The organism is Prevotella pallens (assembly GCF_900454935.1).
Taxonomy (GTDB): domain Bacteria; phylum Bacteroidota; class Bacteroidia; order Bacteroidales; family Bacteroidaceae; genus Prevotella; species Prevotella pallens.
The window spans coordinates 57672-173014 of record NZ_UGTP01000003.1; the positions used below are offsets into that span (position 1 = coordinate 57672).

Consider the following 115343-nt stretch of genomic DNA (forward strand, 5'->3'; position numbering starts at 1 on the left):
CGTGTTTAATTTACCATTTTCCACATACTCTTGAATGCTATAGTTTGCATTAGCATCCTTGGGCTGAATACTAGTACCTGTATTAACAGATGATTCTTGTATAGGATTAACTGTTCTATAAACAACAATTAAACCATAAAAATCTACAATTGCATTAGGATCTTTTACATATCCATACAACGTTGGATTGCCACCCATTAGCCCAATTGGGTCTTGGCTGATGTATGCTCCAGTCCTTGGGTCGTAGTAGCGGAACCTATTATAATAAAGTCCCGTCTCAACGTCCTCATACTGCCCCTGGTACTTGAACGGAATGAAGGAGGATTTATTGTTGCCCGTCCTCTTCCTTCCGAAGATGTCAAGTTCCTGCTCCCATACCTTGTTGCCCTCCTTATCAATCGGGGCGACAATGCCGCCACGCGAAGCCGTTTATCTCTAACTATAATCGAAAATTAGCTATATACACCTTTGCGAATTGTTCTATTGTCTTATCCGAATAGCTACCACCTTTTGCATACGCTAAGTCCATGATTTCAATTGTCAATTTATCTAGTTCTTTTGAATCCACAACAATAGAATGTTTTCTTAATTGACGTTCTATGACACGTTTGCATCTTGCAATGTCATTACTTGTAGCGTAGGGTATCATAATTAATGTAAATCTAAATGTTCAATTTTATCTACTTTTATTTCTTTATGAGTAATTGCTTGTGTTGCACCTCCTTTACCAAATTCAGGGAAATCCTTCGTTATTGGTTCTAAATAATCTGCCTTTCCCCATTTTCCCTTAGGAATTTCAACATCATCTACTATTTGTAACGTATCGAAACTAGCTTTCACTGATGCATATTTTGATGCCTGCTTTAGTACACATTTGTTTTACTCGTTTAAGAATATAGTCTTTTTCCTTTCTTGAAATATGTGAATCAAACCTCTTCTTATACCTAATATATCCTTTTCCTATTCCTGTCTTATCATCAAATTTTTCAAAATATTCGATGTTGTCTAAAGACTTCTCTTTTTTATAATCTTGATACAATTTGATATAAGATGAATATATGACAAAGTCGCACTCATCTGAAGATACCATTTCTGAATCAATATAGTAAGAAATTCCCGTAGAGGTTACATACTCAATACCTCCACGTCTTAATAGTGCCAAGAACTCTCCATTTTCTCCCCTTACCGTGTACTTTTCTTTATCCATAGCCTATTAATGATGAATTTGTTTAACTTTTATATTGCCATCTGCATCAATCCTATGTTCAAAGACGGGAATTCCTTTTTTCTTTAAAATAGGTAACTCATCTTGTTCCCAAACGCTATTTGCTCCTCTATATTTAGGCTCATAAATAAAGACATGAGCTTCACCTACAGTACTTCCTGCAAAGTCTTTAGAGGTTTCCTGCCAATATAAGTCATTCAAGCTATCGACAATATTATCAAGAACTTTTCCTATACGCAAATCTGTAGAATGTGCACCAGAGGAATCTAACTCATAAGTTGAAAATAAAAATACGCTCATACTTTTTGCTTAGTAATAATGTTTATTGCCAGCAGGCAGGTGGCCATGCTCTTCGTTATACTTTTTTAATAAGCTGTTTTCCAGTTGACGATCAGCTTTTTTGTTCCTCCCTGTGATATTGGTTTCATCTTAACACCTGCAGGAATAATGTTTCCATCGGCATCAAAGGCGACAGCTGTGGCCTTTGATCTATTAATCCTTGCTTCGTCAAGACGCACTTGAGAATATCTGGTCTTAGGGTGTTGAGTTTCTCCTATTTTGTAAACATCACCTTTATTCAGTTTTGTATATGCAATAGGATCTTTTGTTCCATATTCGTAGACAGGATACCATCCATCATGAGTCGCAACCAACGCATACACATCTAGCCCTAAGAGATCTAATTGGGAATTAGGTGATTTAACATGTGAATACAAAGTAGGATTCTCGCCTACCAACCCTATCGGGTCTTGGCTGATATAACTCCCTGCATTCGGATCGTAGTAACGGAAACGATTATAATACAGTCCAGTCTCGGCATCTTCGTACTTTTATTACCTTTTATGGAAATTTTCTTTTATATATTTTATTCGTTCTTCCAGCATGGGAATGAATGCTGCAGCATCAAAATCATGAAAACGTCCAATGTATTTTCTTAAACACGATTCTACATATAACCATACCTCATCACAAAGATTATCGATCATTTCATCCTCAGATAATTTCAAAAAATTATCTAAAATCAACATTTGATCTATTACAAGTCTTTCTTTCTGTTTTATATACCGAGCATACGATTTTAAATTCCCCTCTACAATCTCACTTTCATAAAACAATCTCAAAACAATTAGCAACGCATTATGGTTACTTCCTTCTTTGCATAATTTGTTTGATATAGAATTTTGCCAAATTGTATCCTGTAGATTATCCATAAAATAGTCTACAACTCTGTTCAGTAACTCTAACTTTAATTGAGTCCCTGGATAATGCTGTTCGCACAATATCTTAAAAAAAACTGCCATAGTTTCATTCTTTAATGGAAGGTCTTATTTCCAGCAGGTAATTTACCATGCTCTTTATGATACTCTTTTAATTTCATTGTTTCTAAAAGCCTGTCTGCACTTTTAGCCTCTCCTGTATCAATATACTTCATATTTAATCCGGCCGTTTGTCCCTGTATAGCTTTTCCATCAGGTCCAATCATAACAGAAGTAGCCTTAGACTTATTTATTCTTACCTCATCCATCCTTGTAGAAGAATATCTATTTGAGGATTTTTGAGATTCACCTATCTTATATACATCACCTTTATCAAGTCGAGTATAAGCAATGGGGTCTTTTTTCCCTTTTTCATAGACAGGATACCAACCGTCAGAAGAGGCTACAAGTTTGTAAACATCTAATCCTAGGATGTCCAACATATCATTAGCATCTTTCACATACCCGTACAACGTAGGATTGTTACCAGCCAACCCTATCGGGTCTTGGCTGATGTATGCTCCAGTCCTTGGGTCGTAGTAGCGGAACCTATTATAATAAAGTCCCGTCTCCTTATCCGCATATTGTCCCTGGTACTTGAATGGTATGAACGCGGATGGCCGTTTCCTTTGCCGCACCGTTGATGTACACGCCCTCCATCGTACCGTAACTCTTCATGATACGTTCACCGGCGGCGTTGTAAGTATAACGACTCGTCTTACCGTTGTCAGAGAGTACCATCAGGCGGTTCTCCTCATCCCAGTATAGCATATGATCATAAGATAAATATCTTTCTAATAGATTACATGCTATATTTATTTTTTAATTTATCGATTAAATTCCGATGAAAATTCTTAAGTAAAAAGTTTTTATATCTTATATTTTTTACCTTCTTTTTATCATTACATAAAGTAATTAATGTAATGTGCGTTATTTTAATTTTTGAATTAAAAAATCCAATATAGATGTGATACTCAAAAGTACAACTCTGCCCTTTTTCAAACCACAATTCAAATCCATTCCCATTTTCTTTAAGACTTTCGTTCCCATCAATATAACCATAAACGTCATTAGATATAACATTATCAAATCTATAAAAGTGAGAATCACGCTTAATCAAAAGAATCCTATTTTCCCCTTTATCAACGTATTTTTCACAACCGTCAGCTGTCATACTATAAGGGCTAAATATAGCTATTTGGGTATTCTGTCCATTTAAGGTAAGGCTATCAACAATAACATACTCTTGTGGAATTAAATATCCTTGCCATTTTCTTTGAGCTTTCCCATTTATACTAGGAGCTGAAAAAATAAGAATGAATAAAATAAGAATAAACTTTTTCATATAAAATTATTTTTTACGCCAGAATATAGTTCTACCAAATGTACCTGTCGCTATTAGAGAGAATTTTGCTGTACTTTTGCCATCATGAATAAAAATTCCATTCCTCTCAAAAACGGGTGACACCCGCATCTTTGATTTTATCCTCTATAAATAGCTTTCATTTCGATAAACATAATCTTTTCTGATATTATCTGGTATTGTTATTTTATTATACTGCCTAAATGGTCACTGTGATAGAAGAAAGTTTCTTCTTTCGTGGTATCGTTAGGAATATAGCCATATCCAGCCTGAGGGTCATCAGGGTTGCTTGGGTCGTTCCAGCTTACAGGTGGACCAGGGTAGACGACGGAGCCGCTGTTGCTCTCGTTAAATCTTATCTGTGGGCAGTCGTTGCATCTTATCCACGAAACGAATGGTTCGCCCTGTTCAAGCAGGGCTTCCTTTCTGATATATCCTTCCTCGCCAGCGAACCAGTTGCCTACTATGAGGGCTGTGCATGGCTTTTGTTGCCCTGTTTTGATATAGGGACGTGCTTGTATAGATGTTCCATCGCTTTTTATAGAATGCAAACTATCTATGCCTGTAACAAGAAGTAGTTTTTTCTTTTTCTTTGTTGAAATAGAATATATATCTAACAAATAATCTTGCCAATTCTTGTCTATAGTGTCTATCCTTAGTTGCAAAAAGGTTCCTTTGACATAAAGACATTTGAATAGATATGCTTTGTTTGATGCGGTATTATAATAGGGTAAGGATTTTATCTCTTGAAGCAAGAGATGTTTTTTATCAGAGATATTGCTATCGATCAGCCCAATTTGTTTGAATAGCTTTATATCCGTAGAGTCCGGAAAAATAAAGATTGTATCGCTTTCTGTTTTATTGTCCGTTACCTCTTTCCATATATTTTCTTGATTAATATTATTTTTTCCAATTTTTATCGGAATAAAATAAGTTCTGTATCTGCTATCAATAGCTGTGTTATAAGAATGTTTATGATGTCTTCTTATCTTTTTATGTGATAAATCGCTCTTATTGTAAACAGCTATGTAATATCCTGCAAAGATATTTGAGGTATCTCTGCTTTGAGCATTTATCTTCCGGCATGGAAATGTATAGAAAACTATTACCAATAATATAATTGTCTTTATCATCTAATAGAGGAAATCAAAACTTTAACTTATCAATGGAGCAATAATCCGTCCGAACGACATCACCATATCATACGATGCACGCTTTGCTTTACCGCTTGCATGAATAAGACGGTTCAGCTCATCATATTCATACGTATGCATACTCCTTCCTCCCAACTTCGCCTTGTTGAGTCTCGTCAGCGACGTTGGGTTGGCGGCATTCGTGATACCGAGGATATTGTCCACGGCATCGTAACGATACCTGTTCTCCATCACAGTCTGACCGTCCGCTGTAAGGTTCATCGCCTGCAGACGTTCACGCTGCTTGTCGTATGTATTGGTAGTCTCCGTGCCATTACCGAGTTTCGTATAGACCGTATGACCCTCCTTGTCGTAACCTATCCTGTCAACAATAACGCTCTGATGTCCCTGTTTATTGCCCGAAAGGCGAACTATTTGCCCTGCCGCATGTAGGTACTACTTAATCGTTACTTTACGACACATGCTTATTTACCTCTTTGTACAAATCACTACTTTGGATTTCGAGTTCTTCTTAATTTTCCCTTTGAATCTGCCCAGAAATATTCCTTGATATACACCTGAGCTCCCATTCCTGAATGGATTACAACATATCTTGTATTGGGACGGAATTTAATTCTCCGAAGATTTTTAGTAATACCATAACTGTTCATTTCCTCCACAGATAATGCAGACGATACGTTTCTAAAGTTTATTGTGTCACAACTCCTAGTGTCAAATTCATTTTTCTTTGTAATGAAGAACAGATGACTTTCGCTAGGATCTAGACAGTCAGACTCTATTTCCATATGTAAAAAGTTATGTACTATCAAAAGTTGCCGGCTCTCATCAAGTGAGAAACTATGATTCTCGTTACAAGCTATTAAGAAAGGCAACACCATAAAAATACAAACAGAATATATTTTCTTCATTTCTTTTGTTCTTTATATGCGTTCCACCATTTGTCGATTTGTCTAATCTTCTCTTCTTCTGAACCTTTGCCGATAAATAATCTGTTCAGATTTGCATGAAATTTAGATTTTACAAAATCCCTAAAAGACTCAAATACTTCAGAGCCTTTTTCTGCCTCTTGTTCACGAGGGGCTTTATCGTGGCTTTGGGTCGAGACATATCCCCAAAGGGTCTTCAACAGGTATAGGCCTTCACTCCCATCCCTTTTTATCTGTTTTATGTGACCAACTTCATGTGAAAACTCTTTAAACCACCAGTCGTAATATTGCTCTTTACTAATATTTTCTTCATTGAAATATTCAGGTGACACAAGCATGCGAGTGTTTTCAGGGCTATCACCCAGTGTTATACTATTACTTTCTCTTTGAAGGTTAAATTCTTCTAACCTAACATTCTTTATATAATTTTCAGGGACTCCAGAAACCAAAGAAAGTAGATGAGTTGCCGATTTTGTAAATTTATAGTACACATATTGTGTAGGGACGTTCATTGTTGCACCTGTGATGCTTGGAGCTGTTGTTACAATGCTCCTTTCATAGTGAATTGTGACAATGCCTTTTGGGTAAAGTCCTTTTTCATCTATATAATTCATTGGAGAAGATTTACAATAAGAATAAGGGCTGATTGAAACGTATTTCTCCGCCAAAGGATCCACCCCATACCACAAACTCGTCTTCGGGTTCATACACCTCGCCCCGTAATAATACAGTCCAGTTTCCTCATCGAACTGTTTGCCGTTGAACTTATAAGGTAAGTCTTCACTCGATGAGTGCTCGTCAACTAACAGTTCGCCGTATGGCAAGTAGGCATCATATTGCGTGATGTTGGCTTTGTCATCTGTGATGTAAGACGTGCTGCCGAGGTGGTCACTGTGATAGAAGAAGGTTTCCTCACGTGTTGTGTCATTTGGAATATAACCATATCCAGCCTGCGGGTCATCAGGGTTGCTTGGGTCGTTCCAGCTTACAGGTGGACCGGGGTTGGTATTCGGTGTGGTGTTAGGGCGTGGAGTCTGAATCCAACCCTGTGGCACATCATGGTTGCCGAGTTCGGTGAGGACGGCATTATACCCTACACCTGTGTTCTTTGGATCACCATACGCACCCTTCTCTGTCGGTACACCAGGAGCTACACCCACCTTCTTATAATAAGCCTCCTTCTGAGTCTGAATCTGATTCATACGTTCAGCATAGTCCTGCTGACCAGCCGTTACGTATGAGCCGTTGCGTCCATAGACGTTGTTAAACAGACCCGTTCCTATCCTTGAAACTTTTCTTTTTTACTATTGTCAGGAACTAAAATGATTAGGAAATGCTCTCCTGTCTTCATATTTTATTTATTTGCTTGTATTTTCTTTTCCAAACTGATATATTCAATTATATATATTCCTCTTATAGGTTCTTTGAGTTCCAATAAAACGTCATATAATTTAGTCATATCTTTATCTGCAATTAGAGAATATTGAGGTAAAGAATGAAATCTACCAAAATTATGCCCTTTGAATGTGAATAAAATTTTGTCTACTCTATTGTAGGTGTAACCATTCAAAGGAAGCCTATAAGTTTCCGTCTTTCCATCAAACTTTGCTATAATAAAAAGTATAGAAAACAAGAAGAAATATAGATGTACAATTGTCTTGGCAATAGAAGTCAGATTAAATTTCAAATTCAAGGTGAAATATAAGACTAAATCTATTAACAATGCTACACATAGGATAACCAAATAATACCAAAGATGAATTACAAGTGTGCAGTAGTAATAATAAGCACAAATAAAGATAATGAGAGAAAATATAATTTTCCGTCTAGTTAATTCTTTCATTTTATTTATTATTTTCATTAGACGTTTTCTTATCTGGTCTTTCAAATGCTTTTTCAGATGCCAAATCAGCTCCTGCTACAACAAGATTCTTTTTAGTAACCGCTTTTACATATTTACGAACATCTCCTCTATATCTATCTTTCGCAATTTTTACCCTAGACGCATCACTCTTCAGTCGAGTTTCAGATTTTCCTGCTTTTTGATTTCTTTTCAACTTATTAAGCGCAGTATATAATTTTTTATTGCTGCGTTCTAATCCACTGAGCAACTCATTTGCTCTTTTCTCCATTCCTTTGTCTAATAATGTTGAGAAAGTAGCAGAAATAAACTCTTCAGTTAAATCTATTTTATTAAAGTCTATCCCTTTTTCAATGTCACCAATGATATTGGTAATCATAGTCCGAGCAACATCTATTGCAAATCGTCCCGCTTTACTATTTGCAATTTTTCCTATTGTTTTTGTTGTCCCTGCACCATCAACAAGCAAGGAGATAGCTGCCGTAGAAATACCATCAAAAGCTGCAGCTCCCCAACGGACATGGCTAAAAGCTGTTTTATAATCCATACCCTCAAAAATCCAGTTGGAAATAAAATCTACTCCAGCGGACACAACAAAGGCACTAATGCCTTCCACCGCAGCTCCTATTGGTGAATTACCATCAGGATCAAGAAGTTTTATCGGATTATTAAAAGTATAACAATATCCAGTAACGTTAGGATATTTTTCTGTCAAAGCATCCACCCCATACCAAAGGCTTGCCATAGGATTCATGTACCTTGCACCGTAATAGTACAGACCAGTTTCCTCATCAAACTGCTTGCCATTGAATTTGTACGGTAGGTCTTCACTGCTACTGTGCTCGTCAACTAATAGTTCACCGTATGGCAAGTAGGCATCATATTGCGTGATGTTGGCTTTGTCATCTGTGATGTAAGACGTGCTGCCGAGGTGGTCACTGTGATAGAAGAAGGTTTCCTCTTTCGTTGTGTCATTAGGGATGTAGCCATAACCAGCCTGCGGGTCATCAGGGTTGCTTGGGTCGTTCCAGCTTACAGGTGGACCAGGGTTGGTATTTGGTGTGGTGTTGGGGCGTGGAGTCTGAATCCAGCCCTGTGGCACATCATGGTTACCAAGTTCTGTGAGAACGGCATTATAACCAACACCCGTGTTCTCCGGATCACCATACGCACCCTTCTCTGTAGGTACACCAAGGGCTACACCCACCTTCTTATAATACGCCTCTTTCTGTGTCTGAATCTGATTCATACGTTCTGCATAGTCCTGCTGACCAGCCGTTACGTATGAACCGTTCCGTCCATAGACGTTGTTAAACAGACCTGTTCCTATCCTTGAAGCAATTCGTTTGTCACCAATGAAGTAATGCTTTGTGAAGCGATTCTTGTTGATGCAGATTATCGAAGCAGGGTAGAGCGTGAAGTTATCCGTCTTGTGGAACGTGATGCCTTGTGGTGCACCATTGATGTACACACCTTCCATCGTGCCGTAGCTCTTCATGTCTATCCTCTGTGTATATACATGAGAATCTATCATTCTTCATTTACACTCAAATACAACATTTTGATATTCCACAAAAGATTTGATTTGAAAATCTGATGTATAGTATATTGCCTCAATAAGCTCATATCTTTCGAGAGATTCTTTTACTTTTTTCATTCTCATTGATGAAAAAAGGGTCTCAGTCTCCTTCTTGATAAAAACCGTTTCTTCATCAAAAGGAGAACTTCTATAAATATAGGTAGTATCCTTGAGAGACAAAATGATATGATGTTCTTCATCATAGTATGCACTGGCTTTTCTTGTCAATTTGGTTCTGTTGACAGCTTTCTCTTCTTTCCCATTTTCATCTAAAGATCTTATTATAATTGAATTCCCGGAATATTCTACTTTAATTTGATTTTTAACTTTTCCCATAAATATCTTTTCATTTTGCTGGCTACATGAAGCAAAGCAAAATACAAGACATATTCCTATGGTCTTCCCAACTATAGTAGACTGTAAAATGTGCGAACTGAGATTTATCATTTTATTCTTTTACTTGTTTTTGGAGTTTAAGTCCCATCTCCTTCATAGTGTTTAGATAATTGACAACTCCAATGTTTGATTGGTTGTTGTCTTTCAAATCAGCATGGTCTTTGTTTCCATGAGGATCTTGGGACATCATCCTGCTTATTATTTCACTGGCTTTTATAGGATTGTCTTTATTTTCTCTATAGGCTTCTACACATTTAGAAATATAAGAACCATGTAAAGCAAGTTCGTGTGCGATTGTTTCTGACAGTGCATCTTCAGAGCGGTTGGTCACATCTAATCGAAGTTCTACATATAGCTGATTATCACTGACGAAGATGTTAAACGAACCATAATTATCACCCATATAGTCTCTTTGGACAGTATTGTCAACATTCCCCAAATCAAATTCCTGAATCCATAGAATGCAATCTGCGAATCTACCAGTACCATTAGCACCATAGTGACTCCTTCCTCCCAACTTCGCCTTGTTGAGTCTCGTCAGCGACGTTGGGTCGGCGGCATTCGTAATACCGAGGATATTGTCCACGGCATCGTAACGATACCTGTTCTCCATCACAGTCTGACCGTCCGCTGTAAGGTTCATCGCCTGCAGACGTTCACGCTGCTTGTCATATATATAGGTTGCCTCCGTGCCATTACCGAGCTTCGTATAGACCGCATGACCCTCCTTGTCGTAACCTATCCTATCAACAATAACGCTCTGACGTCCCTGTTTATTGCTCGTCAGACTCTCCACCTGTCCTGATTGTAGTGATAAGTTACCACTTCACCATCAGGATAAGTCATCGTCTGCACACGGTTTCAGCTGTCGTAGGCATACCAACTGCAAATATACAACATTTATTTTGTAAATGTGTCTTTAGATCATGGGAAAACGGGGAAGGATAGGGTGCGTTGTGCGTGCAAATGTAACCAAGCGAAAAGCATCAAAATCTCTAATTAAGTTTAATTTTTAGTTGCTGTCACTTTTAACACTTTGCTTAATTAGCTTATACACAGATGGTTAAAAGCAGAATGAGAGTGACAGAAATGACAGCAAAATAGGAAATGGTATACGGTAGGCTTGTGTACTTGGGTGGGAAAGGGCGACTGATAGTTATGGGATACGCCTGTTTATGGTAAAACGCTCCAGCATATCCACATTATCAAATACGTGTTTTCACATTATTAAATACACATTTCCACATCATCACACACACATTACCGTTTGTCATTTTGTGGGTGTATACGTATATGCGGGCGCGATAAATCGGACCCCTACGGCTGCGAACGGTTTGCGAAAATGCTGCTGACGGTCTGCGATAATGCAACGAACACCAACGAAATACACACAAAACACTCCGCAAAATACCAACAAACATTCCGTGAAATACCAACGCTCACCCACGAAATGGGGTGCGAACACTCCGTCAGGCGTAGGGGCAGATTCATCGCGCCCGTATCCTAACATCATCAAATACGCATATTTCCATAACCAAATATGTGTATTCACATTATTAAATACACACATTCATTTCACCAAATACGTATTTCCACATTATTAAATATATGCATTCATTTCATGGAATACGTGTTTTCATATTATTAAATATGTGTATTCAAATCACCGAACATGCATTTCCGTCCCCCATTTCGTGGGTGTTTTCGTATATGCGGGCACGATAAATCGGACCCCTACGGCTGCTAACGGATTGCCAATTACGTGGCGAACATTCCGCAAAATACCAACGAACAATCCGTGAAATGCGCAACGAACATTCCGCCAGGCGTAGGGGCAGATTCACCGCACACGCATATCCACATTATCAAATACGTATATTCACATTATTAAATACGTGTTTCCGTTTCAACGCACACACATATCCACATTATCAATTACGTGTTTTCACATTATTGAATACGTATATTCATTTCACCGAATACGTGCATTTGCATTACCGCACACGCATATCCACATTACCGAATACGTGCATTTGCATTATTAAATACACATTTCCACATCACCGCACACGCATTTCCGCCACCCTTTTTGTGGGTGAATACGGATATGCGGGCACGATAAATAGGACTTTTGCGGCTGCCAATGGGTGGCAACACGCCACTTCTCCCCTACTCTACTACAACAAACTGTCGCCGTAGATGGCTTCTTTTATGTTCTTTTCGTGGTCGAACACGAAACGAGCTACTATGGAACTGAGCAGCGCTGTTGATGGCATTTTTATGCTGTTGGCTGACTTCAGACGGTCGAGAACACTTTTTAAATCGGAGTCTATATACACTGTTGCCAACTTAGAATCGCGCAACTTGTATTCTTTAGCCAGATCTAAAAACATCTGCCAACTGTCTGTGGTATCGCCTTGTTGTAGTGTGTATTCGCGCGCAAGCTCTTTTCCTTCGGCTTTTGGCAACTTTTTAGCTGCCGGAGCCGACCTGTCTTTCTCGTCGGCAGGTGCCGCTGGCTTGGTGTGCAGGGTGGGTTCGTGATGCACAGGCTCGCGAATGGGTTCGGGTTCGGGTGCTATTTCTTCTTCTGGTTCGGGCTCTGCAGGGGGTGTAACTGTGGGTTTCTCTATGCCTTGCACCTTGTTTACTAATCCAGAAATACCGCCTGGCATTATAACTCTTGTTTTTTTCTTTACCATAATAGTATGTTGCTTTATTTTTTTGCTGTATGTTTTAGTTTTTAAAAACCTACTTTTTGCGTTGCAAAAGTATGGTTTTTGGCGTGCAAAAACCCACTTTTTACATTGCAAAAAGGGGGTTTTTGCATGTCTACTTCATTCGTTTTATCATATATTCGAATGCTCCCTTCACTGCTTCGCGCTGTGTAGCAAGCAGTTCGAAGGTGTTTATGCGTTTCAGTGTAGCCCTACTGTTCACCATAGGAGTAACCTTTCCAATCTGCGAAAATATGTCGTTGGTGTCGCTCCACATACGCTGCTCGTCCGATGTTCCTATACGGGGGTCTATTCGGTTTGGCACAAAAAATATTTGAGCGTGCATTTCTGGGTTCACATCTTTTAGGGCATTAATAACCTGAACGAACACTCCGGTAGAGTCTAACGTCTTGTCTTCGTATTCGTAAGGGCACACAATGTAGTCGGCATTGGTGAAAAGGGGCACCAATCCGTCCTCGCTTACGTTACCAGGAGAGTCGAATAGCACGTAACCTTCTACCTCTGAAGCCGACTCCATTAGCTGTTGCATCAGCTCGGGAGCACTTACGTCGAAGCTTTGCACACTGTATGGCTCTTCTTCGTCGTATATTTGGACGTCTTTCTGACGCTGCATTAAAATGGTTTTCTGTAAGTCGGTGTCGATAATACACACGGGTTTGCCTTTCCAACTTAAATAATTGGCAAACAGCATACATAGTGTGCTCTTACCTACTCCACCTTTCTGATTTGCAAATACTACTTTAATATTCTTCATACCTTATTATATTTTTATATTATTATGTTTGTTCGTAAATGAATTTTCCACCTTATATACATCGTATTAATGGTTGAACGATGTGTCAGAATGGGTGTTGTCGGCGTCCGTTTTGTTGCCTCTATACTTCAGCATTCGGGTTAAAAGCAAGAAACAACCGGTTTGAAACGCAATCGAAATTGTGAGCGTGATGGCTGTAAACAGACTTGGAAAGTTAAGCAAAACCAGCCATGTAGATGCAACAATAAAAATAAACGCTAACAATGCCGCAAGTAGCGCATAGCGAAGATAGGCGCACAACTTGCTGGAAGCGTGGAAATAAACCCACGCAAACACACCGAACGCAAACACAAGGTAGAACAAATGGGAAAGAAACGCCGTCCAATCGAGTAAGTCGGGAAGATCTTCGGTGCCATAATAAAGCAGCGAAAATTTGCCCAAAATGGCATAAACAACACCTAACCCCATAACTGTAGTGAGCACGTTGGCACACCTAACAAGGGACTTTTGGTGCCCTACCCCATTTAAACCACGCTGCAAAATGGCTAAAAATGCCACTTCGCAAAACAAAATTAACCCTTCGGCGGTGATGGAAACTACATCAGAAACCGACACGCTACCCTCTGTAAGCGTCTCGCCACACTGGTTTACCATAACCAGAAAAAGAGCAACGGTGCAAAAAACATACACTATTTCTAACACCTTAAGCACTTTTAGCTCGTTAGAACGCAGACTGAAATGGTCTATTATAAGCTTTTTCATATTTGTATATTTCTATTTTCGGGCTGCCATTTCGCTATAAAAGCAAGGCAAAATCCAACTATTTACATTTTTATATATTTACTTTCTGGCTGCCGTTCTGCCGTAAAAGCAAGGCAAATACCAACGTTTTACATTTTTATATATCTATTTTCGGGCTGCCGTTTCGCCATAAAAGCAGGGCAAAATCCAACGGTTTACATTTTTATATATTTACTTTCGGGCTGCCATTTCGCTATAAAAGCAAGGCAATACCAACATTTTATGTTTTTATATATTTACTTTCGGGCTGCCATTTCGCTATAAAAGCAAGGCAAAATCCAACTATTTACATTTTTATATATCTATTTTCGGGCTGCCATTTCGCCATAAAAGCAAGGCAAAAACCAACGGTTTACATTTTTATATATTTACTTTTACACATCTGTTTGTATTTAAACAGTCTATAAAATTGTATTATTCAATATTTTATATATTTACATTTATACACTTATAACTATCTTTTTATTTACCTTAAAAGGTATTATTGTATGTTTGTATATATACCTTCCGTACTCAAAAGCATACCTTTTACCCAACAGATAGTAGGGCGCGCAGCAACAAAAGCCACACTCCCCCACTCCAACTAATCGTCGGTTGAAGTGAAAGCCCTATACAATAACACCCACAAAACCAACTGAAGCACAAACTGAACAACCAACATTGTAATGCGATAGGTATCTAACGCTTGCAACGTAAGTCCACCCACGCTCGTATATAAATAGGTGTAAAACTCGCCAACCAACATAGACAGCACTGGCAAAACTGCCAAACCAATTCCGTAAAGGCGCACCCTGCCGCCAAACAACCGGGCAATGCCAATACCTAAACACAAATTAACAATGCCAATAGCCATATTATTGTAGAATGGAAACGCCAACTGAAATTTGGCAAAACCACCCAACAGCGACGTGCCATGCACCATTTGAGCCGTATCCGAAGGGATAACAGCCACCACTACCCCCAAAAAGGTAAGCACCATCACCACTATCTGCATAAGCTGCAACCAGTAATGGTTGGCTTTTAGCAAGGCATGGCGAAGCTGTTCCCACGCCAACAGCGAACAAAAAGGCACCAACAGCCCACAAAGCCATAACAATGGCGTAACCTTAGATGCCGTATCGGCAACGCTAAACCCATCTGCCGTAAGCTCATCAATATGCTGCCCATACTTTTCAGATAGTTGCAACAACATGAAAACCACACATAAGCTCACCGACCAACCCAATATTGCAACGCGACGAGACGTTACTTCAAACACATTTACCTTCATATTTTTATATATTTATAGTTTTATCTCTTTACATTAGTACCTTTAAATATTACCAAATCTTTACCTTTATAAGTACATAAACATTTGTTTAATTATGTTTTACACTATATTTGTATTTACATTAGTACCTTTAAATATTATCAAATCTTTACCTTTATAGGTACATAAACATTTGTTTAATTATGTTTTACACTATATTTGTATTTACATTATGCCATATAAATATATTAAAAGGTATACCTATAATTCAATTACAAGCAACTAAATAAAGAATTAAAGGTATATTTATATATTTACAGAAACACGCAATAATATATTAAAACAACTATTCAAAGAACGCAATTAACACCGTACTGTCAAGCGAAGAGATAGTTACTGAAACGCATTTATATTTTTATATATTTGAATTATATAGTATATATCAACGTTTTACACAACTTTCAGCCTACCGTTATCGCTATAAATGCAGCACAAATGTATATGCTTAGAAAATCAAAGATATATTTATATAAAAACATAACCTTAAAAATCTTCACATAAATACAAATGTACTACAAAACATTTAAATGGCAAAACGTTTTTAATTTTTTATAAATTGCTCTACAAAAATAGAAATCTTATTTTATATTACAATATCTTTGTTTCTTTGTTTTTATATATTTATATTTTCAATATAATAGATATCGTATTGTAATATATTTTTATTCGCTTGCCTAAATTCATCTTTTTGTTTCTTTGTTTTTATATATTTATATTGGTTTAGATTTATTTTTATACAAAGAAAGATATCTTATTATTCATATTTTTATGGTTTTATGTGGTTGTTTTTAGTGGTTGCGCACAGAACGGAATGGGAAAAGTAGATGCATTAGAAGGTATTTTCATGAGTGGGGTAGGGTAGTTGCTATGGTTAGAAAATGGATATTTGAACGGAAAAATATATTCAACAGAGAATGAAAAGCGAGAGAATGGGCAATAAAATTATATTCGGTGGCAACGCAATTGCACGAAAATAGTGGCAACAATATACAATTGAATGATACAAATTATACGAGTGCATAACACAATTTCTACGAATAGAGGGTGAAAATTCTAAGAGAATGCAACGTGATTTCTATGAGAGGGTGGTGCAAATTCCAGGAGAAGGCAACGTGATTTCTACAAATGGGTGGTGCAACTCTAAGAGAATGCAATGTGATTTCTATGAGAGGGTGGTGAAAATTCTAAGAGAATGCAACGTGATTTCTATGAGAGGGTGGCGCAAATTCTAAGAGAATGCAATGTGATTTCTATGAGAGGGTGGTGAAAATTCTAAGAGAATGCAATGTAATTTCTATGAGAGGGTGGGGCAAATTCTAAGAGAGTGCAACGTGATTTCTACAAATGGGGTGCGAATGGAGTGGGAGGCGTGAGAGCAAATTATTCTGTCCATGCATAGTTTGGTACAGTTTCGGGGAGTGAAAATTCGGTATGCACGTGTTTTTTTCCTCCATTCTGTGTATGAAAACGGTAAAAGGGTGAAATAAATCGGGGTTCTACGCTGGGAATAGGGAGGATAATTGGAACGCAATTTCTACCAGACGTGAGAACGAAATTAGGGTGCATACATATATATAAGGTGGAGTGTAAGGCACGATTCTGTATTTTTATGAGAAAATAGCCTAAGAAACAGTTTATGCAGTTTACGTGTATATATATGCTGTATTGGGTTGTTTTATATTCAATATTATAAATAACAAAAAACGAATATATTGGTATGGTAATGCAAAGATGTGTGCGTGGTGAGATGAAAACACGTAATTGATAATGTGGATATGCATATTTGATAACGAATATACACGTATCTGGTAATGTGAATATGTGCAATTGGTTATGTTAGGATACGGGCACGATGAATCTGCCCCTACGCCTGGCGGAGTGTTCGCACCCCATTTCGTAGGTGTACGTTGAGTGTTTTGCAGAGTGTTCGCCACGTAATTGGCAATCCGTCAGCAGCTGTAGGGGCCGATTTATCGTGCCCGCATATAGGAAAATACACACGAAATGGGGGGCGAATATGCGCATTTGATAATGGGAAAATGCGTATTTGGTAATGCGAATATGATTTTGGGTTATGTTAGGATACGGGCACGATGAATCGGCCCCTACGCCTGACGGAGTGTTTTGTGGTGTTTCGTGGGTGGATATTACATTATTAGTAAACCGTTTGCAACGTGTTGGTTATCTGTATGTTAAATTAGCACAGAACAAAAGGGTGGTTTTTGCATTGCAAAAGTATGGTTTTTGGCGTGCAAAAAGGGGGTTTTTGATGGACAAAAAGGGGGTTTTACATTTTTAAATTGGCAAGAACCGAAACACTGTAAATGGTATAGCGTTTAGAAAACCCAAAAGTTTTGGCGACAAAAACGGAAGATTTTTTGAAGCAAAAAACGCAAGTCTTTTTTGGAAAAAAATAGAAACGAACGCAAAAAACAATGGAACGAAAAGGGTGGGGGAGGCGTAGAAAAAAAGCAGGAAAATGGGAATGGAGCAGCAACAGAATTGTTGTTGCAAAACAAAAGGGGTAGTTTTGGGCGACAAAAAGGGAGGAAATGTGCTGTAAAAACTATGTACGACAAAATGGGAATATAGTTTTTTAAGGTGTAAAAAGGTGTATAAAGCACTGATACACATAGCAGATAAGAGATGAATTAAAGGCGAATGGCGACAAAAAAGTGAAAAGTTTGGTTAATTGTTTAAGTGTTTCTGTAGTTGTATATATTTATTTTGCTGTACATTAGCTGTTTACATATAGTTTATGGGGGGTATTTTGAACAATATTTGTTCCTAATTTGTCGTTCGAAAAATGGGCTATTTTGCAGCAGTTTTGTGGTATGGGTAGCAGAATTTAGGCAATATCGAGGAGGAAAGGTATAGAAAAGTGCGACAAAATAGTAGGGTATCAAAAAACAGAGGTATAGCCATTGTGCGACAAAAAAGGAAGTATGCTTTTGCGAAAGTGGTGCGACAAATTGGGAGAGAAAACCGAACGCAAATCGAAAGTAGGTGTATGGTGTGTTAGGGGGGTAAAAAATGGGTGGCGTTGCCCGGTTAGGAAGACTTCCGAATGCACGCAAACAGAGAATGTAGCAATATGTTTGCAGGGGCTACGGATAGAGTTTTGTATGGTGCGCATCAGGTTGTTAGCAGCAGTAGGGTTGTTTGTTGGTAGCTGAATAGCAGCCTGTTAGCAGCTGTATGAGCAGATTTGCCGTGCCTGCGTATATATATACGCCCACGAAAGTGAAATTAATGGAGGCAGAGGAGATGAATATTCAGCCACGAAACATTAACGGAGGAGAGGCGAGCACGATGAATCTGCCCATACGTCTGGCGGTTTGTGCGTTGCAGAATTGTAGAATGTGTGGTGTAGAATAGTGAAGTGTGCGTTGCAGAATTGTGGAGCTTTAATGGCAATAGTGTAGATTGTTGGCAGCTGACAGACAGTTTGTTGGCAGGCGTGGGGGACGATTTATTGTGCCTGAATATCGCAAATATTCAACAACGATGTGAGAAATACGTGCATATAGTTTCCCAAAGTGTCGCTGAAAGGTATTTTTTAGGCATATAAATATTGCTCCCATTGTGTCGTAAGCAATATTTAAGAATGTGTATTCAGCACGTTATCAAGCATTTACAAGTATGTAAATGTAAAAACAGTAATGGTATTCAACACCATAAAAAACAAATTTTGGTGGGGTGGGGGAGTAGTATTTAGAAACAGAAAGTGGTGTTTTTGGCGCATTTGGGATATGTTTTCGGCGTCAAAAAAGTGAAAAATTCCCATTCTGTCGCCCCTATTCTCCCATTCTGTCGTGCCGAAATGGTGTCGAGTTACCTATTTGTCGTAGACAAATTACGTATTTGTCGCATTCAAATTACTAATCTGTCGCAGATAAGTTCCATATTTGTCGTATGTAGAAATCGTTATAAATTGAATGTCAGATAGTTATCCGTACCCTATATAATCTATTATAATGATTAAGAAAATGATATTCTAAGAGAGACGATAGAGTTTTGTTTTGAGTATGGGAGATATTCGTTTCAGCTACAATGATGATTTTAACAAAACGTTTTTGCGACCCTCCCAATTTGTCGCCGATAGGTTTTTGCGGTGTAAAAGTATGGTTTTTGTGGTGCGAAAGTATGGTTTTTGCGGTGCGAAAGTATGGTTTTTGTAGTGCGAAAGTATGGTATTTCGTGGGTGGACGTGGTTATTTGCGGGGTGTTCGCCATGTAATTGGCAGGCCGTTCGCAGCTGTAGGGGCCGATTTATCGTGCCCGCATATACGTAAACACACACGAAATGGAGGGGGAAATGCGGATTTGGTTATGTGGAAATGCGTATTTAGTAATGGGAATATGCATTTTTGTTTATGTTAGGATACGGGCGCGATGAATCGGCCCCTACGCCTGGCGGGGTGTTTCGTGAGGCATTTCGTGGGTGGACGTTGAGTGTTTGCGGAGTGTTCGCCACGTAATTGGCAGGCCGTCAGCAGCTGTAGGGTCCGATTTATCGTGCCCGCATATACGTAAACACCCACGAAATGTGGAGGGGAAATGCGTGTGCGGTGAAATGAATGTGTGTATTTGATGATGGTTAAATATGTATTCGATGAAATGAATGCACGTGTTTGATGATGTGGATATGTGTGTGTGATAATGTGGATACATATATTCGGTAGTGCGGATATGTGTATTTGATGATGCAAGGATACGGGCGCGATGAATCGGCCCCCTACGCCTAGCGGGGTGTTCGTGAGGTGTTTCGTGGGTGGGTGTGGGTGTTTTGTGGAATGTTAGGAACGATTTTTGGGTTTTAGAAAGAGTCGGACAGCTATATAAAGTGCATTTAGAATTAGCATAAATATCCAGAAAGTTAAGAAAGAATGGTCGTATTTAAAACTTATAAATATTCCTAATGCGGATATAAATGGCATAATATACAATGTGGTGTTTAATGTTTTGATATGTTTTTGTGGGAATAATTTTCTTCTAAATCCGTTTATTATGGTTGAAATTTGGGCGATGAACCCCACGCCAAACAGTATGTATATGGCGCACCAATATAGGTTGCTCGATTGTAAAAGGGGTTTTAGCGCAAATAAGAGTAGGAAAATGGTGATGCAAATGTTTACTATTAGTGTTGTTTTTTTCATATTCTGTTGTAAATTTTATACGTTTTTTTATGTTTGTATGTTGGGGCATTGTTGTGCGGAGTGCCGAATGATGCAGCGTGTTTTGCAGCGTTTTGGCAGACCGTCAGCAATGTTTGGCAATTCGTTCGCAGCGCATCCGCAATCGGTTCGCAACCAATTTCGTGGGTGTACGTGGGTATATTGCGGAATGTTTTGCAATCCATTTCGGGGTGTTCGCCACGCATTTGTGGAACGTTCGCAACGTGTTCGTTTTCTGTATGTTACATATTCGCATTACAAAAGTATGGTTTTTGCGGTGCAAAAGTATGGTTTTTGACGTGCAAAAAGGGGGTTTTTGAGTTACAAAAGTATGGTTTTTGTTTTTTGAATGTTGCATTGTTGCAATTTGTTCGCCACGCATTTGTGGAATGTTCGCAACATTGTTGCAAATTGTTCGCCACGTTGTTGCAATTCGTTTGCCACGCATTCGCAATTTGTTCGCCACATTGTTGCAATCCGTTTGCCACGCATTCGCAATTTGTTCGCCACGTTGTTGCAATTTGTTTGCCACGTTTTCGCACCTCATAAGCAGCGTTGTTGCAATTTGTCTGCAAGCAAAAAGCCTAAACCTTCTATGTGTATAGAAGAGTTTAGGCCACCAAAAATATTATGAAATGAATTAGTTTTGTATCTTATTTTGCTGCAATACACTCCACTTCAACCAGTGCGTTCTTTGGCAAAGTCTTTACTGCTATTGCCGAGCGAGCGGGGAATGGTTCGCTAAAAAACTCTGCATACACTTCGTTCATAGCAGCAAAGTTGTTCATATCCGATAGGAATACGGTGGTTTTCATAACGTTTGCCATACTTATTCCTGCTTCTTCCAGAATAGCTTTTGCGTTTGTTAGCGATTGTCTGGTTTGTTCTTTGATGCCTCCGGGTACAAATTCGCCTGTTGCAGGGTCTATTGGTAGTTGTCCAGAAGTAATAACCAGTCCGTTAGCTTCTATAGCTTGGCTGTATGGTCCAATGGCTTTTGGTGCTTTGTTTGTGTTTATAACTTTCATAATAATGGTTTTTATAAATTGTTATTATACCCTAATTAGGTGTGTGTGGGGTGCGTTTTTTCTGTCCGCTTCCCTTATTTTACACAAAGGTACTATTTTTTTTATAATCTGCAAATTAGTTTCTTACTTTTTTATATCGTATTTTTGGAAATATAGAAGAGTTTATTTCGCGAACCGAAATGGTTATGAAAGTTTAACAAAAAATATTTTTTACGTTGAACATATACTGCACAATGGTGGTTGTATATTTGCACCTGAAACGGGTCGAAATATGGCTAACGATCTGTAGAAGCGTGATTATTAATTAGTTGTGTCTGCCCTTTGGCTACTCCATAGTGGTTTGTGCACGACGGGTTTATTAACCTTAATTTTATTATTTGGCAATTTTAGGTTTTGTGTTTATTAACATTTCCTATGCCGTTAAACTTTTTTTTAATTATTATGAAAGTAGTTTCGAAGACCCATTTGGGCAACAATCGCTGGTCTGGCGATGATGAATTGAAGATGAAAGCAATGGTAGCTGCCGATTTTTCGGAGTTATTGAACCACGATTATGTGGAGGGTTTACGGTGGACGAGTACTAAAACCGATTTAGTGGAGCTGTCTCATCTTGTGTGGGAGACGGGTTTGCTGCTCGATTCGCATGGCATTCCAATGAGTTTTTGCACTATTGTGCGTTGCATTTGTGCTGTGTTGAATGTTGTTCCGCCCGATAATCCTTCGAGTGTTTTAGACAAGTTGCGTCGTAGAAAGAACATTCGTGTGCGTCCTATAGTGGAGCGTTACATGTTGTTGTATAGCGAGCAGGGCATATTGCACCCTATGCGTTTAGACATTAAGCGTAGGCGTGTGCGCTATGTGTAGTGTTGTTGTGGGGTGGGGTGTGCGTGTTTGGCATAGTTGCTACGGGTAGTGGCTTTTCTGGTTGTTCATTTTTGTTGTGCAGCCCCGCCTTTTTTAGAGAGCAAAAACCCCCTTTTTGGCGTGCAAAAAGGGGGTTTTTGGTGTGCAAAAGTATGGTTTTTGAAATGCAAAAAGGGGGTTTTTGTTTTCAGAATGCGTAACCATCACGAAATAAACAAGTTGTGCACGGTTTAGTATGATGCATTGAATATTCACGAAACAAGTTGCAGACGAGTTATGATAATGTTGTGTACGGTTTGCGATGACGTGTTACATATATTATAATAATGTGGCGAACAATCTGCAAAACACCAACGAGCATTCCGTTAGGCGTAGGGGACCGATTCATCGTGCCCGTATTTTTGCATAACCAAAAATGTGTATTTCCATAACCCAAAACGCATTTCCACATTATTAAATACGTGTATTCGTTTCATCGTGCCCGTATCCTTGCATTATCAAATATGTATATTCACGTCATTAAATACGTGTATTCGATTCATCGCACACGCATATCCACATTATCAATTACGTGTTTTCACATCATTAAATACACATTTCCACATCACCACACGCACATATCCGTTTGCCATTTCGTGGGTGTTTTCGTATATGCGGGCGCGATAAATCGGACCCCTACGGCTGCTAACGGATTGCCAAAATGTTGCTAACGGATTGCCAAAATGTTGCTAACGGATAACCATAATGTTGCAAACGGATTGCCAAACTATTCGTGGTGATACGGTTCGCCCCGTATAATGCTGCATGCGCGGTAGAGTTGTTCAACGAAAATAAGGCGTACCATCTGGTGCGAGAATGTCATTTTAGAAAGCGAAATCTTTTCGTTTGCTCTGCTATACACAGCTTCCGAAAAGCCGTATGCGCCACCAATAACAAACACAAGATGCTTTGCTGTGTTCTGTTTCTTTTGTAACCATGCGGCATAGTCTATCGACCGAAACTCTTTTCCGTGCTCATCTAGCAGCACAACCGTGTCGGCAGTTTGTATTTCGCGTAGAATTGTTTCGCCCTCGCGTATTTTTTGTTGTGCTTCAGACAGTTTTTTAGTGTTTTTTAGTTCGGGAATGGTAACTATTTTAAATGGAATGTAGTGTCCAATTCGTCCCACATAGTCGGCTATTGCGTGTGCAAACAGTTCGTTGTTAGTACGTCCCACCAATATTAAAGTGGCTTTCATTTGCTATTTTTTGTAGGCGTTTTTGCGTTTAGGGTTCATTGGGAACCACCCTTTTTCTACCCTTTTCACTTGTTCAAACAGTTCTCCGATGCCCCAAAGAAGCGATGCTCCCGTTACGCCAAGTAGTGCCGACCAGAATATATCTGCCACAAACAGAGCCGAAACGCAGCAAACTATGCCTCCCACAAGCCATAGCCACCAGCCTTTTGTGCCAAAATAAAATTCCCATTTCACTACTACGGGGTGTAGCAATCCTATTATAAAAAAGGTGCAAACCGCCAAAATTACACCTTGAAAATATATTTCCATTCTGTTGTATGTTAGTTTTAATTTTGAAAATCGGACACAAAAATACAAAAATAATCCTATATTTAAGGTATATATTCTATTTATTTCTGTATATTTGCACTGTTTAATGCCCTTCAGCACACCCCTCTGTGCAAATGTAAAATGGGGTGGGGGCAACCAAACTATATAGTAATAACGTCCGAGGGACGTAAAAACACCCCTCAATAAAACTATCAGGTAACTATGCAGAACAAAGAACTTATTGCCCAATGCGAGCAAAAGGCACAACAATGGCTTGCTCCTGCTTTCGACGAAGATACACGAAAGGCAGTTGAAAACATGCTAAACAGCGACAACAAAGATGCTCTTATAGAGTCGTTTTATAAAGATCTTGAGTTTGGAACAGGCGGTTTGCGTGGCATTATGGGCGCAGGCACAAACCGAATGAACATCTACACCGTTGGAATGGCTACACAAGGCTTTGCCAACTACCTAAAAATGTGCTTCAAAAACATGCAACAAATATCGGTAGTAGTGTGCCACGACTGTCGCAACAACTCTCGTTTGTTTGCCGAAACAGTAGCCAACATCTTCTCGGCAAACGGCATAAAGGTTTATCTTTTCGACGATTTGCGACCCACACCAGAGTGTTCTTTCGCCATAAGACACTTTAAAGCGCAGGGCGGAGTGAACATTACGGCAAGCCACAACCCACGCGAATACAACGGATACAAAGCATATTGGGACGATGGCGCACAGGTTTTGGCTCCTCACGATAAGGGAATTATCAACCAGGTGAACCAAGTTAAGATAGAAGATGTGCAGTTTAAGGGCAACAAAAACCTTATTGAAATAATTGGAGAAGACGTAGATAAGGCATACCTAAACATGGTAAAAACAGTTTGTATAGACCCCGATGTAATTAAACGTCAGCACAATCTCTGCATAGTTTACACACCTTTGCACGGCGCCGGACGAGTTATTATACCACGTTCGCTACAAGAATGGGGATTCACAAACGTGCATTGCGTAAAGGAACAAATGGTAAAAGATGGAAACTTCCCCACAGTAGACCGTCCAAACCCCGAAATTGCCGAAGCATTAACATTGGGCTTGAGAGACGCAAAGGCATTAGATGCCGATATTTTGATGGCTTCCGACCCCGACGCCGACCGTGTTGGTATGGCTTGTAAAGATAGTAACGGCGAATGGATTCTAATAAATGGAAACCAAACCTGCCTTATTTTCCTATGGTATATCATAACAAACAGACAGGCTTTAGGCAAAATGACACCTAAAGACTATATTGTTAAAACCATTGTAACCACCGAAGTAATTGCACAAATTGCCAAAAAACAACACATAGAAATGCGCGATTGCTACACCGGATTTAAGTGGATAGCACACGAAATAGCACTTACCGAAGGACAAAAAAACTATATTGGCGGCGGAGAAGAGAGCTATGGATTCCTTGCAGAAGACTTTGTGCGCGACAAAGATGCCGTTAGTGCATGTTCGTTGTTGGCAGAAATATGCGCGTATGCTAAGGATAAAGGCAAAACTCTCTACGATTTGCTAATGGATATATACCTTGAATATGGCTTCAGCGAGGAACATACGGTGAACGTAGAACGCCCGGGCAAGAGCGGAGCAGACGAAATTCAGCAGATGATGCGTAACTTCCGCACCACACCACCTACCAATTTGGGAGGCAGTACCGTGTGTTTGTGGAAAGACTACGAGGCGCTTGAAGCAACCGATGCCACAGGAACGAAAACAAAAATAACAATGCCCGAAAGCAGCAACGTGCTACAATGGTTCTGCACAGACGGCACAAAGGTGAGCGTTCGCCCATCGGGAACAGAACCTAAAATTAAGTTCTACATAGAAGTTAAGGACAAGATGCAAACCGCAGCCGACTTTAAAGCTTGTCGTGCACGTGCCTACGAAAAGATAGAAGCTATAAAAAAGAGCCTTAATCTGTAGGCTGTTTTAGTTTCAAAATATCTCCTAAAACCTTTTTTACCCAAAGGTTTTAGGAGTTTTTTTTGTGTATACGTGGGCAAAATAAGGCGTTTCGCAGTGTGTTCGTTGCAAAATTCTTGGGTGTTTGCAATGTTTTGGCAATCCGTTCGCAATATTTTGGCAGACCGTCAGCAGCTGTAGGGGCCGATTTATCGTGCCCGCATATACGAAAACACCCACGAAATGGGGAACGAGAATGCGTGTGCGGTGAAATGGAAACGCATATTTAATAATGTGAAAACACGTATATTTTGAAATGGACACACATTTTTGGTAATATCAGGATACGGGTGCGATGAATCGGTCCCCTACGCCTGACGGAATGTTCGCAACCAATTTCGTGGGTGAACGCCACCCATTTTGTGAATATGCAATGCGTCATAGAAAACTGGGTGTAACTTGTTTGTTCTGTGGGTGTTACGTATTCAGAAAATAAAAAGGGGGTTTTTGCAACATAAAAACCCCCTTTTTGCACGCTAAAAACCCCCTTTTTGCACTACAAAAACCATACTTTTAAAACGCAACAATATTCTTATGGTGGCGCACCTACCATACTTGCCAAATGCAATGCACACATTTTGGCACAACAAACACGCTATTTCTGCGTTGCTAAAACTATTTTTTGTGCCTGCAATGCCCTGTTTATGGGCTATCTGGAAACTGCCTAAATACTACCCACAATACTACCCATAAGAAACTTGATATGCCTTTCGCTATGTTGTACCTTTGCAAATGTAAAACAACAAACGGTTTTCTAACAACCAAATGCTACAAAAACGCTACAACATATTTATATATATAGTTAGCCAAAAACGTAAAAGCATAAAAACAAAACTATAAAAACATATAACAAGACAAAAATATGAAATTAACATTAGACGACTATTTATCGCCCCACTTCACAGTTGGCGAGTTCTTTAGATCGGGAACTGCCATTAGGTTGGGCATAAACAACACCCCCGATGCCTATCCCGACGAAGGCATTAGCACCGAAGAGGTGATTGAAAACCTAAGAGCACTGTGCACAGAAGTGCTCGAACCACTACGGCAAAGGGTGGGGCGGGTGATTATAACAAGTGGATACAGGTGCAAAAAACTAAACAAAGCAGTGGGCGGAGTGTGGAACTCGCAACACCTAAAGGGCGAAGCTGCCGACATTTTTGTGCCTAACACAGAAACAGCAATGCGCTATGGACACATTCTGGAACAGCATTCGGCGGTGCAACAACTATTGTTAGAACCGCTCGGAGCTAAGCAAAAACGATGGATTCACGTGGGATATAAACGACAAAAATAGGACTTTCGGCGACAAATTAGGAACAAATTTGCTTGCTAAATATGTTATGCCGATACACCTTATTATATATAACGCAAAACGTAGGTGGGTAGTCTGCCTATGAATATCAGTTTTATTTTTAAATTTTTATTAACCTTTTAATTCTTAAAAAATTATGGCATTAAAGTACAAAATGTACCAATTACACACTGCAAAGCACCAGTACAACAATTATTGGTATGCCCGTGTAGCCTATATGGGCACCTTAGACACTCGCCAATTGGCAGCTCGCATTAGCGAACGATGCACAGTTACAGAGTCGGACATACTTGCTGTGCTCAGCGCTTTGGTAGTAGAGATGACGCATAACCTGCAAAACGGAATGCGAATAAAGCTCGACAACTTCGGAACTTTTAAGCTTTCCATCAGTTCAAAGGGCGAAAAGGAACGCAAAGACTTTATTCCTGCAAAGAATATAAAGAAAACTCGCGTGCTGTTTCAACCGTATACACGCGTGGGAGTGGATAATTCGCGCTTTAAAAGCTTCGTTACTGGTGTGCAAGTAGAGGAACTTACCGCCTACAAAGGTAGCCGAACGAAAAAGAAAGAAGGCGAAACCACCGGAGGAGGAACTAATCCCAGTGGCGGACAATCGCACCCATAAGTAGCCAATGTTGCCAAACTTTGCTAACCGTAAGGGGTTTAGGGTCTGCCAATAATGGCACTAAAAACCAGAGAAACCAATGTGCACTGCTTGCTAAAAACAGTTGCAAACAATGCAAAAACAGTGCTGCGTGGTTTCTTTGGTAGTTCCAAAAACACAAAAAAATCTTTTTATTAACCGTTTAAAACCGTAAAATTATGAACAAAGACAAATGGAAATTCATTGTACAGTTAGTTCTTTCAGTGCTCACAGCCATAGCAACCACGCTGGGAATGGGGTCGTGCAGATAAGCAAAAAATACGCATAGAGCGGACGAATGCTATCTGTGTTGCGCAAAAATCAATAGAAAACACATTGCAAAAACACTCATCAAACAACTTAGAATATCGTTTTCTAATCAGTTATAATGATTATATAGCAATGTGTAAACAACTGAAATACAAGGTCTTTTGGCACATAACAACCGACAAAATAGTAGGTTAGAGCCGACAAGAAAGGAAGAACGCTTCGACAAGTTTGTAGGTTTTGTGCGACAGAAAGGGAATGTACACACGAAAAAAACGACACATTGGGAGGCAGGCAATTACCAAAACGGAAGTTGCTTGCCTCTTTTTTGTGTTTCGGGCGTATATTTATGGCATTTGTATGGTGTAGCAACGGTTTTCGTGTAGTATGTGTTCTGTTTGTTGGTTGCTATATTTCGGTAAAACCAAACTGTGCCCATCGCATTGCACTTTTAGCCTTTTTGCATAACAATTTGGCAACCAACGTGTTGCAAAGTAGTGGCAACAAATAGGGAATATGTATAGAAACGCATTGCACAGTGTGGCAACAAATAGGGAATATGTATGGAAACGCATTGCAACGGTGTGGCAACAAATAGGGAATATGTACAGAAACGCATTGCAACAGTGTGGCAACAAATGGGGAATATGTATGGAAACGCATTGCAACAGTGTGGCAACAAATGGGGAATATGTACAGAAATGCATTGCAACAGTGTGGCAACAAATAGGGAATATGTATGGAAACACATTGCAACGGTGTGGCAACAAATAGGGAATATGTACAGAAACGCATTGCAACAGTGTGGCAACAAGCCGGAGAAAAGTATGGAAAGGCATAACAAGCAAACTGCGACAAGAAAGTAAAAAACTCTATGTTGTGAGCAGAAACACTTAGTTTCGACGCTCGTTTAACATAACTTTTCACTTTTTTGTCGCAGTTTATATATTTATATAAAGGCAAGCAATGGGGCGAAATGTTTGTAGAAGTTAGTCGTTTGAAGGTTGGTTTAATTATAGAAGCGTCTTTCTGAGATCTCCAATGCCTGCCTTTTATTAGTGTGTTCTCTCGCTTTAATGTTATGGAACACGTTTCGTCCCATTCTCATTTAGGCACTCCTATCCTTCATCTTTGTTATTCTCATTTTCATCTAACTGGCGTATGCACCTCTCGCAAGGTATTTTAGCCATTTGCTAAACCAATGAAACCTTACGCTTAAGGTAGTATAAATCTAAAACGTCAAGGCGTTTTTATTCTTTCGCAAGCTATTTTCGCCTTTTTCACTAAACCATTATACCTTTCTATCAAGGTATCCCAAATTTTCTTTTTGTGGCAGCTTTACCATCTCACGAGGGCTTAGTTGCCTTACTATTTAAACATTACTATTCTTTAATTTAAACATCATTATTTCTTATTTTAGGCACTTCCGCCTTGTTTTACGACATTTTTTTCGCCTTTTTTCGTAGGCAGTCGGCACATATTCCCTTATAGTACAGCTGGGCATCGTCTATTGTAAAGCCTTCAATTGCACTACTTTGGGGCATTGGCGGTTGTGTATCGGGCATATCAAACACACGTCCGCACTCTTTACAAGAGAAGTGAGCGTGCGGCGTTGTGGTACCATCGTAGCACACATGGTGTTCGTCTATGGTTATCATAAGTGCTCCGCCTTTCTCCGAAAACATTCTTAATGTATTGTAGATGGTGGTGCGACTCACTGTTGGGATGCGTTTTTTGAGTTCTACAAATATATCGTCGATTGTTGGGTGGGTATGATGTTCCATCAAATAACGCATAATCTCTATGCGCTGAAGCGATGGGCGTATACCACAATCGAGCAGCTTTTTATAGGCTGGATCTATGTACATAATTTACTATTGCATTTAAATTCTCATTGCAAAGGTATATAATTGTTGTGGAAATACCAAACAAAAAACAGTTAAAATTTTCTGTTTTACTTACTAATAAGGATATAAAAGCGAACAAATTACTACTTTTTTGGAAATATTGTGTAGTTTTTCCATATTCAATACTATATATTTTGTATTTTATAAACGTTTGTTTTGTGTTTTTGGGGGTATATTGTTCTGTTTTCTCCACAGTGTTTTGCCACTGCTGTGTTGCTATTTTTGTGTTAGGAAAGCGGCAAGATTGGGTGGTGCAGGAAACGTTTTGCAGTTTATGTGTTCCATTTGTTGTAGTCCGCTTTCGGTAATTCGGCATCGTTGGCACCGGCTATCGTGTTTGCAAGTGTGGCGTTCCAGGTATCCTTTTCGTTCGAGAGCGGCTATCACTTTCGATGCGTTGGAACGTGTAAGACCCATCTCACTGGCTATTTCGCCAGCGAGAAGGCTCTCTTTATTAGCGAGCATGCACAGCAACATAAGTTCGTTTATGTTTATGTTGAATGTGTTTTCTAATGCTCGTTCAAATTCTATTACTGCCCGAAAGATGCTGTGCACCTTATGAATGCAGTTGTTATCCATACGCTTTTGCTATGTTTGGCTTATTTTAAAAGCGTTTCTTTAATCATCTGTTCCAGTTCGTTTTTGGGGTGAGCACCTACCGACATGGTTGGTTTTCCGGTTTTTGGAATAAACAAAAGCGATGGTATTGAGCGTATGTTGAATAGTGCTGAGAGTTCTTCGCTCTTGTCTACGTCTATCTTATATACGTCTATTTTGCCGTCATACTCCTGTGCTATCTCTTCAAGAATGGGTGCTGTGGCTTTGCACGGACCGCACCAAGTGGCATAAAAGTCTACTATTGCAGGTTTGTCGCCTTTAAATTTCCATGTGTCGCCTGCGGTTTTATAGTCCATTATCTTCTCTCTGAACATTGCTTCGTTCATTTCTATTACCTTCATATTTGTTCCTTTCTTTGTTTTAACCGTGTTTGTTTGGTTGTTGTCTACTTTGTTTTTTGCTGTTGTATTGCAGCTTCCGAGCGTGAAGACTGCGGCTACTGCGAGCACGAAAATATTTTTTTTCATTGTTTTTTACTGATTTCGTTCCACATTTGTCGTTTTGCTCTGTTTTTATTATCCTTTCACTATACACTAACGTCTGCTATTTTGTTGTGGCTTTTTGCGCCGTTTCTGTTGTAGTGGACGCTGTTTTATTATACATTCTATATGTTTCCATTGGAAACTAATGCAAAGATAGGCATTTTATTTGTACCTTACAAATTTCCAATGGAAATTATTTCGCTTTATAACTTCTTTTAATTTACGTTACCATCTATTGGCTATTGCGTTGCAAAAATATGGTTTTTAGCGTGCAAAAAGGGGGTTTTTGCGTTGCAAGAAGTGGGTTTTTACAAGGTAAAAAGGGGGTTTTTACACGCCAAAAACCCCCTTTTTGTTTTTCGTTAGTATAACAAACACGTTGTTAATGTGTTACGAATATTCCGTGAATTGGTTGCGAACATTCCGCCAGGCGTAGGGGACCGATTTATCGTGCCCGTATCCTTGCGTAACCAAAACCGTGTATTTGCGTAATCAAATACGTATTTCCGTTTCACCGCACACGCATATCCACATTATCAATTACGTGTATTCACATTATTAAATATGTGCATTCATTTTATTAAATATGTGCATTCATTTTGTTACACGCACATATCCGTTTGCCATTTCGTGGGTGTTTACGTATATGCGGGCGCGATAAATCGGCCCCTACAGCTGCGAACGGTTTGCCAAAATGCTGCAAACGGATTGCGATAACGTTGCGAACACCCACGAAATTGGTTGCGAACATTCCGTCAGGCGTAGGGGCCGATTCATCGTGCCCGTATCCTTGCGTAACCAAAACCGTGTATTTGCGTAACCCCAAAATGCATATTTCCATACCCAAAACCGTATTTTCACATTATTAAATATGTGTATTCATTTTCTTACACGTACATATCCGTTTGCCATTTCGTGGGTGTTTTCATATATGCGGGTGCGATGAATCGGTCCCCTACGGCTGCGAACGGTTTGCGATAATGCTACTAACGGTTTGCGATAATGCTGCTGACGGTTTGCCAAAATGTGCTAACGGACTGCCAATTGTACAATATTTGTGCGTTATAATGCGGTGTTTGTGGGACATAAAAATAGGAGAAGCGCAGAACACTTTCGTATTTCTACACTTCTCCACAACGCATTTTATAAGAAGATACTTGGGAAACTGTGCCACAATTTGGCGTGTGGCGTGCCCCAAGAAAGTTAGGTGCTTATGTTAAATTCCACCAAACTGCAAACTAATTGCCCACGTAAACAGGGCGAATGCTGTACATAGCACGTTTTGCATTTATGGTGCTCTTGGTGTAACCGGGCATTACTTCGTTGATGGTAGTTACCTGAAATGTAAACGCTGCAGCCTGATTTTGATTACTTGTACTGGCATCTGATAGCCAATATGCACCCCAACTGCCTGGTTTATCTAAGTGCATAGCATTCTGACACATACCTGCCATAGGGAAGAAAATGCCCTTTTCGAAATCGGCTTTCGTTAGTTTTCGCAACAAACCGTTCATATTCATAGGTGCAGCAGACTGGTTTATTTTTCGTTTCTTTGCACCACTTGCATCTAATATCCAACCTTTTTTATCGGCAGAAACGGTAGGGTCGAAGAACGAACCATATATTACGTTGCCACTATCGTCTATGTAATAGGCTATGAATTGTGCTGTTGCTGTTGTCAATTTGTTGAAATCGTCCATTGAAGGCATAGCCCATTTGCCATCAGAAGCATACGCTGCCAAGTCGCCAAACTGTTTATCGGCAGACATTTTGCCCTTTTGGTTGCCCATTGCAGTCCAATATTTGTCCGACAGAGCACTATTATAATCGTGTGCATGTGCTATATCGCCCCAACGATAGTGGTCGAATTTTACATCGTTAGTGTTGTTTGGCAGTTTCTCTCCCACCAAAACTACTTCTGAAAGAGGGTAGCTAGATGGTTGCATATAGAAGTAAGTCCATGGCGTTTTTGCCAAATGGTAGCCGTCTTTCCACCCTGCCGATGTTGCACCGGGCGTATATTGCAAGTTGTATTTTCCCCATTTCACGTTGTTAATTTCTATGTATGGTTTTGTAACATTCACCGTAAACGGGTAGTATCCAGCGGCTTCTATCTTTAAAGGCTTAGACACTATGTAGGTGTAAGTGTTGTTGTCGGTGGTTACGATGGTGAAAATAGGACTGAAGTTGTTATCTGCTAACACAGCAACATCAAACTCGTTGCGAGCTGTTTTTGGTGTAATGGTGAAGCCAGAGTTATCGCGTTCGCTTATAGAACCTGTTTTTAAATTGAAAGTTGCCGTGCGAGTTATGCCGTCAATGGTAAGCGATTTTATGTTTGTTATGGGTGTATCGCCATTCTTAAAGTCGAGATGTAGCACAGCATATAGCTTTTTCATTTGCACGTTTCCCGTAGCTTTGCTGTTTAAAATCTTCACATTTTCTATGGTTCCCCAGCTATAATCGAAGTTGCTAAGGGTAGCAAACGTACCATCTTGATGTGCTTTTACAGTGTTTCCATTCTTCGATAGTTCGTTGTAATCCATACTAAGCTCAACCGTTTCGGGATTTCTACCGGCATAATTGTATCGCAATGGGTAGAACACGGCAATGTTGTCGCCCTGTTTACAGCCTACATTTCCTTCCAATTTTTGTTGGTTTGCCTTAGTTTCAGCCGTAATATAGTCGTACCCTTGTGGGGTAGTTAGGTTGTAGGCAATAAATTTGTCGCCGTCTTCCCATTTGTTTCCGTCCATCAAACTCACCGTAGAGCGAGTAGAAGGAATATCTACCGATAGCGTACGCTTTGCTGTTACATCAGGGTTAGTAGCGTCTTGCGTGTTGGTATCAGTCTCAGTGGAGCACGACGCAAATGCTCCCGCTGCAGCACATAATAATGCGCTGAATACAATTTTTATGTTCATAAAGTTTGTAAGAATAAGTTTTGTTTTACAATTCCATTATTTCCGCATCTTTAAAGTCGCGTGGTGCAAACTCTTTTGCCTCGCTACCGAGTGTTTGATGCGGTTGTGGTTCGAGATTTTGGTTACTTATTGAAAGAGAACCTGCTAACAATTGGCACTCTGTGCTAACTGTTGTAACCTCGATACGTGGTTTTAAATACTTCTTCATCGCTGTTTTAATTTACAATCTTTTTGGTTTCACATCTTTTTTTTGTCCTATTCGCTAAATAGGGGGTGCTAAATAGTCCTACTATCTATAGCTGAATTGAGTTGTAGAAGAAAGTTTGTGTTGTGGCAAAACACACTTTCTGTTGGGCTATTTCTCTCCAATTGCTTGGACAGAATTTGTTAAAAGCGCATTAGGCGCTAATTTGTTGCAAAGTTATTATATTTATTTTAGATATGCAAATATATGTAGATAAATTATGTAATTTATATAAATATGGTGTTGTAGTGGGCGTGCACGAGCGTTATGTTTAGGTTGTTTTTTGTGTTTTTTGTGTTTGTTGCAAGTTGTTGGTTGTGTGTTTGCAATTTGTTTAGAATGTTATGGCAATCCGTTCGCAGCATTATTGCAATTTGTTCGCCACGCATTCGCAATCCGTTCAGAATACATTCACGGAATGTTCGCAACGTGTTCGTTATCTGTGTGTTACATATTCGCCATGCAAAAGTATGGTTTTTGCGTTGCAAAAGTATGGTTTTTGGCGTGCAAAAAGGGGGTTTTTACATTGCAAAAGTATGGTTTTTGTTTTTTGAATGTTGTGTTGTTGCAATTTGTTTGGAATGTTATCACAATCCGTTCGCAGCGAAATGGCAATCCGTCAGCAGCATTTTGGCAATCTGTCAGCAGCCGTAGGGGTCCGATTTATCGCGCCCGCATATATATATTCGCCACCCATTTCGTGTGTGTTTCGTTGATATTAAAAGCGTGCTATGGCAGCTTTGCCCTTTAGCAAAAATGGTTCGTTTAAGATGGCTGTGCAGTGTTTGTCTACTGGTTTGCCGTTTATTTGGATATTGCTGAGTGCAAATACCACCGTATTTTTGCTATTGTAGAAATGCGCATCGTGCATTATGGCAACATCAACGTCTATGCCGTGCCGCACAATAATGTTGAAATCTATGGCGTGGGGAGTGTTTTCTGATGCCACAACCTCGTCGCCTTCGAAGCAATAAAGACTGTTTGGCGAAAGCAAAATGCGTTTGTTGTTTTTCAGCAACGTTATTTCGCCCTCCAAAGGAAGTATGTATCGTGTGAAACCAGAGAAGTTTGAGAAGCTGCTTTCCGTTTGTTCTATAATGGCAGACGATATGCGCAGGTTGAAACAACGGGTAGACAGGTTGCCATTGGAAGGACTAATGAAAACCTGTCGGGTGGTTCCACCCTTCCATTGGGTAGTTTCGTATTGTTCGGGAGTGATTATCTGCATAGTTTAAAAATACAATTTTGTTTAATCGTAGTAAATGTTTTGTAGCCACAAAGGTATATACAAAATTTGGAAAACACCATTTGTAGGGGTAGGAAAGTGTAGCAGATGCTTGCCATTTATGGGGAAATGTGCTATATTTGCAGTGGAAAAAACAAACAAACAAAAACAGTTTGCACAGCTTAAAACACAAGCAAGGCGCACCTAAAAGGGGAGAGTAGCCACACGGTGTGGGCTGTGCTGCAACAAAAAAACTGTATTTTTACACAACAATATAATGGGAAGAAACAAGTTTTCGGATACCGAAATAAAGGCGATAGCGAAGCTTTTACGACTAAAGAATGCAGGAAACCGACACCAGCAAAAGCTTGTGCGCCACGATTTAAGGGTAGATTATGAGTTTAATATCTCCGATTTTAATCAGCCCGGAAAGGCTTTTGGCGAAGAAGAACTGTACGAAGCCATACGGCGAGGTGCCATTAGCATTTTAGACGAACGTACCATTGCCGACATGAAAGCGAAGCGAGCACGCAACAAGGCACACGATGCTGCACAAAAAGAAGCGGCTGCTATTGCCACAGGCGAGGCTACCGACTGGCGTAAAGCTATGGAAGAGTGGGAGGAACAAACCGGCGAAACACTATAGAAAACGTGTCGCCCATTTTACAATAAAGGCAAAAACAGCAAGACGGAGACATATTATAAATATCTAAAATTTATCTTCTTAACATCTAAAAAATGTGCTATAGCACCTAAAAACTATCGAAATTAGGAAGAAAAATAGTATCTTTGTAGGCATAAAACAAAGACAAAGCGAAAACAATGGAGAAACTAATAGTAAACAGTTACGATGAATTTGCAAGCTTTTTAGGCAAGAAACTCGGTGAAAGTGAGTGGTTAGAAGTAAATCAGGAACGCATAAATTTGTTTGCCGATGCCACTTTAGACCATCAATGGATACACGTTGATACAGAAAGAGCAGCCAAAGAAAGTGCTTATAAAACCACTATTGCACACGGATATCTAACACTTTCGTTGTTGCCATATATGTGGAACCAGATTATTGAGGTGAATAATTTGAAGATGATGGTGAACTATGGTATGGACAAAATGCGCTTTGGACAACCTGTTCTCGTGGGTTCGCGCATTCGTTTGGTATCTTCTTTGGAAAGCATAGAGAACTTAAGAGGCATCTGCAAGGCTGGCATTAAGTTTCAAATAGAGATAGAAGGTCAGCGCAAACCTGCTTTAGAAGGCATTGCAACCTTCTTGTATTACTTTGTATAAGCCACAACCAAAAGCTAAAAAAGGTAGGGGGGCTAGTATTCCTAGTACCCCTAGTATTCCTAGTACCCCTAGTATTCCTAGAACCCCTATCAAAACCACCACCCCAAAGCACCCTTTACGCCTTACCTTCTAATATTTGCTGTGCGTGTTGCACCTGTTCTGGAGTAGGTTCGGGTATATCTTTTAGCGTGTACGGTATGTGTAAGTTTTCCCATTTGTATATTCCAAGAGTGTGATAGGGTAGCACTTCAATCTTCTCAACATTGTTAAGCGATGCAATAAACGTACGTAGTCGGTGCAAATATTCGTCGCTATCGGTAATGGTAGGCACAAGAACGTGTCTTATCCAAATGGGTTTACCAATTTCAGATAAGTATCGCGCACAGTCTAAAATATTGTCGTTGGTCCAGCCCGTAAGCTTTTTGTGTTCGTCAGAATCTATGTGCTTAATATCGAAAAGTAGTAAATCGGTGTACTTCATTAGTTCTTCGAACTTCTCAAAGAACGCTCCCGTACGACGGAAAGGCTGTGCCGATGTATCGAGACAAGTGTTTATGCCCTGCGCTTTAGCCTTTTTAAAAAACTCAATAAGGAAGTCTATTTGTAGCAAAGCCTCTCCTCCGCTCACCGTAATGCCCCCTTTTGTACCCCAATAGCTTTTAAATCGCACAGCCTTAGCTAACAATTCGTCAGCCGTCATTAGCTTTTTCGACTTACTGTCCCATGTATCTGGGTTATGACAATAACGGCAACGCATAGTGCAACCCTTAAGAAACACAATGAAACGAATACCCGGTCCGTCTACCGAACCAAACGATTCAATGGAGTGAACCCTTGCTAACGGTTCGCCATTAGCCAATTCCATATTCTTTGTATTATACTCTATAGTAGGTGTTTGTTCTGCCATAATGTCCTTGTAGTTATTTGTTTGGTTTACAATATTCGTAGTTCAGCACCCTAACAGTGCGCCTTTTTGTGTATAAAAAATAATTGGACTAAACGTGTCAGCCCAATTATTTCTCATAAAATACAAACTATATAATGTCTTAATATATTCAATATATAGAGCTGCAGCTTACATTTTGCCGTGTGCCTGGCGTGCTATTACGTCTTCTTGCTGCTCTCTTGTGAGGTCAATAAACTTAACAGCGTAGCCACTAACACGTATTGTAAAGTTAGCATACTCCTCTTTTTCGGGGTGTTCCATAGCATCAATGAGCTTCTCAACACCAAAAACGTTCACATTTAAGTGGTGTGCACCACGACTGAAATAGCCGTCCATAACACCCACAAGTGTGTTTGTGCGTTCCTCTTCGGTCTTTCCTAACGTGCTTGGAGCTATGGTTTGTGTGTTAGAAATACCATCGAGTGCATACTCGTAAGGTAGTTTTGCCACAGAGTTAAGCGATGCTAACAAGCCATTTTGCTCTGCTCCGTACGATGGATTAGCACCTGGCGACAATGGAGCACCGGCAGGACGACCGTCTGGCATAGCAGGTGTGTACTTGCCATATACCACATTCGATGTAATGGTAAGTATACTTGTGGTTGGTTCAGAGTGGCGATATGTGTGGTGTTTCTTAATCATTGTCATGAAAGTTTTTAGCAACCAAACAGCTATTTCGTCGGCTCTTTCGTCGTCGTTACCGTAGCGTGGGAATTCACCTTCAGTCTCGAAATCAAGTGGGAAGCCTGTTTCGTCGCGAACAATCTTAACCTTTGCATACTTAATAGCACTAATAGAGTCTACCACATGGCTGAATCCTGCAATACCAGTAGCAAATGTTCGGCGCACATCAGTGTCTATAAGAGCAAGCTCTGCTGCCTCATAGAAGTACTTATCGTGCATATAATGGATAAGATTAAGCGTATTAACGTATATGTCAGCAAGCCATTCCATCATGTCAATAAACTTAGGCATAAACTCTTCGTACGTAACAATGTCGCCTTCAATAGGGCGAAGTGCTGGTCCACATTGCTCACGAGTCTTATAGTCTATACCACCGCTTATAGCGTAAGTAAGGCATTTTGCGAGGTTGGCACGTGCTCCGAAGAATTGCATTTCCTTACCTGTTTGTGTGGCAGAAACACAGCAGCAGATTGAATAATCGTCTCCCCAAACTGGACGCATCACCTCGTCGTTCTCGTATTGTATAGAGCTTGTCTTTACAGAAATCTTTGCTGCGTACTTCTTAAAGCCTTCTGGAAGAGCTGGAGAGTATAGTACGGTTAGGTTAGGTTCGGGCGATGGTCCCATGTTTTCGAGTGTATGGAGGAAACGGAAGTCGGTTTTTGTAACCATAGACCGTCCGTCCATACCCAAACCAGCTACTTCTAGTGTTGCCCAAACGGGGTCTCCAGAGAACAATTGGTTATATGATGGAATGCGAGCGAACTTAACCATACGGAATTTCATTACGATATGGTCTATTAATTCTTGTGCTTCGTCTTCGGTTAATGTACCTTCTTGCAAGTCGCGATTGATGTAAATATCGAGGAAAGTAGATATTCTTCCCACCGACATAGCGGCTCCGTTTTGTGTTTTAATGGCAGAAAGATAGCCGAAGTATAGCCATTGTACAGCTTCGCGAGCGTTCTTTGCAGGGTTAGAAATATCGTATCCGTATATTTGTGCCATTGCTTTGAGTTCGTTCAAAGCCTTTATTTGCATTGAAATTTCCTCGCGCAGACGAATAATTTCCTCTGTCATTACGCCATCACCACAGTTCTTTAGGTCTTTTTTCTTCTCGTTTATAAGGAAATCTACACCGTAAAGAGCAACGCGGCGATAGTCGCCCACAATACGACCACGCCCGTATGTGTCTGGCAAACCAGTAAGAATGTGGTTGTGGCGCACTATTTTCATTTCGTCGGTATATGCATCGAACACACCGTCGTTGTGGGTTTTACAATATTTTGTGAATATTTCGTGTAGTTTTTCTGATGGTTGATAGCCGTAGGTTGTGCATGCTTGTTCTGCCATTTTTATACCACCGTATGGCATAAAGGCACGTTTCAGTGGTTTATCGGTTTGCAAACCCACTACCTTTTCGAGGCTTTTAAGGCTCTCGTCTATATATCCTGGTCCGTAAGCAGTAGCACTTGACACTACTTCGGTCTCCATATCGAGTACGCCTCCCTTAGCACGCTCTTCTTTTTGAAGTTCTTTTAGTTTGCCCCAAAGCTTATTTGTTGCTTCTGTAGGCCCAACAAGGAAGTCCTCGTTGCCGTCGTAGCCAGTGTAATTTGCCTGGATAAACTCGCGCATATTTACCTCGTCAAGCCACTTTGTGCCTGAAAAGCCTCTCCATTCTTCTCTCATAATAGTATTGTAATTTAGTAAATTATAAGGCTAAACGCATAGTATGACGTGAAGCCCATTATCAATTCTCTATTTATTTCGGGTGCAAAGGTACTTTCTTTCCATATTTATTACAATACTTACTTATTGGTATTTTGCATTGCACATGTTTTGTTAGATGTGCAGAAATTAGCCTTTTTGGGGGTATTGATACTCATTTGTAGGTATATGGGGTATTCTGTTGTTGTGTAAAATGCCATCTTTGGTTTACAAAACAAGGGGTTTGTAGATGTTTACATGCTCATTTATAGGTATCATTACACATTGTTTTATAATTCTTTTTTATTGTTCTAAACTTTAATTTTACATATTTACGAATTGTTATTGGGCTTTAAATAGTAAGAAAAGATACCGTTCGCATTTTGCGCAACAATAGTTTGTGTTTTGTAAGAGTGGTGTTTAAGAAAACCAAAAGTATGTTTTTTGCAATCCGTCAGCAGCGTTATCGCAGTTCGTCAGCAGCTGTAGGGGCCCGATTTATCGTGCCCGCATATATGAATGTACCCACGAAATGGAGGACGGTAATGTGCGTGCGATGATGTGGAAATGTGTGTGCGATTATGTGTATACATATATTTGATTATGTTAGGATACGGGCGCGATGAATCGGCCCCTACGCCTGGCGGAATGTTCGCAACCAATTTCGTGGGTGTTTTGTGTGTATTTCGTTGGTGGACGTTGCATTATTGCAACCCGTCAGCAATGTTGTTGCAATCCGTTCAGAATGCATTCACGTAATGTTCGCAACGTGTTCGTTATCTGTGTGTTACATATTCGCCGTGTAAAAGTATGGTTTTTGCTAACGATATGTAAACTTATTCACTATCAGAGAGTTACTCGTTACTACCCATTCGGGTAAATGGGCAACATAAAAAGAACAACTTTCTCGCCCTCTCTTACCCTTTTCTACAATACCGTTCACGCTCTAACCGCTTTCGGTTTATATATTTCTTGTATTCGTTGCCATTTGTTTCCAACGTTTCTACTATGAATTTTGCCAACTTATACATACCTGTTGCAAAAATAACAGGTATGCCTTTCTCATCTTCCTCATAGTATTTTACACTATTTTCTATACCTTCGTGCAAATGTTCAAAGGCATAATTAAAATTGAAACCACCTTTTATTATCTCGTTTCCAAGACTCTTCAGTCGTTTGCTACGCTCACTTTCGGGCAACGCTTCTATGCAAGCTAAATCTGTTTTCGGTTCGTTCTTATAACAAAAGTATAGCCATATCTCTATACAAGGGTTGCTAATCACCCAACATCCACCATCTTCTGCAACCTTAACAGATAGAATTTTCGACAGCTGTTCGTAGAATTCATCAACATCAGACAATAAGAATACTTTGTCAATATCGTACAAATTATATATCTGACCGTCTATTTCTAACTGCTTTTTCTGACGAATATACTGCCATTTTTCTTGCATCTGATAAGGCTGAAGACCCTGTTTTTGCTCTGAAAGAAATAAAACTCGCAAAGAATGTAGTTCTTTTTGTTGAATAAGAACCTTTAGAATGTTGCGTTCTCGTATCTCTCCTCCCGACAAAACAAACACAAGTATAGGCGATAGGGTGCCTTCTGGTTTCTGATAATTGGGCGAAACGCTTACAGCTGTAGTTGATTTTGCTTCTTCTCCACCCTCTTCGCTCTCGTGTAATGGCAGGTTTTCGCCCGGAACAGCATCTTCTGCATCTTGCTTGGGCTCGCCTTTTGCGTATGTAAACTTTGAGAAATCCATAAGCAATACTACATGTTCAGCTCGCCAATAAAGGGAATTGCACCGTAGCGACCCTCCATATACCCATTCTCTAAGTTAATGGTTTTGTGTATTTTATAATCGTTTAGCGAGTACATACGGCTGCTGCCGTCTCTCTTTTCAACCAACCATACCTCGTCGGTTCGTATAAAATCTTTGTTCAACAAACAAGTTTGATGGGTTGTGAATATCAGTTGTCCATTGGTTTTCTGCCGAGAGAAGAAACGAACTAACCCTCTTACAAGGTGCGGATGAATGCTGTGATCGAGTTCATCTATAAGCACTGTCCTCCCTTCTTTCATAGCATAGTAGAACGCCGGGACGAGAGACAACAGACGAACCGTACCATCTGACTGGGCTACAATGTCCATATCGCATGAGAAATTGTCCTTGCCGAACTGTTCAAACAGCATCTGACTAATTTTGCGGACACCATTCTCCTCATTTATTTCCTTAGTATTACGGAAGTTTATCAGCTCACATACACCGCCAGAACTTAAATTTTCCAGCTTCTCCATAGGCAATTCAGTAGAGCTATGAGAGCGAATCCAATCGTCAAAGTTCTCTGTTTGTACCTTAACTTCGCTGATTCCTAAATCAATAGCTGCAAAAAGAGACGATACAAACATCTTTATTGGCTCGTTATTTCGGAAGATATTTATTAGCGTAGGACTGAAAGAATGAAGCCCTATCACTATTAACTCTTCATCAAACCACCGCTGCGCAGCATTGACATTGCTATCTTGCAAAACAGGAAACTCATTATTTATAGTTAAAAGGCTATCAAACGGATTACGTTCTAACCAGTTTTTTATCATCTGTTCTATTTCGTCAGATGGCTTTTGAGCTAAAACCAAACCATCATTCTGCCGAACAAACACATCAACATTGGGCTCGAAGCCTAACCCCGACAGCTTTAATGTTTCGCTTTCGATACCATTTTGCGAAATAGAAACCGAATAAATGAAAGGCTGCCCGTCCTTTGTTACAAACTCTAAAGCCAATTCTATAGGGCAAGAACCAGCATCTTTGCGCAAAGCATAAAAGAATCTGGAAACGTTAGACTGTGTTATTACACCTCGTTTAGTTGTTAACAACTTTACAAACTCTATCCCTTTCATTAGGTTCGACTTGCCTGCTCCATTGGCTCCATATAGCGCTGCCATCTTTAAAACAGGCAATTTGCCGGCTGACAGTGAGATATGGTCGGTTAAAGACGTCTTTTTCGTGTTGGGAAACATATCAAACTGTACCTCATCATCGAACGAAAGAAAGTTCTTCAATATAACTCTAAGTAACATTGCACACAAGTTTTAGAATGTTGAAAGATGTATAATAATAGATAATTCGCCTATCTATATAAGCTAATTACGTCTGCAAATATACATAAAATATATTTAATGCGTGAGAAATTCACGCCAAATTGTTTAATGATACCTTATTTTAACATCTCCACTCGCCCACACAACGCCATACACATAATGTTTTTGGGGAAATACATTAGGTAGGAATAAGAAAATGTTACAAAACATTTGACAATATGAAATAAAAGATTTAAATTTGCAAAATATCACATAGTAGTATATAATAACGAGAGAATAACAGAATAAAAACTAAACACCCGCGCCTCTGAAACGGTGTTGCTCCGAAAGAGTTTTAGCAGAGAGGCTATGAAAACTATGAGAATTAACCTAACCAAAAACATGTGCTTTGCCACTGTTGCCCTGATTGTTGCACTCTTTGTAGGCCCTAAAACCATACAAGCACAAACTGCTTATGGATTCCAAATAGGAGATACAAAGGTTACTTCCGACAATTTTAACAACCTAACAAGCATTACCGGAGTAAGCGGAAACGTGAAGTACGACCCCGAAAGCAAAACTCTTACGCTGGAAAATGCTACTATCGAAACCAACGAAGAGATACCACTCGTAACCAATTTGCCGGGTATGACTATTCAGCTCATTGGAAACAACACCCTAAAATCAAAGCAACGCATGGGTATGATGAACCAATTAGATGGCGATATTACATTTATTGGCGATGGAAAACTTACTATTAAAGGTGGAACAGATACGGACGACTTAGAAAGTTTGATGGGTATTGGCAACTGGGGACATATCACCATAAGCCAATGCACCATGGAAGTGGAAGCCGAAGTGGCAGGTTTGTATGGCGGTTTTTGGAAGTTCGACCGATGCAATCTTAAGGCAAAGGGTAATGGATTAGAGGGAGACGACTACTACGGAAGTATTTGTTGGCTATGGGACGAGTATCCTGAGTTTCAAGGATGCAAGATTACAGAACCCCAAAACAACACTTGGAAGAAACATAAAGAGAAAGGATACTCGTACTTCTCGCTATATGGAGACAACCAAAAGCCTGTAACCGACTGGGTTACAATTACTCCAGAGAATACTCAAGGCATAGAAACTACGCTCGAAACTAACACAAAAACTGCACAACAAGGGGTATTCTCGTTAGACGGACGACGACTATCTAACAACATAAACCTTCTGCCAAAGGGCATATATATTGTTAATGGCAAGAAAATAGTGAAGAAATAAACAGACGTTAAAGGCATTTTAAAGCTTTTTTCTTTCATTTTTTTATCCTCTAAGGTGCTGTGAGAAGTGGGCATTTCTCATAGTACCCTTAGAGGTTTTGGCTTTGCATACCACCCCAATATACCATATTCGTACCGTGAATGCGTGGCGAACAATCCGTGAAATACCCACGAACACCCATAAAATGGCGTTGCGATTTTCCACCATTGGCATTGCAATACCTCATACCGTACCCACGAACACCCACCAAATGGCATTGCGATTTTCCACCGTTGGCGTTGCAATTCGTAATATTTCGTACATCAAGACAGATAGAAAAAAGGGGGTGTGTCAAAATTGATACATCCTCTTTTTATTCTCCCTTTACCTTGTCTACCACATAATTCGTTAATTACTGCAGCTATGCTGCTAATTTCATATAAAATGATTTATTGGGCTTTAAATAGCCTATATAAACTTGTATAGAGCATCTGAAGGTGCCTAAAAGTACCTCCATAATGTCTTTTAGTTCCTTGAGATTGGTTTTTCTACACATTTTCCCTATGTTAAAGGCTATAGCAAAGAAGGCAAAGTCCATATTGACCTTGTCTTTTCCAAAATGCCTAAACCTCTTGTAGGTCTTATTATATTTTGTTTGTCCAAAAACAGCTTCAGGTTCTATGCACCTTTGTCCTCGATGCTTGATGCCTTCTTTAGAGGTCAGTAGTTCCCGTGCCTTTTGTTTATAGTGCTGTAGTTGGTGGTTTACTTCTATAATTCTGTTCCCTCTTGCCTTAAAACATGAGCCTCTCAACGGACAACCATCACAGCGTTCTGCCTGATAACGTACGCTGTAAGTAACGAATCCGTTAGAGGTTAGGGAACGCTTCATACCTATACGTTTCATATGCTGTCCCATAGGGCAGACGTAGAAATCCTGTTCCTTATTATAGTAAAGGCTTGCGGGACTGAATGGGTTAGGTGTGTAACGTGGACGCTGCTCTTTATGGAAGTAGTTATACTTCACATAGGCTTCCATATTATGTACGTCCATGAACAGATAGTTCTCCTCGGAGCCATACCCTGAATCGGCTACGACTGTCTTGGCATAACGATGATAGCGTGATTTGAAAGACTCCAAGAAAGAAGGTAGTGTGAGTGTATCTGTACGATTAGCATAGAGTGCAAAGTCGGTGATAAACTGGTTCTCAGTTGCTATCTGCAGATTATATCCAGGCTTAGTCTGTCCGTTCCGCATAGCATCCTCCTTCATGTGCATAAACGTGGCATCAGGATCGGTCTTGCTGTAGGAGTTTCTCTCGCCCATAACCTCAAGGTGTTGGTCATACTCCTGGAGTTTATTACGTTTCTTCTCTAGCTCTTTAAGCTGTTTTTTCTTGGTTCTAACAGCCTGCTTCTCTTCTTTTGTCTTAGGCTCAGGGACTGATTCCAAAGACTTGTTCAATTCCTCGGATATCTCATCGAGCAGAGCTGCAGTAAACTCGACACCTTCTCTCTTAGCGGCATTGTCCTGCGCTATGACATCATCAACTTGAAGCAAGAGTGTGCGTATTTGTTCCTGCAACTTGGCGCGGTTCTTTTCCACGGTTCTCTTCCAAACGAAGGTATACTTGTTGGCTTTCGATTCTATCTTTGTGCCGTCAATATATTCAACGTCAAGACTTATCAAACCTTTGGCTGCAAGTACTAATACGACTTGTGTAAAGATATTGTTGATTTCCTTTTTCGCACGATTACGAAAACGATTGATGGTAATAAAATCAGGCTGCTCATATCCTGCCAGATAGATGAAATGAATGTCACGCTTGAGAAGCGACTCTATACGACGGCAGGAATAGATATTATTCATATAGGCGTAAAGAATCACCTTGAGCATCATTTGTGGATGATAAGGCTTGCGACCACTGGGCTTATAAAGCTTGTAGACATTATCCAACATAAGATTATCCACCAAGGCGTCTAAAAGACGAACAGGGTCGTCTTCTGCGATATCCTTATCAATTCTTTGAGGAAAAAGAATCATTTTCTTGTGTATGTAAGAACGAAAGTGTATCTTTGTCATAATGAGATTTTTTTAATGCCTAAAGGTACAAAAACTTTAGGAAATAGCAAAGCCCTGGCTTGAGAAAGTCGGGGCTTTGTGCATAAAAAGAGGATGTGTACATTTTGACACACCCTCTTGTGTTTTATGTGCTAAACTGAATACTTTTGTTAGAACAGTTTGTAGGTTTTATCGCCCGAAATGTGCAGAATGTACACCTGATTGCGCTTAACAGGTATAAACAAACTACCTTCGTTGGCTACGCCAGTAGCTATTTGCACACCCGAAACAGTGCAAAGCGTGTAGCGTTGCCCGGCATTCAGCCCCTCGATGGTATAGCCATTGCTTTGTGCTATAACCCGAACGGCACTGTTTGTAGCAACCTTTGTTGAGCTAATTGCAGTAACAATATCGGTGGCAAAGTGCTTAAAGTGTCGCCAGCCATCGGCTTTTTTGTAGGCTTCTACCGCATTTTGGTCTACGTGTAGCACAGCATCGTCAAGATAATATATAGATTTGAAAGCATCGTCGGCTACAGTTGGCGGTGTCATACTATACGAATAGACGTTCTGAAGTGCCAAACATTCAAAGAAAGCTCTATCTCCTATGGTGCAGTTTGCAGGTATATGAACCTCCACAAGGTTAGCATTTTTAATGAAAGCACCTGCTCCCAGTGTTTTTAAAGATGGGATATGCTGTAGCATTGCCAACTGTCCGTTGTGGTAAAAAGCCGAATCTCCAATGGTTTCAAGTTCAGGTTCAACACCCTCTTCCCACTTTATTCCATTCAAGTTAGGATTGTTTGAGAGAGCATTAGCCTCGATAGTTTTAAGCGAACCAGGTAGTGTTATCTCTGTAACAGTATGGTTGTATGCCAAAGCATAGCGGGCAATGGTTTCCAATCCCTCGTTTAATGCGAGCTTATCTGTGCCCGGTGCAGTTTGTGGAATGGTAGGTTGATAGAGCAAAGTGAGCATATTGCGTGTGTAGAGTGCGCCTTTGCTGGCACGTAGAGCCGTGTTTCCCTTAGCCACAGTTACGCCAAGAAGCGATGGAACCAATGTAAACGCACCTGGTTTTATGCTTGTTGCGCTCTGAATAATCTCGTATGACGCACCCGAACGGCCCGGAGGATAAGCCATTAAGCGTGTTTTGTCTTTGCTATACAATACTCCGTCTACCGATGTAAAGTAGTTGTTGGCAGGGTCTACCGTGATTTCGGTGAGCTGAGTACAGAACAAAAACACCAGTTCGCCTATGCTTTTAACGTCTTTTGTTATATGAAACGATTCGAGTTCTGTGGCAGCTTGCAATGCGTTGTTATCTATATACTCTACTCCTTCTGGGGTTATAGCCTTGCCTTTTGGCTTCCACGAGATGAGATGGCCGTCTTTTATTTCGGCTTTATGTTCGGTTTCTTCTGTTTGTTTGCTACAAACCAGCCACACAGTAACGTCTTCTTTCAGGTCGGGAATGGTGTAAGTAAGTCCCTTTTCGCCCTTTATTTCGCTTTCGTTAAGTAGCCAACTGTCTACAACATAGCCCTCTTTTGGGTGCGCTGTGAACACTACTGTTGCGCCATGTGCCACTACTGTGCCTGTAGAAATGGCAGTTCCGTCTACCGAAGCTGTGAGTTCGCCAGTTTCATTGTTAAGCGATTTGAAGCTAACAATATGCTTTCCTTGTTCGCGATCGAAGTCTACGAGTATGTCTAAGGCATCTTCTGCGTTGCATTCGTATACTGTAGCGTTGTCGAAACCTGCGATAGGCAGATACTGATCGATGGTTTTTGTATGTCCTTCAGCATCTGTTACGGTTTCTTTGCCAAGCTTATACCACTGTGTAACGTGGTATCCTTCGTTTGGAAATGCCTCGAAGCGGAGCTTGGTACCCTTCTTTACCTTTTCGGCACTATTTATTTTCTGTTCTGTTTCTACCACTGTGCAGGTAACACTTCCAAAGTTTGGCTCTTTACTTTTAAAGAAAATAATGTCTCCTTCTGCCTCTTTTGTAAGTGTAACTACTATGTTTAATGCTTCTGAAATGTGATTAACCGACCATATTTCGCCATTTATTGACGATGAGGGATGTAGATTTTCGGGTGCAGCCAACTTGCCATTCACTTCCCATTTGTCTATTTTGTAGCCGCCGTATGGTGTTACCATTACCGAAACGCTATTGCCTTTGGGTATGTCTGTACCTGTTTCGAAGTTGCGTGCACCATTTGTCCACGCTTCAATTTCGCCTATTTTCTTACCATCAATCTCTATATTTGTGATGCTATAGTTTACTTTAAACTTCTCGGTAGACTGTGGTTCGCCTATTACTATTTGGCATTTCTTAAACTTTTGCTGTAGTTTTTCCTTTACGTTTTCGTTAGCTACGTAAATGGTTGTGGAGCTTTTATCGGCAAATTCGGTAGCTCCGAACGACACAAAGTTGTTGCTTAGGTGAATATCTACCACATTTAGCGATGCCACACCACTCCATGTAATGTAGCTATTGGTGTCTACGCTTACCAAATTGGGTACTAACAGTTCTGCCAAAGCACTGCAACCCGTAAAGCAAGCCTTACCTATGGTTTTAACGCCGGGTAGGTTTATTTTTGCAATATTTGTGTTGTTGTACATTGCATAGTCGCCAATGGCAGTACATTCGTCGGCAGTTAGCTTTATTTCTTTGGCTTGTCCGGCAATATAAACCAATGTTTTGGTTGGACTGATAATGGCATTTTGCAAAGCTTTATAGCCTCCGCCATCTTCTATAGATATGGTTGTTAGCGACTTACAGTTCTTAAACGAGTTACCCGAAATGGTAGTAAGGCTTTTTCCTAACGCTATTTCTTTTAGTTGTTCGCAGCCTTGAAAGGCATCTACTCCCACATTTTTAATGTTTGGAAGAGCCAATGTTGCAAGTTTTTCGCACCGTGCAAAGGCTTCGTCGCCCACTATTTCTACATTGGGTGCATCTATACTTTCAATGTTAGAACACCCTTTAAAGGCATTCTTGCCTATTTTTTTTACATTGTTTAGCTTAATGTTTGTAATGTTGGTGTTACTCTTTTCTTCGCCAATAACCTCCCAAGTGTCTGGATCTTCCTCGGCTGGCGAGTAGAAACAGTTATCTGCTATCTCGGTAACATTGGCAGGAATCTCGATAGAACCACTGGCTCCGTCCCACGATTTTAGTACCGTGCCCTCGATAACTTGCGCATTTGCCATGCTAAAACACAGCATTAGGGCAAACATCAGTAAGTAGATTTTTCTCATTTTTGCTTATTGTTTGAAATTAATGTATATACTTTATGACCGTTCTGGTAGCCTTTATAAACCGTTTTTCCTACGGATATGTTTTGCTGTGGTGCCTTTTGCACCGTTTGCGTTCTCTCTTTTTGTTGTTCCGTAATAGAATTTACACCTTATTATATATAGGGCTACATTGTTTAAATTCGACTTATATGAATCGGTATTTAGGTTCGGCAAAGATACTATAAATAATTTTAATGTCAAAGGAAATGGGGTAGAAATATAATAAATGCTACAAAAAGTGTGCATAATAGTGGCACAATTCATTATGCGTTTTGTGGTTGTGTGCAATGGGAGGGTACAATAAAGTTGTGCCAAACGGTTGTTGTGTATATGCCGTAATGCGTGGTGTGTGTAGCCATATTGTGAGCAGTGTTTTATGGTTTTGGTAAGAATGTTTTATAGCCGAATATTTAGTGTTTTATAAGAGCAATATAGGCATCAACCAAAAAGGGGGTTTTTGCGTTGCAAAAGTATGGTTTTTGCATTGCAAAAGTAGGCATTTTGTGTATGTTGTTGTGCCATAGCGAGTTGCAAGTGTACGTTGGTGCACAATTTTATGGTGTTTGCATATACATAAACAACCACAAAATGGTGGACGGAAACACATATTTAATAATGTGGAAACACGTGTATGATGAAACGAAAATGTATATTTAGTAATGTCAGGATACGGGCGCGATGAATCGGTCCCTACGCTTGGCGGAGTGTTTTGTTGTGTTTCGTGGGTGGGTGTTACATTATTAGTAAACCGTTCGCAGCGTTGTTGCAGACCGTTCGCAGCCGTAGGGGTCCGATTTATCGTGCCCGCATATACGTGTACACCCACAAAATGGGGGAGGGGAACGCATATTTGATAATACGAGGATACGGGCGCGATGAATCGGCCCCTACGCCTGGCGGAGTGTTCGCTACGTGTTTCGTGGGTGTTTGTGGTATATTCAGGTTGTAAATGTGTGGTTATTAGAATGTTATATACACAAAAAGACGTGCTCCATTTACGGAACACGTCTTAGCGGTAGTTAAGTTTAATCAAAAATAAGGCATCTTTTTACAAGGTGCCATTATTGGCTTTATTAATCATTTCTTTAGATGCATACAAGTAAACCTCTACTCTTCGGTTAGCCTGACTAACGCGTTTGTTCTCTATAGGGTTAGAACTTCCAAGACCTTCTACTGTGCGAATCTGTCCAGAAGACACACCTTGCGAACGCAAATAGCTTGAAACGGCTTTGGCACGACGCTCTGAAAGCGGAATGTTAATATTGTCGTTGCCCGATGCATCGGTATATCCTTGAATAGCAACATCGCAGTCGCTGTTCTGTCTAAGTACACCAGCAAACTTCGTAAGGTCGTGTTTTGCCGATACATTAAGGTCTGAACTGTTGGTAGCAAACAAGATACCAGAGTCGAAAGTAACCTTTACGCAACTTAAACCATTGGCATCTTTCACAGTTTCAACCTTAGCATTGTCTACCTGTGCTTGGGTTTGTTGCTTTACTTTGTCCATGTGTCTACCAATTAAAGCACCAGTTCCAGCACCTACAGCGGCACCAATGGCAGCACCAATAGCAGTTCCTTTGGTGTTTTTACCTATAATGTTGCCCACGATACCCCCGAGAACGGCACCTGCTCCGGCACCTCCGGCACTGTAAGTTCCTTGATTTGTTGCACAACTAGATACGAGTGTAGCTACACAAAGTGCGGCTGTTATTGTTTTTAAACTCTTCATAATGCGTATAATTTTATATGTTTTAAAATTCTAATATATATGTTCTGGCATATTGCACAATATGTATGCGCACATCATACATACGGTTTAATAGCACATTACATTCTTTTTAAGCGAAACAACACATAATTGTTATCCTGCAAAACCAGTGCCTTCTTAATGCACTGGCACCGCAACAAAGATACAACTATTTTTATTTTGAAGTGCCGTTTGCCAACATTTTTTTGTAATTTTGCACAAAATTACGCTGATAAAGTTATTCAAACAATGGGGAATTGCCTATTTAGTTAGGGAATTTGCCTATAAAGACGACATAGAAAAAGATAGTATATATTATGGCAAAAGAATTAAAACACCTTACCAAACGGGCAGAAAACTATTCGCAATGGTACAACGACCTTGTTGTAAAGGCCGATTTAGCAGAGCAATCGCCCGTTAGAGGCTGTATGGTAATAAAGCCTTACGGCTACGCTATATGGGAAAAGATGCAGGCACAGTTAGACAAAATGTTTAAAGAAACAGGCGCACAAAATGCCTATTTCCCACTTCTTATTCCAAAAAGTTTCCTTTCTCGCGAAGCCGAACACGTAGAAGGATTTGCCAAAGAATGTGCTGTGGTTACCCACTATCGGCTCCGTGCTAACGAAAAAGAGGGTGGAGTAGAGGTAGACCCTGCAGCAAAACTAGACGAAGAACTTATTATTCGACCAACAAGCGAGACCATTATATGGAACACCTACCGCAATTGGATACACTCATATAGGGATCTTCCATTAATGTGCAACCAGTGGTGCAACGTAATGAGGTGGGAAATGCGCACCCGACCATTCCTTCGTACCTCCGAATTTCTATGGCAAGAAGGACACACAGCCCACGCAACACGAGAGGAAGCAGAGGAAGAAGCAAGACGAATGCTTAAAGTTTATGCCGACTTTGCCGAACATTGGCTCGCCGTTCCTGTGGTGCAGGGAGTGAAAAGTGCTACCGAAAGGTTTGCAGGAGCATTAGATACATACACCATAGAGGCTATGATGCAAGACGGAAAGGCACTACAGAGCGGCACATCGCACTTCCTTGGACAGAACTTTGCTAAGTCGTTCGATGTTACTTTCCTAAATAAAGATAACAAACCAGAATATGTTTGGGCTACATCGTGGGGGGTAAGCACACGCCTTATAGGGGCTCTTATTATGGCACACTCCGACGATAACGGGTTGGTTCTACCTCCAAAGATTGCTCCAATACAGGTTGTTATTGTGCCAATATTTAAGGGCGACGAACAATTAGCTGCCATTTCGGCAAAGCTAAAGCCTGTTGTTGAACAGCTTAGACAGCTTGGCATTAGCGTAAAGTATGACGATGCCGACAACAAACGACCAGGATTTAAGTTTGCCGACTACGAACTCAAAGGCGTTCCTGTGCGTTTGGCAATGGGAGGACGCGATTTAGAGAACAACACGGTAGAGATAATGCGCCGCGATACCTTAGAAAAAGAAAACGTTTCGTTCGATGGAATTGTTGAAAGAATAGAGAAATTGCTTGACGATATTCAGACTAACATCTATCAAAAGGCACTCAACTTCCGCAACGAACATATATACGAGTGTGATAACTACGATGAATTTAAAGAGCGAATTAAAGATGGTGGCTTCTTCTTATGCCATTGGGACGGCACAGAAGAGACGGAAGCAAAGATAAAAGAAGACACTCAGGCTACCATTCGGTGTGTTCCTTTTATGTTCGAACAGACCGAAGGCGTGGACATGGTGAGCGGAAAGCCAGCTAAACACCGTGTTATTATAGCACGTTCTTACTAAAACCACAGTGCGCCTGAGGCTCTTGTGCTTTGTAAAAAAACAATAGAACGAGGACGTTTGTGGCATTGTTGCAATCTGTTTGCAATGGTTGTGGCAGACGGTTTGCAGGTAAAGGGATTCCATTTATGGGGTCCCTTTTTTATATTTACCCCAAAATAGCAGTGTGTGCGTTGCGTTGTTGTGGAATGTTCGCAGCCATTTCACGGAATATTCGTAACACATTAACAACGTGTTTGTTATACTAACGAAAAACAAAAAGGGGTTTTTTGGCGTGTAAAAACCCCCTTTTTGGCGTGCAAAAGTATGGTTTTTGGCGTGCAAAAGTATGGTTTTTGTTTTTTGAATGTTATGTTGTTGCAAATTGGTAGCAATATATTTCGTGTTTGAATGTGAATATTTGGCGCAACAAATATGGGTATTTTGCGATATGCTTGTTGCGTATTCGTGGGTGTATTTTCTAATATTTTTTGTGCTTAAAATGGTTTTTGTTCTATAAAAGAAAATGCTAAGACCAAACGGTTTTAGCATTTCTTTTTGGAATAATGTACTCTTTTTATGAACACTCGTACATTCCTCTTTAATCAAAAACGTATATTTTTCTAAGCGTATGTGTACTTTCTTTTCATCAATAGCGCAATTTTTGCGAACTAAAAATTGTATTTTTACAATAACGCGGGCACGATAAATCGGCCCCTACAGCTGCTAACGGTCTGCAAATAATGCTGCGAACATTCCAAAAATGCGCTTTTTATATTGGTGTTTGGTTTGTTCTCTAAAGTCTTAATGCCTAAGGCGATAGCGAAAAGAGAGCTTGCTACCTCGCCTTCCTTATGGTTGTGTGAGATAGCAGAAGCTCGAAGTTAGGTTTAATTCTTAATCATCAATATACTGTTGCCAGCATTTTGCACATCGTTAATGTTGGTGCGCAGTGTTGTTTTGGTATTGTTGGCTTTACCAATGTTTGTTTTCTGGTTGGCGTTAGCACTTGTTTGCTGTTGCGATTGGTCTATAATGTTGCTAACATTTGCCGTGTAGTCCATCTTCACATTCTTGCCTTCGGGTGTAGTCCAGTTGCCTTTGAAAGTGATATCGCCATTGTTTTGTGTAACGGTTATAGTGCCTCCGTTGAACAATCCGAATGCTTCGCCGCCCTGTCCGTCAAACTCTTTGTAGTACGAACCCACTGGATAGGTGGTGTTTCCACGCTTAAACATAGTGCCTCCAATGAATTTTCCTTGTTCGTAAACAGCTCCTGTAACTGGCATAACTACGCTGTAGGTGCCCACAATGGTGTTTATGTCCATTGGAACTTTATATTCTGTGAGAAGCACAAGGTTCAAATACTCGCCTGCTCCTACTATAAATCCCTCTGCATCGGTCTCACAATTCAAGAAAGTAATGGAGTAATCGCAATACGAATCGGTAGCTCTTACATATCGTCCCGACATACTTTTTGGTTTAAAGTCTACATTTTCTGTAATGCCTTGGTAGCCTGTGTCAGGGTCTTTGTTTACAAAATCGAGCTTGCCATCGTATGTAAAGCGTATTTTTCCGTGTTCTTTTAGTTCGCCTTCCAGTAGCAAGTTGTATGTTCCGTTAGGTCGTTGTTCCACCTTAAGGTTGCAAACGGTAAGCGAATCTAGGAAACCGTCCACCTGTCCGTTGGCATTCATCTTATTAGTTTCTATGTAAACGCTTTGTTTGTGGTACACTCCAGCTTCGTCAGTATTATCTACAAGCGTATAGTTTCCGCTTGTTAAGGCTGCGCTATTTGGGTTTAACGAAGGCTTAGCAAGTATAGTTACCCTTATATCGTGCTTATTAATCTCGGTTGGTAAGCCACCTTTCGACAGCTTTCCATCGCAAAGGTGTAGGGTGTAAGCTGCCAATTCGTCGGACACAGAGCCGTAATATATGTTGTAAGTGTTAGTTACAGCCACATCGGCATGGTAGCTATTGCTATTCGTATTGCTGAAGGTTACGTCTTTAACATCGTCGCAAGGGAAGTCTTTAACCTCTCCCGACTTCATTGTTACCCTCATTTTCCAATTGTCTTGTGCATACATTGTTGTTGTTAAACAGCATGTTGCAATCATCAAAAGTAGAAATTTTCTCATAAAGTTATAGCTCTTTTAAAATTCTTCAGTTGTTATATTCCTTTGTTTTATTACTGCTTTTGCAGTTTTTGCTCGGCTTATTGGCTTTGCTTGGAATGTCTTTTCAATATACCTTCGTTTGGTGTTTGTTTTCAACCAACGTGCACTTAGTGTGTCGAGTGCTGTTTCTGTATTGTTAAAAAAATACTTTATTGAATGGCAAAGAAACTATTTTTTTCTTGTAATTGCAAATCCGATTAGTTAAAAAACAATAACTTAGCTATACTCGTTTCCTCTTTTTGATAGCTTTGTTTCGTAGATGTTTTTGCCTATTTATGGTGGCTGTGTGCCCGAATAATCACGAAACGGCGTTGCGTTTCGCATCATTTCGCTACATTAAAACCATTTGGTTTGGATTGAAAAACGGGCGCGATGAATCTGCCCCTACGCCTTACGGTATGTTCGCTGATATACATTTGCATACGATAAATGGTTTGTGCGGTGTATGCTGGATATATTGCTATATGTAAAAACCCCCTTTTTGCATTACAAAAAGGTGGTTTTTGAACGCCAAAAACCATACTTTTGCATTGCAAAAAGGGGGTTTTTAAAAAACAACAATATTGTTGTGTGTGTTGCCAGTGTGGTTATTCGTCTGGAATATATATAATTTCGCCATTCTCAAGCTGGTAGGCTGTGCCCACACGCTTACCTTTATTGCTCGATTTAGCGTCCTGATTTTTCGATGGAGTGTAGCGTTCTATCTGCTTTCCTTTCTTCGAAATAATCTCCATATTCTGCTTTCCCGGATTCTTTACCACGGTAAAGTTCTCCGTACTAAACATTTCTGTCATCTTATAGTGGGTAACAAGCGCCACCATAAGTGCCACCGCAAACACCATTGCAGCATCGAAGAGGTTGCTAACAACACTCATTGGGTCGTCGTCCTCGTCGTGTTCAAATTTAATTTGTCGTCTTCTCATAGTTGTTTGTCGCGGTTTTCGTCTAACATATCAGCAATATAGTTAAGCATTCCCATATCTCTGCGATACCAACGCTGCTTAACTGCCTTTACTACAAAGCCTATTCCGCCAGCAAACAAGCCTATTACGGTGGTTGCAAATGCCACTTGCATGTTGTAAGCCATAGATGCAATGTCGCCAGAAGATAAGCCAACGAGAGCCGGACCCATAGGAATGAGCGTGCCCATAAGTCCTAACATTGGTCCCATTTTAGTAAACATCTTTGGCGTTTCAAGCTCTCGCTCCACCATACACTCGTATTCGTCGAGCAAAAAGGTAACTTTTGCAGGACTGTTACGGTTTTCTAACATTTTAGAAATGCAGGTTACAACGGGCAATTTGCCTTTTGGTAGTCGTTCTGCAAGTGTAGAAAGGTTGTTGGCAGTGAGCTGTTTCACCTCTTTTTGTAGCATTATGCCACTCTTGCGCATAGTGAGATACTGACTGAAGAAGCCGCCCAAGAGCAACAACGACCGCAAAAAGAAGAAAATGAGAAGTAGGACTACGGGTACAAGAAGTCCTGAAGAAATCCAGTAGAGTATGTCTGTAATGTAGTTCATAATGTATTATTGTTTTATATTCTTATTTATTATGTGTTGCGCCTAAATGTTTTTTGTGCAACGTGTGTGTGTTATTCTAACTGTTTCATTTGTCGTTTGGTGTGCCAACGTTGCCACAACATTCCCACAATGCCAACCACAACAACCAAAGCAAGTGTACCTGCGAGGGCACCAAAGTTTGTGCTGTCGGTTCCCACAACGGCAGTTTTGCCATTCACTGTAGCCACTATGCCCACCAAAGCAATGAGCAAATTGCAGAGAAAAAGCAGTTCTAAGCGTAAGAAAGTTTCGGGAAGCAACCACTTTATGGTATATGTGAGCAGCAAAATAGCCCCACAGAACACACCGCCAAGCGTCCAAGCAATGAGCGAGAAGTCTTCGCCCGGAAACATAAATATGGTTTCAACAAGCAAAGCAAATAGAGTTGGCACAATCATAATGCCAGGAAAGAACCGTAAAAAGGCATATAGCCAGCGAGCTTTGCGCCCTACGTGTTCTCCAATTTTGATGTTTGCAGCCAGCAAGCAGAATGCCATAGACAAGAGAACGTCTATGTTTAGCACCACAGAAATATCGCGAACCAAGTTTGTATTTGCCAACCATGCAGCTATTTCTGTGGACGATTGCAAGATGGCAACGTGCCAAGCGAAGCCTGTAAACACCATTGCTGCCACCGCAGTAATACTAAGTTGCAAAGTATTTACGAAAGTTTGTTTCAGCAAAAAGCTGAAACAAACAAGCATAAATAGTATATATACTATGGTTTCCATTATTCATTTATTCTGCATTCGTATTACGACGGCGGCGCACAATGAATACTACTAAAGCTACAAAGAGCAACACTGCACCACCAATAACGAGGCCTTTGCTAAGCAGCGGAGAATGTTTTTCAACCTTTTGCGACATATCTTCGCGTTTCATAACAGTACCCTTGTTGGCATTTGCAGCCGAATTGCGCACCTGTTCTATCTGTTGTTGATAGTCTTTGCCCTGTTCTGGCGAAACTTTAGATGCTATAAACTTGCGTAGTTTGGCATTATCGGTAACGAAAGAAGAGCCCGATGGCTTGTATTTCTTAACCAATTCTACATGCAATTTGGCAATATCAGCCACCTGCTGAGGTGTTGCTTTCCACATTCCTTTACGTACAGTTTCAAGCATAACGGCTGTAATCTGTTGCAAAGCTGCTGGATTTTTCTGTTCAAAGAATGTTTTTGTGCCCAGTTTGTACTTGTCTTGCACGTACACACGGTATATATCGTCCCACAATTCTTTGTCTATCGCCTTCGGTTTCATAACATTCCAGCCGTAAGTATTCTCTACAATCTCTGCAAAACCACCAGCTGCGCTTGCTCCACCCTTCATTTTTTCCTTTATATATACAGGGTTTAGAATGGTGGTACGGCTCTCTACGCCTATGGCTTCCTTCACTTCTTGCATGCGAACGTTATGTGTATTGCGATAATCGCTTAGGTAAGCATCGGGGTCTTTGCCCGTTACTTGCCGTACAGCAAGGTTCAATCCACCCATAAACTCATATACATGGTCTAAGCTTAATGCCCCCCACGTGTTGCTTTGGCGTGGTTGCACCACCACATCGGTACGCGTTAGAGCAGCCTCGAAGGCATATTTGTTATACTGTTCCCAGTCTTTCTCGCTGCCATAGAAGGTTCCCATGTTGTTAATATAGGTGTTTGCGATGTCCTCTCGCTTCTCCCAGCGGTCGCCACTCATAACCATTGCTTGTATGCCAGTGCCATAATTGCCGTTCATTCCACCGAAAATGCGTTGCGAAGCTAGCTTTCGTGCCTCCTTAGGCGATACTCCTTTCTCTGTAAGATGGCGTTCTGCGGTTTTCACACCAATAGAAACTTCGTTCTCAAACACATCGTCTTTGGCGTTAGCAGCCATCTCCACCGCCTTATTAATTAGGAAAAGACGCGATGCAGCAAGGTCTCTGAGCTGTCCGGAGGTCTGTACTACAACGTCAATACGCTTTCGTCCCAACTCTTTAGATGGGATTAAGCGTAGGTCGCTTACCCTTCCGAACGAGTCGCGCACGGGTTCTACGCCCAGCATATATAGCACTTGAGCGATGGTAGCCCCTTCTGTTTCTATAAATTCGCCACTCCATAGCGTGTAACTAACCTTGTGTGGCATTGCACCATTGTGGCGTTGCTTATACAAATCGATGGTGTTTTGTGCCAATTGTTTACCTTTTTCCCATGCAGCTTCGCTTGGTGTAGACTCTGCATTTATGCCAAACAGGTTGCGTCCGGTAGGCAATGTGTTCGGATTAACTATAGGGTCGCCGCCAGGAGAGGGGGCAGTGTAGCCTCCATTCATAGCATTGATGATGCTTTCGAGCTCGTTTTGCGGACTAATAAGAAGGTATTGCTTATACTTTGCTATGTTTTTGAGCGTTCGTTCCAGTTCTCTTACCGCAAAAGCAAAGTCTTTTTCTTCTTTAGAATACGATTTTTTCTTGTCTTTCATCATAGCTGCCATGCCAGCCATACCCTTCTTAGGCATTCCTTGCATAGCCTTTCCGTCCATTGGTTTGCCCATTTGTGGCATTTGTTTGCCCTTTGTTGTGGGGTGTCCGCCCATATTTTCAGGTTTCTTTCCCATACCTTTTGGCATCTTTCCGGGGTGTCCCATTGGTGGCATACCTCCTTGTTTGGCGTGCATTGGTTTGCCTTTCGACATAGCTTTTGCCATTTCTGGTGGCATTTTGCCCATACCTTTAGCCATTCCCATACCCATTGGCATACCCTTTCCGCCTTTGTTTTTCTTGCTCATAGAGCCCATTCGCATCATCATACTCATCATATCCGATGGTGCATTAAGGTCATCGTATATCTTATGGGCACGCTTAATGTCGTCTGGAGATAGATGTCCTACTTTGCAAACAAAGGCATCTGACACTTCAGCCGAACTATTTATGAGCGACTGAACCAATGCTTTGGCAGGGTAAAGGTAGCGACTGTTGAACTCTGAACGGTGTTTTAGCAAGGCTTCGGTGGCTTTTTTGCGTACCTTATCGAGTGTAAACAGCGAGTAAGCTACGGGATCTGTGCACATTTCAAGTACACTACTGTTGATGCGTGCGGTCTCGTAAGGTACGCCTAAAGTATAAAGTTGTCCTGTAATCTTCTCGTTTGAGAGCTCTTCTGCAAAGTTATCGATGCGCGTTATCTCCTCTTCTGTGTACGGACGAGTAAGTATACTGTCTAAACCAAGGTCGCGATGGAAGCCCAAACGCACCACAATGGCTTTTATTGCAAGCGATGTTTGTTGCAATAAAGCCTTGTTTTTGCCAATGTTTTGGTTGTAAAGCTTTATTTTAGACGATAGTTCTGCGTATGCTCCGTGCATTCCGCTCTCCATAAAAGGTGGTGTAAGATACGACTGTAGTCCGGCATACGAACGGCGTTTGGCTATTAGTCCTTCGCCAACATTGCCGATAGTGTAAAGGTAGAAGTGTGGTAGTGTGCCCACTAAACGGTCTGGCCAGTCGAGATTACTTAGGGCAGACTGCTTCTTTGGAGTAAATTCGAGGCTGCCGTGTGTACCGAAATGAATGAGCACATCGGCTTTAAAGGCATATTGTGTCCACAAATACGAAGCAATATATGTATGTGGTGGAGCTGCGTTAGTGCCGTGAACAATTTGGAAAGCATTGGTTCCTGAGCCTGCAGCGTTCTGTGGAAGCAACACAATATTACCGAACTGAACACGTGCAACAGCTAGTTTTCCATCGGGAGTAGACATATATTCGCCTGGGAACTCGCCGTTTGCCTTCACCACTTCTTGGTATTTCTCTGGTCGGAGTGTCTTTTTCACCCAACTTTCGTATTGGTTTTTGGTTACAAGAGCTGGTTTTCCATTCTTCATAAAGTCGTCGAACGCTCCTTTAGCATATAGGTTGAACACTGCACCTTGCCTTTGTATGGCTTGCATTAAGCCCTCTGGCGAATCTGGTAAGCCCGCTACGTTGTAGCCTTCGTGCTTTAAACGCACCAGCAAATTGTAGAGCGAAGGTCCCACTTCCATACCTCCTGCGGTTAAAGCGTTCTGTCCTGGACCTTTATAATAGTATATGGCAACTCGCTTTTGGCTATTTGGCTTGTGCTTTAAAGCTATGTAGTTGTTTACAGTTTGCACGAAAGAGCCGAGCCGTTCGGGCATTGCTGCAACGTATTCAAGGTCGTCTTTGCCTACATAATGTGCGAAAAGGGCATACGGACGTATGGCTCCGTCAATCTCTGGAGTAACTATGCTCTGCGAAAGGAAGCCTCCGCTCATGCCCATCTTGTCGTTTTCCCACTTCTTTTCCTGCTGATTTACGTTTAGCGGAGCGAATAATGGAACATCAACATGCTTCAAATAGTCTACGAAAGCATCGCCTAAGCGTCCGTGCGCCATATTAATGATAGCTGAAACCTTAATGCTGTCGGCGTGATGTGCCTCTACAAACTGCTGAATAGAGTTCACTGGATACACCATATTGCCAGTTTTCTCTAACTCTGCTATTAGTTCTTTAGGCTCGCCCATACTTCCTGTTATGATGATAGCGGGTGCATTGGCTTTCCAAAGTCCTTTTTCTTTTAGGAATTTGTTATATTCTGCCAACGAATTAAACTGTTTGTCCTCGTCGTCGGGACGGTTTGGGTCGGCATGATATAGTAGTCCGAGCACACGTTCTACCACCTTTCCGGGTTCAGAAGCATAGATAATTTTTTTGTCTATGTACTTTCTTACATAGCTAAGAAGGTTGTGATAGTTTTCGCGACCGCCGTTGTCGATATACGCTTTCATACGATTGGCATTGGCAGTGTCTACCGAACAGAAATCGTTATCGGGATTTGTGATGAGCGTACTCACCACTGGCGTTCCGTTTTTCATAGCTTTTTCAAGCTCAGCACGTTGTTCTTCGGTTAGCCGTAAGCCCATTGCCTGCACAAAAACCATATCGTAGCCATCGGCTTTGGCTATGTCGTCAGCGTCAAGACTCTCTATTTTGATGAGCGGATTATCGTTTGCACGACCAATTTGCCCCAGTGTTATGGTTTGATAGTTTATGAATGCTATCCGAGTAGTGGACATCCACTTGTTCCAAACGCCGAAACCAATAAGCAGTAGCAGTGCTATAACGGCGCCGATTATTATTTTTTGTTTCTTCATTCTGTTCGTTTTTTATTTCTTTATGAATGGTTTAGCTGTTTAATATTGTTTGTTTACTGTGTGCAAAACTATCTTTGTTGCTATGGCTTTACAGTTCTAACACTATGGTGTAAGTATGTTATATCTATGGATATAACGCATTACATCTATGGATATAACGCATTATCACTATGGCGATAAAAGGTTGTCGCCATAGTGAAAGGGTGTTGTTGCTGTGTAAGCAATACATTATAGTTGTGTAGCACAGTATATATAATAATGTGAAAGATATTATTTCCCGAACAAGTCGGACAGGTTTATACCTACTGTAAGCACGTAGCTAATGCCGTTGAGTGGTAGTTGCACATCAGAGTCGGACGCTTTATCGTGATAATTAAATAGGTTGTCTATCATGAAACCAAGGTTTATGCCACGTGGAAGTTCAGACCGCAGGTTGAGCGAACATATTGTTCGTGGGTCGTAAACGTAGCGAACGTATGCCTTTGCGTCCGAATCGTAAGCGTAACGTGTTATTCGCGACATCCATTGGCTATTGAGTGCAATAGATTCGGTGGTTTTTCCGAACTTCCGTTTATAGGTTACGTTGAACTTAGCAGAGTGTGGACGTATCCACGAACGGTTGTATCCGTCTTTTACATTGTAGTCGTTTATATACGTATAAGCCCCCATAAAGCTCAAGCCACATAGCATTCTGTAATTAACAGTAGCCTCTATGCCTGTTGTTTTTACGTTATCGGAGTTGATATAATGCATATCGTAGTTTACACCGGGTGCCAAATACTCGTATGTTATTTTGTTTTTGAAACGGTTGTGGTATGCCGATAGCGACAGGTTAAGCCCGTTACGGTCGTATTCTACCGATGCAGAGAGTTGGCTTCCATACTCTGGCTTCAGGTCTTTATTACCATATATAGTAATCATACCTGCCATATTGAACTCCTGATACAGCTCTTTAAGGGTGGGAATGCGGTATCCTTGCGAATAGCCAGCACGAAATGTTAAGAACGAAAGTGGTCTGTAGAGAGCCGAAACCTTAGGTGTGATGTGGAAAGAATAGTTTGGACTTTTGTCGCCACGTAGTCCTACCACTATGTTTAGTGCATTATTGATTTTCCAATCCTCCTGAACGCAGAGCGAGAACTGTGTTCTGCTCACCATACCAGTATCTTTCATCATGTAATGGCGTAGACTTTCGTGTACGGCTTCCACTCCGGCGTTGAATGTATGCTGTCCGAATGTGCCCGTATAGTATAGGCGTGCGCTGTGGTTAATGTTGTTGTACACTTTTTCTACCAGCTTAACAAGGTTGTAATCGTCTTTTTTGGCGTAGTTATCGAAGGTGTACGAGAATGCGAAACCGTTGTTTTTATTCATTTGCCAGTTGCCTTTTGCACCTAAAACAAGGTCTTCGTAGCGTTGATGATAGCGGCGTCCTTGATAGGTTGGACGTATGTTTGCATAGAAAGAACCAAAGAGTTCGCCTGTAAACTGGTCGGTAAATCTATAGCTAAAGCGTTGTCCTACGTCCCAAATCTTATATCCGTACACGGGCAAATCGCGTGGTTCGCTTCTTTCTTCAATGGCTTTACCATCTGGTGCAATACGTTCTACGGTTTTTCCTTCCTTGTCTTTCACCCAATAAGTGCTACGATTGCGGAACCCGAACGATGTTTGCGAATTTAGTCGGCTACGGTTTATGCCCACTTGAACACCATAGTTCTGTCCGTTAACGCCTGCATAGCGCGAGCTTAGCTGTACATTTAGTGGGCGAGAACTCTTTTTTGTGATGATATTTATTACTCCGCCGATGGCACGACTATCGTAAAGGGTAGATGCTGCCCCCCTTACCACTTCTATTCGCTCTATGTTATCGACGTTGATACGGCTGAAATCGATGTTATGATCGGAGCCTTCGCCACTTATTCGTTCCCCATCTACCAAGAAAAGCACCGATTTGCTGTCCATTCCTTGATAGTTAATGCTTGTGGTTTGGCTCATACTGTTGTAGTAAAACTGTATACCCGGCAATGTATATTCCAAGAGAGTGTTTAGGTCTACTGGGTTTACTGTTTTTATTTCGTCCTGCGAAATGACACGTGTAATTACGGGAACGTCTTTCAAAGGTCGCTCGCTTCGCGAACCAGTAACCACTACTTCCTCTAAATTAGAGTTGGTTGGAATCATCTTTATTTTGAGTGTGGGGTGTCCAACTGCCGGAACTTGTATTGTGCGGGGGGCGTAACCCATACACGAAATGCGTACTGTGTAAACCTTATTGGCACCAAAAACAAGTGTAAATTCGCCTTTACTGTTGGTGCCTGCCACTATATTGGTGCCCTCAACCTTTAGCACTGCGCCTGCCAAAGGCTCGTCAGAGTCTACATCAACCACCGTTCCCGATAACTGATAACCTTTTTCTGGTGTAACGTTGTCGGCACAAATAGTAGCGAAGGTTGTTGTTAAGAGTGTGAGAATAAGTAATAGTTTCTTCATTTTACTGAAGCTTTGATGAATTTGTTTCTATGTAAATTTGGTATAAAGTGCACCTTATCGCTCTCCCGAAGGGGAACGACAGGCATGTGAACCTATATATAATAAGGTGTAGATTACAGCTAACCACGTTCCAAGCGATAAACATTGGCAATGCTTCTGCCACTATGTTTATCGCTCGTGCTATGGTTTAGCATAAAAGAGTTTGCCTCTGTTATGCTTTCTTTATAAACTTATAGTCGAAGCTTACAGCCTTTTTCTTGCCAGTAGCGTCTAAGTAATCTTTGAACAAAATAAGGGCTTCGTTACCATTTTTAAACTTAACGGCAAACACTTTGTCGCTAATTATCTTTGGTTTACCCATACCAGTGCTCTTCGCCCACTTAGCCATTTCTTTGTTTAACATAGTTTTTGACACTACCATAAGGCCGCCTGCTTTCATAGCACCCAACTCTACGAATATCTCGCTTGGTACATCTGCAACATAATCGCCTTGTGGAAGTGTTTTAATACTACTAATATTGGTTTGGTCGGTCATCAATACTGCACCGTCATTGGTACGAACATCGGTAATATGGAAGGCTAAATCCCACTTCTTTGGTAGGTCTTTCTCGCTACCTTTTGCAGGTTCTGTCTTCACCACTTCGTAGTCTGTCATTGTGTTGTATTTGCGATATTCGCGTGCACCAAGCTCTTCTTGTTGTTCGTATTTACCAGTTTCGAGGTCTACATAAACCCACGAATCGTAGCCAGGCATAAGTGTTTCGAAATGCTTAATCTGTGCTGTCTCTGGTGTAGGCTGCTCAGTTCCAGGTGTAGGCTGCTCAGTTCCGGGTGTAGGCTTAACTTTAGGCTCATCGTTATTATCTTTACTGCACGATGTAAACAGGGCGGCAGCAAAGCAAAGAGCCGCAAAAAACTTTGTCTTCATTGTTTTATTGTTGTTATTTTATGTTTATATTAAATTTGAATTTTATTGTTTTGCTTATCTAAGCAGTGCAAAGTTAGGAAGAAAGAATGCTTTACACAATACTTATTTTTCGTGATTTTATTTTTAAAGAAAATGCTCTTTTTACCTACTTTATAGTATTTTTTTTGTACGAAACGGTAAAAACCACAGAATCAATACTTAATAGTGATGATATAGTGTACCCATTTTTTATATTTCGTTTATTTGTTTTTGTTTTACCAAAGTGTGTTTTTTTTGTGTTCTGTATTGTTCTTTGCACAGAGCATAACAGTTGTAATATCAATTATTTTCGGTGTTGTGGTTTGCCAACAATACCACGTTTGTCCACGAAATATCCCACGAACATTCCGCAAAATGTCCACATTCAACCACGAAATACCCCACATTTCATTCCGCAAGGTGTAGGGACCGATTCATTGTGCCCGTATTTTCACATTATTAAATATGCATATTCGTTTCCTCGTACACGTATGTCCACATTATCAAATACGTATATTCATTCCACCACACACGTATGTTCGTTCCTCATTTTGCGGTTGTTTTCATATATGCGGGCGCGATAAATCGGACCCCTACGGCTGCTGACGGTCTGCCAAAATATTGCTAATGGGTTGTTATTTTGTGGTTGTTTATGTATCTGCAAACACCATAAAATTGTGCACCAACGTACACTTGTAACTCACTATGGCACAATAACATACACAGAATGCCTACTTTCGCATTGCAAAAACCATACTTTTGCAATGTAAAAACCCCCTTTTTGCACGCCAAAAACCATACTTTTGCACGGCAAAAAGGGGGTTTTTGTATAATGGTATAATATGCAAGAGTATGTGAAAGGCTTTTGTTTGGTGGTAGCTACATATATTTTGGAATAACAGCGGAGGTAGATTTCTGCTGTAACAGGTGTTTCTATATACATTGTTATATAGCTTCTAATAAACTTGTTTAGGCAATAAAAAAAAGCGTAACCCACCAAGTGGGGTTGCGCTTTTCTAAGTTTGGTACGGGCAATGCCTCTACACCGAAGCGTAGAAACAGCCTTTACAATACCGTTAGCACTATATGTGTATTGCTGTTAGGTGTACCATATTTCGCCACCTAATGGTTTCTTGTCAGTTGTTTCCACCTTTTTACCTTGGAGATTGTTCACGTTCTCCTTTTTGTTGTACACTTTTTTTTCGGTTGTACTATCGTTATACAACTCCGAATGATTTAAGCTCTTCATATAAACTCCTTTCTTTTGTGATACAGATGTTAAGTCGTTACAAATATAAACCATTTATTTGACAATGTCAAATGATAGAGAAAGAAATGTAATATATTTCATATTTTTTAAACAAAGCACTATACAAAATGTCGTTTTCCTTATAATTATTTTGTCATAATAGGAAAATAGAACAATAAAATAGCGTAGTCCGATTCTTCTTAATATATATACGAACTAGCGATAGGGTAGAGAACCTAAAGCGAAAAACCAAAAAAAATGATGTTTTCAGAAAACTTTTATTGTGTTTTTTCTTTTCTTTTCAAAAATAATATCTACCTTTGCAGCAAGTTACAAATAGACGTAATTAACCATAAAGCTTCGTATATAGTAGTCAATACCTGCTATGAAGCAACCGACAGGCAAATCTACAACGGACTGATAAAAGCCAATAGGGATTATGAAAATATACCTATGAGGTTTAGTTGTGCGTTCCACAATGTTGTGGAAATATAAGCACTATTATGTTGAAACAAATAAAACGCAGTGTTGTACAATCGGGAACGTTGTGGAATAAAGCGAAAAAAGCTGTACATTGGAACCGAGAACATTGCGCAACATAGAAAAAGAATGCTGTGCGGTAAACTAAAAAAACTTCGTGGTTCCAATACTTATGAAGTGCAGCACAGCTTCTTTTTTATGTATATATACCTTTTTTCTATGTATATATACCTTGAAAAAACATCGTCATTCAGATAATAATGCTAGTATCATGTGCCCTTATGATAATGTTTTGTAAGGCAAAACCCAAGAAAGCAATTAGCGGACCAGTATGGCAAAACGGTATGGTTGCAGTGGTAGCAATATACGGTATAGCATAGATGAGCAACACTTACTTTGACAATTACCAGGCAGAAATGCAGCAATTGTTAGGAGGAATAGTGCACGAATACCCCTGGTCTATAGCCATTGCCTTCTTTGCTGTGTCTGTTCTTATTAACTCTCAGGGCGCAGTAGTGGTTAGTATGTTGCCACTTGCCTATGCCTTAGGCATTCCGGGGTGGATTCTTCTTGGCGTAATGCCATCTACTTACGGCTACTTCTTTATACCTAATTATCCATCAGACATAGCTACTGTGAACTTCGATAGGTCGGGAACAACCGTCATTGGTAAGTATTTGCTGAACCATTCGTTTATGGCTCCAGGTATGATACACGTTATTATGGCAACCATTGCCGGACTTGGCATTAGCTACATTTACCATTTCTGGTTCGGATTGTACTAAAAAATACATCACTTTTACCACACCTTTCTAAGGTTTCTATACGCTAAACAAGCCATAGAAACCTTAGAAACAATACACCTTTGTGTACAGAACCCCACCCAACATCATTTTTTTTCGTTTATATAAAGAAACTTTACGCAAAAAATTTGTACTATAAAAATTTATTAGTAACTTTGTATCGAAAGCTCTATACCGTATATTCACAATGCTTGCATTACGAAAATGTGTGGTAAAGGAGCCAAAGATATTAATCACTAAGTATTAGGACATTAACCAAAAAATCCCTATGGATATCGCAAATAAACTAATAGCGTTTTACAATCATCTGAATGCGGCTGATGTAAACAGAACCATTTTTTCGGTAAAATTAGGCGAAAGAAATTCCGAATTTATAGAAAGGTTTAAAGAAAAGTATAGCAACCAATACGCATTTTATACGCTTACGCCTATTAATTACGAGGTTGCAATGAACGAACAGATACTAGAGTATGTTAAACGCGACCTACTTTTCCAACTCATTTTAGATGGTACGTTAAACACAAACATTAAAATTCCCGACCACATTCTATTGCAATGGTATTTCAACGAGAATACTATAGATGTTGTAAAAGACATTATGCGATTCGCACCATCTACATTAAGCAATGGCAATCAGCTGGGTATGCTCTTAAAAGGAACCATTACGCTGGCAGAAGGATATGCTCAACAGTGTAAGAAATTTAGGGGATTAAAAGAAAATATAGCAAGAGCAAAGTTTGAAAGAGCTGCAAAATCAATAGCAAAAATGTCTGCTGCAACCAATGAAATAGGCGAAATAGACCCCATGAGCTGGCTAATAACACATGCCATAATGGGTCTAAAAAAGACACCAGTGCTATTAATAGAAGACTTTGACCGTATAGACCCAGTGCAATTGTTTGGTATTTTCAATATATTTTCCACACGAACAGAAAAGAAAACCACAGCTAATGCAACAGAAAAACAGGGAGACGACAACGAAATAAATCCAATAAAAACACAAAATAAGTTTGGTTTTGCTAAGATAATATTTATGATGGATACAGTTGCAATAGGCACTATTTTCCGTAACTATTATGGCGAAGCCAACTACGAAAGCTATATAAAAGAGTTTGTTGCACGCACTACATTCTATCATTCAGTATCCGAACATGCAAAAAGCTCCCTACAATCGTATGTAAAAGAAGAGTGTAAAATAAACTTCGAAACCGTCTCTAAAGGATTAACGGCTATTGGAATAAGGCTGGATAGAAGCGATATTAAAGACATGATGAACGTGTTAGACAACTTCGAAGATGCATATATACGAGAAGAAGTGAGTGTTACGGACAACTTTCGCTTCCAGTCTGACACCCCATTAGTGAAGCTTTTGACATTGCTAAAAAGGATTGGCGTGAAAGAACACCAATTGTCTGACTTCTTTTCGGCTATTGAAGCAGAAGAGAACTTTATGGATCTTTTGGGCTGTTTTGCCGTAACAAAGGAATCTATACTACGGCATGGGAAAGTCTGCCACAGGGGTGTGCTATACCAAATGGTGGTAGACGAGGAAGAAGGAACGTATAAAACGTTCGACCGTGTTATGACTATTCCTAGTATGGTATCGGTAGATGACTATCGTTTTTTGGAGGTTGATATAGATAAAGTCATAAGGAAAGCATTAGAATACGTAAGGCGCATTTAACGCATAATGTATTTATCAGCGACCATTCCGCCAGGCGTAGGGGCTGATTCATCGTGCCCGTACCCACGAATCTTCCCGAAATAATGTTGCGTATTCGTAATATCTCAAACATCAGAACTGGTAAGGAGCATTCCTACTTATATACCATCGGTTTGTAAAAACCATACTTTTGCCTTACAAAAACCCCCTTTTTGCACTCCAAAAAAGGGGTTTTTGCATTGCAAAAAATGGGTTTTCGCAATAGCGTGGCTTATAGATAGTTACACGCCAGCCATATTTCTATAATTTGATATCGTTTCTTTCGAATTTGCAGAATAACCGCAAATTTTGAAGAAAATGTTTTGTTAGTTCTATAATTATGCCTATTTTTGCATAAATACTACAATGTTATGATTATAGAATTTAGCGTAAAGAACTATCGTTCCATAAGAGATTTGCAGACAATCAGCTTTAAAGCAACAGGCTTGAAAAGTCCTGCCGGCAGCGACATTGATGCAGATAATATTGTTAAAAGCAATGGCGTGTCGCTCTTAAAGACGGTTGGTCTGTACGGAGCGAACGCCAGTGGCAAGTCGAACATGCTGATGGCGTTAAGCTATTTTACGCAAGTAGTAGGCTCATTGGCGATAGATTCACGTGGAGTACGCCCACTTTACGACCCATTTCTCTTCGAAACGTCTAACGAAGGTTGCTTATTTCAGATTGTATTGTTATTGAATGGCAAGAAGTATCGCTATGGTTTTGTGGTGAATAAGTCTGATGATGCATCAGAAAATGTTGATTCTAACGGTGTTAAAATAGAGAGCGAGTGGCTCTATGGCAACGTAGACAAAAACATGAAACGCTTGTTTTTGCGTGTAGGCAACGAGGTGAAGGAGAACAATTTGCCCACTTCGGAAGGAATGATAATACCCACCAAGCTGCCCTATCCGCACACATTGTTCCTCGTTCACGCTGCTGCTTTCGATGCAAAGGGTATTCCAGAGCAAATAGTAAGCTATTTAAAACATCGTATAATCAACAATATTGTATATAAAGAAATGTTCAGAGGGGTTTCAATAAGTGCAATAAAAGAATCAACACCATTGTTTCTTTCCTTTTTGAAACGATTCGATATGAAATACGATGGCATTGAATTGATAGACGATGAGAGCTATCCTGATAATGATTATAGTAACTTTCCTTTGAATAAAGTGTTGTTGAAAAGAACTATTCACGATGGTAACAACAAGCCATTGTCAATGAATCTTGAGTACAGAGAGTCGTCCGGGAATAAGAAAATCTTCGATTTGGCAGGATTGCTTCTTGTGGCGTTCAATATGGGAAACACCCCATTTCTAATTGTTATCGACGAGATAGACAGTAATTTCCACCCTTCCTTGCTCATCAAATTGATAGAAATGTTCAACAATCCTAAGATAAATAAAAACAATTCGCAGCTGTTGTTCACCAGCCACGACACCAATTTGATGTCTCCTTCCATTATGCGTCGCGACCAATTCTACTTTGCCGAGAAGCAGGAAGATGAATCTACGCGACTCTATTCGTTAGCCGATTTGCGCGGAATACGCAACGATGCCGACTTCGCAAAGCAGTATCTTGCAGGTTATTATGGTGCTTTACCAGTGTTAAACGACTATACCGAGGTGGAGGAAAACGAGAAAGCGGGAAAACAAAAAGAGCGTAGAAGATACTATTGCATCAATTCAAAAGGTAGCTTTGAAGAGATAAAATAATGTATCTTGGTGCTGGGTGGTTGGTTCAACGGCTACCCACCTATACAAAATATAATGCTACAAAAATATGTAGTAACACAAATTAGGAGGAATTAATTATGAAATTATTAAATATCTTACTTTATCTTTTATTCTTCTATTCATGCAGCAATGCACAAAAATGGTATGACATAAAAGACAGCAACAACCATTCCTTTGTAGGAAATTGGGAGCAATTGACAATTACAGACAATGGAGACACCGTAATATACCATGCTTGTTTTGATGTAGCACACAAAATAAATGTCGATACAATAAAAAAAGAACTTTTTGTGCAGTACGATATGGAAGATGTACATTATCCCATAGACACAGTACATTTAGAAAAAGACGAGTTTATCATATCTTTTGTCAATAACATTTGCACACCATTCAGATGTAAGATAATAGATCAGAATAAAGCTTTATGGACATATAAGTATATGGAAGATGGCGAAGTGTATCATAATTACTTTACCAATGAGAAGAGATATTTCAAAGAAATAAAGGAAAAGTACGATAACCAAGAACCAGAAGAAAGCCCCACACCTATCGTAGCCGTCCAAAATCACAAATGGTTCGGTGAATATGAATACTTCATATCAGATACGACCGTTGTTCCTTCGCCTTTCATAGAGTACACATTGAGCATTGCGGCTGACCAATGTGTATTCAGCGGTAATGGGCAAATGACTGCCTTTGAAGTCCAATGCAGTGTAAAAACAGAAACGAAAGACAAACTCTCCCTTGATTTTGTCAAATCGCTGTCGGAAGATACACTGATGCCCAATATTGACAGAAACGTTTCACCCACAGTGAATTTATATTACAGGAAAGGAAAATACTATCTGGAAAGTCCGTTTATCAGCAATACTGACGGCAAAAAAAATGTAAAAATAGAATGTAGAAAAATAAAATAAATCCTTGGTTCTTTTAATGCTTGGCAAGGACAAAACCACATAATCTCATTGAGTATATTCCATTACAACAAGGGATAACATAAAAATACTTGTTTATAGGAAACGAGAAAACAGAAGACCGAGGGGGAAAAACTCAACTTTTCTATGCCGAAAGAAGAGTTCTTCGGGAATTTTACATTTGCTGGTAGACTCTACGGAAGAGAGAAAATGCTACCAACCTATACATCACTGCCCCAACATTTTTGCACAATACCTTCTGTTTGCACTCTTTTTTTTCGTACATTTGCACATTGAAACATATTGTTCCAACTGCTGAAACAAGCTTATGCGCATACGAAAATCAACGAAATGGCTGGCTGCCATAGTGTTAGCACCAATATTATTATTTATATTTTTGCTTGTTCTTCTTTACTTGCCACCTGTTCAAAACTGGATAGTAAAGAAGGTAGCAGACTATGCTTCACAGAAAACAGGACTAGAAATATCGGTTGGACACGTATCGCTTAGCTTCCCACTCGACCTAAAATTGGAACAAGTAATGGCATTGCGACCAAACGATAGTATACCACAAAGGCGCGATACAGTGGCAGATGTGAAAGAACTTGTGGCAGATGTGCAGCTTATTCCACTACTAAAAAAACAAGTAGAGATAGACCAACTCACCTTCAAAGGACTGAAAGCGAACACTATGAACTATATTGGCGACTTGCAGATACGGGGCAATTTGGAACGGTTGCAAGTGGTTTCGCATGGCATAGACCTTAACAATACTACGGCAATGCTAAACAATGCCGATGTGCAGGGGGGATTTCTCGACATAGCACTCAACGATACTACACCGAAAGACACTACAAAAAAGAAAACAGTTTGGAAGATAAACATCAATAAAATAAACCTTTATCGCACCAATTTCCGCCTACACATGCCTGGCGATACTATGGTTGTGGGTGCCAATTTCCAGAAAGCTACTGTGGAAAATGCACTCATAGACTTATATAATAAGGTGTATCGGGTGCGCCAAATAGCGTGGAGTGGTGGACAACTTACCTACGATAAGACTTTTGTTCCACACGTTTTGCATGGATTCGACCCCGCTCACATAGCGCTGAACAACCTAAATATAGGCATAGACTCACTCTCTTACGACTCCATTGCAACTTCTGCTAATGTTAGAACAGCCAATTTTACTGAACGAAGTGGGCTGGTTGTGAACGATTTACGCACACAGTTCCGACTCGATAAAGCCAATCTCTATTTGCAATCGCTCTATCTGCGTTTGCCCAAAACCGAACTAAAGGCTAACATAACAATGGCTTTGAATGCCTTTAGTGCATACAATCCCGGACAACTTGCCGTATCGTTGAATGGGTTTACCACCCTTAACGACTTGCAACCGCTACTATATGGCAGAGTTCCATCAAGGTTTCTACACTCCATTCCTGCCGAACGCATAAACATAACCGGGTTTTTGCGAGGCAATACCCACCTTTTTACTCTGCAAAAACTATGTTTTCGCATGCCAAAACACATGGTTTTGAATGTGGACGGACGGATATCAGGATTGCAAAACCCAGAAAACCTATCGGCAAACCTTGCTTTACGTGGCAGCTTACAAGATGTTCGCTTTGTAAAACAGCTGTTACCAAAGAGTGTAAATAGCACCATTAAGATACCAACAGGTATAGATTTCAATGCAAAAGTAAAGGCACAAGGACCACAATATGCTGCAAATATGTTGCTATACGAGGGTGGTGGGAACGCTACAGTGCGGGCTAGCCTAAACAAAACCACTGAAACCTACAACGTAACAGTGCGTGCAACCAATTTGCAAATACAACATTTCGTTGCAAAAACCGGGCTACACCCCTTCACTGGTATGATTTCGGTATATGGTAGAGGCTTTAATGTGCTCAGTCCAAAGGCATCTTTGCGACTGAAAGCCAATATAGAGCAGTTTCGTTTCGGCTCTTACGTGCTCAATGGCATAAACACCGACATTGCAAAACATGGCGAAACAACCAGTGCACGCATTGTTAGCACAAACCGAATGTTAGGAGGCGACTTTGCATATCGGGGCAAACTGTCGGCTAAAAACATAGATGGACATCTGCGAGGGTGGTTGCGTCGTGTCGATTTAAACCAACTTGGTGTAATGAAAAAGCCCTACGTGGTGTCTGCTTGGGTAGATATAGATGTACGTTCTAACCTAAAAAACCATCACTATGTTAGCGGACCACTGCGCCATTTGATGGTAATTGGCGAATATAAACACGGAAAACAACAGCTAGCAGCTGGCAATTTAAACATTACAGCAAGTGTAAATGGTGCCAAAACTGCCGCTCACGTGAATGGAAAGTTAGACTATGCCAACCTAAAAGGTTTAGAACTAATAAACAAACCCTACCTTCTGTCTACCGAAGCCAATATTGCTTTCCACTCCGAACGCCCCAAACACTACACTGTGGAAGGCTATTTAGGCAATTTAAAGATAGACGAACATAGAGAAGGAAATACTGTTTCGCTCTTCAATGGCGACTTAAACATTCACACAACAATGGCAGGCAACTTGGTAAATGGGGGTGCTAACGGTGTGATACGCCACGCCGACCTCTATCAAATGGGGTTTGTAGACAAGCCTTTCGTGTCTAATTGTGCACTAAACATAGATTTTAGCACCGACATGGCAGCCAAATTAATGGTGAAAGGTATGCTTGGTAACCTGAAAGTACAGGCAGACCACAAGCAATTTGTACCCGGCGATGTTACCATAGACGTGCTAAGTAGAGCCGATACTACCCATGCCGTGATTGAAGGAGGCGATTTTGCACTGAACACCGACTGGCATGGAAGCTATAAACACGTGCTAACAGCAGGCGAAAAAATAGCAACCAACTTGCAAAAGCAAGTGAAAAACAAACGAATAGACCAAACTTCGTTGCAAAAACTACTCCCCATAGGACAATTTAAACTAGTTAGTGGCGAAGGAAATCTGTTTAGTAAGTTGCTCGAACAGCAAGGTTATGTGTTTAAAACAGCCAATATTAACCTAACATCATCGCCTCTAAAGGGACTCAACGGCAACATTGTTGTAGACTCGTTAGTATACAACGATGTGAAAGCCGACTCGTTAATAGTAGACCTAACTACCAACGATACAGGATTAAACTACGACTTACAAGTGCTAAACAATGCCCAAAACAGCTATCCATACCAAGGTTTTGTGCACGGTTCGCTATTCGATCGTGGACTCAATACCTCTCTTTTGATAACCGATATGGACAATAAAACAGCTCTTGCACTATCTGCACAGGCAGCAATGCAAGGGCAAGGCATAAGCATTTCGCTTACTTCTGCACAGGCAATATTGGGCTACAAGACTTTCAATGTAGAGCCTAACAACTACCTATATATAGGCAGAAACAAACGACTAAAGGCAGAAATGCAATTGCTTGCTACCGATGAAGCAGGTTTACACCTATACAGCGACGACACCGATTCTACCTCGTTGCAAAACTTCACCCTATCTATCAACAAGTTCGAACTTAGTCAGCTTATGAAAGTTCTACCATTTGCACCACGCATTTCGGGCGAACTTAATGGCGACTATCACGTTATTCAAACTGCATCTAGCCTAACTGTGTCGAGCGATATGGGTATTAAAAACATGGTATACGAGCAAAACAGCATGGGCGATGTAGGGGCAGAGTTTGTTTATATGCCTAAAGACGATGGCACACACTATGTAGATGGTATGCTAACAAAGGACGATAAAGAGATAGGAAGGCTCACTGGTGTGTACGATAGTAAGGGTAAAGGCAGCTTAGATGCTGAGTTTACACTCGAAAAATTCCCCCTTAGTTACATCAACGGCTTTATTCCCGACCGCATAATAGGCCTACACGGAACAGGCGAAGGTACACTCTCTATGCAAGGACCACTAAAAAATATGGATATAAATGGAGAGATTTATCTCGACTCTTCCTACGTCTTCAGCGAACCATACGGGGTAAAACTCAACTTCGCAAACGACCCAGTGCTCATCAATCATAGTCGTGTGAAGTTCGAAAACTTTGAGGTTCTCGCTTCCAATAAGGCTCCGCTCGACATCTCCGGCTACTTAGATTTCTCTAATTTCGACCGAATGAACACCGATTTACGTATGCGAACACGAAACTTCCAGGTAATTGATGCAAAGGAAAATGCACGTTCTGAAGTATTCGGAAAGGCTTTTGTAAACTTCGATGGAGAGCTGCAAGGACCATTATCGTCGCTCCAATTGGCTGGAAAAGTAGACATTTTAGACAACACCGACCTTACTTACATAATGCGCGATGCACAGCTTGCCAACGATAACGAGCTGGAAAACCTTGTTACTTTCACCAATCTTAACGACTCAACAAAGGACGTTGTGAAGCGACCAGATATAGAAGGACTAAGCATGAAACTAAGTGTCGAGGTGGATAACGAGGCTCATTTGGTGTGCGCACTCAACCCAGAGCGGTCTAACTATATAGATATTGTGGGCGGAGGAACCCTAAATATGGAGTACGATGCTACTAACGGAACACGCTTAAGAGGGCGTTACACCATTAGCGATGGTAAAATGAAGTATTCATTACCCATTATTCCATTGCACACTTTCAATATAAAAGAAGGTAGCTATGTAGAGTTTATGGGCGACCCAACCACACCATTGCTTAGCATTACAGCCACCGAAAATGTGCGTACCAACGTTTCTGATGGATCAAGCAACGGACGAATGGTAGACTTTGAGGCGGGTGTCCGACTATCGAAACGCTTCCCTAACCCCGGCGTAGAGTTCATTATACAAGCGCCAGAAGACCAAGAAATGCAAGGAAAACTAAGTTCTAAGGGTGCAGAAGAACGTTCTAAACTTGCCGTTACTATGCTTGCATCGGGCATGTACTTTGATGGAAGCACAGGCACAACCGCCAATTCGGCTATGAATAATGCTCTAATGGGATTCCTTCAGAACCAAGTAAACGCCATAACAGGGCGTGCTTTGAATTCTATGGGGGTAGACATTACAGCCAATATGGAGAGTGCTGCCGATGCATCGGGTAGTCTTCACACCGACTATACCTTCCGTTTTTCTAAACGTTTGTGGGACAATAGGCTCCGAATAATTATGGGCGGACGTGTCTCAACAGGCTCTCAAGTGTCCGAACAGAACGGTGCTTTCTTCGATAACTTCTCGTTAGAGTATCGCTTAAACCGACAAGAAACGCAGTATTTAAAGCTCTATTACGAGCGAGAAGCATACGATTGGCTCGAAGGAAACCAAGGAGAGTTTGGAATAGGCTTTATGTGGCGACGCAAATTGCAGCATTTTAAAGACATATTTCGCTTTAAAAGCAAGAAAGAACAGGCTCCAAAGCGCGACAGTTTAATAAATTTCGTAAATGAAAAGAAACAATAAACACAACCATAGCCACTTTATAGCAGCACGTGGCAGTTTGTTTTGCATAGCAATAGTTGTTTTGTTTGTGCTCACAGCTATGCTTTCGGCATGCAGCACAACCAGTGCTTTGCCAGAAGGTGAGCAACTTTACACGGGCATGACCCCCACCGAATACACCAACTACACCAAAAACGCCCACTTCAATTCTGTGCAAGAAGAACTCGATATTGTGTTAGCCACAAAGCCAAATGCATCGCTTTTCGGCAGTCCGTCGCTGAAGTCGCCCTTCCCCGTGGGCTTATGGATATGGAATGCCTTCTCTCCCGATACCACAAAGTTTGGTAGATGGATAACAAGAGTGTTCGGTTCGCGACCCATTACCTTATCGAACGTGTCTCCCGACCTACATGCTACGGTTGGAAAAAACCTGCTAAATAAGCGTGGATACTTCAATAATAAGATTACACACGAGCTTGTTCCGCAATCAAATAAGAAGAAAATAAAACTGAAATACACCGTAAATATGGGACATTTGTGGACCATCGACAGTCTGCAATATGTAGATTTCCCACCCGATGCCGACAGTTTGATACAGGCTTCACGCCCTAATGCCATTATAAAAAATGGCGATGCTTTCGACGTTGCCACACTTGAACAAGAGCGACAACGCCTTACGAGCCTGTTTCGCAATAATGGTTACTACTATTATAAGAACAATGACGCTAGCTATTTGGCAGATACCACCATCGTTCGAGGTAAAGTTATAACACGTTTGCAGCTTGCCGACTCCATAAATCCCATAGATTTGAAACAGTGGCGCATAGGAAAAATAACGGTAAATCTGCAAAAAAACTTTATGGAAGAACTGCGCCAACATCGCAAAAAACAAGGGTTCGACCTTAATTTCAACGGTAGACACTCGCCATTAAGGAGCAGAGTAATTGCCAACGACCTACAATTTCGCCCCGGCGACCTATACCAACAAAGCAAACACACAGAGACTATGGAACGCCTAAACGCCACCAGACTGTTTACGGCGTCTAACATTTCGTTCAAACCAAGCAACTCTACAGACACCTGTAGCACGCTTAATGTAACGTTAGACTTCATGTTCGACCGACCATACGACTTCTATGTGGAGGCTTACGGACGGGGAAAAACAACAGGAAAATATGGACCCGAATTGGTGGTAGGTGTAACTAAGCGTAACGCTTTCCGTGGTGCCGAACTGCTAAATGTGCGTTTGCACGGTGCATACGAGTGGGCAACAAAACGCAGCAACGATGCTGGCACCACCGGACGCATTAACGATTACCAGTACGGAGCAGAGGTAAGCCTACAGTTTCCTCGTTTTCTTAATCCGTTTAAAACACCTCCTCGCATACTTCGCGAACGTTTGCGAAAACGCGAAGCTGCCGCTATTGCAGCTGGAAAACCTCTCACGCTGAAGCCACAACGCACCTATTTCGAATCGCCAATGACCACTTTGAGTGCTTCAACCAACGTTATTAAACGTGCACTCTACTTTAAACGCCACGTGGTAGCAGGCGAACTCACTTACAGTTGGGCACCCAGCGAACGCCATTCGTTCATTTTTAAACCCCTATCGCTTACATACGAGTATATGAGAAGCGTAACCGACCGCTTTAAAGCACTCACCGATAGTGTGCCATATTTAGAAGTTTCTATGGCAGATCAGTTCATTCCGAAAGCCTTATTCCAGTATACGTACCAGAGTCCGAGTGGATATGCCAATCCAATACGCTGGTGGTCTACAGTCAGCGAAGCCTCTAACGTAATCGCTTTAGGCTATTTGGCAAGCGGAGAGAAGTGGAATAAGCGTGAAAAAACCATGTTTAAAAATCCGTTTGCCCAGTTTGTAAAAATCGAAACTAACTTTACTAAACTGTGGGCGCTATCTGGCAAGTCGTCTATAGCCGCCCATGCAAACGCAGGGGTGGTGTGGGCGTATGGCAACAGCAGGTTTGCTCCCTATTCAGAACAGTTCTTTGTGGGTGGCGCAAACAGCATTCGTGCCTTCAATGTGCGCGAAATTGGTCCGGGAACTTACCGTTCTGCATCGCTCGTACGGTCGTATGTAGAGCAAACTGGCGAGGTAAAGGTACAAGCAAATGTGGAATATCGTCCGCATTTGGTAGGAAATTTGTATGGTGCACTATTCCTCGATGCTGGCAATGTGTGGACTTTGCACAGCGATGCCAGCAGACCGGGTTCGCAATTCCACTTTAACAACTTCTTTAAAGAGCTGGCTTTCGGCACAGGCGTAGGTCTTCGGTACGACATAGGCTTCTTTATGCTTCGTGTAGATTGGGGCATTGGTCTGCACGTTCCTTACGAAACCGGGTTGAATAGGCTCTATAATATTCGCCATTTTGGCGATGCGCAAGCCCTACATCTTGCCATTGGAATGCCTTTCTAATGCTTATAGAAGGCATAAAAACTTAGGAAATGTTTCCTCCATTTGCCACAAACATATTGCAATAATATTGCTAACTGTATATGCGGAGGCACTATAAATATCGCCCTACGGCTGCTTTTGGACCGCCATTTCGTTGTAAACGAATTGGAAAAATGTTGCTTATGATTTGCCGTTCCGTTACGAACGGTTAGCCAAAATGCAACGAATGCGCCGAGAAATATCTACATCTATTTCGTGAAGTATTCACACTCAACCACGAAATACATTGCAACCAATTTGCAACAACATAACATTCAAAAAACAAAAACCATACTTTTGCAATGTAAAAACCCCCTTTTTGTACGCCAAAAACCATACTTTTGCACGGCAAAAACCATACTTTTGTATGGCGAATATGTAACGTACAGATAACGAACACGTTGCGAACATTCCGTGAATACCCAACCAACACCCACGAAATAACCCACGAACACTCCGCAAAATATACACATTCAACCACGAAACACCCACGAACCACTCCGTCAGGTGTAGGGGACCGATTCATCGCGCCCGTATCCTTATATTATCAAATATACATTTTCATTTCACCAAATACGTGTTTTCACATTATCAAATATGCGTTTCCATTCCCCATTTCGTGGATGTTTACGTATATGCGGGCACGATAAATCGGCCCCTACAGCTGCTAACGGATTGCCATTTCGCTGCTAACGGTTTGCCAAAATGCAACGAACACACCGTGAAAAATACACGAAACAGCCACAAAATACGTGGCGAACACTCCGCAAACACCCACGAACCACTCCGCCAGGCGTAGGGGCCGATTCATCGTGCCCGTATCCTTATATAATCAAATATACATATTCGTTTCACCAAATACGTGTTTAACCATTATTAAATACACATATTCATTTCACCAAATATGCATTTCCGTTTCATCATACACGAATATTCACATTATCAAATATGCGTTTCCATTCCTCGTTTTGTGGGTGTTTACATATATGCGGGCACGATAAATCGGACCCCTACGGCTGCTAACGGTCTGCCAATAACGTGGCTAACGGATTGCAATAACGCAATGTTCGAAAACGAAAATTACTCTTTTATATCGCAAAAAAGCAGGTTTATAAATAGAAAGAGCCTGTTTCGCATATCGAAACAGGCTCTTTTGTTTTTCTAAACATTATTCTTTGAATTGCAAAACAGCAATCGACGCATTGTTAAACCCTAATTGGACGGCATACCACAACAGCATTTCATTGTGTTTCTGCTATAACTTTGTGTTACATTTCGCTTAAATCTGCCGAACCACTAATATCCAATTAGGGATTAAACTACCGAGTGCCGTTAAGCCCTACCCATTAGTTGGCGTAAGGAGAAGTTCTCCACAAGCGTACAGGGGCACTCATAATGAAGTTCACCTTATACCTTGAATCACTCATAGCACCACCATCTGTTCTATTACCATCCGTAGGAACGTTTACATAAAGATAGTGTTGGAAGAAGCCACAAGTCTCGTTTCCGCCCTGCGAACCCATGAAAGCAACCGCCTGTTTAGGTAGAACACCACCCAATCCAAGCATTGCTCCGGTGCGATCAGAGCCCTTTGGATTATATCTTCCTGTGGTTGTTGTATTGTCAGGAGTCCAATATTGTGTACACTTTCCTAAGGTTGATGTGTCGTAATACCAGAACGTTTGGTTACCAGCAGAGGTAGAACTGTTCACTCCTGCGTATGGAAATATGCGTTTAGTATCGGTTGGATAGGTGGTACCATTACTTGGATCAGCCCAGAAATCCTCCGTATCTATGTCGTCCATATCCAGTACAAAGCGTGGACCAAGGTAGCGTTGGGTGAGCACAGCTGCCCCATTTACATCTTCGTAGCGTATGGTATAGCGATAGTTATTATTGTCTATCCATGTTGGATTGCCGTCAAGTCCTGCGCTAACTTGTCCTTGAGAAGCTGTTACATGCCCCATATAAACTTGGCCTTCTCCGCTATTGGTAATGTAATCGGGCTTTTTCGACATACCAATCATATAGGCAATAAGTTTGCCGTTGCTATCTTTCACACCCTTAGAATAGGAATGAAACACAAGTTTAGTGGTGCTCCAACCCGGTAATTTGGCAGGAGAAACAAAGCCAATAGCAAACTTATAGCTTGCACCAGCATTGCGGAAGCCAGCAAAACCATAGTATTGTGCAATGATGCTACGCCAGTATTCGTTGCCAGCAAACATATATCCAGACGGTATAGAAGCCAGTTTGTCGGTTATCTTTTCTGTGTTTGCAACATATTCTTGGTAAGTATAGCGTTTTGTATTAGCCACATTATAATCGTTATCAACCGACAATTCGGCATCAGTACCAAAGTTATCGTGTTTTGCTATGTAGCTTAATGGTGGGAATTTGTATACCACACTGCCCCTTGCCGGATAGTTAGCACCCGATGTATAAGGTTTTAACGAACCGTAAGCAGGTATCATATTGATGGACGAAGGCACAACTTTAGTAGCCGAACTGGTCTCTGTAGGCACAGCCATTAGTAGGAACTGTGTTTTAGCAACACGGTTTACGGTGTAATTAGTGCTTGTTGCAGATTCCTCATTATCACCATACAACTTCACAGCCTGTGTTTGTGGAGCCATCCAAACATATATGTAGCTGGGTGCTTCGCTATTATTTGGAACATTATCGAAGTTGTTTCCCGTTGCATCTTTTAGGAAAGTGTGGTCGTAATAAGTAAGTGCTGTATTGAATTTCTTATTTACATCGTTGTCAGCCTTAGCATCATTAGCCTTCTCTTCAGCATAGTTTGCAATGTATTCGCCCTTAATACGGAAGTGTTTTTTGGCAATAAGACCATCTGATCCTATCATTGCGTTGTCGGTTAATGGGCGTTGATAGAACTTAAAAGCCTTGAAAGCATCTTGGAAAGAGGGCGATGTTGCCGATGCAATATTGGCATCTTCTGTGTCAATTAAGTCGGTTGTTGGAACCTCATCAAATACTTTTAAGTCGAACTGACCGCACATAATGTTGCTTGTTATTATGCGAATGCCATTGTATTTAAAGCCAAATCCGGTTTTGTTAGTAACCTTTAGTCGAACAATTGAGCCAAATTGTTTAAAACGAACAGGGTCTTTTGCCTTAATAGTTTTATTGGTTTGGTTGGTTTCTAACTTACGCCAGCTGAACACGTATGGTATGTTTGCGCCCCATTTAACCTTGTTTCCAGCAACATCTCGTGCCACATGTCCTTCCACAAAACCATTAAATTTCACCTGATTAACACCAGGAAGAGGCTCTCCACCCAGTATTCCGCACACATACCATGTACCCTTACTGAGGTCGGTACCCGCCTTCATCTCGAACGTTTCGGTTGGTTCGAGCGTTAAATTTCCCCCTTTTGCGTAGGTCCATTTGGTAATAACCTTTGTTACAGGCTGTGTTGTGTCGGTGCTTTTAAATATTAATAGCACTGGCACTTTGGTACCATTGGCAAGTTCTGTGCCCTCGTTTGTACCCTTGTTGTATATACCTACGGGAGTAGGAAAGCCAGTGTTGTCGTCTGTTTCGTATCCAATGGCGTTGTTTGGAGGGTCTGCTCTAGTAGTAAGAGCAGGTTTGTCGGCTTGCATATTGCCGTCCATTGCCATCGAAACAGTAATACCTGGCAGGTTGTTTTCGTTGTTTGTATTGTCTATAATGTCCTTATCTGTACAGCTTGCAAATAGTAATGCGCATATTGCAAGGTATGAATAGAATAATTGTTTCATAAAAAATAAGTTGTAAAAAAGTCTTTTTGCAGGACGATTTTCGCCCTCCTATAGTTACAAAATTCTAGTAAAATTGGTTCGTTAAGGGTCTTGATCGTCTATTCCTCCCGTATTATCTTCGGGATCTGGTTCGTCATTTCCTGGGTCTAAGTGCCCATGTATCGGACTTCTTGCGTGGAAACCACCCTCCAAAAGTTCATCGGTGTAGAGGCTTAATACCTCAAATAAGGGCTTAACATACAGTTTCTTTGTTACCATAAATGTTGTTTTAAAATTCTTTTTTAAGTTATTTCCGTTAATCTGAATATACAAAACTACTAATGTTAGTGGTTTGAGCATCGTTTAAAGCCGTGGCTCTTTCTCAACAAAAGTTTGCTTCTATAGTCTCAGAATTCGGTGCAAAGTTAGATATTATATTCTCTTTTTCAGAACATTGGAATTTGTTTTAATGATAATTAAAGATGATTTTATAATTTTGTTTCGTTAATATTCTATAATAGTATTGTGTTTTTGACACACCATTAAGATATATAATGTATCTTTGCGATATCAAAATGATATTATAAAACATACGAAAACGGATTAAAATAATACGACTATGGAAAAGAAAGAATTTGCCTTTAAAGGCACAGTAGTGAATGGTTTTGCTATGCTAAGCCTAACGCTTGCATTGCTGTTGTGTGGCATTGCCAGTGCCATATATGGTTTTACGCAAGTAGACAACAATGCCAACGGAGGCTTAATTGTTGGTTTGGGTGTTGCCTTAATAGTGTGTATGATATGCGTAATGTGCGGTTTTGTGAAAATAGAACCTAACGAAGCTCGTGTAATGGTGTTCTTCGGACAATACAAGGGTACGTTTACCACTGTAGGTTTCCACTGGGTGAACCCCTTTATTAGTACAAAACGACTATCGTTTAGGGCACGAAACATAGACGCTGCCCCCATTAAGGTGAACGACAAAACAGGTAATCCGGTTTTAATTGGTATGATGTTGGTGTGGCGATTAAGGGATACTTACAAGGCAATATTCGAGATTGACTCTGAAGCAATGGCAACATCGGTAGACGAAAACGGCAAAGTTAATCCTGTAAGCAATATTATGATGGCATTCGAACGCTTTGTTCGCATACAAGGCGATGCGGCTTTGCGACACGTAGCTGGTCAATATGCATACGATAACACCGACGATGACAAGACAGCACAGACACTTAGAGACAACAGCGAAGAGATAAACAAACTGTTGGAACAGACGCTTGACGAACGATTAGATATGGCTGGAATAGAAATTATAGAGGCTCGCATTAACTATTTGGCATACGCTCCCGAGATAGCAGCCGTAATGTTGCGTCGCCAACAAGCCTCTGCCATAATCTCTGCCCGCGAAAAAATAGTGGAAGGAGCGGTTTCTATGGTAGACATGGCACTGAAAAAACTAGACAAAGAGAACGTTGTGGCTTTAGACGACGATAAGAAAGCGGCTATGGTGAGCAACCTTATGGTGGTGCTATGTAGCGAAAACGCCACCCAACCAGTGGTAAATTCGGGCACACTGAATATGTAAACCAAACATTATAGAGGCACTATGCCCACACCTTATATATATAAGAGCGTGCCGAGTGCCGTGCCTATGCACTGTAAAAACGTGTTGTTGGCATAAGCTAAAACTATATGGCAAAGAAAGAAAATAACACAAAAAGCTTTATTCTTAGGGTAGATGCTACCACAATGGGGGCAATAGAGAAATGGGCTGCCGATGAGTTTCGCTCCACAAACGGACAGTTACAGTGGATAATAACCGAAGCTCTGCGCAAAGCACACCGCCTTCCAAAGCAGCAACTAAGAGACAAAGCCGAAACAAAAACAACAAATACAGACAATGAAAACACCAATTGAAGATTTACGTTTACCTCGTACTACCGAATCGACACTATACGAAGTGGTGTCGGCAATTATGCTTCTGCTTGCATGGATAGCAGGCGTTATGGCAACAAATGCACACAGAAAGAATGGAGTAATTATTACTGTGCTACTTGTTTTTACTATTGTTGCGGCAATAGCACACTACATTTCATATCGGCCAGGTATGCGTTGGGCTAGCAACGACTTCCACCCTGCAAACGTTCGAGAGGCTATAGTGGTATCAAAGTTCTATCGTGTGTTTGCCATAGAACTAACATCGTTAGGTTTGGTTATGGCTCTTATGGCGTTGTGGGATATGAAATTCCACGAATCGTCCACAGTTTTCACAATAGTTATACTTGTTATTATAGCGGTAAACTATATGCTTACAGCAAGAAAACTAATGCGGATACGTGATGATGAGTGGCGAAAACAACAACAGAACAACCACAAAGAGTAATGTAGTTCCCCCTTCTTGCAATGCAAAAAGGGGGTTTTTGCAATGTAAAAGTATGGTTTTTGCACGCCAAAAACCATACTTTTGCAGCACAAAAAGGTGGTTTTTCGCAAAGCATTGTCATACAAACAGTTACGCAATATTGTTTTTCTCATATTTTGTTTCCACCGTAGGCATTGCAATCCGTAATATTTTGCAGATTACAACCAATTGTTTTTGTTGATGATGTGGGCGCGATGAATCAGCCCCTACGCCTTTCGGAATGTTCGCTGCGTATACATTGCGTAATAAATAACCCTTGCGGAATGCACGCTGCCGTATATTTTGCACAATGAATAAGCCATTTTGTTGCGTAACAGAACAACTTATTTGCCTCATTATTAATGCTTAACCATTGTTTACTTCTTCTTTTTCTTTCTCCAATGGAACAACTCTTTAAAGTTGGTAAAGTCTTTTTTCATAATCACACCTATGCCTTGTGTGTTGAGAGAGTTACGTGTAAAGTATCGATCGTTGGCTCTGTTGTAGAAGTTTAGTGCTATATTGCCGTTGGGCAATAGTAGATATTTAATATCGAAATCGCCAATGAAGGCAGATGTATTTGTAGCAACGTTGTCGCGATATCCAAATTCGCCGTTTATAAGTAGGCGGTTGTTAAGCAGACTTCCCGATAGTATGCCTTCGTATTCGGCATTACTAAAGCCATCGTTACCAGTGGCAATGTTTGCTCCAAAGTTCCAATGATTGTCCTTAATAACGTTAGAAAGCACGGTGTTTATTTGTTGCGAGATAGTTCCAGACAGTATGCTTTGCATTACGAGCGATGCTTGTTTGGGCTGATTGGGTGTGTTTGGATTGGCATTGTTGGCAGTTTGCGGATAGAAACGCCCCACAGCCAGTAGGTATAACACCTGTTGATTAAGGTCTTGTTCGGAGTTTAGCACCGATAGTACCATTTGTTTAGCATCGGCAGAAAGCTCTGGTAAGTTCAGATTAAAGGTAACAGATGGAGCTTCTGGTGTACCATTTATGTCTAATAAGCAGTCTACCTTCGTGTTGTTGGTGCGGAACGAGCTACCCATTTGCAGGTCGGATAGAGGCACAGAGTTAAGCGTATATCGTCCTTTAAGTGCGAGAGTGGCAGCATAAGGGTCGCCTCCGAATGCTATAAGCGAGCCTTCGTCGAATGCGAACTGCCTTTTTATAATGTTCTGAATGGTGAGATTGTATGCTCCACGACTCACATTATAGTTTCCAAAAATTTGGAAAGCCCCTTTGTTATAGTAGGTAGCACGAATAACCCCTGTACCATTTAGCGATATATTATCGCCAGTAGTCTCGTCCATTAGAACGCCCAATGTAAAGTCGGGAGTAGTGTTTATGAGGAAGTTAATGTGCAAATCGCTTGCTAAATTCTTCTTATATCCGTCTTCTGCAGGTCGTTTCAGCCATGTAGTGTCTTGCTTTAGAGAGGCTTGTAACGAGTCTGGTGTCATATCGCGCCATCTAATAAACGAGTTTTCGTCTATGGTGTTTTTTGCCGCATTGTATGTTATGAACGAGTTACGGTTAGGCGTTATATCCACATTCATAGTAATTTCGTGGTTGCGACCTATTATTTGGCATTCCCCAGAGGCATATATACGTCCCCAAAAAGTACCCGATGATGCCTTGCGAGCAAAGTTATAAGTAAGCAAATTGTTGGTTTGCACATCAATATCGAACGTTAAATGTCGCAAAGATTGGTGGTGCAATCCGCCCGTAAGCACCGCTTTGTGTCCTTCAGGGTCGGCAATGGTAATGTTGTTGAGGCTTATTTCGTTAGGAACAAGCGTAACCCTGCCATCTTGTACAATATATGTGGTGCCCAAAGGAGTTATGCGTACCGAGCCAGAAGCCAGCATATCGCCTTCGAGATTAACGTTATTAAGTGGTCCAACCACCTTTACCCAGCCATTTCCACGTAGGTTTATGTTGTCCATAAAGGTTCCACAGAACTTCTTTAAGAAGGTTAGTCGTGTGTCGTTTGCATATATTGGCAAATTTATATAGCTATGTCGCAAGTCTATATACCCCTCAATGTTAGTTGAAGCCCCCTCGTCTATGGTTTCAGCATCTATGTTTATGCGTCCTTCAGCATTAGAATAGTTAGCTTTTGCATATAGTATTCCCATATCGCCATGCTCAAATTGAAACTGTTTAACCGTGAGATTGGCATTGGCTTGTAGGTTATGGAAAACCGATTTTAGCACAACATTGCCCGAAGCAAGCCCATTAAAGCCCACGCTATGGAAGTTTGCAATGTCGAGAATGTATGGAACATCAATGTCTTTAAGCTGTACGGTGAGCGAATCGGCAGGGTTTCCCGATGTTAAACCATTAACAATAATGTGTTGTTCCTTATTAGAAAGTTCGAAATGCTGTATATTTAAATGGTTCTGAACATACGAAATTTCTGATGGTTGTACCTGTAAATCAATTGTATCAATGCGTATCTTAGACGGCGCAAAGTGTAAATGAGTAGCCAGTTTGTTACCCCTTTGTCGTTCAAATTGTGCAGAACAATCTATCTGTCCACGGAAAGTTTTCTGTGCAAAAGCATTGAATGACGATAGCGTATTTAGTTCGTTGTGTTGTGCAGTAGCTATGGTTTGCAGTGCAATACGCCGTCCTGCGCCATCTATCCATTCGCCTTTTATGCCAATGTTTAGTGCATTGTGGAGAGTGGAAAGTGCAAGAGAGATATTCTCGAAACGGTATTTTGCATAGTTGGCACGTGGTGCGGCAATGTTAAGCGACACGGTGTTGTTAGCCTCGTTTACGTCGCCTTTAAGCTGAAGCGATGGCGAAAGAGCAATTTTAAGTCCTGTTAGTTCGTGTAAAAGCTGTGTGTTTGTTATGTTAGCCTCTATGTGGAACACATTGTTAGCAGTGGTTTTGTTCCATCGGTGAGGTGTTTCAACGAGAGCAGGAAGATATGTGCCCACCACATTTTGCACACTTTGCACCATAGAAGTATAGTTGAAACGTCCTGAAATGGCGAGTGTTCCAAAGTCGGACAGTAGTTTTATGGACCTACCAGCAAGTTTATTATCGGCATTAAGTTCCAGATGGTTTAGCTTAAAGCTACGGTTGTTCGCCTCTTGCATTACAAAATTGTCGAGCGTAAGTTTACCAATCAGGTTGTTAAGCGTGGTTCCACTTCCAGCTAAAGTAGTGCGAAACGAGAGTGTACGATTGCCCAATGCGTTTGTAATGTGCATATTGTGCAGGTTTAAACGTTCGGCATTAATGCGTGCATTCACCCTTATTAATCCCTTTTTCTCTATAAACTTGCGAATGTTTCCCACCATACCATCAATGCTAAGTTTGCCATTGAGGTCGTTGATAGATGCTTTTCCGTTGAAAGTATCGTTAGTATAATCGCCATTTACGGCAATATTTCGGTAAGTGTAACCATTATAGTCGAAACGAGGAACAACCCCTTTTGCCTTGATATGGTGCAAATCGGACGTAGCTTCTACCTTTATATCGGCAGCAATAGAGCCAAGTTGCGATGATGTAAGAATGTTTCCGAGTGTGAAATGCGGTGTATACAGTTCGGCATTAATGGTTTTTCCACGCTGTAGAAAGTTTATGTTGGCATTGCCATGTGCAAGCAGAAGAGAGCCCTTTGCGTGTCGGTAGTTTCGTGTTCCTTGTGTTTTTCCTTTGAAACGCACATCTCCTAAGCGCATAACTTCGGCAGGCAACTTTAGTTGGAAGGCACTGTTAATGTGCTGAATAAGTTTACTTTTAAGAACCACCGACAGCGAATTCAACTTCCATGCTGGTTGTTTGGCAAGCTGCGAGAGCATACCTTTGCAGCTAATAGCAGCCTCGTTGTTTCCATAATGCAGTGCAAACGTTTTAAGTTTCAGCAGGTTAGCTGTTCCCGAAACATTTGTATTGAAATACAATTTCTGGTCGAAAGTAAGCAATGGAGGTAGCAAACAGGCAATATCGGCAGGTGTTAGATACGATTTTTCTGTGCGTAATTGGTGATAAGCAGTAGCAAAATTAAGTTTTTTATACCTATTATTAAAGCGCACAGAATAGAAAGGTACATTAATTTTAGACTGTGGCAGCTGAACAAAGAGCTGCGTTATGGTAGCTAATTGTTTATTAGCTTTCAGCTTAAAACGTAGATTTTGCACATTTAAACCCTGTTTTTCGTTGAACGAAAGACTATGTATTTGGGTGCAAATACGGCTATCTGTAAGCGTGTCAATATCAATATGCCCCGATATTTCGGTTACATTCAGGTGGTTAAGGTTTAGTTTATTGGGCGTGTTAGGAGCCGAAAGAAGGTCGTATCGCACGTTGCTGTGCCGTATAATAAGACTTTGAAGATTAAGGTCTAATGGAGTATGGCGAGTGGTATCGTGCGATTTTAGCGAGTCGATAAGGAATTGGAAGTTAGGTTTTTCGGTAGGAGAAGTTTGGTAGAGTAGGGCATTCAGTCCAAAAATCTGTGCCGACGAGATGCGCACCTTCCCCCCATTGATAAGCGAAAGAATGTCTATTTTGGCAGCAATACGCGATGCTTTCGCCATTTGCTTACCACTTTGGTCGTTAATAACAAGTCCGTCTACAATGAAATGGTTAAGAAACCCCAAGTCTACACGCTCTATTTTAACCTTTGTTCCTAACTTTTTTTCAAGTGCACCAGCAACCTGCGCACCCACGAAATGTTGCACAGACGAAAGGTGTAACAGTATAATTATAAGCAAATATAGCCCTATGGCTGTCCATACACCCCAACGAATAAGAGTCTTTAATATCTTCAAAGCGAGTGCAAAACTACTATTTTTCTGTTGCATAGTGAAATTAATGAAGCGAAAAGTTTTCTAAACTGATTAAAAATAGCTATATTTGCACACTCATTTAGTGACGTTTTCATTATTTAAATTTATGACAAAACAAATAAGGTTGCATAAGGGGTTAGACATAAAACTCAAAGGACGTGCTAAGGAAACGACTATGCCACAAGAATTATCGTCGGTGTATGGACTTGTACCAGACGACTTTGTAGGAATCATTCCGAGGCTAAAAGTAAAGCCAGGCGACCATGTAAAAGCGGGGGAGACGCTTTTTGTGAATAAGAATTCGGAGGAAGTAGGCTTTGCTTCTCCTGTAAGTGGTACCGTAAAATCGGTGGAACGAGGCGATCGCAGAAAGGTTTTATATGTAAGTATAGAACCCGATAGAGAGCAAGAATTTATTGATTTTGGCGTAAAAGATGTGCAAACACTCGATGGAGAAACAGTGAAAAATGCACTTTTAGAGGCAGGTTTGTTTGGTTATATCAACCAATTGCCCTATGCAGTGTCTACCACTCCCGACACAAAACCCAAGGCAATATTCGTATCAGCGCTAAGAGATAAGCCGTTAGCGGGCGACTTTGAATACGAATTAAAAGGACAAGAAGAAAGTTTTCAGGTAGGATTAACGGCACTTTCTAAGATAGCAAAGGTTTATTTATCTATTGGAATGCAGCAGAACAGCGATGCTTTAACAAAGGCAAAGAATGTAGAACTGACTGTATTTGATGGACCATGCCCAGCAGGAAATGTGGGTGTGCAGGTAAATCACCTATCTCCAGTAAACAAAGGAGAGGTGGTTTGGACGGTAGACCCAACGGCTGTTATATTCTTTGGAAAGCTATTTCTTACAGGAAAAGTAGACCTAACACGTGTTGTTGCCGTAGCAGGTAGCAAGGTGAAAGACCCAGTTTACGTGAAAGCATTAGTGGGAACACCCATTAAAGATATTGTTGCAGGACGACTAACAGGCACAGAACATGTGCGTATTCTAAACGGAAACCCACTAACAGGTACTATTGCAGACGATAAAAGTTTTCTTGGAGCACACACATCAGAGGTTGTGGCAATGCCAGAAGGCGACAATGTGAATGAATTTGCAGGTTGGATAATGCCTCGTTTCAACCAGTTCTCAACATCTCGAAGCTATTTTAGCTGGCTCTTTGGCAAGAATAAAGAGTACGACCTCGATGCGCGCATCAAGGGAGGAAAGCGTAATATAATTATGAGTGGTGAGTATGACGCTGTGTTACCAATGGATATATATGGCGAATATCTTGTTAAAGCCATTATAACAGGCAACATAGACAAGCAAGAAGAACTGGGAATATACGAAGTAAGCCCTGAAGATTTTGCTTTGGCAGAGTTCGTTGATAGTTCAAAACAACCATTACAACAAATTGTGCGCAATGGTTTGAACACACTACGAAAGGAGAATGCGTAAATACACCTTATATTATAATAGAGAATTAACAACTTTAAGAGATACAATATGAGCTTAAGAAATTGGCTTGATAAGCTGCGTCCGCAATTCGAAGAAGGCGGAAATTGGCATGCTTTCAAGAGTATCTACGATGGTATGGACACCTTTCTGTATGTTCCAAACGAAACATCAAAGAGCGGAACATCTATTCATGATGCCATCGATTCTAAGAGAATAATGAGTATTGTGGTTATTTCGTTAATACCTGCAATGCTGTTTGGAATGTACAATATAGGTTATCAAAATGCATTAGCTGCCGGCAAACTAGGCGAAGCAACCTGCATGGGAATGTTTCTGTATGGCGCTTTAATGCTGTTACCAAAAATTTTAGTATCCTATATTGTGGGTCTGGGAATTGAATTTGCCTGGGCACAGTGGAAAGGCGAAGAGATTCAGGAAGGCTATTTGGTAAGTGGTATTCTTATTCCACTTATAGTTCCCATAACATTACCCCTTTGGATGTTGGCTTTAGCAGTGGCTTTTGCTGTGATATTCACAAAGGAAATATTTGGTGGAACAGGTATGAACACCTTTAATGTGGCACTTGCCGCACGTGCATTCCTCTTCTTCTCTTATCCAGGGAGTATGACTGGCGATAAGATTTGGGCAGCTACTAATCAGATTTGTGGGCTTGGCTACACGCTTCCTGACGGATTTACAATGGCAACACCATTGGGCGAGGTTGCTCAAGGTGCCTCTGTAAATGCTTCAGTATGTGATATGGTGCTTGGATTAATACCCGGTTCGGTGGGCGAAACATCTGTCATCGCCATCGCTATCGGTGCTATTATATTGATTTGGACGAACATTGCAAGTTGGAAAACTATGTTTAGCGTGTTTGTTGGTGGCATTGTAATGGCACTAATATTTCATTCAACAGGAGCAAGTCCACTGCAATGGTACGAACATATAGTATTAGGAGGCTTCTGTTTTGGTGCAGTCTTTATGGCTACCGACCCTGTTACCTCTGCAAGAACAGAGCAAGGCAAATGGATATATGGCTTCTTAATAGGTGCTATGGCAGTTATTATTCGTGTATTGAACCGTGGTTATCCAGAAGGAATGATGCTTGCCATACTCTTTGGCAATATGTGCGCTCCTCTAATAGACTATTGTGTGGTTCAATCTAATATAAACAAGCGTGCTAAACGTGCTAAAATGTAAGGAGAGAATACCAAATGAAGACTAATAGCAATTCGTATACAATCATCTATTCTGTTGTTCTTGTGCTTATTGTAGCATTCTTGCTTGCTTTTGTTTTTCAGGCATTACGCCCACAGCAAGACGCTAATGTGCGCTTAGACCACCAGAAACAAATTCTGTTTGCACTAAATCAAGACCGTAATATGTCTGATGAAACAGCACAAAAGCTTTGGCATCAAATTATTATTGCCGACGATATTATAGACGCAAATGGAAAAGTAGTGAAACAAGGAACACAAGGCGGTGTAGATGCAGGCTTTAAGCTGAATAGCAAAGATGCTAAAGAAGGTAAACTGGCGCTATTCCGTTGTAAGGTAGATGGACAAGATAAGTATGTTATACCAGTATATGGTAACGGACTATGGGGACCTATTAACGGATTTATAGCCCTGAATGGAGATAAAACAACCATATTCGGTGTGTACTTTAACCACGAAAGTGAAACTGCCGGACTGGGTGCAGAAATAAAAGATAACAAAGCTTGGCAAGATAAATTCAAGGGTAAAAACATCTTAGATGCACAAAAACAACATATAATTTTTAGTGTAACAAAGAAGGTAGAACAGCCAAACAATCAGGTAGATGCCGTTACTGGAGCTACTTTAACAAGTAATGGCGTTTCTGAAATGTTCCACAACGAGAAAGGTGGACTAGCCCCATACATTAAGTTTCTTACAGAAAAGTAATATTGAGAAATAAATTAATATAAAACAAAAAGATTATGAGTTTGTTCTCAAAACAAAATAGAGAGGTTTTTATAAACCCATTAAACCTCGACAACCCTATACTTGTTCAAGTGTTAGGTATATGTTCGGCTTTGGCTGTAACCTCTCAATTAAAGCCATCTATAGTAATGGGATTAGCCGTAACCATTATTACGGGCTTCTCGAATGTGATTATTTCAATTATCAGAAAAACCATTCCTAACCGCATTCGTATTATCGTTCAGCTGGTTGTTGTGGCTGCTTTGGTAACCGTTGTAAGCCAAATATTGAAGGCGTTTGCCTACGATGTTAGCGTGCAATTGTCGGTTTATGTGGGTCTTATCATTACAAACTGTATTTTGATGGGACGTTTAGAGGCTTTCGCTATGACCAATAAGCCTTGGCCAAGCTTCCTCGATGGAATAGGAAATGGGTTAGGCTATGCGCTCATTTTGATATTAGTAGGAGCCTTCCGCGAATTCTTTGGACGTGGAAGCTTACTTGGTTTTAAGATAATTCCACAAAGTTTCTACGATATGGGATATGTAGACAACGGTATGATGGCTATGCCTGCAATGGCGTTGATTCTACTTGGTTGTGTAATATGGGCTCATCGAGCATTTTTCTATAAGGGAGAAGGAAAATAATTATGGAACATTTAGTTAGCTTATTCTTCAGGTCCATCTTTGTGGACAATATGATTTTCGCATTCTTCTTGGGAATGTGTTCATTCTTAGCCGTATCTAAAAACGTTAAAACATCGTTCGGATTGGGTGCAGCCGTAACTTTCGTGTTAGCTGTTACAGTGCCTGTTAACTATTTGTTACAGACTAAAGTGCTCGGACCCGATTGTCTAATAGAAGGTGTAGACCTCTCTTATCTTAGCTTTATTCTCTTCATTGCCGTTATTGCTGGTATTGTGCAGATAGTAGAGATGGCTGTAGAGCGATACTCACCATCACTATACGGCGCATTAGGAATATTCCTTCCGCTCATCGCAGTGAATTGTGCTATCATGGGAGCAAGCCTCTTTATGCAGCAACGCATAGGTCTCGACCCTGCAAGCTCGCAATATATAGGCTCTGTTTGGGACGCCCTCATCTACGGACTCGGCTCTGGCATTGGCTGGTGTTTGGCAATTGTGCTGATGGGAGCTATACGCGAAAAAATGGAATACTCTGATGTTCCAAAACCTTTGCAAGGACTTGGCATTACATTTATCACCGTGGGACTTATGGCTTTGGCTATGATGTGCTTCTCAGGACTTAAAATTTAGAATACAAAAATGGCAGAGTTTATATTATACAGCATTGCTGTTTTCTTGGTTACAATACTTTTTTTGGTTGTACTTCTACTTGTTGCAAAGAAGTATTTAAGCCCGAGCGGAAAGGTTAAGATAACCATTAATGGTGAAAAAGAATTAGAAGTGGAACAAGGTGGCACCATTCTGGCTACACTAAACGAAAATGGAGTGCACCTGCCTTCAGCATGTGGAGGTAAAGGAAGCTGCGGTCAGTGTAAGTGCCAAGTACTGGAAGGAGGCGGAGAAATACTCGATTCGGAACGCCCACACTTTTCTCGTAAAGAGATAAAAGACCATTGGCGTCTGGGCTGTCAGGCTAAAGTGAAAGGAAATCTCTCTATGAAAGTACCCGAAGCCGTATTGGGCGTTAAAGAATGGGAATGTACTGTTATTTCAAACTCTAATGTATCGTCGTTCATTAAAGAGTTTAAAGTGGCATTACCTCCAGGCGAACACATGGACTTTGTGCCAGGTTCGTACGCACAAATACGCATTCCAAAGTACAATTGCATAGACTACAACAAAGACTTCGATAAAGAACTCATTGGAAAAGAATATCTTCCAACATGGGAAAAGTTCAATTTGTTCTCGCTAAAAGCTAGCAACCCCGACGACACAGTGCGTGCTTACTCTATGGCGAACTACCCTGCAGAAGGCGATATAATTACGCTTACCGTGCGCATTGCTACTCCGCCATTCTTGCCACGCCCACAAGTAGGATTCCAAAATGTACCTTCTGGTATTGGTTCATCATACATCTTCAGCCTAAAACCTGGCGATAAAGTAATGATGAGTGGTCCCTACGGAGAGTTTGCACCTAATTTCACATCAGGAAAAGAAATGATATGGATTGGTGGTGGAGCAGGTATGGCTCCGTTGCGTAGCCAAATTATGCACATGTTGTGCACATTGCACACTCGCGATAGAGAAATGCACTTCTTCTACGGAGCACGTTCGCTAAGCGAAGCATTCTTCCTTGACGACTTCTGGAAACTCGAAAAAGAATATCCAAACTTCCACATGCACCTCTCGCTCGACCAGCCAGACCCTGTAGCAGATGCTGAAGGCGTGAAGTATTATCAGGGATTTGCAGTGAACTGCATACGAGACACTTATCTGAAAAACCACGAAGCACCAGAAGATTGTGAGTATTATCTATGCGGACCTCCTATGCTTATTAAGACTGTTACCGACTATCTTGACAGCCTTGGCGTAGAGAAAGACGCTATTCGATTCGACGACTTCGGATAAAAACAAAACATTCAAAACGAACTTTTAATTTTTTCATACATATTAAAAGGTGTCTGCATGCGATATGTAGACACCTTTTCTGTTTCTCACCCTCCTCCCACTTCGTTCTAAAACAATGACTTATAACTTCTTAAGAAAACTACACACCCTTCTTCCTCAAACAACTAACCTCCCGTAATTGTTCCTCATAAGTTTGCTACCCACAATGTTTAGTCATTGTAGCCAAACAATAGAAACCACAATACACATAGCATTACACCTTTTTTTTATAAATCTCATCTCAATAAATCTCTTTCAGCTGCAACAACCCCACGTTATAAAGGCTGAAACTTGTTGTTACGTCTAATTTGGAAAAAACAGATATCTGAAACGCAACTGACAGATATCTGAAACGCAACTGACAGATATCTGAAACAAAAGATACTACCGCCTGGCTGAGTTTTCCTAATTTCTGAGAGAGCTATTTTATTTGCAAATACCTGCAAACATAGCATACAAATTATCTATTTATGGTAGTGTCTAAAAAAGTGTGTAAGCCCATATTTTTCTTCTCTTTGCATTTGAGAACAACAAAATAAATAAACAATGGAACTTACACAATTACAAATTTCGGAAATTCTTTCTAATTACACAAGCAGCAGCGAAGGTTTTGTCCTAGTGAGGGAGATATATGCTGGAAGGAAGAACTTGAAGTGTTGAAAGAACGAGGAGTTACTCAAATAGACTTAGTAGTATCTGATGCACTTCAAGGAATAGAGAATGCTGTTTGTGCAGCTTTCCCCCAGGCATCTCATCAGTTTTGTGTAGCTCACGTCAAGCAACAAATACTAAATTGTGGATAAACCGCAGATGGCAGAAGAACTAAATGAGGTCTTTACTTAAGAATACAAAGAGATGCAATCTTTGTTGGTATATGAACAATTACAACAAACATTTATCCCACAGTCACCATAATCATGGCGACATGGATCATTCAAAACATGAGCACGTAAGCACGGAAGAACATGGAGACTATAAGGATCAACATCAAGAACATCATGCTGGGCATGACCACAGCGGGCACAGTGGGCATGATCACAGCGGGCACGGTGGGCATGAGCATCATCATCACGGTAACTTTAAGGAACTTTTCTTAAAGTCATTGCCAATAGGAATCATTATTATGCTCTTATCCCCTATGGCTGGGTTTGAACTACCATTCCAGTTTGCTTTTCCATATTCTGATATTGTAGTAGCTATTTTATCTACTATATTAATTATTTATGGTGGACGTCCATTCTATCAAGGGGCAGTTGACGAATTTAAACAAAAAGAACCTGGAATGATGGCTCTCGTTTCTTTAGGTTTAAGTGTTTCATATTTATATAGTATTTATACTGTAATAGCAAGCTACGTAACAGGTGTACAAATTATGGATTTTTTCTTTGAATTTGCTTCATTACTATTAATTATGCTATTAGGTCACTGGATTGAGATGAAAGCTATTGGAGAAGCAGGAGACGCACAAGCAGAATTGGCTAAGTTAGTGCCGAAAGATGCTCACGTTGTATTAGAAGACGATTCAATTGAAACACGACCAGTTGCTGACTTAAAGGTAGGTGATTTAATTCGAGTTCAAGCTGGAGAAAATGTGCCAGCAGACGGGATTATCGAGCGTGGCGAATCACGTTTAAATGAAGCTCTTCTAACTGGGGAGTCAAAAGCAGTAAAAAAAGGCCCTGGCGATGAAGTAATCGGAGGCTCAACAAATGGAGAAGGGGTTCTTTATATTAAAGTGAATGAGACAGGTGATCAATCCTTCATCTCTCAAGTTCAGAATTTAATCAGCCAAGCTCAAAGTCAGCCTTCCAGAGCAGAAAATATTGCTCAAAAGGTTGCAGGGTGGCTCTTCTATATTGCTGTTATTGTCGCGCTAATTGCTTTTGTAGTGTGGATGATTATTGGAGATATCCCAACGGCAGTTATATTTACTATTACTACATTAGTTATTGCTTGTCCTCACGCTTTGGGTCTAGCTATTCCATTGGTCACCGCCCGTAGCACAAGCTTAGGGGCAAGTCGTGGCTTACTAGTAAAAGACCGCCAAGCCTTAGAAATAGATCAAGATGCAGATGTGATAATTTTAGATAAAACGGGTACTTTAACAACTGGTGAATTTAAAGTATTAGATGTAAAACTTCTTAATGACAAATATACAAAAGAGGAAATCATTGCCTTATTGGCAGGTATTGAAGGAGGATCTAGCCACCCAATTGCTCAATCAATTATAAGGTTCGCCGAGCAGCAAGATATACGTCCAGCATCTTTTGATTCGATTGATGTGATTTCCGGTGCTGGCGTAGAAGGCAAAGCCAAGGGCCATAGTTACCAATTAATCAGCCAAAAAGCCTACGGACGTAATCTGGATATTCCAAAAGGAGCAACTCTCAGTGTCTTAGTAGAAAACGATGATGCTATTGGTGCTGTAGCTTTAGGGGATGAATTAAAACCAACGAGCAAAGAGTTAATTAAAGTTCTTAAAAAGAACAATATTCAACCAATTATGGCAACAGGTGATAATGAAAAAGCAGCTCAAGGAGCGGCAGAAGATTTAGAGATTGAATATAGATCAAATCAATCTCCACAAGACAAATATGAGTTGGTTAAAACACTTAAAGATGAAGGAAAGAAAGTTATCATGGTAGGTGACGGTGTCAATGATGCTCCTTCTCTTGCCTTGGCAGATGTTGGTATAGCTGTAGGCGCTGGAACCCAAGTGGCGTTGGATTCAGCTGATGTCATCTTGACTCAATCTGATCCAGGAGATATTGAATCATTTATTGAATTAGCACACAAGACAACTCGTAAAATGAAACAAAATCTCTTTTGGGGAGCTGGTTATAACATTATAGCTATCCCTCTAGCTGCAGGAATTTTGGCTCCTATTGGTATCACATTAAGCCCTGCATTAGGAGCAATTCTAATGTCTGTGTCAACAGTCATCGTCGCCATTAATGCTATTTTATTAAGTTTAGATCCAAAAAATAACGGTTAACAGATCGAATGATTGAAACTCCTTAAAGTATCAATATACAATAGTTTTACAGGAGAAAAAGAGATGTAAGTACTGGCTCTTTGTAAAATCGTGTTGGTAGAAGTAGACGATTTTTCTACCAACACGATTTTTAATTTATTATAAAACTGATTTCTTTTAAAATCCTATAAGCCATTGATTTTATATGTTTTATAGCTTGTTATTCTATTTTCTTGACATCAATACTACAGTCTCAACCCCTATGGTTATGGGGAACATATCCACGCTCGTAGATGGAAACATATCAAAGATTGGCTCTCGTTTGTAGGAACATATCGACTGTAATTATTTCATTTTCAAGCCTTTATCGATAGCTTCCTGAATAATCTTATGACAACAAACTCCCAACGGATTGTTTTCTTTACAATTAGAATTTTTCATTGCCCCAGTGATGGCATTTACTTCTTTTACGGATTTCGCGCCATGCTTTACAACTGCTTCAATTACCTGATTTTCTGTGACTTCGCTACAATAACAAGCATACTTAGGATCTGCATCTTTCTTAAACCAGATAGGAACTCTAACTTGGTCTTTCAAGAATTTTATTTCATTATCTAAGTTATAGTAAACAACGTCGCAGTCCTCGTTCATGCAAATCTTATATTGATCTCCGTTAACAGCATTACGATAATCATCTACCACTAGATGTTCAACAGTTACTTTACTAACGGAAATCCCTTCATTATTACATACAGGACAATTGTCTTTAATTTGATCCGGCTTTTCTGTTTTGCATCCACAACAACATTCATTATTAATCTTCATATTCTTAGCCTCCATATTTTCATTATAATTTCTTTTTTAAACTAGGTAAAACCAATTTTGTAGAGTCCAACAGCAAATGCAAATTTATGGAAAGTTTTCGAAGAATTTGTATTTAGGGGTATCAAAATTTAATTTTTCTCTTGGTCTTCTGTTTATTTTCTTTTGTATTTCCATTATTTTTCGGTCAGAGAAATCGTTGAAGTTTGCCTTTTTTGGTATGTACCTTCTAATGAGTTTATTTGCGTTCTCTACAGCACCTTTCTGCCAGGAGGAGTAAGAATCGGTGAAGTAAACCACCACCGGATTTCTTCCATTCATGCTGAGCCGCCTTGTTATTTCCTCGTGTGCGGCAAACTCACATCCATTGTCAGTGGTAATGGTAAGCAGTGATTCCCTATATGGAAAGAGCAATTTTGCCACGGTCTTTGCCGTTGGTAACGCCTTCCGTCCCTGCGGCAGTCTTTCCATGAGAATGTAGTTAGTCGAGCGTTCCGTTAAGGTGACAATGGCATGACCGTACGAGTCGACGATAGTGTCCAGTTCCCAGTCTCCGAAGCGCGTGCCGTCAGCCTGCATTGGTCTCTGGTGTATGCTTATACGGTTAGGGATATTGGTAGCCTTCGTAGGACGCAACGCCTTGCTCCTCTTTGTGTATTTGAGCCTATGTGGCATATGTGAAGCAAGTTTTCCGGTGGTGTCTGCATGGACGTGGTTGTAGATGGTCTGCTTCACGATGTGAATACCCTCACGTCTGAGCACGCCTGCAATTTGGCTGGGAGACCAGTCCTCATCCTCTATCATGCGGTCAACACGCCACCATAAGTCCTCAGGCTTGCGGTGATTGCCTTTAAAGCCGTGCTTGCGGGCTTCGCACTTGGATTGTGCATACTTCCACACATGCGTGCCGTCTGGCTTGGAGTTTCGCCTGATTTCACGGATGACCGTTGAGCAGGACACTTCGATTTCCCTTGCTATACGGGATTTGCTCCATTTCCTTTGAAGTCCAAGATAGATTTCGTATCTTTGTGCTTCGATTAGTTGATTTGACATAGCAATACAAAATTAATTAATCTTAGGGAGATTTCGGTCTCCCTTTTTTTATTTGTATTGCTGATTGTTTCTTTACCTCGCCGAGAGATGCAGACAACCTCTCGCTACGCTTCGAGAACGTCTGCATCTCTCGGCGAGGGGTACTCTTTTATTGCACTTCGATTTTGAATCTGCACAAGAGTCATTCTGTGTAAAATCATGGAATATAAAACAGCGCAAACTCCACCTGTCTGCGTTTAACTAACCCATTCAAGGCTTTTCCCTTATATTGGCAGAACGAAACATACTCCCGATAAATATTTCTATCTCCAGCCTCTATCTTTCGCAGCAACTTACTCTTAGGGTGTTTGCCATATCCGAGCAGTCGCCCCATACCCACATTATAGGCAAGCAAGGTCAGCAGCAGGGCATCCTTACCATAGCCTTTGAAGTGTTCAAAGCATTTCCAAAGGTCGGCACGGAGCAGTGAGTCAGCCTGCCGTTCCGTCATATCCGCAGTGAAACGTTCTCCTGGTTGCAGCTGATGCCCATACCCAACATACGGATAATTCTTCCAGCCGTGCAGTCCCTCAAAATATTTCACAACGACCACAGCACGCTCAAAAGGTGGCAAGTCCGCCAGCCGCACCCTGCGCTGGGCAAGGGTCGGCTGACAGAACAGGCAGAATACACAAAGTAAAATGAAAGAATTTATCGTTCGCATCCATTATGTTATTAGTGGCGAGAAGATGCAGGCTTCTTGCCCTCCTCACGCTCATTGTTGAAACTAAAGGTTAGCTGCTGAACCTTACCGAAACTATCCTCCACATATACATCAATTGTCTGGCGGTCGGCTGAGAACGAGGTGTAGTATAAGCGGAACACATCTTTTGTGAGTGGATATCGGTCGTTCGGCTTGAAGACTGTGCCGTTATCATTTCTTAGCAAGCCCTTGCCGTCAGACTGGAAGTAACGTATCGTATAGCGAGTGTCGGCAAGCTCACCACCTCGCTTCAGTGTGCAGCGTATCTCAGCTGTCTGCCCTCTTATGATGTCCTTCTGAACCGGCATTGTCTCCACCGTAAACGGATAAGACTGCTGAACATCCAAATCCCTATCACAAGCAGATAGGCAAAACACGGCAAGGGTCAGCACACCCATTACCCAAATCGTATTCAATATCTTCTTCATCTTTTCTTCTACTTAAAAGTTAAACCTTAGTCCTGCTGAAACAGCCGGACGAAAACAATGCACGTCCGTTCCAAAGAGGAAACGTCCCTGCGCCTTTATAAGAAAGAGAATCCTATCCGTTAGGAACACTTCCATCGAACCATATACGGCACCACCATAGATAAAGCGGGAGCGGTCGAGCAGCGTCGCCCCGTCGGGCAGCAGCTTCTTGTCCTTGTTCAGCTGCTCATAGCCACCCAAGGCGGCATTGCAGAGCACCGACAACGTGGAACCGCATACCTGATAATATACGACAAATAGTGGTTGAACTTTCTTTAGAACATCCAGAGCTCACCCCCAGGGAATTGTCAGTTCTTTTATTGGAAGAGAGTCAGATATTTGTTTCAGAGTCAAGCTTTTATCGTATATTACACGAAAGAGGTCTATTAGAACGTATGGAGCATGATTTTATCTTTGCAGCTGATGAATTCCATCATAAGACTAAATTCGCCAATGAGATGTGGCAGACCGATTTTACCTATTTCAAAGTCAAGGGTTGGGACTGGTATTATCTCTCTACTGTAATTGATGACTACAGCAGGTATATTATCCACTGGGAGTTATGTTCGAGTATGACTTCTGATGATGTATCTAGAACAATAGATAAAGCAATTGAGAAGGCAGGAGTTACATTCCAGAATCCTCCTTGTCTGTTATCAGATAATGGACCATATTATATTGCTTCCTCTCTCAAACAGTATCTCTGTAAGGAATATAATATCAAGCATATCCATGGCAAACCCTTGCATCCGCAGACGCAGGGAAAGATAGAACAATATCACAGATCGATGAAAAATGTGATTAAGCTAAATCATTATTTTTGTCCCTCTGAATTGGAGAATGCTATCGATGGGTGGGTGAAATATTATAATGAGAGAAGGTTTCATGAATCGTTGGATAATCTTACACCCAGAGACGTATATCTAGGACAAGGGGAGAAAATAAAGAAAATACGAGAAACGATAAAGCAAAATTCAATCAAAAAAAGAATTTTTGATAATAAAACAATGAAATATCAGAGTAAATAACTACATTTGCAGTTGTGCACTTTTGTTTGACAACGTACAATCTGAACTCGAATCCGAATCATTCGATTCGTTCCCACATATACTGTTTGAATACTCTCTCATACGCTATTCTCCTATATAATGAATGTCTCCAGAATAAATATCTGGATGATTATTATAAAATGGCCATTTTTCCTCCTTTAAATGCTGTGGGGTTATTCGAAAAACATGAATCTTTGTTTTGGTTAACGGATACTTTTTACCACTCACCAACAAATAAATAGTAAACCAATTGTTATATTTGCTAACCTCAATGACCAACTTTCCCGAAGCTCCCTTAGCTTTGAAAGCCTCTGCATATCCCTTTATGATTTCATCTTCATCAAAATAGAACTTTCCATTATAAATTGTTGTACCTACCTTCCAGCCAGCCTGTATCTCTCTTACGCGAGGCAATAATGAAGGCATCGGCTTATTATCTCTATGCCAAAATTCTCCCGTAAGGAACCGGTAAAGGTAATCAGTAAAAGCTGCTTTTTCGTCTTCAAACTTAAATTCTATTTCATAGTTGAATTTTGTCTTGTAGGTATCCCACAAACCATCTGACAAACCATTTCGTTTGAAATTCTCTTCCGCCCATGTGTAATCCCCAAGTCGCCCTTCACAAAACGCATCAAGTGTTCTGTAGTATCGAAACCCATCTTCGTCAAAATCCTGCAATGGCACATTTACTTCCCTGCCAACAAGAGTGTCACAGACCAATTCGCGTCGACCTATACCATCTACATAAAGCCACACATGCCCTTTGGGAAGCATATTGATCACAAAACCTGTAAATGCCCAATACCTCTTAGCTGGCCAATCATAATATTTTGTACGGAACTTTTGGCGTATCTTATCTTGTAGCTCTAATGAGAATTTAACATTAAGCCGATAAAACTTCTTTTCTAAATACGAAAGCCACACAATATCAACACTACTGGGGGCATCCATTCCTCCGTTAGAGTCACTGCCCATATCTACCGTACCATCCGCTTCGCCCAAACCTGAACCAGTAAATCTCTCCATCACACCAACATATCCACCAGAGTTTCCTACGCCTACTCTTGCATAATGCACCTCCATGGGATAATTTCTTGAAGATGCAACGAGTGCTTCCCAACAAAAAGCTGTATCCATACCTTTATTATCTTCCTTTTTTGTTTTGTTTCCTAATCCGCAACATGCCGTGCTTATACACATAGCAAAGCTAACCATTATAACTATTAGTATATATTTCATAAAACTTTATTTATTCCTTTGTAATATCAACCTTAGTATTACTCTTTATATACAAACGATCTTGGGCACCAAATAGTCGTAATTCCTTTCGTTTCGAATGTAGCGTTCTCCATAATATTCCCCTTAATAGAACCTCCTACATTCAGGATTGTATCTTTGTCTATATGACTGATATGATCGCCCGCAATGTACGTATGGTTGTCTTTCCCTACATTCTGCATAGCATTTCCATTTACCGAAACTGATGAATCTTTTTCAATGCTAACAGACGATTGCTCACCAACCTGCATCGTAAAATTCTTACCCACATTTACATTCATATTCTCTGATGCATTGATGTTGACATTCTTTGTATTGACATTTACTTCTTCGGCAGAAGATATGGTGATGGTGCCATTTAGTTCGTCAACAAAGATTTTGTTGGCACGAGTTGTCTGTAGGAGGATGGTGTGGGCAGTATCGTCAAAGGTGACGGTTGAACCGCTTCGGGTGGTAAGGCTTTTCTTGTGATTGGCAGCAAAGCCTCCGCTACCTGTCACTCCGTTAAACAAGCTACCCATAACGTATGGTCTTGTACGTTGTCAAACAAAAGTGCACAACTGCAAATGTAGTTATTTACTCTGATATTTCATTGTTTTATTATCAAAAATTCTTTTTTTGATTGAATTTTGCTTTATCGTTTCTCGTATTTTCTTTATTTTCTCCCCTTGTCCTAGATATACGTCTCTGGGTGTAAGATTATCCAACGATTCATGAAACCTTCTCTCATTATAATATTTCACCCACCCATCGATAGCATTTTCCAATTCAGAGGGACAAAAATAATGATTTAGCTTAATCACATTTTTCATCGATCTGTGATATCGTTCTATCTTTCCCTGCGTCTGCGGATGCAAGGGTTTGCCATGGATATGCTTGATATTATATTCCTTACAGAGATACTGTTTGAGAGAGGAAGCAATATAACATGGTCCATTATCTGATAACAGACAAGGAGGATTCTGGAATGTAACTCTTGCCTTCTCAATTGCTTTATCTATTGTTCTGGATACATCATCAGAAGTCATACTCGAACATAACTCCCAATGGATAATATACCTGCTGTAGTCATCAATTACAGTAGAGAGATAATACCAGCCCCAACCCTTGACTTTGAAATAGGTAAAATCGGTCTGCCACATCTCATTGGCGAATTTAGTCTTATGATGGAATTCATCAGCAGCAAAGATAAAATCATGCTCCATACGTTCCAATAGACCTCTTTCGTGTAATATACGATAAAAGCTTGACCCTGAAACAAATATCTGACTCTCTTCCAATAAAAGAACTGACAATTCCCTGGGGGTGAGTTCTGGATGTTCTAAAGAAAGTTCAACCACTATTTGTCGTATATTATCAGGTATGCGGTTCCACGTTGTTGGTGCTCTACAATGTGTTGCTCTGAGAGCATTCAACCCTCCTATAGCATATTTCTTATACCAATTATAAAAGGTACGTCTTGGGATTCCTAAACGCTTAAGTGCTTGAACAATATTTTACAACATCATATCTCACTACCAAATCGGCAAGGGCTTCTTTTAAGCGAATGTTTTCCTGACGAAGTTCCTTTACCTCATCGCTTGTTGCTTCACGAATGGTATCACCATCGAGGCGAGCTTTGCCGGCCTCGATAAAATCCTTATTCCATTTGTAGTAAGTGCTATCTGATATACCATATTTAGTCATTCCTTAAAAACTATATTTCAGCATAAAGTTTGTACTGACAAGCTCTATGCTGATTCTTTTTATAAGGTACAAAAGAACTCTCATAGCTCTTTTGAAGTTATATGCTGCCGCAGCTAATAATACATTGATAGCATCTCCTTTGACACCTTTATAAAAGTTGCGAGATAATCTATGGTCTGCTTTAAGATGTCCTATTGTTGGTTCTATACCTGCTCGTTTACAATCTGCCTTAAGAGCTTTCTTACGATTCTTGGGATGATTACGAAAACGTTGGGAACGGTAAATGCCTTTCAGCGTACGCGTATAACTTTGTCGTAGAGGAAGACTCTTGTCATGAACTATCTTCAGAACGTTTTTGATTATCTTTTTATGCAACTTCGCATCTGTAGGATAGGTTATATTCTTCTCCTGAACGGTAGAATCAATGAAAGCCGTATCAAAATGATCTTCGTTATCATGGTCGGTATTAACGCGGATACTTTCTGCTAATATTAATTCCATACCTTTTTCACCTATACGATTTCTGAAGTGAACTAACTCGGAAGCGTCACAGGGTTGTTTTGGCATAAATTCAAGTCCACCACAGAAGTATTGATAGTAAGCATTCTCACTCCATTGAGAAACCATCATTTCATCTGACACATTACGCAAATGTTTTAAAATTAAAAGACCACACATCAAGTGAATTGGATGAGCTGGGCGACCATTATTGCTGCAATACAAAGGAGAGAAAGCATTTTCAAAACGTTCCCAATTAATCTTATTACTAAGTTGGAAGAGGGGATGTTCATGGCTAAGCATGTCCTCTAAAGAAGAGAACATAGAGAGCTGTTTAGATGTACGTTTAAGCATAAATATCTGCAAGATTTATAATGTAAAGGAATAAAAACTTGCAGATATTTGCAAATAATTTATAGCATAATATACTATGAATCAGAGGAATATTAGGTTTATAAGGGAGGACTATTTAAATTGCAACCTACAAAAAAATGTTTTATCTCTTCAAAAGATAAAACATTTTTTCTATGATACACCACGAGCGACGGCTTTCCAATTAGTTCTGTTCGCCTTTTCAATTGGTTTCGTTCAGCTTCTCCACCTATTCTGTTCACCTCTTCCATCAGTTCTGCAATACTTTTAAAACACTTTTCTTTTAAAAATAAGCTACCAAATCATTTCATTTCAATTCCCATATTCTTCATTCTATTCAAAAGAATGGTACTGATGTAATTTCCTTTATTCCTACTAATACAAGCAGTTGCAAAGGTCATTGGGGAAACATATGTCACACCTCTATAGGTTTCATCAGTTAGAACAGGCATACTATAATATACATTTTTCTTGTTTTCTAAGTCAATAAACCATTTGCCACCAATATATTTTTTGAAAGTTTGTCCAATATAAATGGTTAGATGGTCTAACAATTCTTTTTGCGCTATTAAATCGTTATGGTCATTAAAATTATCAAGAATCCATCTTTCTAAATCATCTAACGACTTCTTACTATAATCTAATACTAAACCATGTTCCTTGGCATAAGTTCCAGTGAAGTATTCCATCTTATCAGAGATAAAGAATATCCACTCTTGAAAGTTTTCTTGCGTATATCTCATAAATATATAATTATTTACCTTTGACAAAGGTAAACAAAAAGATTCATAACTCTGACAAGATTAACGAATGTTAAGTTACGATCTGCAACAACATATTTTATAAAATCTAAACCATGCTAATTCAAAACCCGTTTTAGGACTGACCCCCTATTATGTATACAAAAAAAGCTTATAAGCGGGTTGCTTATAAGCTTTCTTTGTAGTCGGTACGAGAATCGAACTCGTATGCCAAGATTGAGAATCTTGTATCCTAACCGTTAGATGAACCGACCTTCTTATTGTCGATTTGTCCCCGTAGGGTTGCGGAAGGAGGGGGATTCGAACCCCCGGTACGGTAACCCGCACGTCAGTTTAGCAAACTGGTGGTTTCAGCCACTCACCCATCCTTCCAGTCAGGGCTCTGTTTAAGAGTTGCCAAGCATTCTTTCAAATGCGGTGCAAAGGTACTATTTATTTTCTGTCCGCACAAATTTTCTGGTAGGTTTTTTCATAGAATAAGGCTATTTTGCGCTATTTATGAACACAACTGTGGCTTTGTTTCATAATATTTGCCGTCTATGGTTTTTAAAACAATAGTCCACTTGTGTGCTTGCTATATTTTTTGTGTAACTTTTATTTTACTTTTTTACCTCTATAATATGTATCGAACGAGTCTTCTGCATAGCCATCTTCCAATACTTTAAAGGTGTTAGAGAATACGCCTTCCATTTTTCGTCCCATATAATATACATCGTAGGCATCTTTGCCATATCCCCAACCCAGATCTTTAAAGGTTCGTGGAGAATCGCTAATTTTTTTTCCACGAAACAGCACTGCATTCGATGTTATGCGATAGCGGTAGTAATCGTCGTTGTCGTATATATCGTCGTCTGTTGGATAGTCTCCTGGATAGGGCTGAGCTATTTTAAGGCTGAATGTCATAGGATCTACATACGGCAATATGCGCCCTAAGTAGTATACGTTGTATCGGTCTTTGGCATAACCAAAGCCTAAATCTACAAACGAACGATAGTCGGCATCTACTATAGGTTGTCTTTGATAGTACACACCGTTACGATTATACGAATAAAGTTTGGTATTTTTTTGTGTGGTTTGTGCGCTTATTGCAATTGTAAACGCCACAAAAAGCAATATAACACAGCTGCGTAGGTTGTTTAAACTTGTCTGTCTCATAGATTTTTCCTTTCTTGTTTTATACCCGTAGGTGATTTTTTACTATGTGCAAAGATAGTAGTAAAATATGAAATGGTTATCGGGAAAATCCTAAATAGTTGTAGGGAAACCAGACAAATATGTTGCGAAGTACGATTTTATAATGTTCTTTATATTTCTTTTGGTGTGTTTTGGTGTAACACATTTTGTGTGAGAACGTAAAAAATCGTACCACTTGTTTTGTTACATTCTCACTTTGTGCTGACACTTTGTTAGCATACTGCACATAATATATTGGCTTTATGCTTTGCAAAATGTTTGTATGTGGCGTTAAACAGTTGCAATATTGCCTTTTTAAAGTTTAGAATGTGTAGCCAAAACCAACGTTCAGATATATGGGATACATATTGAAACTGATGGTTTTAAAGTTGCTTTCAAATATATTATTCATAGCCCATGTAAGGTCGGCGTTCAGTGTAAAGTGGTTGAAAGCCTGCCAAGAGCCTCCTATTTGTGCACCCCAATGGAAATGATTAAGGTGCGATGAGAAGTCGTATGGGGCTGTTTTTCCATTCTCGTATATTAGTTTTTCGCCCACTGGCGACCCCTCTCGTAGATAGCCATTGCTAACTTCTCCGTTAAATTCGCCATCTAATCGGAACGAAGCAAACAGTCCGGCGCGCACTTTCCACTTATTTCCAATGCGATAGTTGCCCATTACGGGAATGGAAAGGAAGGTGCTGTTGTAGCGAGTTTTTACATAGCCTGTCCAAAATCCAGATACTCGTTCGCCATTGTTCACTATCTCCATACTGTAGCCCTTTGTAGTGGCGCCCGTTATCATTCCCTTTTGTTCGAATTTCAGTCCTGCCGAAATTCCCCATTTATGGTCTTCGCCTATCCATTTTGTGGCTACACCTTCTATAGAGGCATTCAATCGTGGGCTATAACTGTTTATTTTTCTTATTTCGCGTGGCATGGAAAGTGGCGATGCTCCACCTATATTCACGCCAGCCCGCACTTCAAATTCCCAGTCGGAGTTTTTTTCTTGTTGTGCCCATGTGGTTATGGCAACACATAGAAGTAGGGTAGCTGCTGCCATTCTTGCGATTATATTTGTTGTTTTCATTTTCTTCTTTTTGCTATATAGGTTTATTTGTAGTAGAGTTCCATTTCGTCTACATAGAGAGTGCTGCCTATTGCACCGTTGAAAATAGCCCCATCTTTGCTCGACGACATAATTATTGCTAAATTGTATTTGCCTTCTGCCAACTTCTTTGCATCTATTTTTCGTCCATCTACAGGCTTAAAGTCTATGGCAAAATGTGTCCACACATCGGTTTCTTTACGATTATCAAGTTCAGCTTTCAGCACAATGTTTTCGTTCGACAACGAATTTGTGCCATCTAAATAGGGCACTTGTGGTGTAACTTCGTAAAGCACAGCATAAATAGCGAAGTCGTCGTGCTTTCCTTCTACCACTTTACTAAACTTATCGGTATATGTTTCTCCAGCCTTATACTTGTAGTAGCCAGCCAACCGAGTAGGCATTTTGCGGAAAGGAAGTCCGAAGCGTGTCGATTTTGCGGGGTTTGTAATGTCTATTTGGAATGAGCCAGTAAACAAGTTTCCTGCTGCAATAGGCGCATTCATCATTTTACCAAAGCTTCCTGTGCTTACTGTTTGCAGCTTAGCACACTTACCAACAACGCCGCCATCAGCTTGACTGGTAGGGTATTCCTCTGCTTTAGCATCTTGATTGACTATTAAGAAGCCAGCATTTCCACTGCCCCAATCCATTGTATCTTTTGGTGCTAATAGCTCGTAGAATATGTGGAAGAAGTTACTTTCCACCTCGTCGTCCCACGACCGTTTGGCTTTATGCCATCTAATGTTCTCAAAATGATATTCGGTAGCCACATCGTTGCTAACGAAAGATACCTTATATTGTTTTTTCCATTGCCCATCTTCAGATGTAACAGTGTAGGTTTGAGGCGTTAAGAAGTTGCGAACGGTTCCGCTTGCCGGTTCAATGGTTGCTCCTGGAGTAAGTTCGAACTGTGGCGCCAGTTGTGTAAGGTCGCTACCACCATTTACAAAGAACTTCACTTCGTTGTTTGTAATTAGCGGTTTGCGTATCAATAGTTCATCGTTGCTTACCTTTGCAGCAACAATATCAGCCTCTTGATTCAGTGCTTCGTTTTTTATGCACGATGCAAACGTTAGTACAAACAATAGAAATAGTGCTGTGTGCAAAACTGTTTTTATACTTCTCATAATTTCATTGAGTGTTATTTTTGGTTGCAAAGGTATAGAAAAATATTTATAGAAATAGTATCTTACATCATTTTATTGTGTGTATTGTGGCTTCTTTGCGTTTTTTTGTGTGTACAAAAGTATTTTTGCAAGACCACTGTTCGGCATACAAACCTATTTTGTTACACCTTATTATATATATAATAGCATAATGTGTTGTGAGAAATACTACGAATTTTACCCTTTCTTTTGCATAATGCTTGATGGTATATGTAGTTTGTACGTTTCCAAAAACACTGTTTTGGAGTATAAAAAAAGGATATTGCTTTTTGCAAATAAGACGACAAATATCTTACTTTACTCCTTTTGTTTTGTTTTAATTTATGAATTTTGCTCTGTTTTAGCTGCTTTTATACCTTAATTTGTTTCCTTTTATACTTTGTTTTTTGCGAAAACGTTTAGATTTTTTGCCTATATTATAAGCCTATAAAAGTATATAAGTAATTGATAAATAATAAGATATAATTTAGATGTTATTTATATTGATTTAGATTTATGTTTGCAACATATCGCATCAACGATTATATTGACTATCTTTGCATCAGATTTAACAAAAGTATGCCGTGAGGCAGTGAAATGAAATAGCGTTAATTTAAGGTGGAAAATAGTGTTTCAGGAAACAATGATTAGAGACTTGCAGAGTAGCTGCAGGAATGAACACTCTCAATCAAAACGTAACTAAACGTAAGGTGTACCAAGGGCGAGATGCTCTAACGGTACACTTTTTTTATGTAAAACTTGCACTTCTCAATATTTATACATACCTTTGTGTGTCCGAATTACGGTAATTACATAATGATACGACAAGACCTCCAAAAAAACAAAGCCACGTTTTTATGTTGGTGTTTATTATTTTTCTTTGCATTGTTGCATAGTTCTGCAACAATGGCAGCTACCGAATACGATGAATTAGACAATCTTATTCAACATAGTAAGGCTATAACTGCTAAAAAGGTAGCGCGAATAAACGATATACGGCAGCGCCTTTCTACTCCACATCTTACCGATAGGCAACGCTACGAAATATGTATGCAGCTCTACAATGAGTATGAAGCCTTTCGGTTCGACTCTGCTTTGGTTTACGCCAACCGTACTATTTTGTATGCAAAACGTATGCGGAATGATAAGTATTTGGCAGAAGCACAACTCAAAAAGGTGCATGTGCATACACTGGCAGCCTTTTTTGTGGAGTCGCGCGACTTGTTAGATAGTATAAAAGTATCTACTTTAGACGCTCAACTTACTCAAGCATTTAACGACGAATGGTATTTGCTAATGTCGTTGTTGGCAGAATACACAGCAGGAACACAGTTGCACGCTTCGTATGAGGGCAGAGTAGAATATTATAGGCGACTTATTTTGGCTAGTCCGTATAAAGATACGTATGCGTATGTGCGTGCAGAAATGACCGAACTAAGCGAAAGAGGACATACAGAAAAGGCTATCGGCATATTAGAAAACTATCTGAAACGATGGAGAAGAACCAACCACGAATATGCTATGGTATGTTTCGATTTGGCAGAACTCTATGGTAAGCTTGGAAATTCTACCAAACGGCTATATTATTTGGTGCAAAGTGCAATTAGCGATGTTTATTCGTCGTCGAAAGAAAATAACTCTTTGCGCCTTTTAGCAGACGAATTGTTCGATCAAGGCGACGTAGAGCGAGCTTATAACTATATGAATGTTTCTATAGAAGATGCTAATTTCTATGGAACACGCCTGCGAAACATTCAGAATGCCCATATCTTGCCACGCATTTTTTCGGCTTACATAGTGCAACAACGCACCCAACGTATGCACATTTTTGGTCTTTTGGTTGCCGTTAGTGTAGTTGCCATTGCATTGATTGTGGCTGTTTTCTTTATCTGGAGATATCTTCGCCGTTACAGAAAGACACATGTGCAAATGGTTTTAATGAATAAGCAGTTGAATAATGCCGTAGACGACTTGAGCAAAGTGAATGCTCAACTTTGCGAAGCCAATAATATTAGAGAAGAATATATAACTCGTTTCTTAGAATTAGCGTCGAATTTGATAGACCAAGCCGAAGAGAAACGCCGAATTTACAACCGTTTGGCGCGCGAAAAGCGTATGGACGAACTCTATACAGAGCTGAAAAACAATTCGTTTACACAGGTTGCTACGAGCGAATACTATATAAATTTCGATACAGCTTTCTTAAATATATATCCTAATTTCGTAGCTGGTGTAAACCAATTGCTACGCAACGATGCACGGATAGAGCCAAAAGGCGATGAGCGTTTAACCACCGAACTACGTATTCTTGCCCTTATTCGATTAGGAATTACCGACAATGCACGTATCTCGTCTATTCTTCGTGCCAGTCTTACCACTGTTTATACTTATCGGTCGAAGCTCAAAGCTCGTGCCATCAACCACAGTTCGTTTGAGGACGATGTGAAAAAGATAGGGTAAAAATGGTGCCTTTGGGTATTGTTGTGTGGCTATAAGCAATAGTTTTCTCACAGTTTAACGGTTCTTCTTATAGCTCATTACTGCCCATGTGCCCATAAACAGTCCAATTAAAGCAAGGGCTAACACTTGGTGTGCAATGCTATTGAAGTTGCCACCACGTATAAACACTGTGCGCATAGCATCAATAAAGTAGCTTACAGGATTTATATATGTGGTGATATAAACTAC

Annotated in this window: 89 protein-coding genes, 2 tRNA genes and 11 pseudogenes (2 of these 102 cut by a window edge); 32 read left to right on the forward strand and 70 right to left on the reverse strand. The window is 40.5% G+C overall.

Translation table 11 applies throughout. The annotated features are described in order from the left end of the window. From DX009_RS13765 to DX009_RS10960, 23 genes and pseudogenes are all read right to left on the reverse strand, one after another. Positions 1-411 carry the 5' portion of an RHS repeat domain-containing protein gene (locus tag DX009_RS13765; RefSeq protein ID WP_338091494.1) on the reverse strand. The gene continues 252 nt to the left of window position 1, outside the view, so the window shows 411 of its 663 coding nt (coding positions 1-411); its start codon is at positions 409-411; its stop codon lies beyond the left edge, outside the window. 28 nt (positions 412-439) lie between these two features. After that, complete coding sequence (locus DX009_RS10855) at positions 440-649, reverse strand: hypothetical protein (RefSeq protein ID WP_006045782.1); 210 nt, start codon at positions 647-649, stop codon at positions 440-442. 2 nt (positions 650-651) lie between these two features. Beyond that, on the reverse strand, positions 652-840 hold the full coding sequence (locus DX009_RS10860) for a hypothetical protein (RefSeq protein WP_006045781.1): 189 nt from the start codon (positions 838-840) through the stop codon (positions 652-654). Then, complete coding sequence (locus DX009_RS10865; protein WP_006045780.1) at positions 830-1207, reverse strand: hypothetical protein; 378 nt, start codon at positions 1205-1207, stop codon at positions 830-832. The genes DX009_RS10860 and DX009_RS10865 overlap by 11 nt, the downstream gene beginning before the upstream one ends. 6 nt (positions 1208-1213) lie before the next feature. Next, positions 1214-1525, reverse strand: a complete 312-nt coding sequence (locus DX009_RS13580; protein ID WP_006045779.1) for a hypothetical protein — start codon at positions 1523-1525, stop codon at positions 1214-1216. 65 nt (positions 1526-1590) lie between these two features. Next, positions 1591-1878: a hypothetical protein gene (locus DX009_RS13195; RefSeq protein ID WP_147278689.1), complete on the reverse strand. Its 288-nt coding sequence runs from the start codon at positions 1876-1878 to the stop codon at positions 1591-1593. Between the two features lie 72 nt (positions 1879-1950). Beyond that, positions 1951-2031: pseudogene (locus DX009_RS13585) on the reverse strand (RHS repeat-associated core domain-containing protein); the annotation flags it as partial. A 27-nt stretch (positions 2032-2058) separates the two neighbouring features. Continuing rightward, positions 2059-2526: a hypothetical protein gene (locus DX009_RS10880; protein WP_006045776.1), complete on the reverse strand. Its 468-nt coding sequence runs from the start codon at positions 2524-2526 to the stop codon at positions 2059-2061. An 11-nt stretch (positions 2527-2537) separates the two neighbouring features. Continuing rightward, positions 2538-3086, reverse strand: a pseudogene (locus DX009_RS10885) (RHS repeat-associated core domain-containing protein); the annotation flags it as partial. A 28-nt stretch (positions 3087-3114) separates the two neighbouring features. After that, positions 3115-3300 (reverse strand): annotated as a pseudogene (locus DX009_RS13595) (hypothetical protein); the annotation flags it as partial. Next, complete coding sequence (locus tag DX009_RS10895; RefSeq protein ID WP_006045774.1) at positions 3284-3826, reverse strand: hypothetical protein; 543 nt, start codon at positions 3824-3826, stop codon at positions 3284-3286. The gene DX009_RS10895 and the pseudogene DX009_RS13595, both read right to left, overlap by 17 nt. Positions 3827-4038: 212 nt before the next feature. Then, positions 4039-4218 (reverse strand): annotated as a pseudogene (locus DX009_RS13835) (hypothetical protein); the annotation flags it as partial. A gap of 789 nt (positions 4219-5007) precedes the next feature. Then, a pseudogene (locus tag DX009_RS10910) lies at positions 5008-5433 on the reverse strand (RHS repeat-associated core domain-containing protein); the annotation flags it as partial. A gap of 53 nt (positions 5434-5486) precedes the next feature. Further along, positions 5487-5906, reverse strand: coding sequence for a hypothetical protein (locus tag DX009_RS10915; protein ID WP_036869463.1), 420 nt, complete (start codon positions 5904-5906; stop codon positions 5487-5489). Beyond that, positions 5903-7225: pseudogene (locus DX009_RS13600) on the reverse strand (RHS repeat domain-containing protein); the annotation flags it as partial. The gene DX009_RS10915 and the pseudogene DX009_RS13600, both read right to left, overlap by 4 nt. A 53-nt stretch (positions 7226-7278) precedes the next feature. Next, positions 7279-7785, reverse strand: a complete 507-nt coding sequence (locus DX009_RS10925) for a hypothetical protein (RefSeq protein ID WP_245944641.1) — start codon at positions 7783-7785, stop codon at positions 7279-7281. Next, positions 7769-9283, reverse strand: a pseudogene (locus DX009_RS10930) (RHS repeat domain-containing protein); the annotation flags it as partial. The pseudogene DX009_RS10930 and the gene DX009_RS10925, both read right to left, overlap by 17 nt. Positions 9284-9322: 39 nt before the next feature. After that, positions 9323-9700, reverse strand: a complete 378-nt coding sequence (locus tag DX009_RS10935) for a hypothetical protein (RefSeq protein ID WP_115084105.1) — start codon at positions 9698-9700, stop codon at positions 9323-9325. Between the two features lie 112 nt (positions 9701-9812). Next, positions 9813-10615, reverse strand: a pseudogene (locus DX009_RS13840) (hypothetical protein). A gap of 1322 nt (positions 10616-11937) precedes the next feature. Further along, positions 11938-12462, reverse strand: coding sequence for a hypothetical protein (locus tag DX009_RS10945; protein ID WP_006045769.1), 525 nt, complete (start codon positions 12460-12462; stop codon positions 11938-11940). 130 nt (positions 12463-12592) lie between these two features. Beyond that, complete coding sequence (locus DX009_RS10950; protein WP_006045768.1) at positions 12593-13252, reverse strand: ParA family protein; 660 nt, start codon at positions 13250-13252, stop codon at positions 12593-12595. Between the two features lie 66 nt (positions 13253-13318). Next, entirely contained in the window at positions 13319-14014 is a 696-nt protein-coding gene (locus DX009_RS10955) for a hypothetical protein (RefSeq protein ID WP_115084106.1), read from the reverse strand. Positions 14015-14636: 622 nt separating this feature from the next. After that, positions 14637-15323, reverse strand: a complete 687-nt coding sequence (locus DX009_RS10960; RefSeq protein ID WP_115084107.1) for a hypothetical protein — start codon at positions 15321-15323, stop codon at positions 14637-14639. 2442 nt (positions 15324-17765) lie between these two features. Between DX009_RS10960 and DX009_RS10970 the strand changes: the two genes are divergently transcribed. The 3 genes from DX009_RS10970 to DX009_RS10975 all read left to right on the forward strand — a co-directional run bounded on the left by DX009_RS10970 (position 17766) and on the right by DX009_RS10975 (position 18740). Next, positions 17766-17954: a hypothetical protein gene (locus DX009_RS10970; protein WP_115084109.1), complete on the forward strand. Its 189-nt coding sequence runs from the start codon at positions 17766-17768 to the stop codon at positions 17952-17954. 353 nt (positions 17955-18307) lie between these two features. Then, complete coding sequence (locus DX009_RS13410; protein WP_181792362.1) at positions 18308-18538, forward strand: hypothetical protein; 231 nt, start codon at positions 18308-18310, stop codon at positions 18536-18538. Between the two features lie 22 nt (positions 18539-18560). Then, positions 18561-18740: a hypothetical protein gene (locus DX009_RS10975; RefSeq protein WP_115084110.1), complete on the forward strand. Its 180-nt coding sequence runs from the start codon at positions 18561-18563 to the stop codon at positions 18738-18740. 2452 nt (positions 18741-21192) lie between these two features. Here the strand turns inward: DX009_RS10975 and DX009_RS10990 are convergent. Continuing rightward, positions 21193-21567, reverse strand: coding sequence for a RidA family protein (locus tag DX009_RS10990; protein WP_115084113.1), 375 nt, complete (start codon positions 21565-21567; stop codon positions 21193-21195). Positions 21568-22008: 441 nt separating this feature from the next. Between DX009_RS10990 and DX009_RS10995 the strand changes: the two genes are divergently transcribed. Next, on the forward strand, positions 22009-22431 hold the full coding sequence (locus DX009_RS10995) for a hypothetical protein (protein WP_040595832.1): 423 nt from the start codon (positions 22009-22011) through the stop codon (positions 22429-22431). Positions 22432-23197: 766 nt separating this feature from the next. On the opposite strand, the gene rlmH is transcribed toward DX009_RS10995, so the two are convergent. Together rlmH and DX009_RS11005 are read right to left on the reverse strand one after the other, a co-directional pair. Continuing rightward, positions 23198-23668 (reverse strand): 23S rRNA (pseudouridine(1915)-N(3))-methyltransferase RlmH, encoded by a 471-nt coding sequence (gene rlmH / locus DX009_RS11000; RefSeq protein ID WP_115084114.1) that lies wholly within the window; start codon positions 23666-23668, stop codon positions 23198-23200. Positions 23669-23671: 3 nt separating this feature from the next. Continuing rightward, positions 23672-23977 carry a DUF4491 family protein gene (locus DX009_RS11005; protein ID WP_006045752.1) on the reverse strand — a complete coding sequence of 102 codons (306 nt, stop codon included), beginning with the start codon at positions 23975-23977 and terminating at the stop codon, positions 23672-23674. A gap of 222 nt (positions 23978-24199) precedes the next feature. On the opposite strand from DX009_RS11005, the gene DX009_RS11010 reads away from it, so the two are divergent. The 5 genes from DX009_RS11010 (at position 24200) to DX009_RS11025 (ending at position 29072) form a co-directional block, all read left to right on the forward strand. Next, positions 24200-25942 (forward strand): phospho-sugar mutase, encoded by a 1743-nt coding sequence (locus tag DX009_RS11010; RefSeq protein WP_115084115.1) that lies wholly within the window; start codon positions 24200-24202, stop codon positions 25940-25942. Positions 25943-26843: 901 nt separating this feature from the next. Next, positions 26844-27278, forward strand: coding sequence for a D-Ala-D-Ala carboxypeptidase family metallohydrolase (locus DX009_RS11015; RefSeq protein ID WP_115084116.1), 435 nt, complete (start codon positions 26844-26846; stop codon positions 27276-27278). Between the two features lie 154 nt (positions 27279-27432). After that, entirely contained in the window at positions 27433-27921 is a 489-nt protein-coding gene (locus DX009_RS11020; protein ID WP_115084117.1) for an HU family DNA-binding protein, read from the forward strand. A gap of 197 nt (positions 27922-28118) precedes the next feature. Then, entirely contained in the window at positions 28119-28211 is a 93-nt protein-coding gene (locus tag DX009_RS13415; protein WP_156792528.1) for a smalltalk protein, read from the forward strand. 558 nt (positions 28212-28769) lie between these two features. Further along, positions 28770-29072 (forward strand): hypothetical protein, encoded by a 303-nt coding sequence (locus DX009_RS11025; RefSeq protein ID WP_115084118.1) that lies wholly within the window; start codon positions 28770-28772, stop codon positions 29070-29072. Positions 29073-29642: 570 nt separating this feature from the next. Here the strand turns inward: DX009_RS11025 and DX009_RS11030 are convergent. The 7 genes from DX009_RS11030 to DX009_RS11060 all read right to left on the reverse strand — a co-directional run bounded on the left by DX009_RS11030 (position 29643) and on the right by DX009_RS11060 (position 35609). Continuing rightward, complete coding sequence (locus tag DX009_RS11030) at positions 29643-30074, reverse strand: Fur family transcriptional regulator (RefSeq protein ID WP_006045744.1); 432 nt, start codon at positions 30072-30074, stop codon at positions 29643-29645. A 255-nt stretch (positions 30075-30329) separates the two neighbouring features. Continuing rightward, a complete protein-coding gene (locus tag DX009_RS11035) occupies positions 30330-30692 on the reverse strand; it encodes a MarR family winged helix-turn-helix transcriptional regulator (RefSeq protein ID WP_006045743.1) in 363 nt (120 codons plus the stop codon). Between the two features lie 20 nt (positions 30693-30712). Next, a complete protein-coding gene (trxA, locus tag DX009_RS11040) occupies positions 30713-31198 on the reverse strand; it encodes a thioredoxin (protein ID WP_115084119.1) in 486 nt (161 codons plus the stop codon). Positions 31199-31793: 595 nt separating this feature from the next. Next, positions 31794-32054, reverse strand: coding sequence for a hypothetical protein (locus DX009_RS11045; protein ID WP_115084120.1), 261 nt, complete (start codon positions 32052-32054; stop codon positions 31794-31796). A gap of 397 nt (positions 32055-32451) precedes the next feature. Next, positions 32452-34137: a fimbrillin family protein gene (locus DX009_RS11050; RefSeq protein WP_115084121.1), complete on the reverse strand. Its 1686-nt coding sequence runs from the start codon at positions 34135-34137 to the stop codon at positions 32452-32454. 25 nt (positions 34138-34162) lie between these two features. Then, positions 34163-34345 carry a hypothetical protein gene (locus DX009_RS11055; RefSeq protein ID WP_115084122.1) on the reverse strand — a complete coding sequence of 61 codons (183 nt, stop codon included), beginning with the start codon at positions 34343-34345 and terminating at the stop codon, positions 34163-34165. 754 nt (positions 34346-35099) lie between these two features. Beyond that, the gene (locus DX009_RS11060; RefSeq protein WP_006045737.1) at positions 35100-35609 is read right to left on the reverse strand and encodes a HutD family protein; all 510 of its coding nucleotides are present in this window, start codon (positions 35607-35609) and stop codon (positions 35100-35102) included. Positions 35610-35883: 274 nt separating this feature from the next. On the opposite strand from DX009_RS11060, the gene DX009_RS11065 reads away from it, so the two are divergent. Next, positions 35884-36252 (forward strand): hypothetical protein, encoded by a 369-nt coding sequence (locus tag DX009_RS11065; protein WP_006045735.1) that lies wholly within the window; start codon positions 35884-35886, stop codon positions 36250-36252. 176 nt (positions 36253-36428) lie between these two features. Continuing rightward, positions 36429-36893, forward strand: coding sequence for a MaoC family dehydratase (locus tag DX009_RS11070; RefSeq protein ID WP_006045734.1), 465 nt, complete (start codon positions 36429-36431; stop codon positions 36891-36893). A gap of 115 nt (positions 36894-37008) precedes the next feature. On the opposite strand, the gene pflA is transcribed toward DX009_RS11070, so the two are convergent. The 4 genes from pflA to DX009_RS11090 form a co-directional block, all read right to left on the reverse strand. Then, positions 37009-37800: a pyruvate formate-lyase-activating protein gene (pflA, locus tag DX009_RS11075; RefSeq protein ID WP_115084123.1), complete on the reverse strand. Its 792-nt coding sequence runs from the start codon at positions 37798-37800 to the stop codon at positions 37009-37011. Positions 37801-37968: 168 nt separating this feature from the next. Continuing rightward, the gene (pflB, locus tag DX009_RS11080; RefSeq protein ID WP_115084124.1) at positions 37969-40215 is read right to left on the reverse strand and encodes a formate C-acetyltransferase; all 2247 of its coding nucleotides are present in this window, start codon (positions 40213-40215) and stop codon (positions 37969-37971) included. A gap of 935 nt (positions 40216-41150) precedes the next feature. Beyond that, entirely contained in the window at positions 41151-41999 is an 849-nt protein-coding gene (locus DX009_RS11085; protein ID WP_115084125.1) for an RloB family protein, read from the reverse strand. Between the two features lie 8 nt (positions 42000-42007). Continuing rightward, the gene (locus DX009_RS11090; protein WP_115084126.1) at positions 42008-43318 is read right to left on the reverse strand and encodes an AAA family ATPase; all 1311 of its coding nucleotides are present in this window, start codon (positions 43316-43318) and stop codon (positions 42008-42010) included. Positions 43319-43696: 378 nt separating this feature from the next. On the opposite strand from DX009_RS11090, the gene DX009_RS11095 reads away from it, so the two are divergent. Further along, positions 43697-44584 (forward strand): hypothetical protein, encoded by an 888-nt coding sequence (locus DX009_RS11095; RefSeq protein WP_050795213.1) that lies wholly within the window; start codon positions 43697-43699, stop codon positions 44582-44584. 88 nt (positions 44585-44672) lie between these two features. Here the strand turns inward: DX009_RS11095 and DX009_RS13420 are convergent, their stop codons facing one another. From DX009_RS13420 to DX009_RS11115, 4 genes are all read right to left on the reverse strand, one after another. Continuing rightward, positions 44673-44810: a hypothetical protein gene (locus tag DX009_RS13420; RefSeq protein WP_181792363.1), complete on the reverse strand. Its 138-nt coding sequence runs from the start codon at positions 44808-44810 to the stop codon at positions 44673-44675. 174 nt (positions 44811-44984) lie between these two features. Next, the gene (locus tag DX009_RS11100) at positions 44985-46646 is read right to left on the reverse strand and encodes an IS1182 family transposase (RefSeq protein ID WP_115083120.1); all 1662 of its coding nucleotides are present in this window, start codon (positions 46644-46646) and stop codon (positions 44985-44987) included. Between the two features lie 149 nt (positions 46647-46795). After that, positions 46796-49894, reverse strand: coding sequence for a leucine-rich repeat domain-containing protein (locus DX009_RS11105; RefSeq protein ID WP_115084127.1), 3099 nt, complete (start codon positions 49892-49894; stop codon positions 46796-46798). 1087 nt (positions 49895-50981) lie between these two features. After that, positions 50982-51662, reverse strand: coding sequence for an OmpA family protein (locus tag DX009_RS11115; protein ID WP_006045838.1), 681 nt, complete (start codon positions 51660-51662; stop codon positions 50982-50984). Positions 51663-51997: 335 nt separating this feature from the next. Between DX009_RS11115 and proS the strand changes: the two genes are divergently transcribed. Continuing rightward, positions 51998-53479: a proline--tRNA ligase gene (gene proS / locus DX009_RS11120; protein WP_006045840.1), complete on the forward strand. Its 1482-nt coding sequence runs from the start codon at positions 51998-52000 to the stop codon at positions 53477-53479. Between the two features lie 866 nt (positions 53480-54345). On the opposite strand, the gene DX009_RS11130 is transcribed toward proS, so the two are convergent. The 8 genes from DX009_RS11130 to DX009_RS13425 all read right to left on the reverse strand — a co-directional run bounded on the left by DX009_RS11130 (position 54346) and on the right by DX009_RS13425 (position 67032). After that, positions 54346-55596: a hypothetical protein gene (locus DX009_RS11130; protein WP_245944642.1), complete on the reverse strand. Its 1251-nt coding sequence runs from the start codon at positions 55594-55596 to the stop codon at positions 54346-54348. A 626-nt stretch (positions 55597-56222) separates the two neighbouring features. Continuing rightward, positions 56223-56558, reverse strand: coding sequence for a DUF2149 domain-containing protein (locus DX009_RS11140; protein ID WP_006045846.1), 336 nt, complete (start codon positions 56556-56558; stop codon positions 56223-56225). Next, positions 56555-57157 carry a MotA/TolQ/ExbB proton channel family protein gene (locus DX009_RS11145; protein ID WP_006045847.1) on the reverse strand — a complete coding sequence of 201 codons (603 nt, stop codon included), beginning with the start codon at positions 57155-57157 and terminating at the stop codon, positions 56555-56557. Before DX009_RS11145 ends, DX009_RS11140 begins: the two co-directional genes overlap by 4 nt. A 71-nt stretch (positions 57158-57228) precedes the next feature. Continuing rightward, positions 57229-57927, reverse strand: a complete 699-nt coding sequence (locus tag DX009_RS11150) for a hypothetical protein (RefSeq protein ID WP_115084132.1) — start codon at positions 57925-57927, stop codon at positions 57229-57231. Between the two features lie 7 nt (positions 57928-57934). Next, positions 57935-62344: a cobaltochelatase subunit CobN gene (locus DX009_RS11155; protein WP_115084133.1), complete on the reverse strand. Its 4410-nt coding sequence runs from the start codon at positions 62342-62344 to the stop codon at positions 57935-57937. Between the two features lie 270 nt (positions 62345-62614). Beyond that, positions 62615-64837, reverse strand: a complete 2223-nt coding sequence (locus DX009_RS11160; RefSeq protein WP_115084134.1) for a TonB-dependent receptor — start codon at positions 64835-64837, stop codon at positions 62615-62617. Positions 64838-65048: 211 nt separating this feature from the next. Next, positions 65049-65765 carry an HmuY family protein gene (locus DX009_RS11165; protein WP_115084135.1) on the reverse strand — a complete coding sequence of 239 codons (717 nt, stop codon included), beginning with the start codon at positions 65763-65765 and terminating at the stop codon, positions 65049-65051. A 1117-nt stretch (positions 65766-66882) separates the two neighbouring features. Continuing rightward, a complete protein-coding gene (locus tag DX009_RS13425) occupies positions 66883-67032 on the reverse strand; it encodes a hypothetical protein (RefSeq protein ID WP_181792364.1) in 150 nt (49 codons plus the stop codon). A gap of 728 nt (positions 67033-67760) precedes the next feature. On the opposite strand from DX009_RS13425, the pseudogene DX009_RS11175 reads away from it, so the two are divergent. From DX009_RS11175 to tamL, 6 genes and pseudogenes are all read left to right on the forward strand, one after another. Then, positions 67761-68297, forward strand: a pseudogene (locus DX009_RS11175) (anaerobic C4-dicarboxylate transporter family protein). Between the two features lie 286 nt (positions 68298-68583). Continuing rightward, on the forward strand, positions 68584-69999 hold the full coding sequence (locus tag DX009_RS11180) for a hypothetical protein (protein WP_115084137.1): 1416 nt from the start codon (positions 68584-68586) through the stop codon (positions 69997-69999). Positions 70000-70388: 389 nt separating this feature from the next. Then, the gene (locus DX009_RS11190; RefSeq protein ID WP_115084138.1) at positions 70389-71735 is read left to right on the forward strand and encodes an AAA family ATPase; all 1347 of its coding nucleotides are present in this window, start codon (positions 70389-70391) and stop codon (positions 71733-71735) included. 98 nt (positions 71736-71833) lie between these two features. Further along, the gene (locus DX009_RS11195) at positions 71834-72673 is read left to right on the forward strand and encodes a DUF5991 domain-containing protein (RefSeq protein ID WP_115084139.1); all 840 of its coding nucleotides are present in this window, start codon (positions 71834-71836) and stop codon (positions 72671-72673) included. A 325-nt stretch (positions 72674-72998) separates the two neighbouring features. Beyond that, on the forward strand, positions 72999-78113 hold the full coding sequence (locus DX009_RS11200) for a translocation/assembly module TamB domain-containing protein (RefSeq protein ID WP_115084140.1): 5115 nt from the start codon (positions 72999-73001) through the stop codon (positions 78111-78113). Next, positions 78097-80535, forward strand: a complete 2439-nt coding sequence (gene tamL / locus DX009_RS11205; protein WP_115084141.1) for a translocation and assembly module lipoprotein TamL — start codon at positions 78097-78099, stop codon at positions 80533-80535. The genes DX009_RS11200 and tamL overlap by 17 nt, the downstream gene beginning before the upstream one ends. 1364 nt (positions 80536-81899) lie before the next feature. Here the strand turns inward: tamL and DX009_RS11210 are convergent. Then, positions 81900-84320 carry a hypothetical protein gene (locus DX009_RS11210; protein ID WP_115084142.1) on the reverse strand — a complete coding sequence of 807 codons (2421 nt, stop codon included), beginning with the start codon at positions 84318-84320 and terminating at the stop codon, positions 81900-81902. A gap of 81 nt (positions 84321-84401) precedes the next feature. Beyond that, positions 84402-84578 (reverse strand): hypothetical protein, encoded by a 177-nt coding sequence (locus DX009_RS11215; RefSeq protein WP_181792365.1) that lies wholly within the window; start codon positions 84576-84578, stop codon positions 84402-84404. Between the two features lie 340 nt (positions 84579-84918). Here DX009_RS11215 and DX009_RS11220 point away from each other — a divergent pair, with 340 nt between their 5' ends. The 3 genes from DX009_RS11220 to DX009_RS11230 all read left to right on the forward strand — a co-directional run bounded on the left by DX009_RS11220 (position 84919) and on the right by DX009_RS11230 (position 86682). Beyond that, on the forward strand, positions 84919-85884 hold the full coding sequence (locus DX009_RS11220; protein ID WP_115084144.1) for an SPFH domain-containing protein: 966 nt from the start codon (positions 84919-84921) through the stop codon (positions 85882-85884). A 107-nt stretch (positions 85885-85991) separates the two neighbouring features. Then, positions 85992-86216, forward strand: a complete 225-nt coding sequence (locus DX009_RS11225; protein ID WP_115084145.1) for a type II toxin-antitoxin system antitoxin — start codon at positions 85992-85994, stop codon at positions 86214-86216. Next, positions 86200-86682 carry a hypothetical protein gene (locus DX009_RS11230; protein WP_115084146.1) on the forward strand — a complete coding sequence of 161 codons (483 nt, stop codon included), beginning with the start codon at positions 86200-86202 and terminating at the stop codon, positions 86680-86682. Before DX009_RS11225 ends, DX009_RS11230 begins: the two co-directional genes overlap by 17 nt. Positions 86683-86811: 129 nt before the next feature. Here the strand turns inward: DX009_RS11230 and DX009_RS11235 are convergent, their stop codons facing one another. Together DX009_RS11235 and DX009_RS11240 are read right to left on the reverse strand one after the other, a co-directional pair. Continuing rightward, entirely contained in the window at positions 86812-87057 is a 246-nt protein-coding gene (locus DX009_RS11235) for a hypothetical protein (RefSeq protein WP_115084147.1), read from the reverse strand. Between the two features lie 20 nt (positions 87058-87077). Next, positions 87078-91541: a translocation/assembly module TamB domain-containing protein gene (locus tag DX009_RS11240; RefSeq protein WP_115084148.1), complete on the reverse strand. Its 4464-nt coding sequence runs from the start codon at positions 91539-91541 to the stop codon at positions 87078-87080. Between the two features lie 91 nt (positions 91542-91632). Between DX009_RS11240 and DX009_RS11245 the strand changes: the two genes are divergently transcribed. The 8 genes and pseudogenes from DX009_RS11245 (at position 91633) to DX009_RS11285 (ending at position 100519) form a co-directional block, all read left to right on the forward strand. Further along, positions 91633-92985: a Na(+)-translocating NADH-quinone reductase subunit A gene (locus DX009_RS11245; RefSeq protein ID WP_115084149.1), complete on the forward strand. Its 1353-nt coding sequence runs from the start codon at positions 91633-91635 to the stop codon at positions 92983-92985. A 48-nt stretch (positions 92986-93033) separates the two neighbouring features. After that, positions 93034-94188: an NADH:ubiquinone reductase (Na(+)-transporting) subunit B gene (locus DX009_RS11250; RefSeq protein WP_115084150.1), complete on the forward strand. Its 1155-nt coding sequence runs from the start codon at positions 93034-93036 to the stop codon at positions 94186-94188. Between the two features lie 14 nt (positions 94189-94202). Beyond that, on the forward strand, positions 94203-94913 hold the full coding sequence (gene nqrC / locus DX009_RS11255) for an NADH:ubiquinone reductase (Na(+)-transporting) subunit C (protein WP_115084151.1): 711 nt from the start codon (positions 94203-94205) through the stop codon (positions 94911-94913). Between the two features lie 35 nt (positions 94914-94948). Next, positions 94949-95578 carry an NADH:ubiquinone reductase (Na(+)-transporting) subunit D gene (locus DX009_RS11260; protein ID WP_006045882.1) on the forward strand — a complete coding sequence of 210 codons (630 nt, stop codon included), beginning with the start codon at positions 94949-94951 and terminating at the stop codon, positions 95576-95578. Positions 95579-95580: 2 nt separating this feature from the next. Further along, a complete protein-coding gene (gene nqrE / locus DX009_RS11265; protein WP_006045883.1) occupies positions 95581-96207 on the forward strand; it encodes an NADH:ubiquinone reductase (Na(+)-transporting) subunit E in 627 nt (208 codons plus the stop codon). A 9-nt stretch (positions 96208-96216) separates the two neighbouring features. Further along, positions 96217-97485, forward strand: coding sequence for an NADH:ubiquinone reductase (Na(+)-transporting) subunit F (gene nqrF / locus DX009_RS11270; RefSeq protein ID WP_006045884.1), 1269 nt, complete (start codon positions 96217-96219; stop codon positions 97483-97485). 653 nt (positions 97486-98138) lie between these two features. Then, a pseudogene (locus DX009_RS11280) lies at positions 98139-98364 on the forward strand (transposase); the annotation flags it as partial. A 34-nt stretch (positions 98365-98398) separates the two neighbouring features. After that, complete coding sequence (locus DX009_RS11285; RefSeq protein WP_115084152.1) at positions 98399-100519, forward strand: heavy metal translocating P-type ATPase; 2121 nt, start codon at positions 98399-98401, stop codon at positions 100517-100519. 324 nt (positions 100520-100843) lie between these two features. Here DX009_RS11285 and DX009_RS11295 read toward each other — a convergent pair whose 3' ends face one another. The 5 genes and pseudogenes from DX009_RS11295 to DX009_RS11315 all read right to left on the reverse strand — a co-directional run. Continuing rightward, the gene (locus tag DX009_RS11295; RefSeq protein ID WP_002846217.1) at positions 100844-101338 is read right to left on the reverse strand and encodes a Csac_0668 family 2Fe-2S cluster-binding (seleno)protein; all 495 of its coding nucleotides are present in this window, start codon (positions 101336-101338) and stop codon (positions 100844-100846) included. Between the two features lie 69 nt (positions 101339-101407). Beyond that, positions 101408-102373: an IS30 family transposase gene (locus DX009_RS11300; RefSeq protein WP_004336252.1), complete on the reverse strand. Its 966-nt coding sequence runs from the start codon at positions 102371-102373 to the stop codon at positions 101408-101410. Between the two features lie 196 nt (positions 102374-102569). Continuing rightward, the gene (locus DX009_RS11305) at positions 102570-103076 is read right to left on the reverse strand and encodes a glycoside hydrolase family protein (RefSeq protein ID WP_006045888.1); all 507 of its coding nucleotides are present in this window, start codon (positions 103074-103076) and stop codon (positions 102570-102572) included. 11 nt (positions 103077-103087) lie between these two features. Continuing rightward, positions 103088-103543 (reverse strand): DUF3872 domain-containing protein, encoded by a 456-nt coding sequence (locus DX009_RS11310; RefSeq protein ID WP_115084153.1) that lies wholly within the window; start codon positions 103541-103543, stop codon positions 103088-103090. 12 nt (positions 103544-103555) lie between these two features. After that, a pseudogene (locus tag DX009_RS11315) lies at positions 103556-103789 on the reverse strand (conjugal transfer protein TraO); the annotation flags it as partial. Positions 103790-103842: 53 nt separating this feature from the next. Here DX009_RS11315 and DX009_RS11320 point away from each other — a divergent pair. After that, positions 103843-104610, forward strand: a complete 768-nt coding sequence (locus DX009_RS11320) for a DDE-type integrase/transposase/recombinase (RefSeq protein WP_245944643.1) — start codon at positions 103843-103845, stop codon at positions 104608-104610. Positions 104611-104715: 105 nt separating this feature from the next. Here DX009_RS11320 and DX009_RS11325 read toward each other — a convergent pair whose 3' ends face one another. The 11 genes from DX009_RS11325 to DX009_RS11375 form a co-directional block, all read right to left on the reverse strand. Then, entirely contained in the window at positions 104716-105870 is a 1155-nt protein-coding gene (locus tag DX009_RS11325) for a DUF2931 family protein (RefSeq protein ID WP_115084154.1), read from the reverse strand. 38 nt (positions 105871-105908) lie between these two features. Beyond that, positions 105909-106430 carry a bacteriophage T4 gp5 trimerisation domain-containing protein gene (locus tag DX009_RS11330; protein WP_245944644.1) on the reverse strand — a complete coding sequence of 174 codons (522 nt, stop codon included), beginning with the start codon at positions 106428-106430 and terminating at the stop codon, positions 105909-105911. A gap of 51 nt (positions 106431-106481) precedes the next feature. Next, on the reverse strand, positions 106482-107402 hold the full coding sequence (locus tag DX009_RS11335; RefSeq protein ID WP_181792368.1) for an IS3 family transposase: 921 nt from the start codon (positions 107400-107402) through the stop codon (positions 106482-106484). Beyond that, complete coding sequence (locus tag DX009_RS11340; protein ID WP_115084156.1) at positions 107386-107595, reverse strand: hypothetical protein; 210 nt, start codon at positions 107593-107595, stop codon at positions 107386-107388. Before DX009_RS11340 ends, DX009_RS11335 begins: the two co-directional genes overlap by 17 nt. A 3-nt stretch (positions 107596-107598) precedes the next feature. Next, positions 107599-108447 carry a transposase gene (locus tag DX009_RS11345; RefSeq protein ID WP_115084157.1) on the reverse strand — a complete coding sequence of 283 codons (849 nt, stop codon included), beginning with the start codon at positions 108445-108447 and terminating at the stop codon, positions 107599-107601. Positions 108448-108767: 320 nt separating this feature from the next. After that, entirely contained in the window at positions 108768-109208 is a 441-nt protein-coding gene (locus DX009_RS11350) for a hypothetical protein (RefSeq protein ID WP_115084158.1), read from the reverse strand. Between the two features lie 200 nt (positions 109209-109408). Beyond that, positions 109409-109480, reverse strand: a tRNA-Glu gene (locus DX009_RS11355). A 31-nt stretch (positions 109481-109511) separates the two neighbouring features. Next, positions 109512-109598 (reverse strand) — tRNA-Ser (locus DX009_RS11360). Positions 109599-109820: 222 nt separating this feature from the next. Then, entirely contained in the window at positions 109821-110381 is a 561-nt protein-coding gene (locus DX009_RS11365) for a DKNYY domain-containing protein (protein WP_115084159.1), read from the reverse strand. Between the two features lie 340 nt (positions 110382-110721). Further along, positions 110722-111489, reverse strand: coding sequence for a porin family protein (locus DX009_RS11370; protein WP_115084160.1), 768 nt, complete (start codon positions 111487-111489; stop codon positions 110722-110724). A 23-nt stretch (positions 111490-111512) separates the two neighbouring features. Further along, complete coding sequence (locus tag DX009_RS11375; protein ID WP_006045906.1) at positions 111513-112637, reverse strand: PCMD domain-containing protein; 1125 nt, start codon at positions 112635-112637, stop codon at positions 111513-111515. Positions 112638-113561: 924 nt separating this feature from the next. Between DX009_RS11375 and DX009_RS11380 the strand changes: the two genes are divergently transcribed. Beyond that, positions 113562-115115 carry a DUF6377 domain-containing protein gene (locus tag DX009_RS11380; RefSeq protein WP_245944645.1) on the forward strand — a complete coding sequence of 518 codons (1554 nt, stop codon included), beginning with the start codon at positions 113562-113564 and terminating at the stop codon, positions 115113-115115. Between the two features lie 54 nt (positions 115116-115169). Here DX009_RS11380 and DX009_RS11385 read toward each other — a convergent pair whose 3' ends face one another. Next, positions 115170-115343: the 3' end of an ABC transporter permease gene (locus tag DX009_RS11385; RefSeq protein WP_115084177.1), read on the reverse strand. It continues 912 nt past the right edge of the window; 174 of the gene's 1086 nt are visible here — the last part of the coding sequence; the start codon falls outside the window, past its right edge; its stop codon occupies positions 115170-115172.

Excerpts from the sequence above, each read along its gene's own strand:
- DX009_RS11285 (WP_115084152.1), top strand. The coding sequence starts at position 98,399 with ATGAACAATTACAACAAACATTTATCCCACAGTCACCATAATCATGGC.
- DX009_RS11370 (WP_115084160.1), bottom strand. The coding sequence starts at position 111,489 with ATGAAAACAACAAATATAATCGCAAGAATGGCAGCAGCTACCCTACTT.
- DX009_RS11245 (WP_115084149.1), top strand. The coding sequence starts at position 91,633 with ATGACAAAACAAATAAGGTTGCATAAGGGGTTAGACATAAAACTCAAA.
- DX009_RS10880 (WP_006045776.1), bottom strand. The coding sequence starts at position 2,526 with ATGGCAGTTTTTTTTAAGATATTGTGCGAACAGCATTATCCAGGGACT.
- DX009_RS13580 (WP_006045779.1), bottom strand. The coding sequence starts at position 1,525 with ATGAGCGTATTTTTATTTTCAACTTATGAGTTAGATTCCTCTGGTGCA.
- pflA (WP_115084123.1), bottom strand. The coding sequence starts at position 37,800 with ATGGCAGAACAAACACCTACTATAGAGTATAATACAAAGAATATGGAA.
- DX009_RS10915 (WP_036869463.1), bottom strand. The coding sequence starts at position 5,906 with ATGAAGAAAATATATTCTGTTTGTATTTTTATGGTGTTGCCTTTCTTA.
- DX009_RS10945 (WP_006045769.1), bottom strand. The coding sequence starts at position 12,462 with ATGGTAAAGAAAAAAACAAGAGTTATAATGCCAGGCGGTATTTCTGGA.
- DX009_RS11380 (WP_245944645.1), top strand. The coding sequence starts at position 113,562 with ATGGCAGCTACCGAATACGATGAATTAGACAATCTTATTCAACATAGT.
- DX009_RS11165 (WP_115084135.1), bottom strand. The coding sequence starts at position 65,765 with ATGAAGACAAAGTTTTTTGCGGCTCTTTGCTTTGCTGCCGCCCTGTTT.
- DX009_RS11180 (WP_115084137.1), top strand. The coding sequence starts at position 68,584 with ATGGATATCGCAAATAAACTAATAGCGTTTTACAATCATCTGAATGCG.
- DX009_RS11070 (WP_006045734.1), top strand. The coding sequence starts at position 36,429 with ATGGAGAAACTAATAGTAAACAGTTACGATGAATTTGCAAGCTTTTTA.
- DX009_RS11010 (WP_115084115.1), top strand. The coding sequence starts at position 24,200 with ATGCAGAACAAAGAACTTATTGCCCAATGCGAGCAAAAGGCACAACAA.
- DX009_RS11060 (WP_006045737.1), bottom strand. The coding sequence starts at position 35,609 with ATGCAGATAATCACTCCCGAACAATACGAAACTACCCAATGGAAGGGT.
- DX009_RS10975 (WP_115084110.1), top strand. The coding sequence starts at position 18,561 with ATGAGCAGATTTGCCGTGCCTGCGTATATATATACGCCCACGAAAGTG.
- DX009_RS11295 (WP_002846217.1), bottom strand. The coding sequence starts at position 101,338 with ATGGAGGCTAAGAATATGAAGATTAATAATGAATGTTGTTGTGGATGC.
- DX009_RS11340 (WP_115084156.1), bottom strand. The coding sequence starts at position 107,595 with ATGACTAAATATGGTATATCAGATAGCACTTACTACAAATGGAATAAG.
- DX009_RS11055 (WP_115084122.1), bottom strand. The coding sequence starts at position 34,345 with ATGAAGAAGTATTTAAAACCACGTATCGAGGTTACAACAGTTAGCACA.
- DX009_RS11220 (WP_115084144.1), top strand. The coding sequence starts at position 84,919 with ATGGAAAAGAAAGAATTTGCCTTTAAAGGCACAGTAGTGAATGGTTTT.
- DX009_RS10855 (WP_006045782.1), bottom strand. The coding sequence starts at position 649 with ATGATACCCTACGCTACAAGTAATGACATTGCAAGATGCAAACGTGTC.
- DX009_RS11190 (WP_115084138.1), top strand. The coding sequence starts at position 70,389 with ATGATTATAGAATTTAGCGTAAAGAACTATCGTTCCATAAGAGATTTG.
- DX009_RS10995 (WP_040595832.1), top strand. The coding sequence starts at position 22,009 with ATGAAAGTAGTTTCGAAGACCCATTTGGGCAACAATCGCTGGTCTGGC.
- DX009_RS11300 (WP_004336252.1), bottom strand. The coding sequence starts at position 102,373 with ATGTCAAATCAACTAATCGAAGCACAAAGATACGAAATCTATCTTGGA.
- DX009_RS11095 (WP_050795213.1), top strand. The coding sequence starts at position 43,697 with ATGAGAATTAACCTAACCAAAAACATGTGCTTTGCCACTGTTGCCCTG.
- trxA (WP_115084119.1), bottom strand. The coding sequence starts at position 31,198 with ATGAAAAAAAATATTTTCGTGCTCGCAGTAGCCGCAGTCTTCACGCTC.
- DX009_RS11325 (WP_115084154.1), bottom strand. The coding sequence starts at position 105,870 with ATGAAATATATACTAATAGTTATAATGGTTAGCTTTGCTATGTGTATA.
- DX009_RS11375 (WP_006045906.1), bottom strand. The coding sequence starts at position 112,637 with ATGAGAAGTATAAAAACAGTTTTGCACACAGCACTATTTCTATTGTTT.
- DX009_RS11150 (WP_115084132.1), bottom strand. The coding sequence starts at position 57,927 with ATGGAAACCATAGTATATATACTATTTATGCTTGTTTGTTTCAGCTTT.
- DX009_RS13425 (WP_181792364.1), bottom strand. The coding sequence starts at position 67,032 with ATGAAGAGCTTAAATCATTCGGAGTTGTATAACGATAGTACAACCGAA.
- pflB (WP_115084124.1), bottom strand. The coding sequence starts at position 40,215 with ATGAGAGAAGAATGGAGAGGCTTTTCAGGCACAAAGTGGCTTGACGAG.
- DX009_RS11250 (WP_115084150.1), top strand. The coding sequence starts at position 93,034 with ATGAGCTTAAGAAATTGGCTTGATAAGCTGCGTCCGCAATTCGAAGAA.
- DX009_RS11130 (WP_245944642.1), bottom strand. The coding sequence starts at position 55,596 with ATGAGAAAATTTCTACTTTTGATGATTGCAACATGCTGTTTAACAACA.
- DX009_RS13420 (WP_181792363.1), bottom strand. The coding sequence starts at position 44,810 with ATGAGGTATTGCAATGCCAATGGTGGAAAATCGCAACGCCATTTTATG.
- DX009_RS13415 (WP_156792528.1), top strand. The coding sequence starts at position 28,119 with ATGAACAAAGACAAATGGAAATTCATTGTACAGTTAGTTCTTTCAGTG.
- DX009_RS11235 (WP_115084147.1), bottom strand. The coding sequence starts at position 87,057 with ATGAGGCAAATAAGTTGTTCTGTTACGCAACAAAATGGCTTATTCATT.
- DX009_RS11210 (WP_115084142.1), bottom strand. The coding sequence starts at position 84,320 with ATGAAACAATTATTCTATTCATACCTTGCAATATGCGCATTACTATTT.
- DX009_RS11115 (WP_006045838.1), bottom strand. The coding sequence starts at position 51,662 with ATGAAGAGTTTAAAAACAATAACAGCCGCACTTTGTGTAGCTACACTC.
- DX009_RS10935 (WP_115084105.1), bottom strand. The coding sequence starts at position 9,700 with ATGGGAAAAGTTAAAAATCAAATTAAAGTAGAATATTCCGGGAATTCA.
- DX009_RS11230 (WP_115084146.1), top strand. The coding sequence starts at position 86,200 with ATGAAAACACCAATTGAAGATTTACGTTTACCTCGTACTACCGAATCG.
- rlmH (WP_115084114.1), bottom strand. The coding sequence starts at position 23,668 with ATGAAAGCCACTTTAATATTGGTGGGACGTACTAACAACGAACTGTTT.
- nqrE (WP_006045883.1), top strand. The coding sequence starts at position 95,581 with ATGGAACATTTAGTTAGCTTATTCTTCAGGTCCATCTTTGTGGACAAT.
- DX009_RS11140 (WP_006045846.1), bottom strand. The coding sequence starts at position 56,558 with ATGAGAAGACGACAAATTAAATTTGAACACGACGAGGACGACGACCCA.
- DX009_RS11085 (WP_115084125.1), bottom strand. The coding sequence starts at position 41,999 with ATGGATTTCTCAAAGTTTACATACGCAAAAGGCGAGCCCAAGCAAGAT.
- DX009_RS11240 (WP_115084148.1), bottom strand. The coding sequence starts at position 91,541 with ATGCAACAGAAAAATAGTAGTTTTGCACTCGCTTTGAAGATATTAAAG.
- DX009_RS11100 (WP_115083120.1), bottom strand. The coding sequence starts at position 46,646 with ATGACAAAGATACACTTTCGTTCTTACATACACAAGAAAATGATTCTT.
- DX009_RS11050 (WP_115084121.1), bottom strand. The coding sequence starts at position 34,137 with ATGAACATAAAAATTGTATTCAGCGCATTATTATGTGCTGCAGCGGGA.
- DX009_RS11030 (WP_006045744.1), bottom strand. The coding sequence starts at position 30,074 with ATGTACATAGATCCAGCCTATAAAAAGCTGCTCGATTGTGGTATACGC.
- DX009_RS11215 (WP_181792365.1), bottom strand. The coding sequence starts at position 84,578 with ATGGTAACAAAGAAACTGTATGTTAAGCCCTTATTTGAGGTATTAAGC.
- DX009_RS11020 (WP_115084117.1), top strand. The coding sequence starts at position 27,433 with ATGGCATTAAAGTACAAAATGTACCAATTACACACTGCAAAGCACCAG.
- DX009_RS11200 (WP_115084140.1), top strand. The coding sequence starts at position 72,999 with ATGCGCATACGAAAATCAACGAAATGGCTGGCTGCCATAGTGTTAGCA.
- DX009_RS10895 (WP_006045774.1), bottom strand. The coding sequence starts at position 3,826 with ATGAAAAAGTTTATTCTTATTTTATTCATTCTTATTTTTTCAGCTCCT.
- DX009_RS11065 (WP_006045735.1), top strand. The coding sequence starts at position 35,884 with ATGGGAAGAAACAAGTTTTCGGATACCGAAATAAAGGCGATAGCGAAG.
- tamL (WP_115084141.1), top strand. The coding sequence starts at position 78,097 with ATGAAAAGAAACAATAAACACAACCATAGCCACTTTATAGCAGCACGT.
- DX009_RS10865 (WP_006045780.1), bottom strand. The coding sequence starts at position 1,207 with ATGGATAAAGAAAAGTACACGGTAAGGGGAGAAAATGGAGAGTTCTTG.
- DX009_RS10925 (WP_245944641.1), bottom strand. The coding sequence starts at position 7,785 with ATGAAAATAATAAATAAAATGAAAGAATTAACTAGACGGAAAATTATA.
- DX009_RS11260 (WP_006045882.1), top strand. The coding sequence starts at position 94,949 with ATGAGTTTGTTCTCAAAACAAAATAGAGAGGTTTTTATAAACCCATTA.
- DX009_RS10950 (WP_006045768.1), bottom strand. The coding sequence starts at position 13,252 with ATGAAGAATATTAAAGTAGTATTTGCAAATCAGAAAGGTGGAGTAGGT.
- DX009_RS11035 (WP_006045743.1), bottom strand. The coding sequence starts at position 30,692 with ATGGATAACAACTGCATTCATAAGGTGCACAGCATCTTTCGGGCAGTA.
- DX009_RS11155 (WP_115084133.1), bottom strand. The coding sequence starts at position 62,344 with ATGAAGAAACAAAAAATAATAATCGGCGCCGTTATAGCACTGCTACTG.
- DX009_RS10990 (WP_115084113.1), bottom strand. The coding sequence starts at position 21,567 with ATGAAAGTTATAAACACAAACAAAGCACCAAAAGCCATTGGACCATAC.
- proS (WP_006045840.1), top strand. The coding sequence starts at position 51,998 with ATGGCAAAAGAATTAAAACACCTTACCAAACGGGCAGAAAACTATTCG.
- DX009_RS10960 (WP_115084107.1), bottom strand. The coding sequence starts at position 15,323 with ATGAAGGTAAATGTGTTTGAAGTAACGTCTCGTCGCGTTGCAATATTG.
- DX009_RS11160 (WP_115084134.1), bottom strand. The coding sequence starts at position 64,837 with ATGAAGAAACTATTACTTATTCTCACACTCTTAACAACAACCTTCGCT.
- DX009_RS11310 (WP_115084153.1), bottom strand. The coding sequence starts at position 103,543 with ATGAAGAAGATATTGAATACGATTTGGGTAATGGGTGTGCTGACCCTT.
- DX009_RS11045 (WP_115084120.1), bottom strand. The coding sequence starts at position 32,054 with ATGGAAATATGCATTTTGGGGTTACGCAAATACACGGTTTTGGTTACG.
- DX009_RS11305 (WP_006045888.1), bottom strand. The coding sequence starts at position 103,076 with ATGCGAACGATAAATTCTTTCATTTTACTTTGTGTATTCTGCCTGTTC.
- DX009_RS13410 (WP_181792362.1), top strand. The coding sequence starts at position 18,308 with ATGCTTTTGCGAAAGTGGTGCGACAAATTGGGAGAGAAAACCGAACGC.
- DX009_RS11105 (WP_115084127.1), bottom strand. The coding sequence starts at position 49,894 with ATGAGAAAAATCTACTTACTGATGTTTGCCCTAATGCTGTGTTTTAGC.
- DX009_RS10955 (WP_115084106.1), bottom strand. The coding sequence starts at position 14,014 with ATGAAAAAGCTTATAATAGACCATTTCAGTCTGCGTTCTAACGAGCTA.
- DX009_RS11145 (WP_006045847.1), bottom strand. The coding sequence starts at position 57,157 with ATGAACTACATTACAGACATACTCTACTGGATTTCTTCAGGACTTCTT.
- DX009_RS11350 (WP_115084158.1), bottom strand. The coding sequence starts at position 109,208 with ATGAGATATACGCAAGAAAACTTTCAAGAGTGGATATTCTTTATCTCT.
- nqrC (WP_115084151.1), top strand. The coding sequence starts at position 94,203 with ATGAAGACTAATAGCAATTCGTATACAATCATCTATTCTGTTGTTCTT.
- DX009_RS11365 (WP_115084159.1), bottom strand. The coding sequence starts at position 110,381 with ATGAGACAGACAAGTTTAAACAACCTACGCAGCTGTGTTATATTGCTT.
- nqrF (WP_006045884.1), top strand. The coding sequence starts at position 96,217 with ATGGCAGAGTTTATATTATACAGCATTGCTGTTTTCTTGGTTACAATA.
- DX009_RS11005 (WP_006045752.1), bottom strand. The coding sequence starts at position 23,977 with ATGGAAATATATTTTCAAGGTGTAATTTTGGCGGTTTGCACCTTTTTT.
- DX009_RS11025 (WP_115084118.1), top strand. The coding sequence starts at position 28,770 with ATGGAAACGCATTGCAACGGTGTGGCAACAAATAGGGAATATGTACAG.
- DX009_RS11015 (WP_115084116.1), top strand. The coding sequence starts at position 26,844 with ATGAAATTAACATTAGACGACTATTTATCGCCCCACTTCACAGTTGGC.
- DX009_RS11090 (WP_115084126.1), bottom strand. The coding sequence starts at position 43,318 with ATGTTACTTAGAGTTATATTGAAGAACTTTCTTTCGTTCGATGATGAG.
- DX009_RS11330 (WP_245944644.1), bottom strand. The coding sequence starts at position 106,430 with ATGGGTAGCTTGTTTAACGGAGTGACAGGTAGCGGAGGCTTTGCTGCC.
- DX009_RS11195 (WP_115084139.1), top strand. The coding sequence starts at position 71,834 with ATGAAATTATTAAATATCTTACTTTATCTTTTATTCTTCTATTCATGC.
- DX009_RS11345 (WP_115084157.1), bottom strand. The coding sequence starts at position 108,447 with ATGCTTAAACGTACATCTAAACAGCTCTCTATGTTCTCTTCTTTAGAG.
- DX009_RS11225 (WP_115084145.1), top strand. The coding sequence starts at position 85,992 with ATGGCAAAGAAAGAAAATAACACAAAAAGCTTTATTCTTAGGGTAGAT.